The organism is Agrobacterium sp. ICMP 6402, from assembly GCF_009498615.1.
GTDB lineage: Bacteria > Pseudomonadota > Alphaproteobacteria > Rhizobiales > Rhizobiaceae > Agrobacterium > Agrobacterium burrii.
The window spans coordinates 1-113,915 of sequence record NZ_QSNV01000010.1 but is presented as its reverse complement, the minus strand read 5'-3'; the positions used below and the strand labels follow the sequence as shown (position 1 = coordinate 113,915).

General features: G+C 59.6%; 109 protein-coding genes and 1 tRNA gene (1 of these 110 running past the window's edge). 54 read left to right on the top strand and 56 right to left on the bottom strand.

What is annotated here, in order from left to right:
- From DXT96_RS21985 to DXT96_RS21970, 4 genes are all read left to right on the top strand, one after another.
- Positions 1-618, top strand: partial view of a YbaY family lipoprotein gene (locus DXT96_RS21985; RefSeq protein WP_153516470.1) — the 3' portion only. The gene continues 159 nt to the left of window position 1, outside the view; 618 of the gene's 777 nt are visible here — the last part of the coding sequence; its start codon lies beyond the left edge, outside the window; its stop codon occupies positions 616-618.
- Between the two features lie 205 nt (positions 619-823).
- Positions 824-1,708 (top strand): formyltetrahydrofolate deformylase, encoded by an 885-nt coding sequence (gene purU, locus DXT96_RS21980; protein WP_149899857.1) that lies wholly within the window; start codon positions 824-826, stop codon positions 1,706-1,708.
- A gap of 45 nt (positions 1,709-1,753) precedes the next feature.
- A complete protein-coding gene (locus DXT96_RS21975; protein WP_149899856.1) occupies positions 1,754-2,050 on the top strand; it encodes a type II toxin-antitoxin system RelE/ParE family toxin in 297 nt (98 codons plus the stop codon).
- A 4-nt stretch (positions 2,051-2,054) separates the two neighbouring features.
- Entirely contained in the window at positions 2,055-2,360 is a 306-nt protein-coding gene (locus DXT96_RS21970; protein ID WP_149899855.1) for an addiction module antidote protein, read from the top strand.
- Positions 2,361-2,372: 12 nt separating this feature from the next.
- On the opposite strand, the gene DXT96_RS21965 is transcribed toward DXT96_RS21970, so the two are convergent.
- Together DXT96_RS21965 and DXT96_RS21960 are read right to left on the bottom strand one after the other, a co-directional pair.
- Complete coding sequence (locus DXT96_RS21965) at positions 2,373-3,767, bottom strand: sensor histidine kinase (protein WP_153516469.1); 1,395 nt, start codon at positions 3,765-3,767, stop codon at positions 2,373-2,375.
- The gene (locus DXT96_RS21960) at positions 3,764-4,444 is read right to left on the bottom strand and encodes a response regulator transcription factor (RefSeq protein WP_010972345.1); all 681 of its coding nucleotides are present in this window, start codon (positions 4,442-4,444) and stop codon (positions 3,764-3,766) included. Before DXT96_RS21960 ends, DXT96_RS21965 begins: the two co-directional genes overlap by 4 nt.
- A gap of 81 nt (positions 4,445-4,525) precedes the next feature.
- Between DXT96_RS21960 and DXT96_RS21955 the strand changes: the two genes are divergently transcribed.
- From DXT96_RS21955 to dps, 10 genes are all read left to right on the top strand, one after another.
- Complete coding sequence (locus DXT96_RS21955) at positions 4,526-5,593, top strand: ABC transporter substrate-binding protein (RefSeq protein WP_246670627.1); 1,068 nt, start codon at positions 4,526-4,528, stop codon at positions 5,591-5,593.
- A gap of 250 nt (positions 5,594-5,843) precedes the next feature.
- Complete coding sequence (locus DXT96_RS21950) at positions 5,844-6,788, top strand: tripartite tricarboxylate transporter substrate binding protein (protein ID WP_149899852.1); 945 nt, start codon at positions 5,844-5,846, stop codon at positions 6,786-6,788.
- On the top strand, positions 6,785-7,279 hold the full coding sequence (locus DXT96_RS21945; RefSeq protein ID WP_153516468.1) for a tripartite tricarboxylate transporter TctB family protein: 495 nt from the start codon (positions 6,785-6,787) through the stop codon (positions 7,277-7,279). Before DXT96_RS21950 ends, DXT96_RS21945 begins: the two co-directional genes overlap by 4 nt.
- 106 nt (positions 7,280-7,385) lie before the next feature.
- Positions 7,386-8,903, top strand: coding sequence for a tripartite tricarboxylate transporter permease (locus DXT96_RS21940; RefSeq protein ID WP_149899850.1), 1,518 nt, complete (start codon positions 7,386-7,388; stop codon positions 8,901-8,903).
- A 130-nt stretch (positions 8,904-9,033) separates the two neighbouring features.
- On the top strand, positions 9,034-9,294 hold the full coding sequence (locus tag DXT96_RS21935) for a hypothetical protein (protein ID WP_153516467.1): 261 nt from the start codon (positions 9,034-9,036) through the stop codon (positions 9,292-9,294).
- A gap of 262 nt (positions 9,295-9,556) precedes the next feature.
- On the top strand, positions 9,557-10,492 hold the full coding sequence (locus DXT96_RS21930) for a siderophore ABC transporter substrate-binding protein (protein WP_371418966.1): 936 nt from the start codon (positions 9,557-9,559) through the stop codon (positions 10,490-10,492).
- A gap of 75 nt (positions 10,493-10,567) precedes the next feature.
- The gene (locus tag DXT96_RS21925; RefSeq protein ID WP_371418965.1) at positions 10,568-11,533 is read left to right on the top strand and encodes an ABC transporter permease; all 966 of its coding nucleotides are present in this window, start codon (positions 10,568-10,570) and stop codon (positions 11,531-11,533) included.
- Positions 11,526-12,494: an iron chelate uptake ABC transporter family permease subunit gene (locus tag DXT96_RS21920; RefSeq protein WP_153516465.1), complete on the top strand. Its 969-nt coding sequence runs from the start codon at positions 11,526-11,528 to the stop codon at positions 12,492-12,494. The genes DXT96_RS21925 and DXT96_RS21920 overlap by 8 nt, the downstream gene beginning before the upstream one ends.
- Positions 12,491-13,249 carry an ABC transporter ATP-binding protein gene (locus DXT96_RS21915; RefSeq protein ID WP_153516464.1) on the top strand — a complete coding sequence of 253 codons (759 nt, stop codon included), beginning with the start codon at positions 12,491-12,493 and terminating at the stop codon, positions 13,247-13,249. The genes DXT96_RS21920 and DXT96_RS21915 overlap by 4 nt, the downstream gene beginning before the upstream one ends.
- Before the next feature lie 122 nt (positions 13,250-13,371).
- Positions 13,372-13,860, top strand: a complete 489-nt coding sequence (dps, locus tag DXT96_RS21910; protein WP_006312098.1) for a DNA starvation/stationary phase protection protein Dps — start codon at positions 13,372-13,374, stop codon at positions 13,858-13,860.
- Positions 13,861-13,936: 76 nt separating this feature from the next.
- Here dps and DXT96_RS26980 read toward each other — a convergent pair whose 3' ends face one another.
- Positions 13,937-14,158: a hypothetical protein gene (locus DXT96_RS26980; protein ID WP_161991265.1), complete on the bottom strand. Its 222-nt coding sequence runs from the start codon at positions 14,156-14,158 to the stop codon at positions 13,937-13,939.
- Between the two features lie 374 nt (positions 14,159-14,532).
- On the opposite strand from DXT96_RS26980, the gene DXT96_RS21900 reads away from it, so the two are divergent.
- Positions 14,533-14,607 (top strand) — tRNA-Gly (locus DXT96_RS21900).
- A 151-nt stretch (positions 14,608-14,758) separates the two neighbouring features.
- Here DXT96_RS21900 and DXT96_RS21895 read toward each other — a convergent pair.
- Together DXT96_RS21895 and DXT96_RS21890 are read right to left on the bottom strand one after the other, a co-directional pair.
- On the bottom strand, positions 14,759-15,592 hold the full coding sequence (locus tag DXT96_RS21895; protein ID WP_153516462.1) for an aldo/keto reductase: 834 nt from the start codon (positions 15,590-15,592) through the stop codon (positions 14,759-14,761).
- A 65-nt stretch (positions 15,593-15,657) separates the two neighbouring features.
- Complete coding sequence (locus DXT96_RS21890; RefSeq protein WP_153516461.1) at positions 15,658-16,839, bottom strand: MFS transporter; 1,182 nt, start codon at positions 16,837-16,839, stop codon at positions 15,658-15,660.
- A 159-nt stretch (positions 16,840-16,998) separates the two neighbouring features.
- Between DXT96_RS21890 and DXT96_RS21885 the strand changes: the two genes are divergently transcribed.
- Positions 16,999-17,898 carry a LysR family transcriptional regulator gene (locus tag DXT96_RS21885; protein ID WP_153516460.1) on the top strand — a complete coding sequence of 300 codons (900 nt, stop codon included), beginning with the start codon at positions 16,999-17,001 and terminating at the stop codon, positions 17,896-17,898.
- 9 nt (positions 17,899-17,907) lie between these two features.
- Here DXT96_RS21885 and DXT96_RS21880 read toward each other — a convergent pair whose 3' ends face one another.
- Entirely contained in the window at positions 17,908-18,807 is a 900-nt protein-coding gene (locus DXT96_RS21880; protein WP_149899840.1) for a LysR family transcriptional regulator, read from the bottom strand.
- 134 nt (positions 18,808-18,941) lie between these two features.
- Here DXT96_RS21880 and DXT96_RS21875 point away from each other — a divergent pair, with 134 nt between their 5' ends.
- The 4 genes from DXT96_RS21875 to DXT96_RS21860 all read left to right on the top strand — a co-directional run bounded on the left by DXT96_RS21875 (position 18,942) and on the right by DXT96_RS21860 (position 24,786).
- Positions 18,942-19,739, top strand: a complete 798-nt coding sequence (locus DXT96_RS21875; RefSeq protein ID WP_153516459.1) for an alpha/beta hydrolase fold domain-containing protein — start codon at positions 18,942-18,944, stop codon at positions 19,737-19,739.
- A 53-nt stretch (positions 19,740-19,792) separates the two neighbouring features.
- Positions 19,793-20,983 (top strand): efflux RND transporter periplasmic adaptor subunit, encoded by a 1,191-nt coding sequence (locus tag DXT96_RS21870; RefSeq protein ID WP_153516458.1) that lies wholly within the window; start codon positions 19,793-19,795, stop codon positions 20,981-20,983.
- A gap of 114 nt (positions 20,984-21,097) precedes the next feature.
- The gene (locus DXT96_RS21865; protein ID WP_153516457.1) at positions 21,098-24,292 is read left to right on the top strand and encodes an efflux RND transporter permease subunit; all 3,195 of its coding nucleotides are present in this window, start codon (positions 21,098-21,100) and stop codon (positions 24,290-24,292) included.
- A gap of 290 nt (positions 24,293-24,582) precedes the next feature.
- Positions 24,583-24,786: a hypothetical protein gene (locus tag DXT96_RS21860; protein ID WP_188356049.1), complete on the top strand. Its 204-nt coding sequence runs from the start codon at positions 24,583-24,585 to the stop codon at positions 24,784-24,786.
- Positions 24,787-24,835: 49 nt separating this feature from the next.
- On the opposite strand, the gene DXT96_RS21855 is transcribed toward DXT96_RS21860, so the two are convergent.
- Positions 24,836-25,681 (bottom strand): endonuclease/exonuclease/phosphatase family protein, encoded by an 846-nt coding sequence (locus DXT96_RS21855; RefSeq protein ID WP_371418964.1) that lies wholly within the window; start codon positions 25,679-25,681, stop codon positions 24,836-24,838.
- 16 nt (positions 25,682-25,697) lie between these two features.
- The gene (locus DXT96_RS21850; RefSeq protein WP_153516456.1) at positions 25,698-27,158 is read right to left on the bottom strand and encodes a phosphatidylserine/phosphatidylglycerophosphate/cardiolipin synthase family protein; all 1,461 of its coding nucleotides are present in this window, start codon (positions 27,156-27,158) and stop codon (positions 25,698-25,700) included.
- A gap of 213 nt (positions 27,159-27,371) precedes the next feature.
- Between DXT96_RS21850 and pdxY the strand changes: the two genes are divergently transcribed.
- Both pdxY and DXT96_RS21840 read left to right on the top strand, forming a co-directional pair.
- Positions 27,372-28,247, top strand: coding sequence for a pyridoxal kinase PdxY (gene pdxY, locus DXT96_RS21845; RefSeq protein ID WP_153516455.1), 876 nt, complete (start codon positions 27,372-27,374; stop codon positions 28,245-28,247).
- Between the two features lie 174 nt (positions 28,248-28,421).
- Entirely contained in the window at positions 28,422-29,063 is a 642-nt protein-coding gene (locus DXT96_RS21840) for a carbonic anhydrase (protein ID WP_149899832.1), read from the top strand.
- A gap of 33 nt (positions 29,064-29,096) precedes the next feature.
- Here the strand turns inward: DXT96_RS21840 and DXT96_RS21835 are convergent, their stop codons facing one another.
- Complete coding sequence (locus tag DXT96_RS21835; RefSeq protein ID WP_149899831.1) at positions 29,097-29,912, bottom strand: lytic transglycosylase domain-containing protein; 816 nt, start codon at positions 29,910-29,912, stop codon at positions 29,097-29,099.
- Between the two features lie 214 nt (positions 29,913-30,126).
- A complete protein-coding gene (locus DXT96_RS21830) occupies positions 30,127-31,161 on the bottom strand; it encodes an aspartate-semialdehyde dehydrogenase (protein WP_149899830.1) in 1,035 nt (344 codons plus the stop codon).
- Between the two features lie 509 nt (positions 31,162-31,670).
- On the opposite strand from DXT96_RS21830, the gene DXT96_RS21820 reads away from it, so the two are divergent.
- From DXT96_RS21820 to DXT96_RS21810, 3 genes are all read left to right on the top strand, one after another.
- The gene (locus tag DXT96_RS21820; protein ID WP_149899829.1) at positions 31,671-33,554 is read left to right on the top strand and encodes an MFS transporter; all 1,884 of its coding nucleotides are present in this window, start codon (positions 31,671-31,673) and stop codon (positions 33,552-33,554) included.
- 197 nt (positions 33,555-33,751) lie between these two features.
- Positions 33,752-35,323, top strand: coding sequence for a Re/Si-specific NAD(P)(+) transhydrogenase subunit alpha (locus tag DXT96_RS21815; protein ID WP_149899828.1), 1,572 nt, complete (start codon positions 33,752-33,754; stop codon positions 35,321-35,323).
- Positions 35,324-35,343: 20 nt separating this feature from the next.
- Positions 35,344-36,777, top strand: coding sequence for an NAD(P)(+) transhydrogenase (Re/Si-specific) subunit beta (locus tag DXT96_RS21810; RefSeq protein ID WP_149899827.1), 1,434 nt, complete (start codon positions 35,344-35,346; stop codon positions 36,775-36,777).
- Positions 36,778-36,982: 205 nt separating this feature from the next.
- Here DXT96_RS21810 and rutF read toward each other — a convergent pair whose 3' ends face one another.
- From rutF to DXT96_RS21775, 7 genes are all read right to left on the bottom strand, one after another.
- Positions 36,983-37,507, bottom strand: coding sequence for an NADH-dependent FMN reductase RutF (rutF, locus tag DXT96_RS21805; RefSeq protein WP_149899826.1), 525 nt, complete (start codon positions 37,505-37,507; stop codon positions 36,983-36,985).
- 26 nt (positions 37,508-37,533) lie between these two features.
- On the bottom strand, positions 37,534-38,142 hold the full coding sequence (locus tag DXT96_RS21800; RefSeq protein WP_153516454.1) for a malonic semialdehyde reductase: 609 nt from the start codon (positions 38,140-38,142) through the stop codon (positions 37,534-37,536).
- A gap of 17 nt (positions 38,143-38,159) precedes the next feature.
- Positions 38,160-38,951 (bottom strand): pyrimidine utilization protein D, encoded by a 792-nt coding sequence (gene rutD / locus DXT96_RS21795; protein ID WP_194287704.1) that lies wholly within the window; start codon positions 38,949-38,951, stop codon positions 38,160-38,162.
- Positions 38,952-38,964: 13 nt separating this feature from the next.
- Positions 38,965-39,351: a pyrimidine utilization protein C gene (gene rutC, locus DXT96_RS21790; RefSeq protein ID WP_149899824.1), complete on the bottom strand. Its 387-nt coding sequence runs from the start codon at positions 39,349-39,351 to the stop codon at positions 38,965-38,967.
- A gap of 26 nt (positions 39,352-39,377) precedes the next feature.
- Positions 39,378-40,118: a pyrimidine utilization protein B gene (gene rutB, locus DXT96_RS21785; RefSeq protein WP_153516453.1), complete on the bottom strand. Its 741-nt coding sequence runs from the start codon at positions 40,116-40,118 to the stop codon at positions 39,378-39,380.
- On the bottom strand, positions 40,115-41,206 hold the full coding sequence (rutA, locus tag DXT96_RS21780; RefSeq protein ID WP_153516452.1) for a pyrimidine utilization protein A: 1,092 nt from the start codon (positions 41,204-41,206) through the stop codon (positions 40,115-40,117). Before rutA ends, rutB begins: the two co-directional genes overlap by 4 nt.
- A gap of 402 nt (positions 41,207-41,608) precedes the next feature.
- Positions 41,609-42,220: a biliverdin-producing heme oxygenase gene (locus DXT96_RS21775; protein WP_153516451.1), complete on the bottom strand. Its 612-nt coding sequence runs from the start codon at positions 42,218-42,220 to the stop codon at positions 41,609-41,611.
- A gap of 297 nt (positions 42,221-42,517) precedes the next feature.
- Here DXT96_RS21775 and DXT96_RS21770 point away from each other — a divergent pair, with 297 nt between their 5' ends.
- The 9 genes from DXT96_RS21770 to DXT96_RS21730 all read left to right on the top strand — a co-directional run bounded on the left by DXT96_RS21770 (position 42,518) and on the right by DXT96_RS21730 (position 51,447).
- Positions 42,518-43,402: a dihydrodipicolinate synthase family protein gene (locus DXT96_RS21770; protein WP_153516450.1), complete on the top strand. Its 885-nt coding sequence runs from the start codon at positions 42,518-42,520 to the stop codon at positions 43,400-43,402.
- A gap of 21 nt (positions 43,403-43,423) precedes the next feature.
- A complete protein-coding gene (locus DXT96_RS21765; RefSeq protein WP_153516449.1) occupies positions 43,424-44,080 on the top strand; it encodes a GntR family transcriptional regulator in 657 nt (218 codons plus the stop codon).
- A 103-nt stretch (positions 44,081-44,183) separates the two neighbouring features.
- Positions 44,184-45,515, top strand: coding sequence for an ABC transporter substrate-binding protein (locus tag DXT96_RS21760; protein ID WP_149899818.1), 1,332 nt, complete (start codon positions 44,184-44,186; stop codon positions 45,513-45,515).
- Positions 45,515-46,453, top strand: coding sequence for a carbohydrate ABC transporter permease (locus DXT96_RS21755; protein WP_153516448.1), 939 nt, complete (start codon positions 45,515-45,517; stop codon positions 46,451-46,453). Before DXT96_RS21760 ends, DXT96_RS21755 begins: the two co-directional genes overlap by 1 nt.
- Positions 46,453-47,289 carry a carbohydrate ABC transporter permease gene (locus DXT96_RS21750; protein ID WP_092770593.1) on the top strand — a complete coding sequence of 279 codons (837 nt, stop codon included), beginning with the start codon at positions 46,453-46,455 and terminating at the stop codon, positions 47,287-47,289. Before DXT96_RS21755 ends, DXT96_RS21750 begins: the two co-directional genes overlap by 1 nt.
- A 27-nt stretch (positions 47,290-47,316) precedes the next feature.
- Positions 47,317-48,375 carry an ABC transporter ATP-binding protein gene (locus DXT96_RS21745; RefSeq protein WP_153516447.1) on the top strand — a complete coding sequence of 353 codons (1,059 nt, stop codon included), beginning with the start codon at positions 47,317-47,319 and terminating at the stop codon, positions 48,373-48,375.
- Between the two features lie 21 nt (positions 48,376-48,396).
- Positions 48,397-49,359 carry a sugar kinase gene (locus tag DXT96_RS21740; protein ID WP_153516446.1) on the top strand — a complete coding sequence of 321 codons (963 nt, stop codon included), beginning with the start codon at positions 48,397-48,399 and terminating at the stop codon, positions 49,357-49,359.
- A 142-nt stretch (positions 49,360-49,501) separates the two neighbouring features.
- Positions 49,502-50,560, top strand: a complete 1,059-nt coding sequence (locus tag DXT96_RS21735) for a P1 family peptidase (RefSeq protein ID WP_153516445.1) — start codon at positions 49,502-49,504, stop codon at positions 50,558-50,560.
- A gap of 20 nt (positions 50,561-50,580) precedes the next feature.
- On the top strand, positions 50,581-51,447 hold the full coding sequence (locus tag DXT96_RS21730; RefSeq protein WP_153516444.1) for a D-amino-acid transaminase: 867 nt from the start codon (positions 50,581-50,583) through the stop codon (positions 51,445-51,447).
- A 7-nt stretch (positions 51,448-51,454) separates the two neighbouring features.
- Here DXT96_RS21730 and DXT96_RS21725 read toward each other — a convergent pair whose 3' ends face one another.
- The 7 genes from DXT96_RS21725 to DXT96_RS21695 all read right to left on the bottom strand — a co-directional run bounded on the left by DXT96_RS21725 (position 51,455) and on the right by DXT96_RS21695 (position 59,259).
- Positions 51,455-52,351 (bottom strand): LysR substrate-binding domain-containing protein, encoded by an 897-nt coding sequence (locus DXT96_RS21725; protein ID WP_153516443.1) that lies wholly within the window; start codon positions 52,349-52,351, stop codon positions 51,455-51,457.
- 87 nt (positions 52,352-52,438) lie between these two features.
- Positions 52,439-53,950 (bottom strand): serine hydrolase, encoded by a 1,512-nt coding sequence (locus DXT96_RS21720; RefSeq protein WP_153516442.1) that lies wholly within the window; start codon positions 53,948-53,950, stop codon positions 52,439-52,441.
- Positions 53,951-54,177: 227 nt separating this feature from the next.
- Positions 54,178-54,918, bottom strand: coding sequence for an ABC transporter ATP-binding protein (locus tag DXT96_RS21715; RefSeq protein WP_149899810.1), 741 nt, complete (start codon positions 54,916-54,918; stop codon positions 54,178-54,180).
- Complete coding sequence (locus DXT96_RS21710) at positions 54,915-55,745, bottom strand: ABC transporter ATP-binding protein (protein ID WP_006312136.1); 831 nt, start codon at positions 55,743-55,745, stop codon at positions 54,915-54,917. Before DXT96_RS21710 ends, DXT96_RS21715 begins: the two co-directional genes overlap by 4 nt.
- A gap of 3 nt (positions 55,746-55,748) precedes the next feature.
- A complete protein-coding gene (gene nikC, locus DXT96_RS21705; protein ID WP_080807181.1) occupies positions 55,749-56,651 on the bottom strand; it encodes a nickel transporter permease in 903 nt (300 codons plus the stop codon).
- Positions 56,648-57,661, bottom strand: coding sequence for an ABC transporter permease (locus tag DXT96_RS21700; protein WP_153516539.1), 1,014 nt, complete (start codon positions 57,659-57,661; stop codon positions 56,648-56,650). The genes nikC and DXT96_RS21700 overlap by 4 nt, the downstream gene beginning before the upstream one ends.
- Before the next feature lie 2 nt (positions 57,662-57,663).
- Positions 57,664-59,259, bottom strand: coding sequence for an ABC transporter substrate-binding protein (locus DXT96_RS21695; protein ID WP_153516441.1), 1,596 nt, complete (start codon positions 59,257-59,259; stop codon positions 57,664-57,666).
- Positions 59,260-59,495: 236 nt separating this feature from the next.
- On the opposite strand from DXT96_RS21695, the gene DXT96_RS21690 reads away from it, so the two are divergent.
- Positions 59,496-60,536: a dipeptidase gene (locus DXT96_RS21690; protein ID WP_153516440.1), complete on the top strand. Its 1,041-nt coding sequence runs from the start codon at positions 59,496-59,498 to the stop codon at positions 60,534-60,536.
- A gap of 59 nt (positions 60,537-60,595) precedes the next feature.
- Here the strand turns inward: DXT96_RS21690 and DXT96_RS21685 are convergent, their stop codons facing one another.
- Positions 60,596-60,889: a hypothetical protein gene (locus tag DXT96_RS21685; RefSeq protein WP_142840594.1), complete on the bottom strand. Its 294-nt coding sequence runs from the start codon at positions 60,887-60,889 to the stop codon at positions 60,596-60,598.
- Between the two features lie 277 nt (positions 60,890-61,166).
- Here DXT96_RS21685 and mprF point away from each other — a divergent pair, with 277 nt between their 5' ends.
- The 4 genes from mprF (at position 61,167) to DXT96_RS21665 (ending at position 69,387) form a co-directional block, all read left to right on the top strand.
- Positions 61,167-63,767, top strand: coding sequence for a bifunctional lysylphosphatidylglycerol flippase/synthetase MprF (mprF, locus tag DXT96_RS21680; protein WP_149899805.1), 2,601 nt, complete (start codon positions 61,167-61,169; stop codon positions 63,765-63,767).
- Positions 63,764-65,134: a virulence factor gene (locus DXT96_RS21675; RefSeq protein ID WP_153516439.1), complete on the top strand. Its 1,371-nt coding sequence runs from the start codon at positions 63,764-63,766 to the stop codon at positions 65,132-65,134. The genes mprF and DXT96_RS21675 overlap by 4 nt, the downstream gene beginning before the upstream one ends.
- Before the next feature lie 285 nt (positions 65,135-65,419).
- Entirely contained in the window at positions 65,420-66,751 is a 1,332-nt protein-coding gene (locus DXT96_RS21670; RefSeq protein ID WP_153516438.1) for a telomere resolvase, read from the top strand.
- 311 nt (positions 66,752-67,062) lie between these two features.
- A complete protein-coding gene (locus DXT96_RS21665; RefSeq protein WP_153516437.1) occupies positions 67,063-69,387 on the top strand; it encodes a DUF1217 domain-containing protein in 2,325 nt (774 codons plus the stop codon).
- A 105-nt stretch (positions 69,388-69,492) separates the two neighbouring features.
- On the opposite strand, the gene DXT96_RS21660 is transcribed toward DXT96_RS21665, so the two are convergent.
- The 7 genes from DXT96_RS21660 to graD form a co-directional block, all read right to left on the bottom strand.
- Positions 69,493-70,779: an aromatic acid/H+ symport family MFS transporter gene (locus DXT96_RS21660; protein WP_153516436.1), complete on the bottom strand. Its 1,287-nt coding sequence runs from the start codon at positions 70,777-70,779 to the stop codon at positions 69,493-69,495.
- Positions 70,780-70,999: 220 nt separating this feature from the next.
- Positions 71,000-71,338, bottom strand: coding sequence for a YciI family protein (locus tag DXT96_RS21655; protein ID WP_153516435.1), 339 nt, complete (start codon positions 71,336-71,338; stop codon positions 71,000-71,002).
- Positions 71,335-72,222: a hydroxyquinol 1,2-dioxygenase gene (graB, locus tag DXT96_RS21650; protein ID WP_153516538.1), complete on the bottom strand. Its 888-nt coding sequence runs from the start codon at positions 72,220-72,222 to the stop codon at positions 71,335-71,337. The genes DXT96_RS21655 and graB overlap by 4 nt, the downstream gene beginning before the upstream one ends.
- Positions 72,223-72,237: 15 nt before the next feature.
- A complete protein-coding gene (locus DXT96_RS21645) occupies positions 72,238-73,293 on the bottom strand; it encodes a maleylacetate reductase (RefSeq protein WP_153516434.1) in 1,056 nt (351 codons plus the stop codon).
- A 3-nt stretch (positions 73,294-73,296) separates the two neighbouring features.
- Positions 73,297-74,280, bottom strand: a complete 984-nt coding sequence (tsdA, locus tag DXT96_RS21640) for a gamma-resorcylate decarboxylase (RefSeq protein WP_153516433.1) — start codon at positions 74,278-74,280, stop codon at positions 73,297-73,299.
- Positions 74,281-74,325: 45 nt separating this feature from the next.
- Complete coding sequence (gene graA, locus DXT96_RS21635; protein ID WP_153516432.1) at positions 74,326-75,555, bottom strand: FADH(2)-dependent resorcinol hydroxylase oxygenase component; 1,230 nt, start codon at positions 75,553-75,555, stop codon at positions 74,326-74,328.
- A 51-nt stretch (positions 75,556-75,606) separates the two neighbouring features.
- A complete protein-coding gene (gene graD, locus DXT96_RS21630; RefSeq protein WP_153516431.1) occupies positions 75,607-76,146 on the bottom strand; it encodes an FADH(2)-dependent resorcinol hydroxylase reductase component in 540 nt (179 codons plus the stop codon).
- Positions 76,147-76,352: 206 nt separating this feature from the next.
- Here graD and DXT96_RS21625 point away from each other — a divergent pair, with 206 nt between their 5' ends.
- Positions 76,353-76,784: a MarR family winged helix-turn-helix transcriptional regulator gene (locus tag DXT96_RS21625; RefSeq protein WP_149899797.1), complete on the top strand. Its 432-nt coding sequence runs from the start codon at positions 76,353-76,355 to the stop codon at positions 76,782-76,784.
- Between the two features lie 94 nt (positions 76,785-76,878).
- Positions 76,879-77,268, top strand: coding sequence for a hypothetical protein (locus tag DXT96_RS21620; RefSeq protein ID WP_153516430.1), 390 nt, complete (start codon positions 76,879-76,881; stop codon positions 77,266-77,268).
- 131 nt (positions 77,269-77,399) lie between these two features.
- Here the strand turns inward: DXT96_RS21620 and DXT96_RS21615 are convergent, their stop codons facing one another.
- The 4 genes from DXT96_RS21615 to DXT96_RS21600 all read right to left on the bottom strand — a co-directional run bounded on the left by DXT96_RS21615 (position 77,400) and on the right by DXT96_RS21600 (position 81,143).
- Positions 77,400-78,026: an outer membrane protein gene (locus DXT96_RS21615; RefSeq protein WP_149899795.1), complete on the bottom strand. Its 627-nt coding sequence runs from the start codon at positions 78,024-78,026 to the stop codon at positions 77,400-77,402.
- A gap of 271 nt (positions 78,027-78,297) precedes the next feature.
- Entirely contained in the window at positions 78,298-79,695 is a 1,398-nt protein-coding gene (locus DXT96_RS21610; protein ID WP_194287703.1) for a HAMP domain-containing sensor histidine kinase, read from the bottom strand.
- A 35-nt stretch (positions 79,696-79,730) separates the two neighbouring features.
- The gene (locus DXT96_RS21605) at positions 79,731-80,405 is read right to left on the bottom strand and encodes a response regulator transcription factor (protein ID WP_149899793.1); all 675 of its coding nucleotides are present in this window, start codon (positions 80,403-80,405) and stop codon (positions 79,731-79,733) included.
- A 99-nt stretch (positions 80,406-80,504) separates the two neighbouring features.
- Complete coding sequence (locus DXT96_RS21600; protein WP_194287702.1) at positions 80,505-81,143, bottom strand: TetR/AcrR family transcriptional regulator; 639 nt, start codon at positions 81,141-81,143, stop codon at positions 80,505-80,507.
- Between the two features lie 143 nt (positions 81,144-81,286).
- On the opposite strand from DXT96_RS21600, the gene DXT96_RS21595 reads away from it, so the two are divergent.
- Positions 81,287-83,323: an NADH:flavin oxidoreductase gene (locus tag DXT96_RS21595; RefSeq protein ID WP_153516427.1), complete on the top strand. Its 2,037-nt coding sequence runs from the start codon at positions 81,287-81,289 to the stop codon at positions 83,321-83,323.
- A 27-nt stretch (positions 83,324-83,350) separates the two neighbouring features.
- Here DXT96_RS21595 and DXT96_RS21590 read toward each other — a convergent pair whose 3' ends face one another.
- On the bottom strand, positions 83,351-84,709 hold the full coding sequence (locus tag DXT96_RS21590; protein WP_153516426.1) for an ATP-binding protein: 1,359 nt from the start codon (positions 84,707-84,709) through the stop codon (positions 83,351-83,353).
- A complete protein-coding gene (locus DXT96_RS21585; protein ID WP_153516425.1) occupies positions 84,709-85,371 on the bottom strand; it encodes a response regulator transcription factor in 663 nt (220 codons plus the stop codon). The genes DXT96_RS21590 and DXT96_RS21585 overlap by 1 nt, the downstream gene beginning before the upstream one ends.
- 142 nt (positions 85,372-85,513) lie before the next feature.
- Here DXT96_RS21585 and dsbD point away from each other — a divergent pair, with 142 nt between their 5' ends.
- Entirely contained in the window at positions 85,514-87,376 is a 1,863-nt protein-coding gene (gene dsbD, locus DXT96_RS21580) for a protein-disulfide reductase DsbD (protein ID WP_153516424.1), read from the top strand.
- Entirely contained in the window at positions 87,373-87,981 is a 609-nt protein-coding gene (locus DXT96_RS21575) for a DsbA family protein (protein ID WP_210251600.1), read from the top strand. The genes dsbD and DXT96_RS21575 overlap by 4 nt, the downstream gene beginning before the upstream one ends.
- A gap of 98 nt (positions 87,982-88,079) precedes the next feature.
- Here the strand turns inward: DXT96_RS21575 and DXT96_RS21570 are convergent, their stop codons facing one another.
- The 3 genes from DXT96_RS21570 to DXT96_RS21560 form a co-directional block, all read right to left on the bottom strand.
- Entirely contained in the window at positions 88,080-88,742 is a 663-nt protein-coding gene (locus DXT96_RS21570) for a DsbA family protein (protein ID WP_153516423.1), read from the bottom strand.
- Positions 88,743-88,776: 34 nt separating this feature from the next.
- The gene (locus DXT96_RS21565) at positions 88,777-89,505 is read right to left on the bottom strand and encodes a L,D-transpeptidase (protein WP_153516422.1); all 729 of its coding nucleotides are present in this window, start codon (positions 89,503-89,505) and stop codon (positions 88,777-88,779) included.
- Positions 89,506-89,674: 169 nt separating this feature from the next.
- A complete protein-coding gene (locus DXT96_RS21560) occupies positions 89,675-90,613 on the bottom strand; it encodes a phytanoyl-CoA dioxygenase family protein (RefSeq protein WP_153516421.1) in 939 nt (312 codons plus the stop codon).
- Positions 90,614-90,744: 131 nt separating this feature from the next.
- On the opposite strand from DXT96_RS21560, the gene DXT96_RS21555 reads away from it, so the two are divergent.
- A complete protein-coding gene (locus DXT96_RS21555) occupies positions 90,745-91,617 on the top strand; it encodes an AraC family transcriptional regulator (RefSeq protein WP_153516420.1) in 873 nt (290 codons plus the stop codon).
- Between the two features lie 44 nt (positions 91,618-91,661).
- On the opposite strand, the gene DXT96_RS21550 is transcribed toward DXT96_RS21555, so the two are convergent.
- The 3 genes from DXT96_RS21550 to DXT96_RS21540 form a co-directional block, all read right to left on the bottom strand.
- Positions 91,662-92,048 (bottom strand): DoxX family protein, encoded by a 387-nt coding sequence (locus tag DXT96_RS21550; protein WP_371418962.1) that lies wholly within the window; start codon positions 92,046-92,048, stop codon positions 91,662-91,664.
- A gap of 249 nt (positions 92,049-92,297) precedes the next feature.
- On the bottom strand, positions 92,298-92,978 hold the full coding sequence (locus DXT96_RS21545; RefSeq protein WP_149899782.1) for a hydrolase: 681 nt from the start codon (positions 92,976-92,978) through the stop codon (positions 92,298-92,300).
- Between the two features lie 94 nt (positions 92,979-93,072).
- Positions 93,073-93,939 carry a pirin family protein gene (locus DXT96_RS21540; RefSeq protein WP_153516418.1) on the bottom strand — a complete coding sequence of 289 codons (867 nt, stop codon included), beginning with the start codon at positions 93,937-93,939 and terminating at the stop codon, positions 93,073-93,075.
- 141 nt (positions 93,940-94,080) lie between these two features.
- On the opposite strand from DXT96_RS21540, the gene DXT96_RS21535 reads away from it, so the two are divergent.
- Positions 94,081-95,016, top strand: coding sequence for a LysR family transcriptional regulator (locus DXT96_RS21535; protein ID WP_153516417.1), 936 nt, complete (start codon positions 94,081-94,083; stop codon positions 95,014-95,016).
- 69 nt (positions 95,017-95,085) lie between these two features.
- Here DXT96_RS21535 and DXT96_RS21530 read toward each other — a convergent pair whose 3' ends face one another.
- Positions 95,086-96,522: a PLP-dependent aminotransferase family protein gene (locus tag DXT96_RS21530; protein WP_153516416.1), complete on the bottom strand. Its 1,437-nt coding sequence runs from the start codon at positions 96,520-96,522 to the stop codon at positions 95,086-95,088.
- A gap of 115 nt (positions 96,523-96,637) precedes the next feature.
- Here DXT96_RS21530 and DXT96_RS21525 point away from each other — a divergent pair, with 115 nt between their 5' ends.
- Genes DXT96_RS21525 through DXT96_RS21515 form a run of 3 tightly spaced genes read left to right on the top strand, consistent with a single transcriptional unit; the run spans position 96,638 to position 98,392 of the window.
- Positions 96,638-96,874, top strand: a complete 237-nt coding sequence (locus DXT96_RS21525) for a thioredoxin family protein (protein ID WP_153516415.1) — start codon at positions 96,638-96,640, stop codon at positions 96,872-96,874.
- 16 nt (positions 96,875-96,890) lie between these two features.
- Complete coding sequence (locus tag DXT96_RS21520) at positions 96,891-97,640, top strand: glutamine amidotransferase (RefSeq protein WP_153516414.1); 750 nt, start codon at positions 96,891-96,893, stop codon at positions 97,638-97,640.
- A complete protein-coding gene (locus DXT96_RS21515) occupies positions 97,637-98,392 on the top strand; it encodes a YggS family pyridoxal phosphate-dependent enzyme (RefSeq protein WP_153516413.1) in 756 nt (251 codons plus the stop codon). Before DXT96_RS21520 ends, DXT96_RS21515 begins: the two co-directional genes overlap by 4 nt.
- 192 nt (positions 98,393-98,584) lie before the next feature.
- Here the strand turns inward: DXT96_RS21515 and DXT96_RS21510 are convergent, their stop codons facing one another.
- The 11 genes from DXT96_RS21510 to DXT96_RS21460 form a co-directional block, all read right to left on the bottom strand.
- On the bottom strand, positions 98,585-99,697 hold the full coding sequence (locus tag DXT96_RS21510) for an endonuclease/exonuclease/phosphatase family protein (protein WP_153516412.1): 1,113 nt from the start codon (positions 99,695-99,697) through the stop codon (positions 98,585-98,587).
- 120 nt (positions 99,698-99,817) lie between these two features.
- Positions 99,818-101,212: an FGGY family carbohydrate kinase gene (locus DXT96_RS21505; RefSeq protein WP_153516411.1), complete on the bottom strand. Its 1,395-nt coding sequence runs from the start codon at positions 101,210-101,212 to the stop codon at positions 99,818-99,820.
- Positions 101,212-102,474, bottom strand: coding sequence for an FAD-dependent oxidoreductase (locus DXT96_RS21500; protein ID WP_153516410.1), 1,263 nt, complete (start codon positions 102,472-102,474; stop codon positions 101,212-101,214). Before DXT96_RS21500 ends, DXT96_RS21505 begins: the two co-directional genes overlap by 1 nt.
- Positions 102,471-103,868: an NAD(P)/FAD-dependent oxidoreductase gene (locus DXT96_RS21495; RefSeq protein WP_153516409.1), complete on the bottom strand. Its 1,398-nt coding sequence runs from the start codon at positions 103,866-103,868 to the stop codon at positions 102,471-102,473. The genes DXT96_RS21500 and DXT96_RS21495 overlap by 4 nt, the downstream gene beginning before the upstream one ends.
- 175 nt (positions 103,869-104,043) lie before the next feature.
- Positions 104,044-104,838 (bottom strand): ABC transporter permease, encoded by a 795-nt coding sequence (locus DXT96_RS21490; RefSeq protein WP_153516535.1) that lies wholly within the window; start codon positions 104,836-104,838, stop codon positions 104,044-104,046.
- A 12-nt stretch (positions 104,839-104,850) separates the two neighbouring features.
- Positions 104,851-105,729, bottom strand: coding sequence for an ABC transporter permease (locus DXT96_RS21485; RefSeq protein WP_153516408.1), 879 nt, complete (start codon positions 105,727-105,729; stop codon positions 104,851-104,853).
- Positions 105,726-106,799, bottom strand: a complete 1,074-nt coding sequence (locus tag DXT96_RS21480; protein WP_153516407.1) for an ABC transporter ATP-binding protein — start codon at positions 106,797-106,799, stop codon at positions 105,726-105,728. The genes DXT96_RS21485 and DXT96_RS21480 overlap by 4 nt, the downstream gene beginning before the upstream one ends.
- A 276-nt stretch (positions 106,800-107,075) precedes the next feature.
- Positions 107,076-108,116 (bottom strand): ABC transporter substrate-binding protein, encoded by a 1,041-nt coding sequence (locus tag DXT96_RS21475; RefSeq protein ID WP_153516406.1) that lies wholly within the window; start codon positions 108,114-108,116, stop codon positions 107,076-107,078.
- A gap of 62 nt (positions 108,117-108,178) precedes the next feature.
- Positions 108,179-108,844: an RraA family protein gene (locus DXT96_RS21470; protein ID WP_153516405.1), complete on the bottom strand. Its 666-nt coding sequence runs from the start codon at positions 108,842-108,844 to the stop codon at positions 108,179-108,181.
- 14 nt (positions 108,845-108,858) lie between these two features.
- Positions 108,859-109,641: a carbon-nitrogen hydrolase family protein gene (locus DXT96_RS21465; RefSeq protein WP_153516534.1), complete on the bottom strand. Its 783-nt coding sequence runs from the start codon at positions 109,639-109,641 to the stop codon at positions 108,859-108,861.
- A gap of 147 nt (positions 109,642-109,788) precedes the next feature.
- On the bottom strand, positions 109,789-110,697 hold the full coding sequence (locus tag DXT96_RS21460; RefSeq protein WP_142840627.1) for a LysR family transcriptional regulator: 909 nt from the start codon (positions 110,695-110,697) through the stop codon (positions 109,789-109,791).
- A gap of 290 nt (positions 110,698-110,987) precedes the next feature.
- On the opposite strand from DXT96_RS21460, the gene DXT96_RS21455 reads away from it, so the two are divergent.
- From DXT96_RS21455 to DXT96_RS21435, 5 genes are all read left to right on the top strand, one after another.
- Positions 110,988-111,554: a YceI family protein gene (locus DXT96_RS21455; protein WP_174373146.1), complete on the top strand. Its 567-nt coding sequence runs from the start codon at positions 110,988-110,990 to the stop codon at positions 111,552-111,554.
- Positions 111,555-111,664: 110 nt separating this feature from the next.
- Positions 111,665-111,904: a hypothetical protein gene (locus DXT96_RS21450; protein ID WP_153516404.1), complete on the top strand. Its 240-nt coding sequence runs from the start codon at positions 111,665-111,667 to the stop codon at positions 111,902-111,904.
- Positions 111,905-111,909: 5 nt separating this feature from the next.
- A complete protein-coding gene (locus tag DXT96_RS21445; RefSeq protein WP_153516403.1) occupies positions 111,910-112,416 on the top strand; it encodes a sigma-70 family RNA polymerase sigma factor in 507 nt (168 codons plus the stop codon).
- Positions 112,413-113,192 (top strand): anti-sigma factor, encoded by a 780-nt coding sequence (locus tag DXT96_RS21440; protein WP_153516402.1) that lies wholly within the window; start codon positions 112,413-112,415, stop codon positions 113,190-113,192. The genes DXT96_RS21445 and DXT96_RS21440 overlap by 4 nt, the downstream gene beginning before the upstream one ends.
- Before the next feature lie 3 nt (positions 113,193-113,195).
- Complete coding sequence (locus DXT96_RS21435; protein ID WP_153516401.1) at positions 113,196-113,828, top strand: cytochrome b; 633 nt, start codon at positions 113,196-113,198, stop codon at positions 113,826-113,828.
- The last annotated feature ends 87 nt before the right edge of the window (positions 113,829-113,915 follow it).

Here is a 113,915-nt window from a genome sequence, read left to right as displayed (position 1 = left end):
ACCGTGCGCCTGATCGACGTTTCGCTGGCGGATGCGCCATCGCAGACGATTGCCGAAACCACCGTCCGCCCGCGCGGACAGGTGCCGGTGCTCTTCGTGCTGCGGTATGACGACCGCGATATCCGCGACCGCCGCTCCTATGCGCTGAGCGCCGAAATCCGTGACCGCGACCGGCTGCTTTTCACCACCACCCGCCGTTATTCCGTGCTGACCGGCGGCCGTGACAATACCGATCTCGTGCTGGAACGCGTTGGGGCAAATCCGGGCAGGCCGGAGCCGGAAGCCGGTATCGACGGGCGCTGGCTGGTGCAGGACATCCGTGGCGAGCGGGTTCGCGGCCGCCGTGAGGCGACACTGGAAATTTCCCGCGAGGGCCGCGTGTCAGCCAATGTCGGCTGCAACGGCATCGGCGGCGAAGTGAAAATCAGCCGCAACCGCGTCGATTTCGGCCGGATGATTTCCACCCAGATGGCCTGCGCCCCGGATATCATGCGTCAGGAACGGCAGTTCATCGAAGCGCTGGAGGGCGCGCGCACCTTCCGGCTGGAGCCGCGCCGCGGCACGCTGGAGCTGATGGACGGCCGCGGCCGCCCGGCCATGCGCCTGCGCCGCGCCTGAAGCCGGTAACCACCCTGTCGCAAGCGCCCGCCGCCGTGCTGGCCGTGGAACATTCCATGTCGCTTCCGGTACGGCGCGGGTGCCTTTCCCGTTTTATGACTTTGGCTGCGTTCGTCTTGGCGCTTTGCTCTGCCGCCAAGCTGCGCTATGGAACGCGCCAAACCGCGCCGGTTCATGCCGGCGCGACGTCTTTGAGGGAAAACGCATGACATCCTATGTTCTGACCGTAGCCTGCAAATCGACCCGCGGCATCGTCGCCGCGATTTCCGGTTATCTGGCGGAAAAAGGCTGCAACATCGTCGACAGTTCGCAGTTCGACGATCTGGAAACCGGCAAATTTTTCATGCGCGTCTCCTTCATTTCCGAAGAGGGCGCGTCTCTTGAGGCCATCACCGAAGGCTTTCAGCCGGTTGCGAAAAAATTCGGCATGGCGTCGGATATCTATCCCGATGGCCAGCGCATGAAAGCGATGCTGATGGTGTCGCGTTTCGGCCATTGCCTCAACGACCTTCTCTACCGCTGGAAGATCGGCGCGCTGCCCATCGACATTGTCGGCGTCGTCTCCAACCATTTCGATTATCAGAAAGTGGTGGTCAACCACGACATTCCCTTCCACCACATCAAGGTGACGAAGGAGAACAAACCGAAGGCCGAAGCCCAGCTTATGGACCTGGTCGAGACCAGCGGCACGGAACTCGTCGTGCTCGCCCGTTACATGCAGGTTCTCTCCGATGACCTGTGCCGCAAGATGTCGGGTAAAATCATCAACATCCACCACTCCTTCCTCCCCTCCTTCAAGGGCGCAAACCCTTACAAGCAGGCCTATGAGCGCGGCGTGAAGCTGATCGGCGCAACGGCCCATTACGTTACCGCCGATCTCGACGAAGGCCCGATCATCGAGCAGGACACCGTGCGCGTCACCCACGCGCAATCGGCCGAAGACTATGTCTCGCTCGGCCGCGATGTGGAAAGCCAGGTGCTCGCCCGCGCCATCCACGCCCATATCCACCACCGCACCTTCATCAACGGCAACCGCACCGTGGTCTTCCCGCCAAGCCCGGGAAGTTATGCTTCGGAGCGGATGGGTTGATGCGTCCGTCATTGACGGAATGACAACCATAGTTTACATTTGGCCATGCTCACGATCCGGGAAACAAGCGAGTTTGCCGATTGGCTGGCGGGTCTGCGCGATCTGCAGGCGCGTGCCCGCATTGCACGGCGCATTTACAGGCTGGCAGATGGCAATCCCGGAGACGTAAAGCCGGTCGGCGAAGGCGTCAGTGAGCTCAGGATCGATCTTGGACCCGGATATCGGGTCTATTTCATCCGGAACGGCGATGTCGTGATCATATTGCTGTGCGGTGGCGACAAGGCATCCCAGTCCCGCGACATTGCCAAAGCCAAGAAACTGGCCCGAGCGCTCAAGGAATGAGACCATGCCACTTGTGACACGCGACTACGATGCTGCCCGCTATCTTGATAGTGACGAAGCACTTGCCGCTTACATAGCAGACGCCACTGAGAGCGGCGACGCACAGGAGCTTGCCCACGCTCTCGGCGTCGTGGCGCGGGCCAAGGGCATGACTGATCTTTCGAGACAGACCGGCCTTCCCCGTCAGACTTTGTACAAGGCGCTCAGCGGTGAAGGAAATCCTGAACTGGCAACGATTGCCAAGGTGGCCGATGCCTTAGGCTACAGACTTTCCCTGGTAGCGAAATCATCCGCGGATACAGCCGCCTGACAAGCCCGCACCCTACGATGCCTTCTCCGTTCCACCAAACACCACTCGCGCCCTCAACCCGCGCCCGTCCGCACCATCCTCCAGCACCAACCGCCCGCCGAACAGCCCGGCGATCTCCTCTATGATCGCAAGGCCGAGACCGGCTCCGGGGGCGGCGTTGGCTTCGCCGCGGGCGAAGCGCTGGCGCACTATCGCGCGTTTTTCCGGTGGAATGCCGGGGCCATTATCTTCCACTTCCAGCCAGACGGCGCCCGCCTGCTCGCCGACACGGACGGTGACTTCCGCGCCGCGGCCGGCATAGTTGAGGGCATTGCCGACGAGATTGCCGATCAGCTCACCGATGAGGAGCGGCTCGGCGCGAATGAACGCCTCACCCTCGCCTTCGAAACCGAGATCGATACCGGCATCGGCCGCGCGCGGCACGAAATCGGCGGTTACGTTCTGCGCAACGGCCACGAGGTCTATCGCGGAAAAATCGTGTTTTTCGCTGGAGCCGGCGGCGTCGATATTGGCCATGCGCAGAAGCTGGGCAAGGATATGTTCGGCATGCGCCACTGACGCGCCGCCCTTCAGCGCCGCCGCCTGGGCTTCCTCAAGACTTCCCGCGCGGGCGGAAAGCGCCAGCTGGGTGCTGATGATGGCGAGCGGCGTGCGCAGCTGGTGGCTGGCATTGCCGGTGAAATGCCGGAGCGCATCCAGCGCCGATTGCAGCCGCACCATGAAGGAATTGACGGTTTCCACCAGATTTTCCACCTCCACCGGCACGGATTGGCGGATGGGATGCAGGTCGTTGGGGCTGCGCTCGGCAATGGCTTCGCTGAGCCGGTAAAGCGGCCTGAGAGAAATCGTCACCGCGATCCAGACGATGATCGCCGCCCCCACGATCATCAAAAGCAGGCGCAGCGCCGAACGCAGGATGATCGCTTGCGCCAGCTGGCTGCGGGCAATCGTGGTTTCGGCGACCGTGACGGAAAAGGGCACGGAATTGATGCCGGTGGAAGCAAACCGGCGGATGGCGGCGATGCGGATCGGCTCATCGCGGAACACGGCGTCCCTGTAAGCGGGCGTATCGCCGGCCGGGTTTTCCACCGTCGGCAGGTTCTGGTAACCGGTGAGGAATTGTCCGTTCGGCCCGTCGACGCGATAAAACACCCGGTCCTGCGCTGCCGATGTCAGCATTTCCAGCGCCACATAGGGAATGTCCACTTCCAGCGAACCATCCTCGGCCACCACCACCCGCTCCGCAATGGCGAGCGCCGAACCGGACAGCACCCGGTCGGAGACGACATTGGCGGTGTTGACCGCCTCGCGCCAGGTATCGGTGAGCGCAATGCAGCCGATGATGGCGGTGGAGATGAGAAGCCAGCCTAAAAGTCGCCGCCTGAGCGAATAGGCGGCCTGTCTCATTCAGCCATCTCCGGCAACTTTTCCAGATAATAACCGATGCCGCGCGCCGTCTTCACCGTCAGCCCGTGGGGAGCAAGCCGCTTGCGCAGGCGGCTGACATATTGCTCGATGGCATTGGCGGAAATATCGTCGTCGAAGCCGGTCAGCGACTGCACGATCGCCTCCTTGGCGACCACCTTGCCTGCCCGCATGAACAGCACTTCCAGCAGCGCCACCTCGCGTGCCGGAATATCGAGCGGACGCCCATCGGCCGAAAAGGTGCGCGATGTCAGATCGAACAGCACCTTGCCGAAACTCAGCGCGGAGGAGCGCAGGCCGGCATTGCGGCGCAGCAGCACCCGCACCCGCGCCTCGAATTCGGTAATATCGAACGGCTTGATCATGTAGTCGTCAGCACCCAGATCCAGCCCCTTGACCTTTTCTTCCGGCGTGCCGCGTGCTGTCAGGATCAGCACCGCCGCCTTGTCCTGGCGCGAACGCATGGAGCGCAGCACCTCGATGCCGTCCATTTCCGGCAGGTTGAGATCGAGAATGACCAGATCGAAACTTTCGGCCGCAATCGCCGCATCGGCGGAAGCGCCATCGGAAACCACGTCCACCGCATAGCCGCTGCCGCGCAGCAGTGCTGACAACCCTTCCGACAGCACCTGATTGTCCTCGACCAGCAAAATACGCAAATCTTCCTCCTGCAGCATTGCCGAGTTTAACCAAGCCCTTACCGCTTGTGAATGGCAAGCACCTGCGGCATGATCTTTTCCATGCGTATCTGTCTTCTTCTTTGCCTCTGTCTTTGCATGGCCTCGCCCGCGCTTGCGCAGGTTGCCGTATTTCCGGCCCCATCAGGCAAGGCGGATGCGCAAACGCTGGTGGTTTATTCCTCTCTGGATGAACCTTTGGCAACGCCGATGATCGAGGGTTTCCAGAAGGCCAATCCCGATATCGCCGTCCATTACGAGGATATGCTGACGGGCGAAATCTACGACCGCATCGTCAAGGAAACCGATGCGGGCAAAGAGACCGCCGATTTCGCCTTTTCCTCCGCCATGGATCTGCAGGTAAAACTGAGCAATGACGGTTATGCACAACGCTCGGATCTCGCCATGAGCGCCCGCTGGCCCGCCTGGGCCAACTGGCGCAACACCGCCTATGCGCTGACCTTCGAGCCAGCGGTCTTCGTCTATCACAAGCCGAGTTTCACCACCGAAAAACCACCCTCCACCCGCGCCGAATTCGTGAATTATCTCGAACGCCACGCAAAAGAGGTGCATGGCCGCATCGCCACCTATGATATTGAACGCTCCGGCGTCGGCTTCCTGTTCATGTCAAGGGATCAGGAGCAGTTCGGCGATATATGGAGCGTCATAAAGGCCATGGGGGCGGCGGGCGTGAAGGTCTATTCCACCTCCTCGGCCATTCTGGAGCGCGTTTCCGATGGGCGTTTCGTGCTGGGCTACAATATTCTCGGCTCCTACGCCGCCGACTGGGCCTCGCGCCACCCCGATGTCGGCATCGTTCTGCCCAAGGATTATACCGTCGTCATGTCGCGCATCGGGCTGGTGCCGGAGGCCGCCGCCAATCCCGAACTCGGCCGCCGTTATCTGGAATTCTTCATGTCCAAGGAAGGCCAGACGATCATGGCCCGGCAATTGCAGATTCCGGCCGTCAGCCCGGAAGTGGCTGGCGAAAACACCGCCAACACCATGCAGGCCATCCACGGCGCGCAATTGCGCCCCGTCCCCGTCAGTCCCGGCCTGATGGTCTACCTGGACCAGGTCAAGCGCAGCCGGCTGATCGAGCGCTGGAACGAGGCGCTGCGCTCGCAATAGTGGACGCCCGGCAGAAATTAATAGAGAGTAAATGCGCAAGGACTTGCGTAGCGTCAGTTAGATGACAGCTTTTTATGGTGCTCTGCAATTCTTCTTCATTCCGTGGAGGCGGAAGAAGATGCGGGAGGAAATCTTTAGGATTGCCATGGCCCACGCTGAGTTCTCAGCGCCGGCACGAATGCGCCTTGATTCCCCTTCCGCATAAACGAAAAACGACGCCCAAAAGGGCATCCTGAGGAGGGTTTTCTAAGTGAAACATTTTCTTATCGGCACATTTCTGGCGGGCGTGATCGCGCTTCCGGCGGTTGCAGCGGACTACACCATCATTGCCCCGGCTAACCCCGGCGGCGGCTGGGACCAGACCGCGCGTTCCCTGCAGACCGTGCTGCAGGAAGAAGGCATTTCCAAGAGCGTTCAGGTGCAGAACGTACCGGGCGCCGGCGGCACCATCGGTCTTGCGCAGTTCGCCAGCCAGCAGAAGGGCAACCCGAACGCCCTCATCGTCGGCGGTTACGTGATGGTCGGCGCGATCCTCACCAACAAGGCGCCCGTCACCCTCAATGAAGTGACGCCCATCGCCCGTCTGACCGGCGAATATGAAGCCATCGTCGTTCCGGCTTCTTCGCCGCTGAAGACCATCGGCGACCTCGTCGACCAGCTGAAGAAAGACCCGGGCAGCGTGTCCTGGGGCGGCGGCTCTGCCGGCGGCACCGACCATATCGCCGTTGGCCTGATCGCCAAGGCGGCCGGCGTCGATCCGACCAAGATCAACTACATCGCTTATTCCGGCGGCGGCGAAGCGCTTGCCTCGATCCTCGGCTCGCAGGTCACAGCCGGTATTTCGAGCTACGGCGAATTCGAAAGCCAGGTCAAGGCGGGCACGCTGCGTCTGCTCGCTGTTTCCAGCGAAGAGAAGCTGGAAGGCGTTGACGCACCGACGCTGAAGGAAAGCGGCCTTGATGTCGTCGTCCAGAACTGGCGCATGATCGCCGCTGCTCCCGGCCTGACGCCGGAACAGGAAAAGGCCGTCAGCGCCGATATCGAGAAGCTGGCGAAATCCGCCAAGTGGCAGGAAACCCTGAAGACCAAGAGCTGGATGGACACCTACCTTTCCGGCGACGAGTTCAAGGCACAGCTTGCCAAGGACACCGCCGCCACCGAAACGATCCTCAAAGACATCGGACTGGTAAAATGAGCCAGGGTTCCAACCCTTCACAACATCAAAAGCGCCGCCCTGATTGGGCGGCGCTGGCGATCGCCGTCTTCCTCGTCCTCATCGCCTGCGTGATCTTCTGGGACAGCGCCCGTCTTGCCAGCGTCACCGGTTATTCGCCGGTTGGTCCGGCAACCGTGCCTTACGCCATCGGCTTCTGTCTTGTCGGCCTGGCGCTCTGGACAGCCATCGAGGCCTGGCGCGGTGATTTTCCCGAACGGGACAGGCAGGAAATCGCTCCAGTCGTCTGGGTCATTGCCGGTCTCGCCGCGCAGATGCTGCTGCTTAATGTAGCCGGCTTCTCCATTGCCACGGGTCTGCTGTTTGCCTTCACGGCGCGCGCCTTCGGCAAACGCAAGCTCTGGTTCTCGATCCCGGTCGGTATCGTGCTGAGTTTTGCCATCTGGGTCGTTTTTGCACGGTTGTTGCAGCTTTCGCTGCCCGCCGGGCCTCTGGAACGGCTGTTCTTCTAACAGCCATTTCGGCCAAATTCGGGATCACAGGAAACCGCCGGCACGCGATGACGCGAAAGCCAGCCATTCCGCCCGCCCTTCTGCTCGACTTGGGGGACATCTGTCCATGAGTACCTTTGAATTCCTTCTGCACGGTCTTGAGGTTGCCGCCCAACCCATGAACCTGCTCTATGCGCTGATCGGCGTCACGCTCGGAACCGCCGTCGGCGTTCTGCCCGGCATCGGGCCGGCTTTGACGGTCGCGCTGCTTCTGCCCGTCACCTACCGGCTTGATCCCGCCGGTTCGCTCATCATGTTCGCCGGCATCTATTATGGCGGCATGTATGGCGGATCGACCACCTCGATCCTGCTCAACACGCCGGGCGAAAGCGCCTCGATCGTCACCGCGCTCGAAGGCAACAAGATGGCCCGTGCGGGCCGTGGCGGCCCGGCATTGGCCACCGCCGCCATCGGCTCCTTCGTTGCCGGCCTCATCGCCACCATCGCGCTTGCCTTCGTGGCACCCTACATCGTCAAACTGGCGCTGGTCTTCGGCCCGCGCGAATATTTCGCGCTGATGGTGCTCGCCTTCGTCACCGTTTCCTCCGCTTTCGGGGATTCGGCACTGCGCGGTCTCACATCGCTGTTCATCGGTTTTGCGCTTGCCATTGTCGGCATCGACCAGCTGACCGGCCAGACCCGCATGAGCTTCGGCATTCCAGACCTGCTCGACGGCGTGGAAGTGACGACGCTTGCGGTGGCCATGTTCGCCATCGGCGAAACGCTGTTCATCGTCGCACAGGGCAATAGCGGCGACGAAAAGGTCGAGGCCGTCAAGGGTTCGGTCTGGATGAGTGCACAGGACTGGGCGCGCTCGTGGAAACCCTGGCTGCGCGGCACGTTGATCGGCTTCCCCATCGGCGCGATGCCTGCAGGCGGCGCTGAAATTGGCACTTTCCTTTCCTATGCCACCGAAAAGAAGCTGACCAAATATCCGGAAGAATTCGGCAACGGCGCCATTGAAGGTGTTGCCGGCCCGGAAGCCGCCAACAATGCGTCCGCTGCCGGTACGCTCGTGCCGCTCCTGACACTCGGCCTGCCGACGACGGCAACCGCCGCCATCATGCTTGCCGGTTTCCAGCAGTTCGGCCTGCAGCCCGGCCCGCTGCTGTTCGCCACCAATCCGCAGCTCGTCTGGGGCCTGATCGCCAGCCTGTTCATCGCCAATCTGATGCTTCTGGTCCTCAACCTGCCGCTCGTCGGCCTGTGGGTGAAGCTGCTGACCATTCCGAAGCCCTGGCTTTATGCCGGCATCCTGCTGTTCGCCACGCTCGGCACCATCGGCGCCAACCCGTCGGTGTTCGAACTCGGCATGCTGCTCGCTTTCGGCATCCTCGGCTACGTCATGCGCATCTTCGGTTATCCGATTGCCCCTGCTGTCGTCGGCCTGATCCTCGGCCCGCTTGCCGAACAGCAGCTTCGCCGCGCACTCGCCATCGGCCAGGGCGACCCGACGGTGCTGCTCACCTCACCCATCGCCGTCGGCCTGTTCGCTGTCGCGGCAGCCGCCTTCATCATCCCGCTGATCATGCGCATCCGTGGCCGTGGCGAGGTGCTGTCGCAGCTTGCCGCCAACGAGGACTGAGAAACCAAGAGCCTCCCAAGGCAACTGGCCCCGTATCTTCGGATACGGGGCTTTTTTTATTCACGGCCACGGGGGTGTTTGACACAGTCGCGGCCGTGATATGATCGCTATCCAAACCTGGGAGAAAAACATGCGCACGATCGCGATCATGATGGTTCTGGCCCTTGCCGGCTGCTCCACCGCCGCCCCCGACGTAGAACCCATCCCCGGCAGCATCACCTATGGCGGACAGCCTCGCACCAAACTAACCAAATCCCCCATCGGCAGCACCCTCAGCAACGAATTCGTCATGGACGACGGACGGTTTGCGATTGAAACCTATCGCGTACAGCCCGACCGGTCGCTGAAGCTTGAGAGACGGGAAATCGTCGGAGACTGGCCGCAGGATTGAGGCGTACGGACACAGACCGGGTTAGCGACGCGTGCGAAAACGGTGCTTCCGTCATCCTCGGCCTTGTGCCGAGCATGACGTTCGGAGAGATTGCAAGCCATGCTCTCCCGCTCATACATTTCCCGCTCACCGCAATTCAGAACCGTTCTAAAACATATTTTTGATTTCCGCCCACCTTGCCAATAAAGCTGATAGCGAACATCAAGTTAAGCCGACGGAAAGCTTTCCGCCGGTCCGGAACCATATTGCAAGGGACATATTCGTGGCCATCAACTTCACCTTCCCCGTTCGGCTGCTGGCGGCAGCGGCCTTCAGCCTTGGCGCGATGACTGCGGGCGCGCAGGAAATGACGATCAAGCACGCACAGGGCGAGACCGTCCTGAAAGCCGCGCCGAAGAAGGTTCTGGTTCTGGATATTCCCTCGCTCGACAATCTCGATGCGCTGGGTGTCGAACCCGCCGGTGTCGTCGGCTCCAACCTGCCGGCCTATCTGCAGAAATATGCCGACGGCAAATATCTGAAGGTCGGCACGCTGTTTGAGCCCGATTACGAGGCAATCAATGCGGCTGAAGCCGATCTCGTCATCGTCGGCGGCCGTTCGCGGGCGAAATATCCCGATGTCGCGAAGATCACACCCGCCATCGACATGTCGATCGATTCCAAGGAATTCATCAACAGCGTCAAAGGCAATATCACCAAGCTCGGCGATATCTTCGGCAAGCAGGAAGAAGCGAAGAAGCTCGACGCCGCCCTCGACGAAAAAGTCGCCAGGCTGAAAGAAATCGCCCCGAATTCCGGCACGGCGATGATCCTCCTGACCAATGCCGGCAAGGTCGGCGTGTATGGCCCAAGCTCGCGCACTGGCTGGCTGCACACCGAAATCGGCTTCAAGCCGGTCGCCGCCGACATCGATGACCGCTTCGACCGCGGAGACGTCGTATCCTTCGAATATCTGGCCGAGGTCAATCCCGAATGGCTGTTCGTGATCGACCGTGATGCCGGCGTCGGCCGCGCCACGGACCCCGGCAAGGCCGCCGTACAGGTGCTGGATAACGAACTGATCCACCAGACCAACGCCTGGAAGAAAAAGCAGATCGTCTATCTCGATCCGCAGGCGGCCTATATCGTCAGCAGCGGTTATACGGCGCTCAATACCCTGCTCGATCAGGTCTACAAGGCCGTATCCGAGAAGAAGTAACCCCTGCCGAATATCATCAGGGCTCCCGATAGCTTAAGGCTGCGGGAGCTTTCGCCTTTTCCGGAAACTGCCAACGTGAAGTCCCTTTCACTGATATCAGCCCTTATTCTGGCCTTGACGCTCGCCATCGTCAGCCTGTTCGTCGGCGTGAGCGACGTTTCGCTCGCCACGCTCTTTGCGCCGGAAACGAGCACGGACTCATTGCGCGTGCTGCTCGTCAGCCGTATTCCGCGCACGCTGGCGCTCATATTGGCCGGAAGCTCGATGGCGATTGCCGGTCTCATCATGCAGATGCTGGTGCGCAACCGCTTCGTGGAACCTTCGACGGCCGGCACGACCGAATCCGCCGGCCTCGGCCTTCTGGTCGTCACCCTGCTTGCACCCGAAACGCCGATCTTCGGCAAGATGCTGGTGGCAGCCGTTTTCGCGCTCGCCGGCACTGCACTTTTCCTGCGTATCCTCAGACAGGTGCCGCTGCGCGACGTGCTGCTGGTGCCGCTGATCGGCATCATGCTCGGCGGCGTCATTTCCGCCATCACCACATTCTTCGCCTATCGTTTCGATCTCCTGCAATCGCTCGGCGCGTGGATGACGGGCGATTTTTCCGGTGTGCTGCGCGGCCGCTATGAATTGCTGTGGATCGGCTTCATCTTCGCCATCGCCGCCTATCTCGCCGCCGACCGTTTCACCGTGGCCGGCATGGGGCGCGGCTTTACTACCAATCTCGGCCTGAATTACCGCCGCGTGATGGCGCTCGGCCTCACCATCGTTTCGCTGGTCAGCGCCGTCGTCGTCGTCACCGTCGGCATGATCCCCTTTCTCGGACTGATCGTGCCGAATGTCGTCAGCTTGATGATCGGCGACAATATGCGCCGCTCGGTGCCGTGGGTGGCAACGCTTGGCGCGGTCTTCGTTCTCACCTGCGACATCATCGGCCGGACCGTGCGCGCGCCATACGAAGTACCGATCGGAACCGTGGTCGGCGTCATCGGCAGCGGGCTGTTCCTCTATCTCCTGCTCCGGAAACGCCACCATGCGTGAGAGACATCCCGACCGGCGCGCAAAAACCGTTCTGCTCGTGCTTGCGGCAGTCGCGCTCATCGCCATGGCCGCATTCATGACGCTCGGCGCCAAAGGAAGCTGGAGTTTCGTGCTGCCGTTCCGCGGCATCAAGTTGCTGTCCCTCTTGCTGGTCGCCTATGCCATTGCCGTCTCCACCGTGCTGTTCCAGACGGTCACCAACAATCGCATCCTCACCCCTTCGGTGATGGGTTTCGATTCGCTTTATGTGCTGATGCAGACCGGGCTGATCTTCGTCTTCGGCTCGGCAACCGTTGTCATGATCGATCCGCAGCTTAAGTTCATTGTTGAAACCGCGCTGCTCGTCACCTTTTCCGCCCTCCTCTACCGCTGGCTTTTCGTTGGCGCAGAACGCAGCCTGCATCTTCTCGTACTGGTCGGCATCGTCTTCGGCGTCTTTTTCCGCAGCCTCTCGGGCTTCATGCAGCGCGTGCTCGATCCGAACGAATATACGGTGCTGCAGGATGTGCTCTTCGCCAGCTTCAACTCCATCGACCCCACGCTTCTGACGATCTCGGCGATCATCATCGGCGTCGTGACCATCATCGGGCTGCGCCTCATGCACACGCTCGACGTCCTGTCGCTTGGCCGGGCAACGGCCATCAGCCTCGGCGTCGACTATAAGCACACGGTCACCATCATCCTCGTGCTGGTCTCCGTTCTCGTCGCCGTTTCAACCGCGCTGGTCGGCCCGGTCATGTTCTTCGGCCTGCTGGTCGCGGCCCTTGCCCATTATCTCACCGGCAATGGCAAACATGCCTATGTGCTGCCGGCGGCGATCCTCATTGCCATCATCTGCCTTGTCGGCGGCCAGGTAGTGCTGGAGCGGATATTCGCCTTCGATACGGCGCTTTCCATCATCATCGAATTTCTGGGCGGCATCGTCTTTATCGGTCTTATCTTGAAGCGGGGTGCGCGATGATCATCGCCAGTCAGATCAGCAAATCCTATGGCGAGACGCTCGTCATCGACGGTGTGTCCGTGGTCATTCCGGCAGGCGGGGTCACCTCCATCATCGGGCCGAACGGGGCGGGAAAATCGACGCTGCTTTCCATCGTCGCGCGGCTGATGTCCATGGACACCGGAACCGTGACGGTGGACGGTCTGGATGTGACCAAAACCCCGTCGGATACGCTGGCAAAACGCCTCTCGATCCTGCGGCAAGACAATCACATCTCCTCGCGCCTGACAGTGCACGATCTCGTCGGTTTCGGCCGTTACCCCTATTCCAAAGGCCGTCCAACCATGGAGGACAAGGTCCATATCGACCGGGCGCTGGAATATCTCAATCTCGAACCGCTGGCCGGCCGCTTTCTGGATGAGCTTTCCGGCGGTCAGCGCCAGCGCGCCTTCGTAGCCATGGTTCTGTGTCAGGACACGGATTACGTGCTGCTTGACGAGCCGCTCAACAATCTCGACATGAAACACGCCTCCAGCATGATGAAGATCATGCGCAAGGCAGCCGACGAATTGAAGAAGACCGTGGTTCTGGTGCTGCACGACATCAACTTCGCCTCCTGGTATTCCGACACCATCATCGCCATGCGCGAGGGCCGTATCTGCCATCAGGGACCGGCGGAAGAAATCATCCGGCCGGAGATTCTCAAGGACATCTACGACATGCCGATCCGCGTCGAGGATATAGACGGCCGGCGCATCTGCCTGTTTTACGAATGACATGATGATTGCGCAGGATTTTTGCCGCCGCAGTGCTTAACATGGAACAGGGCCACAGGCCCGGACGTTAATCGACAGACTTTTCCAAAGCGGCATTCCGTCCGCAACTTCAGGAGACATCGATGAAGACGCACAAGACGAAGAACGACCTGCCTTCCAACGCCAAGTCGACCGTGATCGGCATTCTGAACGAATCTCTGGCCTCGGTGATCGACCTTGCGCTTGTCACCAAGCAGGCGCACTGGAACCTGAAAGGCCCGCAATTCATCGCCGTCCACGAGCTTCTCGACACCTTCCGCACCCAGCTCGACAATCACGGTGACACGATTGCCGAACGCGTCGTGCAGCTGGGCGGCACCGCACTCGGCAGCCTGCAAGCCGTCTCCTCGACGACCAAACTCAAGGCCTATCCGACCGATATCTATAAAATCCACGATCATCTCGACGCTCTGATCGAGCGTTATGGCGAAGTCGCCAACATGATCCGCAAGGCGATCGACGATTCCGATGAAGCCGGCGATCCGACGACCGCCGACATCTTCACCGCCGCCTCGCGCGATCTCGACAAGTCACTGTGGTTCCTCGAAGCGCATGTGCAGGAAAAAAGCTGAGCCGCGACTGTTTCCAATAGGCTCAACACAGCAAAGCGCCCGAGAGGTTCGGGCGCTTTTTTGTGAAATGACGCCATCAATGACGGCGCAGAACCGCAAGCCCTATGTCGCGCAACATCTCATGATCCAGAATGCCGCGCTGGGCGCTGCGGATCAAAATTGCTGCACACTCATTGGCAACATGGCTGCTGCGATCCTGAAGGCACTCGAAACAAACACCATCGAAAATATTCTGCAGATCGGTGATTTGTTCTGGCGACAATTGTGCGCCGACTCTTTCAAAAGCTGCGTACGACAAGGCTCATCCTCCCGATGATGATATGCCAAGTATCGTTTCTTTTTTTCGTGGGCATCAATTTTGTACACCCGAACGAATCACTTGTCGAATCAGATTTTAACCAAATGTAAACAGGTTATTTTCTGCACTATCGGTCATCCGTGCGCCTTCTGCCGTGGCAATAAAGACCATCAGAAACAACGCTTTCGCCCGCCCCTGACTGCATATGGCGCCGCCTCCGACGCGCCCCTTCGAATAAAGCAGCAGCCGGAAGGATTTCCACCGAAACCGTGAAAGAAACTATTGCATTCCAAAATCGATTGAGCGATATAGCACGCGTCGCCGAACTTCGGCGGTCCGCAGTCCAGCGAACTACCCCGGACCAGCGGTTTTGAGCGGGTGTAGCTCAGGGGTAGAGCACAACCTTGCCAAGGTTGGGGTCGAGGGTTCAAATCCCTTCGCCCGCTCCAGTTTTCCCAGATGAGCAGAGAAGATTTGCGCAGATTGTCGTGTCCGGTGGTCATCTTGGCAAGTCCAAACATGTGACCATTTTCGGCATTCGTGGCGGTTTCCCGCACATGCATGAAACCGGGAGGAGTTACCCCTCCCGGCCGTCCTAACTCAGGCGGCTTCATCCCAGACGGGCGCCAGCCCATCTGGCGAGACGATACGGCCATCCGGCTTGGCGAGAGCGCGGATCGCCGCCATCTCATCAACCGACAGCGCAAAATCGAAGATCGCGAGGTTCTCATCGACGCGGGCTTCACTGACGGTTTTGGACAGGGCAACAACGCCCTTCTGCTGCACCAGCCAGCGCAACACCACCTGCGCCACCGATTTGCCCCGACTTGCGGCGATATCCTTCAGCAGCGGATCGGCAAAGACGTTGCCGTCAGCCATGCCGTAATAACCGGTGACCGACATGCCCGCTTCTCTGGCAGCCGCCATCACCACATCCTGATCGATATAGGGATGGTATTCGATCTGGTTGGTGACCATCGGCGCTTTTGAGAGCTTCACCGCTTCAGCCATCAGCGCCGTATTAAAGTTGGAAACGCCGATATTGCGGACCTTGCCGGCCTGCCGGACCTCGTTCAGCGCGCCGATCTGCTCGGAGAGCGTCACCGCCTCGTTCGGCCAGTGCAGAAGCAGCAGATCGACATAGTCGGTCTTCAGCTTTTTCAGGCTCTCATCGACCGAGGCGAGGAAGGCATCATGCCGGTAATTCTCGACCCAGACCTTGGTGGTGAGGAAGATATCGCCCCGCGCCACGCCGGAGGCGGCGATGGCCTCACCCACTTCGGCCTCGTTGCCGTAAATCTGGGCGGTATCGATATGGCGGAACCCGGCTTTCAGCGCATGCGGAACGATGCGCAGGACATCCGGGCCGGGAATGCGGAAGGTGCCGAAGCCGAGCGCCGGAATGGACGCGCCATTGGCGGTAACATCAAACATATATTTTCTCCTGTTGAATTGCCCGGCCAGTCCCAGGGAAATGGCCGGGAATTAATGTGAAAAGCTTAAGCCGTCTTCAGCGTCAGCGCGGCGCGGCGATCAAGAGCGCTGCTCCAGAGGGTGAGTAACAGGGCGACGGTGACGAGGATGGCGCCGACCCATGGGGTTGCGGCAAGACCCATCGGCGATTCCACCACCAGACCGCCGAGCCATGCGCCGATGGCGATGCCGAGGTTAAAGGCGGCGATGTTGAGCGCCGATGCAACGTCAACCGCACCGGGACGATGTTCCTTGGCCAGTTGCACCACATAAAGCTGCAGGCCGGGAACATTGGCGAAGGACAGGAAACCGAGCGCCACCAGCGTGATGAGCGTCAGCACCGGCGAGACGGCGGTGAAGGAAAAGACGAGCAGAACGATAGCCTGCGCCAGGAATAGGCCGATCAGCGCCTTGACCGGGTTGTGGTTGGCGATCTTGCCACCGCCGATATTGCCGGCCGCAATGGCAATGCCATAGAGCACGAGGATCAGGCTGACGCTTTTTTCCGAAAAGCCGGTAACATCCTGGAGGATCGGCGACAAAAAGGTGAAGGCGACGAAGGTGCCGCCATAACCGAGCGCGGTCATGGCGAAAACGATGAGCAGGCGGCCGGAACCAAGCACACGGACCTGATCAAGCAGGCTGGCAGGCGGGGCCTTCTTGAGATTGTTCGGCAGAAGGGCGGCAATCGCCAAGAAGGCGATGACGCCAAGCCCGGCAACAACCCAGAAGGTCGCACGCCAGCCGAAGACCTGGCCGATATAGGTGCCGAGCGGAACGCCGGTGACGATGGCAACCGTCAGACCCATGAACATCATGGCGATTGCCGAACCGCGACGGTTTTCCGGCACGAGATCGGCGGCAATCGTTGCGCCGACGGAGAAGAACACGCCATGGGCAAAGGCAGCGATGACGCGGGCAACTAGCAACGTCTCGTAGCTGGGAGAAAGCGCCGCGGCGCTGTTGCCGATGACGAACAGGGCCATCAGGCCGAGCAGCAGCGGTTTCCTTTCGATCTTTCCGGTCAAAGCCGTCAGGATCGGCGCGCCGAAGGTGACGCCCAGCGCGTAGACGCTGACGATGAGGCCGGCAAGCGGCAGGGTAATGTGAAGATCGTTTGCCACCGTCGGCAGAAGGCCGACGATGACAAACTCCGTAGTGCCGATCGCATAGGCTGCGATCGTCAGGGCAAATATGGCCAATGGCATGACGAATACCTCTTCGCCCAGCGGGGTCGCGGGCGTTCTGGACAGCGGTGCCGTCCGGTTGGATCAAATCTATGGACGCAATATGGGCGAAGGGGACTTGCATGATAATCGGCAAAAATGGATAAAGGCTTTTGAATTTATTTCACAGGTGGTGCGACAATGGACAATCGGGCCGGAGAAATGGAAGTCTTCGTGGCGGCGGCAGAGCTTGGCAGTTTTTCCGCCGCCGGACGTCGGCTAAAGCTGTCGCCCTCGGCGGTCAGCAAGCTCGTCACCCGCATCGAAGACCGCCTCGGCACCCGTCTTCTCGCCCGTTCCACCCGTGTGGTGACGCTAACGCCGGAGGGAGAAGTCTATCTTGTCCGGGCAAGGCGCATTCTGGCCGACATCGCCGAAACCGAGCAGATCGTGGCAAGCGGCGGCAAGGTGGTGCCGCGCGGCCTGCTGCGCGTCAACGCCACACTGGGCTTCGGCGAACGTTATCTCCTGCCGCTCGCGCCCGAGTTCCTTTCGCTTTATCCCGAAATCGAGTTGGATATTTCGTTGACGGACGGTGTCATCAGCCTGATCGAAGAGCGAACCGATATCGCCATCCGCTCGGGCGCGATGGGAGATTCGTCCCTGAAGGCGAGAAAGCTGAAAGAGGTGCGCCGGATCATCGTTGCCTCCCCCGCCTATATCGAAAAACACGGTATGCCGAAGAAACCGCAGGATTTGGCGCAGCACAATTGCTTCAGCTTCAATTTCAGCCGCAACCTCAATGAATGGCCGTTCCGCGACCCCGGCTCGGCGGAGGTCTATCGTCTTCCCGTCACCGGCAATGTCGCGGTCAACAGCGGCATGGCCATGCGAAGGCTCTGCCTGACGGGATTAGGGCTCGGAAGGGTCGGCGAGTTTCATATCGAACCGGATATCGAGGCCGGCCTGCTCGTGCCGGTGCTGGAGGACTACAATGCCGAGGAGATGGAAGTCATCCACGCGGTTTATGCCGGCCACGAACATCTGGCCGCCCGCGTGCGCGCCTTCATCGATTTCGTCGCGGCAAGGGTCGGGCGGTGATTGACCGCCTCAGACCATGCCGTGCACCAGCTTGGCCAGCCAGTCGACAAAGACGCGCACCTTGTTGGTGACGTGCCGCGTCTGCGGATAGACCACGTAGATCGGCATGGCTTCGCGCTGCCATTCCGAAAGAACCGGCACCAGTTCGCCGCGCGCCAGGTGATCTTTCACCATGAAGATCGGCAATTGCACGATGCCCATGCCCGCCAGGGCAGCATTGAGATAGGTGCGGCTGTCATTGACCGACACCACATAATTCGGGGTCAGTTCGACACTGCGCACGCCATTGTCGAAGGAGGCCGGCATGATCTGGCCGGTGGTGGCATTGAGATAACCCACCGAATAATGGCCCTTCTCCATATCTTCCGGTTCCTGCGGCATGCCGAAATTTTCGATGTAGGATGGCGAGGCGAATGTCTCGAACCGCAGTTCGCCCACTTTGCGGGCAATCAGCGACTGATCGCGCAGCACACCAACCCGGAGCGCACAGTCGACATTTTCGGCAATATAGTCGACCAGACGGTCGCCGACGCCGAGATCGAGACGGATTTGCGGATAACGCTGGTAAAATTCGCAAAGATGTGGGATAACCACGAGGTCCGCAAAGACACCGGCCATTTCCACCCGCAACCGGCCGGATGGCTGCACCTGCGCGCTGGACATACTACCATCCAGTTCTTCGATTTCCGACAAAATCTGTGAGGCCCGCTCGTAATAGAGAGCGCCGTCCGTCGTCAGCATCACTCGCCGCGTGGTGCGGTTGAGAAGCGTGGTCTGCAGATGCGCCTCCAGCGCCTGCACCATATTGGTGACGGTAGTTTTGGGCATATTCAGCGCGGTGGCGGCGCGGCTGAAATTACCGGTCTCGACGACGCGCGTGAAGACCCGCATGGCGGAAAGCTGATCCATTTAGCTATTATCCGTTTTTTTGGAATAGTGTTTTCATTTTGACGTACTTGATCGTTTTCTCTCGAACAATAATATGAATTTCAGATTTTGCAAATAAGGTGAGCTGTCGATGGCGGCGCACGGGACCGGATCAGATGAACGCGCACTGGGAAAATATCAAACGCTGTGGAGGCTCCGCATCTGAGCTTTCCGTGCGCCGATATGAGAGTGCCGGCCTCTGCAGCCACCCGCCCGTGATCCTTTATCTGCGCGGCGGCTCGTTTCTGGAAAAGGGCGGCAATTGCCCGGAACTTCCGGTGGCGCGGGCGCTGGCGGAAAGCGGCGCCATCGTTGTCGAGGCTGACTATAGCAAGCCGTCCGGCAACGAGTTTCCGATGGTGATCGATTGCGCTTTCGATGCGCTCGATCATCTGAGCCGGGACCGCAAACATTATGGCGGCGCGAAATCGCTGCTGTTCGTGGCCGGCGAAGAGGCAGGCGGCAATGTGGCGGCGGGACTTGCGCTTAAAGCCCGTGACCGCATGCCGGGTAAACTCGCCGGGCAAATTCTTCTGTCGCCCATGATCGACCCGATGATGACGACGGAATCCTTTCGCGACGCGGACAGGATCGGCATGCGTGAACGCTGGGCGGATGGCTGGAGCCATTACCTTGCCAAGGCCTGCGGGTTTTTCCACCCCTATGCCGCGCCTTGCCAGTGTACGCGGCTGAACCGGGTGGCGCCGGCGCTGATCTTTACCGCCGAGGACGACCCTCTGCGCGACGAAACGGTCAATTATGCCGACCGGCTCCTCGCCTCAGGCGTCAGCGTCCGGCAGCATGTATTCCCCGCCGGCGTCGGCTGGACGGGGCTTTATCAAGGAGAGGGCGGCGGATGGGTCTCATCCGTCTGTTCGGAATTCAAGACCTTCGTTGACCAGTTGAGACACTGATACCGCATATTTTAAGACACTGACGGCTCCTGAACCGAGCCAAGGAGAATCCCATGACGCTCAACACAAAGCGCCGGGCCCTGACGGGTGCCGGCATCGGACTTGCCATGTCCGTTGCAGCTGCAGCACTGTTTTTTGACCTGCCCACCAGCCGCGACGCGACGGCAGCCTCCACCCCGGCCGAAACGCCGGCAATCCCCGTCACCGTCGCCAAGGTGGAAAGCCGCGACGTCATGCGCTGGGAAGAATTTTCCGGCCGTCTCGAAGCCGTTGACCGGGTGCAGATCCGCTCCCGCGTCGCCGGCCAGATCAAGGCCGTGCATTTCCGCGAAGGCGCGCTGGTGAAGGAAGGCGATCCCCTCTTCACCATCGACCCGGCCCCTTATCAGGCCGCTGTTGCCGGCGCTGAAGGACAGGTCGCTTCGGCTGAAGCCAAGGTCAGCCTTGCGAAAACGGAACTCGACCGTGGCCGCAGGCTTTCCGATAACCGCACCATCTCCCAGAGCGATCTCGACCAGCGTCAAAGCTCGTTTGCGGATGCGCAAGCCCAGCTTCGCGCCGCCCGCGCCACGCTGACGACGGCTCAGCTCGATCTCGGCTACACCGAAATCCTCGCCCCGGTTTCCGGCAGGGTCGGTCGCATCGAAATCACCGCCGGCAACCTTGTCGCCGCCGGCTCGACATCGCCTGCCCTGACAACGCTGGTTTCGGTCAACCCGATCTATGCCAGCTTCAACGCCAGCGAAGGAACGGTGGCCAAAGCGCTTGCCGAACTGCCGCAGACGACCGACGCCCTGCCCGCACTCGAACAGATTCCGGTGGAAATCGGCACGCTTTCGGATGAAGGCACGCCGATCAAGGGCACACTGCACCTGATCGACAATCAGGTGGATTCGGCCAGCGGCACCATCGGTGTCCGCGCCGTCTTCGAAAATCCTGATGGCAGGCTGATCCCCGGCCAGTTCGTGCGGGTGCGTATGGGCGAACCGAAGCCGGAAAACCGCATCCTCATCAGTGATCGCGCCATCGGCACGGACCAGGACAAGCGCTTCGTCTTCGTGGTCGATGCCGAAAACAAGGTGAGCTACCGCCAGATCAAGCCCGGTGCACCGGCTGATGGCCAGCGCATCATCGAAAGCGGCCTTGCCGCCGGTGATACGATCGTCGTCAACGGCCTGCAGCGCATTCGCCCCGGTGCCACCATCGCACCGCAGGCGGAAGACAAGGTCGCCACTTCGCAATAATTCCGTCCCGCTTCCCAGCGAGACGCATTCCAGACAGAACCGGCCACAACCGGCGGCACAAAAGCCGCCGGAACGGCCTTTGCATTTCCAAATATACCCGGAGAGGGACTGGATATGAATATTTCCAGATTTTTTGTCGACCGGCCGGTATTCGCTGCCGTGCTTTCGGTCCTGATTGTGGTGGCAGGCCTTCTGGGCATGCGCGCCCTGCCGATTTCCGAATATCCGGAAGTCGTTCCACCATCCGTCGTCGTGCGCGCCACCTATCCCGGCGCAAACCCGGCCGTTATCGCCGAAACAGTCGCCACGCCGCTTGAAGAACAGATCAACGGCGTCGAGGACATGCTCTACATGGGCAGCCAGGCAACGTCCGACGGCGTGTTGACGCTGACCGTCACCTTCAAGCTCGGCACGGACCCGGACAAGGCGCAGCAGCTGGTGCAGAACCGCGTGTCGCAGGCCGAACCGCGCCTGCCGGCGGAAGTCCGCGCACTCGGCATCACCACCGTCAAAAGCTCGCCCGACTTCATCATGGTCGTCAATCTGGTGTCGAAGACCGATGCCTATGACATCACCTATCTACGCAACTATGCGACGCTGAACGTCAAGGATCGTCTCGCCCGCATCGAAGGCGTGGGTCAGGTGCAGGTCTTCGGCGCGGGTGACTATTCCATGCGCGTCTGGCTCGATCCGCAGAAAGTCGCCGAGCATGATCTCGCCGCCAGCGACGTCTCCGACGCCATCCGCCAGCAGAACGTCCAGGCCGCAGCCGGCGTCATCGGCGCTTCGCCAAGCCCGAACGGCGTCGATCTGCAGCTCAACGTCAATGCGCAGGGTCGTCTGACGACACCGGAGGAATTCGGCAACATCATCGTCAAGAGCGGCGCGAACGGTCAGATCACCCGCCTGCGCGACGTCGCCCGCATTGAACTGGGCGCGGCCGACTACACACTGCGTTCGCTGCTCGACGGCGAGCCTGCCGTGGCCGTTGCGGTACTTCAGGCTCCCGGCTCCAACGCCATCGAAATCGCCGACAATGTCCGCGCCACGATGGACAATCTGCAGCTGGCAATGCCGGATGGCGTGAAATACGAAATCGTCTACGACACGACGAAATTCGTGCGCTCCTCCATCGAGAAGGTCGTTGACACACTCCTCGAGGCCGTTGGCCTCGTGGTGCTTGTCGTCATCCTCTTCCTCCAGACATGGCGCGCCTCGATCATTCCGCTGATCGCCGTTCCGGTCTCGATCATCGGCACCTTCGCCGTCATGTATGCCTTTGGCTTCTCCATCAACGCGTTGACGCTATTCGGCCTCGTGCTGGCCATCGGCATCGTGGTGGATGACGCTATCGTGGTGGTGGAAAACGTCGAGCGAAACATCGAAAACGGGCTATCGCCGCGTGACGCTACCTACAAGGCCATGCGGGAAGTCTCCGGCCCGATCATCGCAATCGCGCTGGTGCTGGTCGCCGTCTTCGTGCCGCTCGCCTTCATCTCCGGCCTTTCCGGCCAGTTCTACCGGCAGTTCGCTCTGACGATCGCCATTTCCACCGTCATCTCGGCAATCAACTCGCTGACGCTCTCACCCGCTCTTGCAGCCCTGTTGCTGAAGGAACACGACGCTCCGAAAGACTGGCTGACCCGCTTCATGGACCGGATTTTCGGCTGGTTCTTCCGCGGCTTCAACCGCGCCTTCGGGGCCGCCTCCAACGGTTACGGCAAAACCGTCGGCGGGCTGGTGACGCGCAAGAGCCTTGTCATGATGGTCTACATGGCGCTGGTCGCAGCCACCTACAGCATGTTCAGCGCCGTTCCGAGCGGCTTCGTGCCGGCGCAGGACAAGCAGTATCTGATCGGTTTTGCCCAGCTTCCTGATGGAGCAACGCTTGACCGGACGGAAAGCGTCATCAAGCGCATGAGCGACATCGCCCTCGAACAGCCGGGCGTCAGCCACGCTATCGCCTTCCCCGGCCTGTCGATCAACGGCTTCACCATCGGCTCCAATTCCGGCATCGTTTTTGCGGTTCTCGACGACTTCGAAAACCGCAAGGCACCGGAACTATCAGGTGGCGCCATCGCCATGCAGCTGAACCAGAAGTTTGCAGGCATTCAGGATGCCTTCATCGCCATGTTCCCGCCGCCGCCGGTCAACGGCCTCGGCCAGACGGGCGGTTTCAAGCTGCAGATCGAGGACCGCGCCGGTTACGGCTACCAGGCGCTCGACGAAGCGACCAAGGCGGTCATCGCCAAGGCATACCAGACGCCGGAGCTGGCGGGCATCTTCTCCAGCTTCCAGATCAACGTGCCGCAGCTCTTCGCCGATCTTGACCGCGCCAAGGCCGAACAGCTGGGCGTCTCCGTCAGCGACGTCTTCCAGACGCTGCAAATCTATCTCGGCTCGCTCTACGTCAACGACTTCAACGCCTTCGGGCGGACATACAGCGTGCGTGTGCAGGCGGACGCGCAATTCCGCGCCCATGCGGAGGATATCGGCCGTCTGAAGGTTCGCTCATCCACCGGCCAGATGATCCCGCTTTCCACGCTGCTGAAAGTGGATGCGACGACCGGACCGGAGCGCACCAACCGTTATAACGGCTTCCTTGCAGCCGATATCAACGGCGGTCCGGCACCGGGCTTCTCCTCTGGACAGGCGCAGGCCGCCATGGAGAAAATCCTTGCCGAAAACCTGCCAGCCGGGATCGACTACGAATGGACAGACCTGACCTACCAGCAGATCCTCGCCGGCAACTCCAGCATCGTGGTCTTCCCGTTGGCGCTGCTGCTGGTCTATCTGGTTCTCGCCGCCCAATATGAAAGCCTGACCTTGCCGATCGCGATCATCCTGATCGTTCCGCTCGGCGTACTCGCAGCTCTCACGGGCGTCTGGCTGACGGGAGGGGACAACAACATCTTTACGCAGATCGGCCTTGTCGTCCTTGTCGGCCTCTCGGCGAAGAACGCGATCCTGATCGTGGAATTTGCCCGAGAGCTGGAATTCGAAGGACGAACGCCGCTTCAGGCGGCAGTGGAGGCAAGCCGCCTTCGCCTCCGCCCGATCCTGATGACCTCACTCGCCTTCATCATGGGCGTGGTGCCGCTGGTCATCTCGACAGGGGCTGGTGCGGAAATGCGTGCGGCCATGGGTGTCGCAGTGTTCTCCGGCATGATCGGCGTGACGTTCTTCGGCATCTTCATGACCCCGGTCTTCTACGTGCTGGTGCGCAAGCTCTCCGGCAACCGCCCGCTCATCCAGCACAAACAGGAAGAACCGGCCAATTCGGACTACAAGCTCGAAAAGGCCGGCTGACCCAATACTCCCATCCACCGCCACCTTCGAAGCAAGCCCGCCGCGCATCATCAGATGCGCGGCGTTTTTTATGGACAGAAATGTCTATGCGAATCTCCTGAAATTGAATCAGTTTCAAATGCTTAACTGGAATACGCACCTATATCGCACCGCAATAGAACTGCCAAAAAGCAATATAGCCTCACCAATTGACGGAAACCCAAAGAAACAATGCTATTTTATGCTTTGTATTTTGTGGTAATTTCCAAGAACTGGGTGATTCGGACTAAATGATTTAGTTCAGGGGCGACATGATGGAGCAGGACGACGAAAACTGGGCAACAACCGTTGCCTATTCGATAGTGATGCATGAGGGTCTTGATCTCGCGCTTTCCGCGCAAAATCTCGACAGGGGCAAGACCAGAAACAATCGTGAGCGGTTGATGGAAGCCATTCGCACATCGCTGCTGGAAGCGCGCTCGCGCAACCACCTGGCGGCGGCGCAGCGGCTTTAACCCGGCCCGGCTTGGGCCTCGGCTGGCGACGTGCCGTGTTGTGGCGGGATCAGGCCTGAAGCAGATCTGTCCGGACCGCGGCTTTCAACGGCAGGTGATCAGAAGCGACACGCGCCAGCGCGCTGTCATGCGCCTCCACCTGCTCGACCAGACCTTCACGGTTGGCGATGATCCTGTCGAGCGCCAGTACCGGCAGGTTGGATGGAAAACTCGGCACCGCCGGCGGCAGAGCACCGAAAGCGTCCCGGAACGTATTGAGCGACGAGCCATTGCCGAGACGCCATTCGTTCAGGTCTCCCATGAGGATGGTCGGGCATTCGTTGCGCGCTTCCAGAAGGCCGATCAGCGCCTTCGCCTGCTGAGCGCGGGAATGCCGCAAGAGACCGAAATGGGCGGCGATGATGCGCAATGTGCCACCCAGCTTCAAATCCAGCTCCACGACAAGCGCACCGCGGGGCTCCAGCCCCGGCAGTTTCAGCGTATGCACGTCCCGGACGGCACCTTCCCTGAACAGCACGACATTGCCATGCCACCCGTGCGCCTTTACCCCTGCCTGCACCGGCACGGGAATGAGGCCGCTTTCCCGCTCCAGCCGGGCAAGATCGAGCAGGCCGGTGCGCTCGCCAAAACGGCTGTCGGCTTCCTGAAGGGCAATGATATCAGCGCCGATTTCCTGAATGACGCGGCTGGTGCGATCCGGATCGAACTTGCGGTCGCGACCGACACATTTGTGCACATTGTAGGAAGCGATGATGGGGAAGGAATGATCTTTCGCCGCCTGCACCGCTTTCTGCCGCTGACGATGGTCGCGCAGCGACTGCATGACGAAGGCGGGCAAACTGCTATTTGTCGCCAGGGCCGTTTTTTCGCTGTTCAACAAACCGTTTTTCTTCACGCGTCAATGTCTCCGGTCAAAGATAGGGCGAAGCGAGCCACAGGACACGCTCCACAAAACGAACAACGAATGGCCGCGCATTCAGTTCGCTGAGCCGCACCGGCAAGGCGGTTGCCCGCGCATTGCGGATCCGGTCGCCGATCACCCCGGCAAATTCTTCATCCATAACTTCGAGATCGATCTCGAAGTTTAATCGCAGCGAACGCGGATCGAGATTGGAAGAACCGATATAGGTCCAGCGCCCGTCGATCACCAGAAGCTTGGAATGATTGAAAGCCCCCGTCGCCCGCCAGATGCGGCAGTAATTCTTCAACATCTGGTCGAACTGCGCTGTCATCGCCCTGTCCACAAGCACCAGATTGTTGCTTTTGGGCACGATGATATCGACCACCACGCCCCGCCTTGCTGCGGTTATGAGTGCCGAAATAAGCTCCCGATCGGGGAGAAAATAGGGCGACATGATGAGAATGGAGGAACGGGCGACGGAAAACGCACCCATCAGCATCTTGTGACTGGTCTCGATGCTTTTATCCGGTCCCGAGGAGGAAACCCGGGCGACGATCTGCGAACCCGGCACACCGTCAGGAATGGCGATATCCCACACCGGGGTGTCCAGAAGCTCCCCCGTCGTGAAACGCCAGTCTTCCGCCGCGATGGAGAAAAAATCCGATACCACCGGCCCGGTGATCTTGAAATGTGTGTCGTGCGACTGGCTTTCGCCACCGAATTCCAGGGTGAAACCCTCACGGATATTCATGCCGCCGCTAAACACGATGCGCCCGTCCACCACGAGTATTTTGCGGTGGGTGCGCAGATTGGCATAGGGCAACCGCAGTCCCATGATGACATTGCCGTTGAAGACGTCGGCGATGATGCCCTTGTCCCGGAGCGTCGGCAGGATGCTCGGCACGGAATAACGCGCGCCGACAGCATCGATAAGCACCCTCACTTCCACGCCGCGCAGTTTTGCCTGCTCAAGCGCTGCGACGAAGCGGGCGCCGATCCTGTCATTGTCGAAAATATATGTTTCGAGAATGATCGACCGCTTCGCCTCGCCTATCGCCTCCAGCATGGCGGCATAGGCGACATCACCCGTCACAAGTGGCTCGATGGCGTTGCCCGTCGTCAGCGCGTGGCGTGTCACCCGGTCGCCGAGCGTCTTCATCGCTTCAAAACGGCGGCCGAACCGCGTGGCAATCAACTCACCGCTCGCATCCAGCCGCGCCACGCGATCCATGATCTCGTCCTGCATGAAGGATCGCTGCTGCGTGATGTTGGACCGACGAATGCGGTTGATGCCGGCAATGGCATAGATGACCGCGCCGACAATGGGCGACAGCACGATGACACCCACCCAGCCGAGTGCGGAACGGACCTCCTCCTTCGTCATCGTGGCATGTACGGCCGCCACGGTTCCCATCAAAATGGAAAGGACGGCAAGGATATGGGGCCAATAGGCGATGACGAGATCGAGCATATTACAACTATAGGGCATTGGACCGAAAAGTGTAACGCGCTTTTCGGAAACCCGGAAAGCCACTAAAAAGCACCCCGCCCATCCTTTTGCGGGACAGACCCTTGCGGGATTAACGGTGGAAACCGGCCTTGCGATATGTCATGAGAGCGCATCTTGATCTCCAGGCAGGGGCACTTGCAGGCTTCTGCGACATTTGAAAGCAAGAAGGCCGTGATGCAGGAAAATACACAGGGCGCCGTCATCGTCATTTCCAGCCACGTCATGCGTGGATCGGTCGGCAATCGCGCCGCGGTCTTCGCGCTGGAGACCCTCGGCCATCCGGTATGGGCAGTGCCCACCATCGTTTTGCCCTGGCACCCCGGCCATGGTCCATCCACGCGGATGCGCTTTCAGGACGACGACTTCGACAAGGCCATGACCGACCTTGAAAACGCCAAATGGATTGGCGAAGTCAAAGCAGTCCTGACCGGTTATTTCGGAAGCGCAGCACAAGTGCGTTCGGTCGCGCGGCTGATCCGCAATCTCAAGGAGAAAAACCCGGCGCTGGTTTACGCCTGCGATCCCGTGATGGGTGATCTGGGCGGGCTTTATATTCCGGTTGAAACCGCCGAAGCCATCCGCGACGAACTCATCCCGCTTGCCACTGTCGCAACACCGAACCGTTACGAACTGGCGTGGATGAGCGGCGCAGAGCTTGAAACCAACAATGCCATCATGGATGCAGCACTTGCCCTCGGCCCTTCGAAAATGCTGGTCACCTCTGCCGTGCCAATGATGGCTGGCGGCACCGGCAACCTCTATCTCAGCGGCCGGCACGCCCTGCTGGCCGAGCACCGCGCCATAGAGAATGCCCCGAATGGCCTCGGCGACCTGATGGCGGCGCTTTTCCTCGCCCGCCTGCTGGAAGGCATGGACGACGAAAAAGCGCTGCAGCTGGCCACCGCCAGCGTGTTCGAAATTCTGGCCCGCACCAAAAAACGCGAGATGAACGAATTGACGCTGGAGACAGACGCTTCAAGTCTTTCCACACCCATGGCCATGGTGCAGATGCGTCATCTCTTGCATCCTTCACGCAGCAAGCGCAAATAGCGACTAAAGCATTTCCAGGAAAAGTGGCCCTCGGTTTTCCGCCCGGAAATGCGGCAACAGGAAGTTGGAGCGGTTTCGCGGTTCGAAGAAAAGCGAAAATGCTCTAAAGGATTGGTCTTCAACGCGCCAGGTTCGCCCCGTGATCTTGGTCCAAGCATAACGGTACTGCGATAGATGAAAGATTTTCCGGAAACTCTTCTGAACGGCTACAAGAACTTCATGAGCGGCCGCTATGTCGACGAGCGCGAGAGATACCGCGTTCTGGCTGATACCGGGCAGAAGCCGCAGACCCTGTTCATTGCCTGTTGTGACTCCCGTTCTGCACCGGAAACCATTTTCGACTGCGGGCCGGGAGAATTGTTCGTCATGCGAAACGTCGCCAACATGGTGCCGCCTTTCGAGCCTGATGGCCAGTATCACGCCACCTCTGCGGCCATCGAATATGCCGTGCAGGTTCTGAAGGTGAAGGATATCGTCGTCATGGGCCACGGCCGTTGCGGCGGCATTCAGGCGGCACTCGACCCTAATCTCGAGCCCCTGTCGCCGGGCGACTTCATCGGCAAGTGGATGAACATGGTCAAATCGGCGGCCGAGCAGATCCAGAGCAACGATGTCATGACCGCCTCCGAGCGCCAGACCGCGCTGGAACGGGTGTCCATCCGCAACTCCCTCGCCAACCTGCGCAGCTTCCCCTTCGTCAAGGCGCAGGAAACCGCCGGCAAGGTCAAGCTGCACGGCGCATGGTTCGATATATCGACCGGCGAATTGTGGGTGATGGACGGCAAAACGGGCGACTTTCGCCGCCCGGATCTGTGAAAACAGGTTTCTGATTGAAAAAGCGAGACGGCCTTATTGGCCGTCGATCGCCTTGCCGATGAAGGCAATGGCCTGCTGGTAAACGCTTGCGGCGTTCCAGCCCTGGATGGCGGCATAATTCGCCTGTCCCTGCTGGTAACCGGCACCACGCTGCCAGCCATGGCCGACGAGGAAGTTGGCGGTGGAAGCCAGTGCATCGGCACGCGAACCGACGAGATCTACCCGTCCGTCGCGGTCGAAATCCACGCCATAGCGCACGACATTGAGCGGCAGGAACTGCGTCTGGCCGATTTCACCATGCGCCGCACCCTTGGCGTTGACGTTCAGCGAACCGCTGCCGACGAGCTTAAGCGCCGCATAAAGCTGCTCGGTGAAATAATCCGAGCGGCGGCAGTCGAAGGAAAGCGTCGCCACGGCGGAAAGCGTGTGCTGGTTGCCCATGAAGCCGCCAAAGCCGGTTTCCATGCCCCAGATGGCCAGGAGCGGGCCGGCCGGCACGCCATAAGCTTTTTCGATCGAGGCGAAGAGAGAGGCGTTGTTCTTCTTCATGGTCTTGCCGCGCGAAATGATCGTCTGACCGCCGCGCTTCTGCATGAATTGTTCGAAGGACAACTTGAAGCTGTGCTGGCCGCGATCGGCGCGGATGGTCGCCTGATTATACGAGACGCCGGAGAAGGCACGATCGAGCACCGAAGCGCTGACGCCGCGGCCCGCCGCTTCCTGCTTGAAGGCGCCGACCCAGGCATCGAAGCCCGCCGAAGTGTTGCTGCATTGCGCAGCCATAACCGGCGTCGCTGCCAAAACCGAGACCATGGCTACACCAGCCAGAATTGCCTTCATTGCCCGCATCAAAATCTGCCTTCGATATCCTTTGGGGAATTTATCCCGAGAACCAACACGTCTCCGCCGCAGGGGTTCGGGTGCCAAATTGTCTTTTGGTGGCCTAAATTGCCTTTCGGCAGCAAGGCCTGCAAATAAACTGGCCGTGATCGTCGCCATTGAAAAACCCGTCTGCCCCACACAGAACAGACGGGTTATACTTAACGAACCTTAAAAAATCGTATCACGCAGCCGCCTTGCGGGGCTTGATGAGACCACGATTGACCAGGAGTTCGGCGATCTGGATGGCATTGAGGGCAGCGCCCTTGCGCAGATTGTCCGAAACAACCCAGATGTTGAGGCCGTTTTCAACCGTTGCATCTTCACGGATACGCGAAATATAGGTCGCATCTTCACCGGCGGATTCGACCGGGGTGATGTAACCGCCATCTTCATGCTTGTCGATGACGAGGCAACCCGGTGCTTCACGCAGAATATCACGCGCCTGATCGGCGGTGATCTCGTTTTCAAACTCGATATTGACCGATTCCGAATGGCCGATGAAAACCGGAACGCGCACGGCCGTGCAGGTTACCTTGATCTTCGGATCGAGCATCTTCTTGGTCTCGGCCAGAACCTTCCACTCTTCCTTCGTATAACCGTCTTCCATGAAGACATCGATATGCGGAATGACGTTGAAGGCGATGCGCTTGGTGAACTTCTTGGTTTCAACCGGGTCGGCCACGAACACCGCGCGGGTCTGCTGGAACAGCTCGTCCATGCCTTCCTTGCCGGCGCCGGAAACCGACTGGTAGGTGGAGACGACAACGCGCTTGATCTTGGCGAAGTCGTGCAGCGGCTTCAGCGCGACGACGAGCTGGGCCGTGGAGCAATTCGGGTTGGCGATGATGTTCTTGCGGGTAAAGCCCGTGATCGCATCGGCATTGACTTCCGGAACGATCAACGGAACGTCCTGATCGTAGCGCCAGGCGGACGAGTTATCGATGACGACGCAGCCCTGCTGGCCGATCTTCGGCGACCACTTCTTGGAAACATCGCCGCCGGCCGACATCAGGCAAATATCGGTGTCGGAGAAATCGTAATTCTCGAGGTTGGAAACCTTCAGCGTACGATCGCCGTAGGAGACTTCCGTGCCCTGCGAACGGGAGGAAGCAAGCGGCACGATCTCATCGGCCGGAAAACCACGTTCTGCGAGGATATTGAGCATTTCGCGACCGACGTTGCCGGTGGCGCCTGCAATTGCAACTTTGAAACCCATGATCAAGCTCTCTTTCTGTCTCTCCTCTTTTGGGTGAGGTGGGGAACCCGCATCGCATTGCGGCTTCCTCGATCCCCAGCCAAACCGGGGAGAGAGCGGTGGCCAGAGACGTCAGACGGTTTTAATCGTCGTTTTGGCCGTAATTCGGATGGAATAAGAAAGGCGCGGATCATCGCCGGCGGATTGTGCCGGTCCTTCCATAACACTCATGTCTGCAACATGCATGCGCAAGGTGATGCTCCTTCTTCGCGAGAAGCTATTAGAAGGTTTCTTGTTTGTGTCAAGAAAAAAGGCGCGCTTCAGGCCACCCGGCGCAATCACGCAAAAACCGGCCCGCGACATTTTTGCACGTTATACATTAGACTAAAGTCATAATCCGAAAGCATCGCTCTTATTGGGGTTAATTTTCTGTCACTCTGATGTCATGCGCATTGCACCCGAAAGGGGAGTCCGGAGGAGAGAGACGGGCTCCGCACTGCGCCGATTGGGACATCTGTGGAGGACAGACAATGGCAAATGTTGCAGCCGCAAGCGGCGCCGCCCGTCCAATGACGGGCGAAGAGAAGAAGGTGATTTTCGCCTCTTCTCTCGGAACAGTCTTCGAATGGTACGATTTTTATCTATACGGCTCGCTTGCGATCTATATCGGCGCGAACTTCTTCAGCCAATATCCGGAAACGACGCGCAACATCTTCGCGCTTCTGGCCTTTGCCGCCGGCTTCCTCGTGCGCCCCTTCGGCGCGCTGGTGTTTGGACGTCTGGGTGACATCGTCGGTCGTAAATATACCTTCCTGATCACCATTCTCATCATGGGTGTTTCCACCTTCCTCGTCGGCGTCCTGCCCGGCGCATCCCAGATTGGCATTGCCGCTCCGATCATCCTGGTCATCCTGCGCATGCTTCAGGGTCTGGCGCTCGGCGGTGAATATGGCGGTGCCGCGACCTATGTGGCCGAACACGCCCCCAATGGCCGCAGAGGCTATTACACTTCGTGGATCCAGACGACGGCGACGCTCGGCCTGTTCCTGTCGCTGGTGGTCATTCTCGGCGTGCAGTTCGCACTCGGCAAGGAAGCCTTCGCCGCCTGGGGCTGGCGCATTCCCTTCCTCGTTTCGGTTCTGCTGCTCGGCGTATCGGTCTGGATTCGTCTGAAAATGAACGAATCCCCCGCCTTCAAGAAAATGAAGGAAGAGGGCAAGACCTCCAAGGCACCGCTCAGCGAAGCCTTCGGCCAGTGGAAAAACGCCAAGATCGCCCTGATCGCCCTCGTCGGCGCCGTCATCGGCCAGGCAGTCGTGTGGTACACCGGCCAGTTCTATGCGCTGTTCTTCCTGCAGAGTATTCTGAAGGTGGACGGCCAGTCGGCCAACATCATGGTCGCAGCGGCCCTCATCCTCGGCACGGGCTTCTTCGTGCTCTTCGGCTGGCTTTCCGACAAGATCGGCCGCAAGCCGATCATCATGGCCGGTCTCATCCTCGCGATGCTGACCTACTTCCCGCTGTTCAAGGCGCTCACGTGGGCGGGCAACCCGGCGCTGGCACAGGCACAGGCCAGCGTTCGCGCCACCGTCACCGCCGCTCCGGGCGACTGCAGGTTCCAGTTCAACCCGACAGGCACGGCGAAATTCACCACATCCTGCGATATCGCCACTTCGTTCCTGACACGCAACTCCGTTCCCTATGACGTGGTTGCCGGAACGGCCGGCCAGCCGGCGAGCGTCAAGATCGGCGACGTCAACATTGTCAGCTACGATGCAGTCGCAGCTGGCGCGGATGCGGCAGCCAAGGACAAGGCCTTCCAGAAGCAGGTCAACATCGCGCTGCATGATGGCGGTTACCCGCTGGTGCGCAGCGCGGCACAGGTTCCAGACGCGAAACTGGACGCCTTCATCGCTGCAAACCCGGAACTCAGCCTCAATGCTGAGGCGGTTCGCGCCACCGACAAGAAGATGGTGGCGACCGACAAGCTGGTGGCGGACAAGCTGTTAACACCGGCCGAAACCGGTGGAGCCGCCGAGATGGCCGTCTACACCATTGCCGGCGGCGGCGCCTTCGCCATGGTGGCCGATCCGGCTGCCGTGAACTGGGTCGTCATCATCGCGGTCCTGACCGTCCTCGTCATCTACGTCACGATGGTCTATGGCCCGATCGCTGCCCTCTTGGTCGAACTGTTCCCGACCCGTATCCGCTACTCCGGCATGTCGCTGCCCTACCATATCGGCAACGGCTGGTTTGGTGGCCTTCTGCCCGCCACCGCCTTTGCGATGAGCGCGGCGAAGGGCGACATCTATTACGGTCTCTGGTATCCGATCGTTTTCGCAGGCATCACGCTGGTCATCGGCCTGCTGTTCCTGCCGGAAACCAAGGATCGCGATATCCACGCCATGGATTGATCCACATCCCGATCGACATTTTCGGAACCCGGCGTGCAGGCGCCGGGTTTTTTTATTGCGCATTGAGCCAGAATATCGAAAGAGCCTGTCGCAGCGGGCTGTCATTCCGTCGCAGGCAAGACAAAATCAATATGAAGACAAAGCCCCCCTGAATAGGTTATGACCCCCCTATATTATCAGGCACAGGGAGAGCCATTTTGAAGATCGGGACGCCCAAGGAATTATATGAAGGCGAGGCGCGCGTCGGCATGACGCCAGACAGCGCCCAGGCATTGCAGAAACTCGGATATGATTGCATCGTGGAGGCCGGTGCGGGCAAGGCGGCGGGATTTTCCGACGACGCCTATCGCGCGGCCGGCGTCACCGTTGTCGATAGCGCGGATGCGCTTTACGCCGGTTCCGACATCATCGCCAAGGTTCGTCCGCCGGAAACGTCGGAGATTGATCGCCTGTCTTCGGACAAGACGCTGATCTCGTTCTTCTATCCCGCCCAGAACAAGGACCTTCTGGAACAGGCAAAGGAAAAGGGCGCAAACGTCATCGCCATGGACATGGTGCCGCGTATTTCCCGCGCCCAGAAAATGGACGCGCTGTCCTCCATGGCCAATATCGCCGGTTATCGCGCCGTGATCGAGGCCGGCAATAATTTCGGCCGCTTCTTCACCGGTCAGGTCACCGCCGCCGGCAAGGTGCCGCCCGCCAGGGTGCTGGTCATCGGCGCTGGCGTTGCCGGTCTTGCCGCCATCGGCACGGCCACCTCGCTCGGCGCGATCACCTATGCCTTCGACGTTCGCCCGGAAGTGGCCGAACAGATCGAAAGCATGGGCGCACAATTCGTCTATCTCGATTTCGCCGAGCAGCAGGATGGCGCAGCGACCGGCGGTTATGCCGCTCCCTCCTCGCCGGAATTCCGCGAGAAGCAGCTCGAGAAGTTCCGTGAACTGGCTCCGCAGATCGATATCGTCATCACGACAGCGCTGATCCCCGGCCGTGACGCCCCCAAACTCTGGCTCGCCGACATGGTGGCGATGATGAAGCCCGGTTCGGTCATCATCGACCTTGCGGCCGAGCGCGGCGGCAATTGTGATCTGACGGTGCCCGACCAGCGCGTCGTATCCGACAATGGCGTTATCGTCATCGGCTACACGGATTTCCCGAGCCGCATGGCGGCGCAGGCCTCGACGCTCTATTCCACCAACATTCGTCACATGATGACCGATCTGACGCCCGCCAAGGACGGCAAGCCGGTTCATAACATGGAAGACGACGTCATTCGTGGTGCGACTGTCACCTATCAGGGCGAGATAACATTCCCGCCGCCGCCGCCGAAAATTCAGGCCATCGCCGCGCAGAAGCCGAAGGAACGAGCCAAAGAGCTTACGCCCGAGGAAAAGCACGCCAAAGAACGGGCTGAGTTCAAGGCCCAGACCAAAAGCCAGGTCGGGCTGCTGGTTATCGGCACGGCGCTGCTGCTTCTCGTCGGCCTGTTTGCACCAGCAAGCTTCATGAGCCACTTCATCGTCTTCGTGCTCGCCTGCTTCATCGGTTTCCAGGTCATCTGGAATGTCAGCCATTCGCTGCACACGCCGCTGATGGCGGTGACGAACGCGATTTCCGGCATCGTCATTCTGGGCGCGCTGCTGCAGATCGGTTCCAGCAACTGGCTGGTGGTGATCCTTGCCTCGCTTTCCGTCCTGATCGCGACGATCAACATCGTCGGCGGTTTCCTCGTGACACGGCGCATGCTCGCCATGTTCCAGAAGTCGTAAGCCAAGCGAGGATCTTATAAATGACCATTGGTATCGTTTCCGCGGCCTATGTTGCCGCAGCCGTTCTCTTCATCCTTTCGCTTGGCGGTCTTTCCGGGCAGGAAAGCGCCAAACGCGCTGTCTGGTACGGCATCACAGGCATGGGCCTTGCCGTCGCCGCGACCGTCTTCGGACCTGATGTCGGCAATTGGTTCATCGTGCTTCTGATGCTGGCGGGTGGCGCCGTTCTCGGCTATTTTGTCGCCAGCCGCGTACAGATGACCGAAATGCCGCAGCTTGTGGCCGCCCTTCACTCTTTCGTCGGCCTTGCCGCCGTCTTCATCGGCTTCAATGCCCATATCGAAGAAGCGCATATCGCCTCGCTCGATGAGACGGCGCGTTCGCTGCTGACGGGTTTTTCCGCCATCCTCGCCCATAAAACGCCTGTCGAACTGGCGATCATGAAGGTCGAGGTCTTCCTCGGTGTCTTCATCGGCGCGGTCACCTTCACCGGCTCCGTCGTCGCCTTCGGCAAGCTGGCCGGCAAGGTGGACGGCAAGGCGAAGAAGCTGCCGGGCGGCCATGTCCTCAATGCCGGCGCCGCGATCCTGTCGCTCGTGTTGCTCATCATGTATTGCAACGGTGCGGGCGCATGGACGCTGGTGCTGATGACGCTTGCCGCCTTCTTCATCGGTTATCACCTGATCATGGGCATCGGCGGCGCAGACATGCCTGTCGTCGTATCGATGCTGAACAGCTATTCCGGCTGGGCGGCAGCAGCCATCGGTTTCACGCTCGGCAACGATCTCTTGATCGTCACGGGCGCGCTGGTCGGCTCCTCGGGTGCGATCCTGTCCTACATCATGTGCAAGGCGATGAACCGCTCCTTCGTCTCGGTCATCCTCGGCGGCTTCGGCGGCACGACGGGTCCGGCGATGGAAATCGAGGGTGAACAGGTGGCGATCGACGCCGAAGGCGTGGCGTCCGCACTCAACGACGCCGATAGCGTCATCATCGTGCCCGGTTACGGCATGGCGGTAGCGCAGGCGCAATCGGCCGTGTCGGAACTGACCCGCAAGCTGCGCGCCGACGGCAAGACCGTGCGCTTCGCCATCCACCCGGTGGCAGGCCGCCTTCCCGGCCACATGAACGTGCTGCTCGCCGAAGCCAAGGTGCCTTACGACATCGTGCTGGAAATGGACGAGATCAACGACGATTTCCCCAATACCGACGTCGTCATCGTCATCGGCTCCAACGACATCGTCAACCCGGCAGCCCAGGACGATCCGAATTCACCGATCGCAGGCATGCCGGTTCTGGAAGTGTGGAAGTCGAAACTCGTCATCGTCTCCAAGCGCGGCCAGGGCACGGGCTACTCCGGCATCGAGAACCCGCTGTTCTACAAGGACAATACGCGGATGTTCTACGGGGACGCTAAGAAGTCGATCAACGATCTTCTGCCGCTGATCAAGTAAGTGAAGAGGGCGTTTCCGGAAGACCGGAAACGCCCTTTTTTATCGAGGTGACAAAGAAACCTCTCCGTCATCCTCGGGACTGTCCGGAGGATCTATCCACGTCGAATAAAATCAATCGGTTGCAGATCCTCGGGACGAGCCCGATGATGACGGCGTGGGAATAGGTACTGTCACGCTTTGAAAGCGTGGCTTCCGGAGACCGCGCTCAAAGCATCCGGTAACGCCGGTTGAAATACATCAGCGCTTCTTCGCCCTCATTAATCTTCATATCAACGACATCACAGATCAGAATATCATGCGTGCCGCCGTCATGGGCCTCGCGGATGCGGCAATCGAAGGACACCAGCGCGTCTTCCAGAACCGGCGCGCCGGTTTCAAGCACACCCCAGTTGCCGGCAGCAAAACGTTCGTCGGCGGGTGTCTTGCCACCAAAAAGCGTGCTCAGCACCTCGTGATGCGCGGCGAGCGTGTTGACGCAGATGACGCCGTTTGCCTTCACCACCTTATAGGCTGAGGCATTGCGGTTGAGGCAGACGAGAAGCGTGGGCGGATTGTCGGAAACGCTGCAAACGGCCGTTGCTGCAAAGCCCGCACGGCCAGCTGCACCGTTGGTAGTGACGATATTGACCGCCGCACCGAGCCGCGCCATGGCGTTTCTATAATCGAGGCTGCGCTGCTCTGCAGTCTTCGTCTCCATTGCCGCTTCCTTTTCAAGAGACATCATCTGCATCTAACCCATCCTTCCTTAACAGGCCATCAAGCCAGCACGCAGGCGTCTTCAAAGCCAAGCCGCGGCAGGCGGCCGAAGAGCTTCGATGGATCGCCATGACCGAGATTGATCAGGAAATTGGACTTCCACGTCGTGCCGGCAAAAAACGCCGCATCCACCTTTCCCTTGTCGAAACCGGACATGGCCCCGGTATCCAGCCCCAAAGCCCGGGCCGCGAGAATGAGATAACCCGCCTGCAACGTGCCATTGCGGAAGGCGGTCTCCTCGGCCATGGCCGCGCTCGAGGTGAACCAAGAACGGGCATCGGCATGCGGAAACAGCACCGGAAGCTTCTCGTAAAATTCGCTGTCGATGGCGGCGATGATGGTCACGGGTGCCGCCATGGTCTTTTCGAGATTGCCGGAAGACAGCGCGGGCCGGAGCTTTTCCTTGGCTTCCGGGCTGCGCACGAACACGAAACGGCCGGGCGAGCAATTGGCCGAGGTCGGCCCCATCTTCGTCAGATCGTAAAGCGCCTTCAGCGTCTCGTCACTGACCGGCTTTTCCGTCCAGCCATTGTGGGTGCGCGCCTCGGTAAAAAGGGTTGCCAATGCCTTGCTGTCCAGGGGGGCCGTGTCATCAAGTGGTTTCGTCATGTTACTCTAAAATCCTGTCAGAATGTCTGGATGCCCGGCAGCAGAAACTGCAGAAGCCTTGTGTTGAAAAGCTCGGGCTCGGTGATATTGACGGCATGCGCGCCGAAATCGAGAAGACAAAGCTCGCTTTGCGGCAAGCCATCGGCGAGCCGATGCGACCGGGTATAGGGCACCAGAAGATCGTCCTTCGTTGCCACCACCAGCACCGGATTGTCGACCTCGCCAAGCCGGCTATCGACATCGAAAGCCCGAAGCGCCGCAATACGCCGCAGCACATTTGCCTTACCCTGAAAATGCGCAACGCCATGGGCATCGTCCCGCGCCAGCCGCACCTGATGGTCCGACATCCAGGCGGCCGGATAAAGAAACAGCGGCTGAGCCTTCACGAAAGCCTCGATACCGGATTTCTCCAGAAGCTCGATCCGCACATCGAAGCAGCGCCCTGAATGCGGATCGGCCTTGCTCCAGGCGTTGATGAGAACAAGCCTGTCGATAAGGCCGGGCCGGCTGAGCGCGATATCCAGGCCGATCAGGCCGCCGAGCGCATGGCCCATGAAGTGGAATTTTTCGAGGTTGAGGGCCGAGACAATCTCCAGCACGTCATCCGCCATCGCCGATATGCCGCCCTCCGCCGGCGCTTCGCCGCCCGTCCTTCCTGTTCCGCGATGGTCATAGGTGACGATGCGGAAATGGTCGGAAAGGGCTTCGATCTGCGGCGTCCAGTAAGTACCAGATCCGCCCAGCCCCGAAGACAGCAGGATAGTGGCCGCCTCAGGATCAGTCCGGCCATGAACCTCGAAATGCATCATCTGCCGTTTCGCCCTATTTGCCGATATGGGCGACGGTGGCGATTTCCACCAGTGCGTCGGGCTTAACGAGCCCGCACTGGATGCAATACCGCGCCGGCTTGTCGCCGGGGAAATATTCGGCATAGACCACATTGACGGCCTGATAGTTCGCCCAGTCGGTGATGAAGATGTGGTTCATCGTCACGTCCTCCATCGTGCCGCCGGCGGTTTCAATGACCGACTTGATGGTCTCAAGAACATGGCGGGTCTGGGCGCTGGCATCGCCCACATGCACGACATTATTGTCCTTGTCGAACGGCAGCGTGCCGGACACGTAAACCACGCCATCGGCAAGGGTTCCCGGCGAGAAGGGAGCGATAGGCTTGCTGGTGCCAACAGGTACGATGATCTTTTTCGGCATTTCGTTCTCCTCTTTGTGGTTCTTGCTTACTCGGTGACGGGTGCGGCCTGCGAGATGACGCCGCAGAAATCATTGACGGTAGCGACCCAGCCGAAAAACTTCTCGACATTGTAGACCGTCGCCTGCTGGATAAAGTCTGGCCCCAGATGATGCGTGGCGTCCTCCAGCATCACCCCGAAATATTCGAGATGGAAGGCGTCGCGCAGCGAGCTTTCGACGCAGACATTGGTGGCAATGCCGACGAAAACCAGATTGCGGATGCCGCGGGCGCGCAGCACGCTGTCCATATTGGTGTTGAAGAAACCGCTATAACGCGTCTTCGGCACCAGAATATCGCCGGGCTGCGGCTGCAGCTCGTCGACAATGGCATAATCCCACGTACCCTTTGCCAGCAGCTGGCCCTGCAATTCCGGCCTTTTGCGCATGGTCTTCAAGGCATTGGATTTGTGCCAGTTGGGCGAACCCGGTCCGCCCGCCTCGACATAATCCTTGTCCCAGCCATTCTGGAAATAGATGACCTGAACGCCCGCCGCCCGCGCCGCATCCAGCGTTTTCTTGATGTTGGCGATGGTGCCCTTGGCACCGGTTATGTCGAAACCGGCAAGATCGACATAACCGCCCTCGGTCGAATAGGCGTTCTGCATATCGACCACGACAACGGCGGTCTCGCTGGGCTTGAGGGTGATCGGCTCCGGCCGGGCGGGAAGCGTCACGCTTTCCGAACGGCTTTCCGGCCCCTTGTAACCCGCAATGACGGCTTCACTCATTCGGCAGCCTCCAGTTCGGCCTGAACATGCGCCCGGCTCTTCATCAGCGGCTGCACATATTTCCCGAATTTTTCAACGCCTTCGAGGAAGTCGTCGAAGGTCAGCATCACGCCGCCCGTTCCCGGCACTTCACTCATCTCATCCAGCATGGCCGCCACTTCCTCATAGGAACCGATTAACGTTCCCATATTGATGTTGACCGCGGAAACGGGGTTGGACATGTGACGAACATTGGTGTCGGAGCCGGATTTGGTGTCGACGGCGCTTTGCAGGCCGAGCCACTTGATGGCATCCAAATCCGCACCTGCCTTGTAGTGCTCCCATTTCGCCCAGGCATCCTCGGATTTCTCCTCGGCAAGCACCATCGTCAGTACGACGGATTTCACCTCGCGGCCGAACTTTTCCGTCGCCGCCAGCAGCCGCTCATTGGTGGGCGCAAAGGCCTTGGGCGTATTAACGCCGACACCGAAGCAGAAGCTGTAATCGGCGAACTTGGCCGAAAACGCCATGCCGGAATTGGAGGAGCCGGCGCAGATGAGCTTCACATCACCCTGCGGCACCGGCTTCATCCGGCAATCCTCCATTTTGAAGAACTTGCCGTTGAAATCCGATTGCCCGTCTGTCAGCAGCTCTTTCAAAACAGTGGTGTATTCGCCAAGATATTCGTAGCGATCACCGAAATAATCATCGCCCGGCCAAAGCCCCATCTGGCTGTATTCTGGACGCTGCCAGCCGGTAATCAGGTTGATGCCGAAACGGCCGCCGGAAATGGAATCGATCGTCGTCGCCATGCGCGCAACAATGGCCGGCGGCATGACCAGCGTGGCGGCCGTGCCAAACAGCTTGATCTTGGAGGTGACGGCGGCAAGGCCTGCCATCAGCGTGAAGGACTCCAGATTATAATCCCAGAACTCGGTCTTGCCGCCAAAGCCGCGCAGCTTGATCATCGACAGCGCGAAGTCGAAACCATATTGCTCCGCCTTCAGCGTGATCGCCTTGTTCAGGTCGAAGCTCGGCTTGTATTGCGGCGCGTTTTCGGAAAGAAGCCACCCATTGTTCCCGATCGGGATAAAAACACCAACTTCCATTTTGCTGTTCCCTTTTTACGTCAGGTGTCTCCTGACTTGACAAAAGAGTAGCAGGTTCCGTGCCAGACCAAATAAAATAATTTTATCAAATGGATAAAATTTTGGGGCGGGAGAAGCTTTGACCAAAAGATAAAAAATTTATCATTTGGTCAAAATATTTGCCTGTTTATTCGGCAGAAATGAATGCGAGAGTCGTATGATTGGAAGTTGTAGAAATAGTCCTGAAAGTGCGGTGAGGCGCGCTTCACACTCCTCGTCATCCCCGGGCTTGTCCCGAGGATCTATCCACGTTCAGTAAAATCAATCGGTTGCAGATCTTCGGGACAAGCCCGAGGATAACGGCGCTGGGTTTTCGAAATTGCGATCAATCGCGATTAGCTCGTCAAGAGCTATGCCAAAACCTCAAACGAGGCGCTGCTGCGCATAGGCATGGACCGCTCGGAAGGCAGCCTCGGCACCCGCGACAACCCGCTCCTCCTCGTCAACCGTGAGCGCAATTTCATCAAGCGCGGCAGTGAACGTGCGCCAATGCAGGCCGCGTCCTTCCGGTGCGCCGGCCAGATGGCGCGCGCCGAATTCTTCGGTGAGGCCAAGTTTCGCCGCATCTTTCAGCAGGAAAGCCGCACCGAGATTGGAGCCTTCGACCACATAGAGCCAGCCCATCGCCTGCGGCAGATCGAACGGCGTTTCCCCGGTAAAGCGCGGTGCTTCGGCTTCGGGAATATCGAGACCGAGATCGGCGAGATCCTGCTCGATCATCGCCAGCCGACGGCGACCTTTGAGATCGGGCAGCAGGCCGTCAAGCGCTTCATTGGAGAAGAAGGCATCGAGATCGCGATGGAAAAGATACTGCGTTTCCACGAATTTGCCGAAATTCTCCCGGCTCTCGAACGGCTTGGCTGCCATGATGAAGGTATCGAGACCGCCATGCGCGCCGCGCGTTGCCGCCTTCAGGCGCTTGACGCGGCTTTGCTCGGTCTGTTCCACAGGCGCTAGAGGCTCTGCAATGGTCATGATGTTTCCCTTTATCCCATATTCAAAGTGCCTGATAAAAATCTTTCCTCAAACAGTCAAATTTTATTTTCGCATATCTCCTCACCTTGCGCAAAGGCGACGGGAGGGGCAAGCGCGGCAACAAACGACAGTGGTGTAAACCACTCGAAATCGTTGCAAACCGGCCGGGCGCAAAACCGCTCTCCGCCAGCCTTCACAGTACCCTCGACAGCCAAACAATCATATTACAACTACCCTCTTTACAACTAACATGTCAGTGTGCCATCAATTCGCGGTCATCTTGGAGGAGCATCTTAATTGACCCAGAAATTCGGCCTTTCGGCAGCCCTGACGACCCCTTTCAAAGCGGATGGAAACGTCGATGTCGACGCCATGATCGCTCACGCCCGCCGTTGCCTGTCGAATGGTTGCGACAGCGTGACACTGTTCGGCACCACGGGTGAAGGATGCTCGGTCGGCAGCCGTGAACGACAGGTCATTCTGTCCCGCTTCATCGAGGCCGGCATTGCGCCCTCCCGTCTGGTCACCGGCGTTCTCGTGGATTCCATCGAGGATGCGGCCGAACAGTCGGCCGAGGCCCTGAAAGCAGGCGCCCGCAATATTCTTCTCGCCCCGCCTTCCTATTTCAAGAATGTCAGCGATGACGGATTGTTTGCCTGGTTTTCGGCGGTTTTCGCAAAGATCGGCAAGGGCGCGCGCGACATTCTCGTCTACAACATCCCTTCCGTGACCATGGTGACATTGTCCGTAGAGCTGGTGGGACGGCTGAGGGAAGCGTTTCCGGGCATCGTCACCGGCGTCAAGGATTCCTCCGGCAACTGGAGCCATACCGAACGCCTGCTGAAGGAACACGGCGATCTCGCTATCCTGATCGGCGATGAACGCGATCTCGCCAGAGGCGTTCGCCTCGGCGGCCAGGGCGCGATCTCCGGCGTCGCCAATTTCCTGACGCAGGAAGTCCGTGCCATGGCCGTTGATGGCAAGGACGACAGTCGCATCGTCGATCTTGTTGTGGAACTTCTGAAATTTCCGGTTACGCCCGCCGTCAAGGTGCTGGTATCACACACGACAGGGGAAAATATCTGGACGGATGTGCGCGCGCCGCTCGTCGCCATTTCACCTGAGGATCGGCAGCAGATCGAAGGCGCATTCGACGCGCTGTTTCGCAAACAGGCCGCTTGAACGGACCTTGAAAGGTTGAGCATGGACGATACCGGCGAACAGACATTGCGGGAACGGGCGTATGAAAGCTTTACGCATCACCTTCTCTCGCGTGATGTTCGTCCGGGGCAATTCATCTCGCAACGCCGTCTCGTGGAAATGACCGGCCTGCCGCTGGGGGCGATCCGGGAGGCAATTCCGCGGCTGGAGGCGGAAGGGCTGATCAAGACCGTGCCGCAGCGGGGGTTGCAGGTCGCCCATATCGACATCAACCTTATCCGTGAAGCATTCCAGTTCCGCATCTTCCTTGAAAAGGAGGCCGTGGCGCTGTTTACCCGCTCGGCTTCCGATGAGGCCATCGCCAAGCTTTTGAAACAGCATCGCGATATTGCCGAAGCGGCTGAAAATAGCGGAGAATCGCCGGAGCTCGATCAGCATGCCCAGCAGGTGGACTGGGGCATGCACGATGCCTTCATCGACGCGCTCGGCAATTCGATCATCTCGAACGCCTACCGGGTCAATTCCATCAAGATGCGCCTCATCAATCAGGAGCGCTTTCGCATCGCCGGTCACGTCAAATCGGTGATGAAAGAGCATCTCACCATTCTCGAAGCTATCGAGAAGAGGTCCGTTGAAGACGCCGTAGAGCGGCTGACCGCCCATATCCGCAATGCGAGGGACAGGGCGCTGGCGGTATAGGGCAATTCCGGTAAAGCCGTGGGACGGCTTCAATTCGGAATTGCATGAAAATAAGCAACAAGCCGGGGTGAGGAGATTTCCGGCTAACTGGAGGAGAACTGACATGAAGCATTCATTGCTCAACCCCACGCGCCGCGCCTTTCTGGCTGGCACGGCGGCGATTGGCGGCAGCGCGGTGCTCGGCATTCGCCCGGCATCGGCGGCGGTGAACTGGAAAAAACACGCCGGCACGACGCTTGAGGTCAACCTCGTCAAAAGCCCGCGCAGCGAAACGCTGATCAAATATCTCAGCGAATTCGAAGAGCTGACCGGCATCAAGGTCAATGCCGAGGCGACACCGGAACAGCAGCAGCGCCAGAAGGTGGTTATCGAGCTTTCGTCCGGCAAGCCGAGCTTCGACGTGGTGCATCTGAGCTACCACGTGCAGAAGCGTCAGTTCGAAAAGGGCAAATGGCTGGCCGATATCAGCGGCTTCCTGAAGGACCCGTCGCTCACCGATCCGTCGCTGGTCGAAAAGGACTTCGCCGAGGCCGGCATGTTGTTTGCCAAGGATAGCGACGGCGTGCTGCGCTCGCTGCCCTTCTCGGTGGATTACTGGATCGTCTACTGGAACAAGGACCTGTTCGAAGCCAAGGGCCTGAAATATCCTGAGACCTTCGAAGAGCTGGTAACGGCGGCGGAAAAGATCACCGACCCGTCCACCAACACCTATGGTTTCGTCGCACGCGGCCTGAAGAACGCCAACACCCCGGTCTGGACCTCGCTGATGCTGGGTTACGGCGCAAAGCCGATCAGCGCGGACGGAAAGATCGATACCGAATCCAAGGAGGCCGTGGAGGCAGCCAAGCTCTATCAACGCTTGATGACCAAGGCCGCCCCTCCCGGCGTCTCCGGCTTCAACTGGGCGGAAGCGCAATCGGCCTTCCTGCAGGGCAAGATCGGCATGTGGTTCGATGGCGTCGGTTTCGCCCCGCCGATCGAGAACCCGGAGAAATCCCGCGTGGTCGGCAAGGTCGGCTATGGCGTCATGCCGAAAGGCCCAGCAGTTCAGGCCGCCGGCACTTTCGGCGATGGTCTCGGCGTCGTCGAAGCCAGCAGCAAGAAGGAAGCTGCCTATCTCTTCTGCCAATGGGCGATCTCGCATGAGATGGGCGCGCGTCTGCTGCAGGCGGGTGCCGGCGTTCCGTTCCGCCAGTCCATCCTCGAAGACCAGAAGGTTCGCGAAGGCGTGAAGATGCCGGCCGCCTGGCTGGATGCCGTCGTCGGTTCCGGCAAGGTCTCGCAGCTTGCGCTTCCCGTCATCATTCCGGTGACGGAATTCCGCGACATCTACGGCGTCGGCCTCACCAACATGATCGGCGGCGCAGATCCGGCAGCGGAGCTGAAAAAGGCAACGGAACAGTTCGCACCCGTTCTGGCGCGTAGCGAGGGATAATGGCCTCCGTGAGCATCGAAAACACCAAAACAGGCGTCAGCCGCGCAGAAGGGAGCAAGCCGCCAAGGCTTGCTCCCAAGTACTGGCCCTTCGTCATACCGGCACTGGTCGTCATTTCGGCTGTCATCGTTTTTCCGTGGGTGTTTACCCTATGGATGAGCGTGCACCGCTGGACGCTCGGGCAGGAGCAGAGCTTTATCGGTTTTGATAACTACATCAGGCTCGCCAGCGATCTCAGGTTCTGGGAATCGCTGTGGCACACGCTCATCTATACCGTGCTGTCGGTTGTCGCTCCCCTGTTCCTCGGAACATTGGCGGCGCTGGTTTTCGATGCGCAATTTCCGCTGCGCGGCTTTCTGCGCGGCGTTTTCGTCATGCCAATGATGGCGACCCCGGTCGCCATCGCGCTCGTCTGGACCATGATGTTCCACCCGCAGCTGGGTGTTCTCAACTATCTGCTGTCGCTCATCGGCATCGGGCCGCTGGAGTGGATCTATAACCAGTCCACCGTCATCCCCTCGCTGGTGCTGGTGGAAACATGGCAATGGACGCCGCTCGTCATGCTGATCGTGCTCGGCGGGCTGGCTGCAGTCCCCCGCGAACCCTATGAAAGCGCCGAAATCGACGGCGCCAACGCCTGGCAGAAGTTTCGTTACCTCACCATGCCGATGATTGCGCCGTTCCTGATGATCGCCGTCATCATCCGCTCCATCGACGCCGTCAAAAGCTTCGACATCATCTATGCGATGACGCAGGGCGGACCCGGCACGGCCTCGGAAACCATCAACATCTACCTCTACAACACGGCGTTTTCCTATTACGACATCGGTTACGGCTCTGCCATGGCCGTGGTCTTCTTCATCATCATCGTGGCGCTGTCCTTCGTACTTTTGATGGTGCGCCAGCGCGCGCAATGGAACGAGATGGAGGATCGCTGATGACACGCAAATTGCTCAAACGGAAAAACCTCGACCGCATCGGCCTGTTCTTCGTGGCGCTGGTGATGATCTCGCCCGTCATCCTGTTCTTCATCTGGATGATCTCGCTGTCGCTGAAATATGAAATCGACAACGGCGCTTATCCGCCGATCCTCATCCCCGAGCGTTTTGCCTGGTCGAACTATGTGAAGGTGTTCGAGGAGAATAATTTCTTTCTCTATTTCTGGAACTCGGTGCTCGTCACGGGTGCGGCCACCATTCTGGCGCTCGTCATCGGCGTGCCCGCCGGTTACGGCATCGCCCGGCTGAAGGCGGAAAAGTCGGCCGTCGTCATCATGATCGCCCGCATGACGCCCGGCCTTTCCTTCCTCATTCCACTGTTCCTGCTGTTCCAATGGCTGAACCTCTTGGGTACGCTCTGGCCGCAGATCATCATCCATCTTGTCGTGACCGTGCCGATCGTCGTCTGGATCATGATCGGTTATTTCGAGACCACCCCGAAGGAGCTGGAAGAGGCGGCAAGCATCGACGGCGCATCCTCCTGGCAGGTGTTCCGGCTGGTGGCGTTGCCGATCGCCAAGCCCGGCATCGTCGTCTCCTTCATCCTTGCGGTCATCTTCTCGTGGAACAACTTTGTCTTCGGCATCGTGCTGGCCAGCCGTGAAACGCGCACCCTGCCGGTCGCGGTCTACAACATGCTGTCCTTTGAACAGGTCAGCTGGGGGCCGCTTGCCGCAGCCGCGTTGATCGTCACGCTGCCGGTGCTGTTGCTCACCATGTTCGCACAGAAACAGATCGTGGCGGGTCTCACCGCGGGCGCCGTCAAGGGCGGCTGAATTCAAATTATAACGGGAACCAAAAACATGGCACCGGTCAATATTCAAAATGTCCAGAAGCGCTTCGGCTCGGTCAATGTCATCCACGGCATCGATATCGAGATCAAGGATGGCGAATTTGTCGTGCTCGTCGGCCCTTCGGGCTGCGGCAAATCCACCCTGCTGCGCATGATCGCCGGGCTGGAGGAGCTGAGCGATGGCGAAATCCACATCGGCGCGCGTGAGGTCAGCCATCTGCCCGCCCGCGACCGTGACATCGCCATGGTCTTCCAGAACTACGCGCTTTATCCGCATATGACTGTGAAGGATAATATGGGCTTCGCGCTGAAGCTGAAGAAGGTCAGCGCCGAGGAAACCAGAGCCAAGGTGGACAAGGCCGCCGCCATTCTGGGGCTGGACAAGCTGCTTGACCGCTATCCGCGCCAGCTTTCCGGCGGCCAGCGCCAGCGCGTCGCCATGGGCCGGGCGCTGGTGCGCGATCCGCAGGTCTTCCTGTTCGACGAGCCGCTCTCCAACCTCGACGCCAAGCTGCGCGTGCAGATGCGCGGCGAGATAAAGGCCATGCACCAGCGCATAGGCACCACCACCATCTATGTCACCCACGACCAGGTGGAAGCCATGACCATGGCCGACAAGATCGTCGTGCTGCATGATGGCGTGATCGAGCAGATCGGCGCGCCGCTGGAACTGTACGACCATCCGGCCAACCTTTTCGTCGCCGGCTTCATCGGTTCGCCTGCGATGAATTTCATCCGTGGCCGCGTCGAAGAAGGCGTGTTCCGCACCGCAAAGGGCCTCAGCCTGCCGCTGCCCGCCAATGCCGATATCGGCAAACTGGGCGGCCGCGATCTCGTCTACGGCGTACGGCCGGAACACATTCGCGCCGCCGAGACCGGCATCGAAGGCCGGGTCGAACTGGTCGAAGGCACCGGCTCGGAAATCTATGCCAAGCTGAGCTGCAAGGGCGACGACATCGCCTGCCTGTTCCGCGAGCGGCTGGATGTGCGGTTCGGCGATACGATCCATATCGCCATCGATCCTGCTATGGTGCATCTGTTCGACAAGGACAGCGGCAAGCGCATCTAAATGGATGAGAGAGTGACGGGCATGGACAGCGAACACAGAAGCCACAAACATGTGCTGTGCGTGGGCGCTGCCGTGCTGGACACCCTGTTCCGTGTGCACGACATGCCAAAGGGCGAAGGCAAGGTCCTGCCCTATGAAATGCTGCAGATTGCCGAAGGCATGGCGTCCAGCGCTGCCTATGCGGTGCACCGCATGGGCGGCCGCGCCAGCCTCTGGGGTGCGGTGGGCGACGATGAAACCGGTACCCGTATCCTTCGCGATCTCAGTGAAAGCGGCATAGACACGAACGGCATGACGGTTGCGCCCGGCGCACGCTCGGCCCTGTCGACGATCATCATCGATGACCGGGGAGAACGGCTGATCGTGCCTTTTTACGATCATCGCCTGCATGAGAAAAAACGCTCCTGCACGCCGGAAGATATTGCCCCCTTTGATGCCGTTCTGGTGGATGTGCGCTGGCCGGAATTGGCGCTTGATGTGCTGACTGTTGCGCGTGCGCTTGGCAAACCCGCCATTCTGGATGGTGATGTTGCGCCGGTGGAAACGCTGGAGAAGCTTGCGCCCGCCGCAACCCATATCGTCTTTTCCGAACCCGCCGCCGCCCGGCTGACCGGGCTTGAAACGGTGAAAGACATCCTGCCGGTGCTGCATTCCCGTTATCCGCAGACCTTCATCGCCGTTACCGCCGGACCAGCGGGCTGCTGGTGGACGGAAGCCGACGATCCGACGGTGCATTTCCAATCAACGATGCAGGTCGAGGCGGTGGACACGCTGGCGGCGGGCGATATCTTTCACGGCACATTTGCGCTCGCGGTGGCGCAAGGCATGCAAAGCCGCGCCGCCATCCGCCTGTCCTCCGTTGCCGCCGCGCTCAAATGCACGGTGTTCGGCGGCCGCATCGGTGCACCCACGCGCGAAGAGACCGAGGAAGCCATGCGGCAATGGCTGGAGCATGAAGGCGAACCCGCGCTGCGCGCCTCCTGAGCGCATCCATTGCCCGCATAAAACTATTCCATTTTTGCGATGCCGTTTCGCGGCAAACTAGGCTAACGTTCGGACAAGCAAAGCTTTTCACAAGCCGCACTCGCTCCAATTTCAGCCTGCATTCCGCAAAAGTGATCGCCCGATGCACCAGACGACCCGCCCGAGACTGCGCGATATCGGTTTCCGGCCCGGCCATTTCGAAACCGGTCCGCTCAACGCCATCACCGATGTCGAAGGTGTGACCATCGGCCATTTGACCGTCATCGAGGGCGAGACGATCCGCACCGGCGCAACCGCGATCCTTCCGCATGGCGGCAATCTCTTTCAGGACAAAGTGCCCGCAGCCTTCACCGTCTATAACGGCTTCGGCAAATTCGCCGGCTCCACACAGATCGAGGAACTGGGCGAACTCGAAACACCTGTTATTCTCACCAACACGCTGGCGACAGGCCGAGCCATTGAGGCGATCAACCGCCATACGCTGGCGCAGCCGGGCAATGAGAAAGTCGTCTCGATCAATGCCGTCGTCGGCGAAACCAATGATTCCCGCTTGAACGACATCCGTGCCGGCCGCCCGACCATCGAGGAAATCTCGACCGCGTTGAAAAACGCGACCACAGGCACCGTCGCCGAGGGCGGACTTGGCGCAGGGGCCGGCACCGTGGCCTTCGGCATGAAGGGCGGCATCGGCACCTCATCCCGCATCGTCACCATCGCCGGGGAAACCTATACGCTAGGCGTTCTCGTCCAATCCAATTACGGCGGCCACCTGCTGGTCTGCGGCAAGCCCTATGTCAGCCCGGAGCACAAGGACAAGGACGGCTCGATCGTCATCATTGTCGCAACCGACGCACCGCTCTGCTCCCGCAATCTGAAACGCCTGGCGGCCAGAAGCTTTGGTGGACTGGCACGCACGGGTGCCGCACTCAGCAATGGCTCCGGTGACTATGCGCTGGCATTTTCCACCGATGAGCGGCTGCGTCGCACGCCTGCGCGCCGCAAGGCGGTGGCGGAATACCCTGAGCTTTCCAACGATGCGATTTCGCCACTCTTCGAAGCCGCGATAGAGGCGACGGAGGAGGCGATCCTCAATTCGCTCTGCACGGCCAATACGACAACTGGCTTCAATGCCGGCACCGGCAAGGTCTCCACGGTCGAGGCCATTTCCATCGACACCCTTAAAACCCTTCTTTCAGCCTGACTTTTCCAGACGGAGTTCTCATGACTAGCCAATCCGGTCGCATCGTTTACGTCAACGGCGAATTCCTGCCCGAGACGGACGCCCGCCTTTCCATCTTCGACCGCGGTTTCCTGTTCGGCGACGGCATTTATGAAGTCACCTCGGTTCTCGAAGGCAAGCTGATCGACAGCGACCTGCACATGGCCCGGCTGGAACGCAGCGCCCGCGAAATCGATGTGCCGCTGCCGGTCACGACCAAGGAAATCGTCGAGGCCGAGCGCCGCCTGATTGCCGACAACAACCTCGTCGAAGGCATGATCTACCTGCAGCTGACGCGTGGTGCGGAAGACCGCAACTTTCTGTTCTCCGCCGATCTGAAGCCGACACTGGTCATGTTCACCCAGGCCAGGAAGCTGATCGGCACGCCCGTCGAAGAAGCCGGTATCGCCGTCAAATCCGTTCCCGACCAGCGCTGGGAACGTCGCGATATAAAGACCGTCTGCCTGCTGCCGCAGGTCATGGCCAAACGCATCGCCAAGGCCGAAGGCTGCGACGAGGCGTGGATGATCGAGGACGGTTTCGTCACCGAAGGTGCATCTTCCACCGCCTACATCGTCACCGCCGATAAAAAGATCATCACCCGCGGCAACAGCAACAAGACCCTGCCCGGCTGCACCCGCCTTGCCGCCCTGCAACTGGCCAAGGAAGCCGGTTTCACGCTGGAAGAACGGCCTTTCACGCTGGAAGAGGCGTTGAATGCCGACGAGGCCTGCCTCACCAGTGCCTCCAACTTCGTGGTTTCGGTCACGAAGATCGACGGCAAGCCGGTGGGTGACGGCAAGCCCGGCCCGATGGTAAGCCGCCTGCGCGCGCTCTACCTCGAAAACGCCCGCCGCACGGCCATCTGAACCAGCTCTAACCTTCGAGAACCGCCCATATGCGCTCAACAACGGGCCGGCGGTTCTCCTTGGAACGATAAAGCCTGATATCGACGGCAATATCGAAACTTGAATCAGCGGCGCGCACCAGAGCGCCGCTATCAAGCTCCTGCCGCATCAGGCTCTCCGGCACCCAGGCGACACCCCAGCCGGCCATCGCCATGGCTTTCAGCCCCACCGACATGCTGCCTTCATGCACCCGCTCGAATTGCGGCAACCGCGCGCTCAGGAGATCGCGCAGCAACGGCCCGAAGAACGAAGCCTTTTCATAATCCAGATAGGCAAAGGGTTTTTTCGCATTTTCCGCCAGCGCATGCAGTGGTGAGCCATCCGCAGCGGGCGCGGAAACGGGCGTGATGTTTTCCGCACCCAGCACACGAAACTCGAAGGTCTGCGCATCGAGCAGCATCGGCACTTCGGGATGGGCATAGGTCAGCAGAAAATCACTCTGCCCGTCCACCAGCGAATTGAGGTTTTCCTCCATGCTGCCGGAATCGGGCCGCAAAACCGAAAAAAGCGGCCCGGCCTTCTCGTTCACCCGTTTCAGCCAGTCGGGAAAGAAGGTGAAGGACAGGGTATGCAGCGCCGTCAGCCGCACGGTTTTGGCATCGGCCCCTTCTTCCTGCAGCAGGGTGCGCCGCGCATGGTAGAGCTGTTTCAGCGTCTCCTGCGCCACCGGCACGAACTTCACGCCCGCCTCGGTGAGCCGCGACGGATAGGAAGCACGGTCGACCAGCGTCGCCCCCACCCAGGCTTCCAGCTGCTTGATGCGCCGGCTGAAGGCGGATTGCGTCACATGCCGCTCATCCGCCGCCTTCGAGAAATTGAGCGTTCCGGCCAGCGCCAGGAAATCCTCGAGCCATTTGACTTCCAAGGGCCTGTTCTCCCACAAAGATGTTGTCCCGGCCTGCCGGGAACACGGGTCTTTATTAGGAGCATTCAGGCGTCTTTGAAATCCCCTTTACCGCGCGCGGGAATATTCGATCATCCGCGCCCGGCTTGACACCAGCTCGATCCGGTCGTCACCCAGCCGGTTGAGGCAGACGCGCTTCGTCCACGGCCCATCGGTGAGCGTGAAGAGGAAGCGACCGTTGCCCAACGCCTTCAACGGCATGCTGCGGCGTGTGGGGCCGATGCCCATCGTCAGCGACGAGCCGCTGATCGAAAATTCCGCCCCCTCATCCGAACGCCACAAGCCCGAAAGGTCATTCGGCACGGCATGCTCACCGACGAGCAGGAAGCGGCGGGCGGCGTGGCCGGCATCGCCGACAATGGCCTCACCGTCTAGCCTGAGGCGCATCGGCGAGGATGCGGAGCGGGAAGAGACCCAGCCATCGACATCTTCATAAAGCGTGTCGTCGCCATCGATGAAGGTCGATGTGCTGCCCTTGATCTCCAGCCACCATGGACCGCTTTCGGTGACATAGAGGCCTTCCGGCAGGCTGGCAGCGGGTTTGGGCAAAGGCAGGCCGGTCAAAGCCGCCATGCTTTCCAGCGCGATCTTGAAGCCGTTGGTATCCTCGCGGTTCGACACCACGACGAAACCCGTGTCGTTTTGTGGATCAAGCAGGAAATAAGTCTTGTAGCCGGGATGCGAACCGCCATGGCCGACGAAGCGCCTGTCGCCGAGATGCGACCAGCGCAAGCCCAAGCCATATTCGCTCATCCGTCCATCCGCGAGAGGTCGTTCGGTAGAAAGCGCGTCCAGAACGCCGGCAAAGCTGCCCTCGCCCCGCATCAGGCCCTGCAGCCAGCGGGTCAGCGCTTCGGCACTGCCGGCAAGGCTGCCGGAAGCGGAAATATGCAGGCCGGCCGCCGAAAGCTGCCAGTTGTCTTCGGACTTCCAATAACCGGGCGCCAGACCGTCGACAGGATCGTTCCAGACATCCGGCGCCTTCAGAAACACACCAAAGGGACCGGCAATCTGCGTCTGCACGAAATCATCGAAGCGGAAACCGCAGCGCTCCAGCGCCGCTTCCACCAGACGGTAACCGGTATTGGAATAGGACACCTCGCTGCCGGCCGAAAAATTCAGCCGGGTCAGTCGCGACAGGTAATCGAGAAGCGGGCCGGCCTTCGTTTCGGTATAGACGGAAAGGCCAAGCAGCGACAAGCATTCGCGCGTATCCGGCAACCCGCCGCTCATGTCCAGCGCCTGCCCGACCGTGACATCACGCAGCGGCGATTGCAGCTCCGGCAGATGTTTGCCGAGTGGGTCGTCAAGGCCGATCAGGTCGGAATGGGCGAGCACCATGGCGCAGAAAGCATGTTTGGTGACGGAGGCATACCGCACCACGCTCTGCGGCGTGAAGGGCGCGAAGGTCGAAAGACTTTCGACACCGCCCGCATGGGCGAACCGGATGCCATCGAGATCAAAACCGATGACCGCCCCGCCCGGCTCGTTGTCCGCCCATTGCGAGACGAAGCTCTCTGAAAGGGTTGAAGCGGCGTTCCAGTCGAATTGCTGTGGCATTGTTCGGTCTCGTGTCTTGTGGTCTTTGCAGAAAGCCTCGGCATCGCCGCTTGTTTCTTCTCCCCGCCGGGGAGAAGGTGGCCCGAAGGGTCGGATGAGGGGGCAACGTTACCGGATTTCGGAGAGTTTGCCCCCTCATCCCGCTGCCGCGGACTTCTCCCCGGCGGGGAGAAGAAGCGAGCGGCACCCGCTCGATCCATGGGCAACCTCAGTTAGGCGGCCAGCCCTCAGGCCGGTTCTTCCAGCCGGATGCTCAAACTACGCAGCTCTTCCGTATGCGGATGTGTCGTGCGGCCCTCGCGCAGATCGCCGGCACTCAGCTGCTCCACCATGTCGCCGTTCAGCATCACGCCAACCTGCGGGCAAAGATGCGCAATGACCGCGAGATTGTGGCTGACGAGAATATAGGTGAGGTTGCGCGCCGCGCGCAGGTCCTGCAACAGGTTCAAGATTTCCGCCTGCACCGAGACATCGAGCGCCGAAGTCGGCTCATCGAGCAGCAGCACCTGCGGATCGGCGATCAGCGCACGGGCAATCGCCACGCGCTGGCGCTGGCCGCCCGAAAGCTGGTGCGGAAAACGGAAGCGCACCGCCTGCGGCAGGGCCACGTCGGACAAAGCTTGCTGGATGCGTTTTTCGATATTGTCCATGCCATGCACCAGCGGCAATTCGCTGAGAATGCGGTCGATGGTCTGGCGCGGATGCAGCGACCCATAGGGGTCCTGAAACACCATTTGCACCTGCCGGAAGAAATCAGGCGTGCGCTTCAGCGGTGCATCCTTTCCGGCAAAGGCGATGCGGCCTTCCCAGCTTTCGTTCAGACCGGCCATGGCGCGCAGGATGGTGGATTTGCCCGAACCGCTTTCCCCGACGATGCCGAAGCTGCCGCCCTTCTCTACCGAAAAGGAAACTCCCTTCACCACTTCGCGGTCGCCGAACTTGATACGGAGGTTTTCGACGTCGATCATTGGCTGGACCACGCTGCATCACGGTTGAGAACGGGAAGACGCTCGCGCGGATGCGTCAGCGAGGGAATGCAGTTCAGAAGTCCCTTCGTATAGGGATGTTCGGCTTTCAGGAGTTCGGAAGCCTTCAGCTCCTCCATCACCCGGCCGGAATACATGACGGCCACGCGATCGCAGAAATGCGAAACGAGCGGCAGATCGTGGCTGATGAGGATGAGGCCCATGCCGCGTTCCGACACCAGCTCCTCGATCAGCCGTAGGATTTCCGCCTGCACCGTGGCGTCGAGCGCGCTGGTCGGTTCGTCAGCGATCAAAAGCTCCGGATCAGGCGCGAGCATCATGGCGATCATCACGCGCTGACCCATGCCGCCGGAAACCTCATGGGCGTAGGACGAAGCGACCTGGCGCGGGTTGCGGATTTTCACCTGATCAAGCAGGGCGATTGCCGCTTCCATGGCCGCACGCTTGCTGCCGCCCTTATGGGCGCGCCAGGCTTCCGCGATCTGCGCACCCATGGTCTTCACCGGGTTCAGCGAATATTTCGGGTCCTGCAGAATGAAACCGGCCCGCTTGCCACGGATCTGGCGCATCTGCTTTTCACTGGCGGACAGCACGTCGATACCGTCGAAGGCGAGCTTGTCGGCGCGGATATCCGCATTGGAAGGCAGAAGCTTCATCAGCGCCCGCGCCGTCAGGCTCTTGCCCGAACCGGATTCGCCGACAATGCCGAGCTTTTCGGTGCCGAGCTTCATGGAGACACCACGCACCGCCTCGAAACGGCTGGTGCGGGTCTGGAAAGCGATCTTCAGATTTTCGATTTCGACCAGCATGGCTCAATGTCCCTTCGGGTCGAGAACGTCACGCAGGCCATCGCCAAGGAAGTTGAAGGCGAGCGAAACGAGGAAGATGGCGATGCCGGGAATGGTGGCGACCCACCATTGCTCGAAGATGAAGCGCTTGGCGGTGGCAATCATCGCGCCCCATTCCGGCGAAGGCGGCTGTGCACCCATGCCGAGGAAGCCGAGGCTGGCGGCGGTGATGATGATTGAGCTCATGTCGAGCGTGATGCGAACGATGAGGCTCGGCACGCAGAGCGGCGCGATATGCCGGGCGATGATGCGCCAGGCGGAAGCGCCGGTCAGCCTATAGGCCGCGACGAAGTCGCTGCCGCGCACCGTCATGGTCTCGGCGCGCGCCAGACGCGCATAGGGCGGCCATGCGGTAAGCGCGATGGCGAGAATGGCGCTTTCAACGCCGGGCTTCAGCGCCGCGACGAAGGCGAGCGCCAGAATGAGGCGCGGGAAGGCCAGAAACACATCCGTCACCCGCATCAACACCGTATCGACGATACCGCCAAAATAACCGGCGATGCAGCCGATGGCGAGACCGATGGGTGCGACAAGAACGACGACGGCAATGACCATGCCGAGCGTGACGCGGCCGCCATAGAGAATACGCGAGAGAATGTCGCGGCCCAGCTCATCCGTGCCGAACCAGTGTTCGGCATTTGGAAACGCTAAGCGATTGCCGAGATTCTGCGTTGCCGGATCATAGGGCGCGAGCAGCGGCGCCAGCAGCGACAGCGCGATGAAAAGGACGATGATGGTCAGGCCGATCACCGCCAGCGGATTGGACTTGAGGTTGAGCCAGATGCGATACCGGTTCCCCCAGGCAGCCTGTGTGCGGGAATGCGGCGTCTCGTCAAGCGCCCAGTTTCTGAAATTAGCTAACATCATCGAACGCGAGGATCCATAACTCTGTAAAGCACGTCTGCGAGCAGGTTGAGGGCGACATAGATGAAGCCGATCAACAGGGTTGCTCCGACGACCGGGTTCATGTCCGCGTTCATGAGCGAGACGGTGAGGTATTGGCCGAGGCCCGGCCAGCTGAAGACGGTTTCCGTCACCACGGCACCTTCGAGAAGGCCGGCATAGGTGAGCGCGATAACCGTGACGAGCTGCACGGCAACCGTTGGGAAGGCGTGTCCCCAGATGACGGTCATCGCCGACAGCCCCTTGGCGCGGGCGGTAATGACATATTCACCCTTCAGCGCATCGATCATGAAGGCGCGTGTCATGCGGGTGATATAGGCCATGCTGAAATAGGCAAGAATGCAGACCGGCTGCACCATATGGGCAACGGCGTCGTAAAACGCGCCCCAGTCGCCGGCAAGCAGGGTGTCGACCGTCATCAGGCCGGTAATCTGGGTGATCATGCCGTCATAGATGATGTCCTGCCGGCCCGGTCCGGGTGCGACGCCGAGCGTTGCGTAGAAGACCAGCAGCGAAATCAGCGCCAGCATGAAGACAGGGACAGAATGGCCGGCAAGGCAGACGACGCGGATGATCTGGTCCGTTACCTTGCCCTGCTTCACGGCGGCCCAGACGCCGAGCGGAATGCCGATAAGCGCTGCGAGAATAAGCGCTGCCGTGGCGAGTTCGAAGGTAGCAGGGAAAACACGCTTGATATCAATCCAGACCGGATTGCGGGTCAGGATGGAATTGCCGAAATCGCCGTGCAGGACCTGCGAGACATAGTGGAAGAACTGCACGACCAGCGGCTGGTCGAGGCCCATTTCGGCCCGCACGCGCACGATGACGTCTTCAGGCGCATTGTCGCCGACCGCCGCAATGACGGGATCGACGGGCATGACGCGCCCGATCATGAAGGTGATGACCATCAAACCGAACAGCGTCAGAATGACGCTGCCCAGTATCGACGATATGCTTTTGACGCGCTTGTTCAATGTCACGCTTTCTTCGCATCGTGGTAGGAATTGCCCTCGGACAGAACACCGAGTTCAAAGCCGGAAACGCCCTTACGGAAAGCGGCCGTCTTCGTGGTCTGGAACATGAACACGAACGGGCTGTTTTCCATGGATTCGCGCTGCAGGGCTTCATAAAGCTCCACGCGCTTTGCCGGGTCCTGCTCGTCGCGGGCAGCTTCCGCCTTGGCGGCAAAGTCGTCATTCTTGAAACGCGAACGCCACAGGAAGGGCTTCGACTTGGCGTCGTCGCCATTATCCTTGTTGATATTGAAGACATCAGCGTTGGAATGCGGATCGAAATAATCCGTACCCCATGCGGAGAGCGCCATCTGGTGTTCGCGCGCACGCATCTTGGTCAGAACCTGACGGTTTTCAGCCGATTGCAGACGCACCTTGATGCCGATATCGGCAAGATTGGCCTGAATGGCCTGCGCCAGATCCGGGTAAGGCTGGGCGGAATAGTGGTCCATGCTGATCTCGAAACCGTCGGCAAGACCGGCCTCGGCCATCAGCGCCTTGGCCTTTTCGACATCGCGCTGGTAGGGCGTATCGTTGACCGCACCGGGGAAACCTTCCGGCTCGAAGCTCTGGTGAACCTTGTGGGTCAGCGGCACGAGGTTTTCCTGCATGCCCTTATAGTCCAGCGCCCACTTGATCGCCTGCCAGACCTGCGGCTTGGCAAGGTTCTCATTGCCCTGATTAAGAGAGATCAGAACCAGCGAGGCGATGGATTTGCGCTCCAACTCGATATTGGCGTCGTCCTTGACGGTGCGCAGCTGTTCCGAGGTCAAGTCGCGGGCAATGTCGATATCGCCCTTCTGCAACATCAGAAGCTGGGAAGACGGATCGGTGACGTGGCGCAGCACGATGCGCTTGATATTGCCCTTGTAGGGACCGTTCGGATTGACGGTGAGCGCGACGCTTTCGCTCGGCTTCCAGGCCTGCAGCATGAAATCGCCGGAACCGGCGCTGTTCTTCTGCAGCCAGCCATTGCCGAGGTCTTCGCCCGATGCATTGGCGAGAACCGCCTTCTTTTCGACGATCGCACCGATATTGGCGGAGAGGCAATAAAGCAGGAAGGAGATGGCGGTCGGCTTTGCCGTCGTCAGCTTCACCGTCTTGTCGTCGGCGGCAACGATGGTCGTTTCGGCATTCTCAGGCGTGAAGCCGAACTGGCTGATGATGAAGGCCGGGCTCTTGTTCATCTTGATAGCGCGCTGCAGCGAGAAGGCGACGTCTTCCGCGGTCACTTTAGCACCGCTCGCGAAGGTCGCTTCGTCACCGATCACGAAGGTGAAAATCTTGCTGTCCGCATCGGCTTCCCAGGACTTTGCGATGACGGGATCAACCTTGGTGGAATCCTCACGATTGGCGCGCACCAGCTTCTGGTACATGTTGGAGATGATTTCACCGCCGACAGCCTCGAAACCTTCATGTGGGTCAAGGCTCGTCATATTGTCCAGCTGCTGGGCAACGACCAGAATATCCTTCGGTGTCGCGGCAAATGCCGGAATGCGCGCATAGGACAGGAACGGCACGGCAGCGCCAGCGATCAGCAGGTTGCGTCTTGAAATCATCGAAAATCCCCTTTCGGACCTTATTTTTCGGAAACGGTGTGGGCTTGCCCCAATCCAGTCATTTTTTTTATGTTTTCCCGCGATTAACACGAGCAAACGAGGCCCGACCAATTCCAAATTTGGCAGAGCCTATGCACGGATTGCATTTGCTCCGGCCTTGACCTTTCCTCTACCAATTTCCAAAAGTCTGAATAGGCGCGCATCCGCGCCCTCCCCCTATCCGAAGGTGAATGACCATGACCGATGAAAAAACCGTACCCGTCTTCGACGGCCACAACGATGTGCTTCTGCGGTTATGGCGATCGGGCAATGCCTCTCCCGAAACCCTCCTCATCGAGGGTGACACGGTTGGCCACATCGACCTGCCACGCGCCAGGAAGGGTGGGCTGGCCGGTGGCCTCTGCGCCATCTACGTGCCGTCGCCAAGCATGGAGAAGGACGCCAACGGCGATTTTTCGACACCGGCAGAAGCGGACGCGCTGAAGGCGACGCTCGCCATGGCCGGCCTGCTGTTCCGCGCCGAAAAACAATCCGCAGGCGCACTGAAGGTTTGCCGCACCGCCGCCGATATCCGCAGCGCCATGGCAGAGGGCGCTTTTGCTTCGGTTTTCCATATCGAGGGTGCGGAAGCGATCGGCGCTGATCTTGATGCACTGCACGTGCTCTACGAGGCGGGCCTTCGCACGCTCGGACCGGTCTGGAGCCGCCCGAACATTTTCGCTTATGGCGTTCCCTTCCGTTTCCCCTCGACGCCGGATATCGGCCCCGGCCTCACCGATGCCGGCAAGCGGCTGGTGAAGACCTGCAACGAACTGAAGATCATGGTCGACCTTTCGCACATGAATGAGCAGGGTTTCTGGGACATCGCCAGGATTTCAGACGCGCCGCTCGTCGCCTCTCATTCCAACGCCTATGCGCTGTGTAACCACAGCCGCAACCTGACGGATCGCCAGCTGGATGCCATCCGCGACACGGGTGGTCTTGCCGGCATCAATTTCGGCGTTTTGTTCCTGCGCCAGGACGGCGTAAAGAACCCGGATACCGATCTTGGCGAACTCGTCCGCCATGTGGACTATATCGTCAACCGCATCGGCATCGATCACGTGGCCCTCGGTTCGGATTTCGACGGCACCACCATTCCCGCCGCCATGAAGGATGCAGGCGATCTGCAATTGCTGGTCGAAGCCCTGCGCAAGGGCGGTTACGACAACGAGGCGCTTGCCAAGATCTGCCACGGCAACTGGGTCCGTGTGCTGGAAAAAACCTGGGGCGCGTAAGGCTCAGCGTAAAATCCATCTCCGGCGCAGAACGCCGGAGATATGAAGCGGCAGGCTCCTTAAGCCTTTGCCGCTTTTTTCTTGCCGCTCGCCCGGAAGGCCAGAAGCCCGGCAACCACACCGATCATCGCCCATTTCATCGGCAATACATCCGCCGTTTCACTGCGGATCGGCAACACGGTCACTGTGCCCGGACGGGATTCATAACCCATCTGCCCTTTTGCCTTGGCCTCCGCAATCTGCTGCGGCGAAACGACCCATTCGGCACCGCGCATCTTGTCCACGGCCATGTATCCGCCACCCGCCACGAGGGCGACGACGAGCGAAAGCGCTATTCTTGTAGGCGTGTTCATCTGCATCTCCTTCAATCAAAAGGAGCGTGTAATGGCATCAAACGCCACCACCAAGCAACCGCAGCGGTCAATTTGGTATGTTTCGCAACAATCCGGCAAATCATGCATTTCATAGTTGCATTTTTGCCCTCAGAATTGGCGAAATTCACCAACCAGCGGGCCAAACTCTACATCGACACTTCATGCTTTTCTGCTAATCACATTTCCTCAACCGAAACGAATTAGCGACACATTCCTGTGGTTCGCCAAGCTTGGGAACGGGCGCTGGATAAAGCAAATGGCAGACAAAAGCGAAATCACACAAACCGATGTCGCGGAATCCGCGGTTGAAAGCTTTATTGCCCGAAACCGCCCCTATCTGACTGCGATCGCCATCACGCTCGTCTTCGTGATGATGACCTTCGCCATCTATCACCTGACCTCCGAAGTGCGTTATGACGACGTCATCGACGCGCTGACGCAGACCTCGGCTTCGGCGGTTCTGCTTGCCATTTTCTTCACGGCGCTCAGTTTTCTGGCGCTGATACTCTACGATGCCAATGCAATCGAATATATCGGCCGCAAATTGCCGTTTCCGCCCATGGCAGCGACGGCTTTTGCCGCTTATGCCATCGGCAATACCGCCGGTTTCGGACCTTTGAGCGGTGGTGCAATCCGCTTTCGCGCCTATTCGCGGCTCGGGCTGTCGCCTGGTGAAATCGCCCGCGTCATCGCTTTCGTCACGCTGTCCTTCGGGCTTGGCCTGCTTTCGGTCAGCGCCGTCTCCACCTTCATCGTCGCACCGCGCATCGCTGCCATCATCGGGGTTGACGCGCTGTTCCTCCGCGGAGCGGCGCTCGCCGTGATCGCCGTCCTCGTTGTTGCCGCCTATATCGGGCGCAACGGTCACACGATCCGTCTTGGCGCATGGCGTCTTCGCCTTCCCGACAGCCGCACATCGTCGCGCCAGTTCCTCGTCTCGGCTTTCGATATCGCCGCCTCCGCCTCCGTGCTTTACGTGCTGCTGCCCGATACGCATCTCGGCTGGCCGACATTTTTCGCCATCTACGCCACGGCCGTCGGCCTTGGCGTCCTCAGCCATGTGCCGGCCGGTCTTGGCGTCTTTGAAACCGTGATGGTCGCAGGGCTTGGCAACGCCATCAGCGTCGACCAGCTGCTCGGCAGCCTCGTTCTATACCGCGTGATCTATCACGTCCTGCCGCTGGTGGTCGCCATTCTGGTGATGCTGGTCTCGGAGATGAAGCAGTTCGCCGCAAAGCCTGTTGTTTCCGATATCAGCCAGCTTGCCGTGCGGCTCGCGCCGCCGCTGCTATCCACCTTCGCGATGATCCTCGGCACCATGCTGATCTTCTCGAGCGTGACGCCGACGCCCGACAGCAATCTGGATTTCCTGTCCAATTTCGTGCCGCTGCCGATCATCGAGGCCGCGCATTTTCTCACCAGCATTCTCGGCCTTGTGCTCGTTGTCGCCTCACGTGGCCTCGGGCAGCGGCTTGATGGAGCCTGGTGGATTGCGCTGGTCGCCGCCTCGCTGGCGCTTGTTCTCTCCATCCTCAAGGCCATCGCCGTCTTTGAAGCCGCGATCCTCGGCGTCTTCATCATCGCACTCGCCGCCAATATGCGCAGCTTCAACCGCCATGCATCGCTGGTCAAACAGGCGCTCGGACCGAGCTGGCTCGCCGCCATGGCCGTTATCGTCGCCGGCGCGGCAACCATCCTGCTCTTTGTCTATCGCGATACGGATTACAGTCAGACCTTATGGTGGCAGTTCGAATTCTCCGAAGAAGCGCCGCGCGGTTTGCGCGCCCTTCTCGGTCTCGTGCTCGCCTCATCCACCATCGCCATCTTCAGCCTCATGCGGCCGGTGGCCTACAGGCCGGATGCGATCGAGCCCGAAGACGTGGTAAACGCAACCGGCATCGTCATGAAACAGGACGCCGCCGACGCCAACCTCGTGCGCATGGGCGACAAACACGTGATGTTCTCCGAGAGCGGCAACGCCTTCATCATGTACGGCATTCAAGGCCGTTCCTGGATCGCCTTTGCCGATCCGGTTGGTGACGAGGAGGATTTCCCCGATCTCGTCTGGCAATTTGTGGAAGCCGCCCGTTCGGCGGGAGCACGCGCCGCCTTTTATCAGATTTCGCCGTTCCTGCTTTCCCATTGCGCCGATGCCGGACTGCGCGCCTTCAAGCTCGGCGAACTGGCGCTGGTTGATCTCACCGCATTCGAACTGAAGGGCGGCAAGCTCGCCACCCTTCGCCAGTCCTTGAGCCGCGGCGCACGCGACGGGCTGACCTTCGAGGTTGTCGAACAATCGCAGGTGCCGGATATTCTCGATGAATTGAAACAGGTCTCCGATGGCTGGCTTGCGCATCACAATACGCGGGAAAAGCGCTTCTCGCTCGGTGCTTTCGAACCGGACTATATCCTGTCACAACCCGTTGCCATCCTGCGCAAGGATGGAAAGATTACCGCCTTCGCCAATCTGATGGTGACGGAAACGAAAAAGGAAGCCACCGTCGATCTCATGCGCTTTTCGGCGGATGCGCCGCGCGGCGCGATGGATTTCCTCTTCGTCAGTATCATGCAATATCTGCGTGAGGCGGGTTATGAGAGCTTCAATCTTGGCATGGCGCCCATGTCCGGCATGTCGAAGCGCGATGCAGCACCCGTCTGGGATCGCATCGGCAGCACGCTGTTCGAACACGGCGAACGCTTCTACAACTTCAAGGGCCTTCGTGCGTTCAAGACGAAGTTCCACCCGAAATGGGAACCGCGTTACCTTGCCGTTCAGAACGGCGCAGACGCCGCGCTGGCGCTGATGGATGCAACGGTTCTGATCAGCGGCGGCGTCAGAGGAGTGATCGGAAAATGAGAAAATCCACCACGATGAAGGCGGTCATCGCCGCTTCCGCCCTGTTCGCCTCTACCTCCGTTTTTGCGCAGGACAAGCCAGCCTATGAGACAGGCATGATCCCGGCCGAACACATCATGGTACCGGACGGCGATATTCTCGCCAGCGTCTTCCTGATTTCCGACGCGGACGGCTGGACCAGTGCCGACGAAGAGCGCGCCAAGGCGCTGGTTGCAAAGGGTGCCGCCGTGGTCGGCATCGACTTCAAGGAATATCTGAAGGCGCTCGAAGCCGATGACGACGACTGCATCTACATGATCTCGGACATCGAATCGCTGTCGCAGCAGATCCAGCGCACCGCCGGCACCAGCAGCTATCGCCAGCCCATTCTCACCGGCATCGGCAAGGGCGGAACGCTGGCGCTGGCGATGATCGCACAAAGCCCTGTCTCCACCGTCCGCGACGCTCTCGCCGTCGACCCCAAGGCTGGCCTGCCGCTTGAGAAAATCCTCTGCACCCCCGCCACCAAGGACAAGGTGGATGGCGAAACGGTCTATGGCCTGACCGATGGTCCACTGCCCGCGCCCGTCAACGTGCTGTTTACGCCCGCGGCGGACCAGAAGGGCCGCGACCACGTCAACGCACTCGTCAAGCTGCATCCCGATATTGACGTGACGGATGTGACCGACAAGGCGGACGACATCCTGACACAGACCCTGTCCGACCAGATCGACGCCGCCGGCGACACCGACAGCCCGCTCGGCCTACCGATCAAGGTTCTGGAAACCAGCCCTGTCATGGACACCATGGCGGTGATCTATTCCGGCGACGGCGGCTGGCGTGATCTTGACGAGGAAGTGGGCGGCGCGCTGCAGAAACAGGGTATTCCCGTGATCGGCGTCGATGCCCTGCGTTATTTCTGGAAAGAAAAGCAGCCCCAGGAAGTGGCAAGCGACCTTGGCCGCATCATAGACACCTATCGCAAGCAGTGGAAGGTTCGCAACGTTGTGCTGATCGGCTATTCCTTCGGTGCCGACATCATTCCTGCAACCTACAATCTTCTGCCGGAACGCGCAAAATCCCACGTCGTGCAGCTCTCCCTGCTGGGTCTGTCGACGGAAGTGGATTTCGAAATTTCCGTTCAGGGCTGGCTCGGCGTGGCTGGCGAAGGCAAGGGCGGCAAGACGGTGGATGACATCGCCAAGATCGATCCGAAGCTGGTTCAGTGCGTATATGGCACGGAGGAGGAGGAGGAAGACCCCTGCCCCGGCCTGAAGGCGAAGGGTGTGGAAACGATCGCCATTGAAGGCGGCCACCATTTCGACGAAGACTATGAGGCGCTTGCAAAGCGGATTGTGACATCGCTGAAGACCCGCCTGCCTAAATAGAGTATTTTGACCTGAGGGGCTTCGGGAAAATTTCCGAAGCTCCGAACATGAATTTGCAGGCTCCCTCCCCGGAAACATCATCTCCCGCAGCCTTCAGCCCCGGTTGAATGACCGGCGGCAGTTCGAAACCCGTCTTCGATCGCCACCCACGCTTGCGGAATCGATTAAATTATTATTCAAAAGAACCCGGCCGGCGGCGAATGTTCATGGCGTTTCCTCAACCATGCTTCTGTTGATTGCCAACCATTGATTTTATATTTTCGGACCGGTTCAGGGAGCCGCCGTATGCCCGCCTTAAAGCGCAAGACAAAAACACCCGTCCTCGTGGAACGCATCGACCAGTTCGTCGCTGGCGTCAGAGAGGCGATGAAAAGCAGCGACGCTGTGCGGAACAAAAAAATCCGCGATCTGTGGGACGCGGAGGTCCGCTACCATTTCGACAATGGCCGCACCGAAAAGACGCTCGAACTCTACATCATGAAATATAGGTATGCCCTGAAGGCCGAATTCGGCCCAAAGAGCACACCGCTTGCCATCTGCAACATGAAAAAACTGCGCGAACGGCTGAATACCTATATCGAACGGGCCGACTATCCGAAAACCGGCGTGGCGACATCCATCGTCGAAAAAATCGAACGGGCGGAATTCAACACCGCGGGACGAAAGCCCACGGTTCTTCTACGTATCGCGGATTTCATTGCAGCGATGAATGGTGTGGCCAAGAAAGATGAAATGCAGGCCCTGTGGAACGCTGAGCTTGGCACCATGAAGGACAGGGCGCAGACGACGATCATCTCCTACATTACCAAATACCGTAACGCCATTCGCGAGGCCTTCGGTGATGAGCATCCGATGCTGAAGATCGCAACCGGCGATGCGGCGATGTATGACGACGCCCGCCGGGTGAAGATGGAGAAGATCGCCACCAAGCATGGTGCGCTGATCACCTTCGACAACTACCGGCAGGTTCTGAAGATTTGCACCGACGCTCTCCAGTCCAATGACCCGCTGATGATCGGCATCGGCCTGATCGGCATGACGGGACGGCGTCCCTACGAAGTCTTCACCCAGGCCGAGTTTTCCCCCGCCCCCTATGGCAAGGGTGTTTCCAAATGGAGCATCCTGTTCAACGGCCAGGCCAAGACGAAACAGGGAGAAGGAACGAAATTCGGTATTACCTACGAAATCCCGGTCCTTGCCCGTTCCGCCACCATTCTCTCCGCCTATGAACGGCTGCGCGCTAGCGGGCAGGGAAAACTGTGGCACGGCATGTCGATCGACGATTTTTCATCGGAAACCCGTCTATTGCTTCGGGATACGGTTTTTAACCTGTTTGAGGATTTCTGGCCGAAGGAAGAACTTCCCAAGCCCTATGGCCTGCGGCACCTCTATGCCGAAGTCGCCTATCACAATTTCGCCCCGCCCCACGTCACCAAGAATAGCTATTTCGCTGCCATTCTGGGGCACAATAACAACGACCTCGAAACCTCGTTGTCCTACATGACCTACACGCTGCCCGAAGATCGCGACGATGCGCTGGCGCGCGCCAAGCGCACGAATGAGCGGACACTGCAGCAAATGGCGAGCATCACGCCTGTCTCCGGCAAAAAGCCCTAAGGCAGCCGCAGCCGCTCCCGTCCAAAAACTGGCACATCTTGAAACTGCCCAGAAACTGCGGCGGCGCATTTCCGCATACCGCTTTGGGCTGCCTGTTGGCCATGTGCAGCTTTTATCTGCGCGAAAACCCTAAGAGACAACATCAAGAAAAATTCGTCTTATCAGAATATAAATTTCTAATTTAAAAAATATAAAATACTTAACATAAATACAATTTCAACAAATACAGTCTCGCACAAGACAATACTGCGATAATTCAATTATAGTATTTGTTCACACATAGATTTCGGCAACAATTTTCCCGGAGGCACATGGTGCTGCCCGCATACACGACTTATGCCCTCTATAATCGTGACCTCGGCCTGTCGCTGAAACGTGTCGCGAATGACCCCGTCATATCGCGGGACGCCAGATATTATGCGGACAATATCGGCAAGGTTAAAAACCTCGACGAGTTTCTGAAGGACTACAAACTCTATTCCTACGCCATGAAAGCGTTTGGGCTGGAAGACATGACTTACGCCACCGCCTTCATGAAGAAGGTGCTGGAAAGTGACCTCAACGACCCGAACAGTTTCGCCAACAAGATGAAGGACACCCGCTACCGCGATTTCGCGGCAGCGTTCGATTTCGGCAATATCAAAGCGGAAAAAGCGGTTCAGACCGAATCCCAGCAGGACCGGCTGGTTGCCGCGTATAGCAGCACGATCGAGCAACGAAACGAGGAACTGAAGGAGGAAACGCGATATTACAACATCCTCATCGACAAGGTCGGTCATTTGGATGACATATTCAAAAACACGCGGCTTCGGGACTATGTTTTCAAATCTTTCGGCATCGATGCCCAGAGCTTCAGCTACAAGCATCTCAAAGATGTTCTGACCAGCGATATCAGCAGTGCCGATAGCTACGTCAACAAGACCTACGAACCGCTGGTCAATGAGTGGCAGTTAAAAACGGCAGGTCTGCGAATTGAGCGGGACAATATTCCCACCACCGACAAGCCGGCGCGCGACAAGGTCCAATATCTGATCGACCAGTACAATAAACGCATCGCAGATGCCTATAAATTGTTCGAAATGGCGGCGGCGTTCAACTTCCGCGACGATGGCGCCGTCGATACCGGCACGCCAGCGCAGACGACGGCCCAGAAACGGCTGATCAACGAAACCTACGTTCTTTCTAGCCCGCGCCTGACGCAGGCCGGCGCGATTCTTAATCGTGATTTCTTCGTGGACAAGATCAAGAGCGTCACCGATGCAGGGCAGATGACCAGCAATGGCCGCCTGAGAGAAATGTTGATCGTCGCCTTTAATCTGCTCGACAACGTCGACATCGACAAGAAAATCCAGTGGGCCCTTCGCCAAAATCCTGAGGACGCGCAAAGCCCGCTTTATCAGGAGAAGGACAAAGGCCTCATCGACTTGGCAAAAGCTTTCAATTTCGGTGACGACGGCAAAGTCGCGCCTGGAAAGGCAGTGCAGACCGATGTGCAGCTTAGCACGATGATGAACTTTTACTTTAGCCGCTACGATGACGACGACGTGGCCGACGACGAAAGGCTAATCAAGGACTACAAACGCTATATCGGCCTGACGAAAAACCTGGAGGACTTTCTGTCGAATGCGCCGGCCGCAGTCACGGTTCGCAATTTCGCGCTGAAGGCGTTCAATATCAGCACGGAGGAAGCCTCGACCTTCAAATTGAAAAAAGCCCTCACAAGCGATCTGTCAGACCCGAAAAGCTATGTTCGCAGCTTGAACGATGACAGGTTCGTGCGGCTGGCAAAGGCATATAATTTCGATTCAGAAGGCAAAATCGGCTCACCGCGCCTTGCCCAGGCGGAAAACGAGATCACCCGCATTTCACGCCGTTATCTCACCGAAGTCACCCGTTGGGACAAGGACAAGAAAGTCAGGGAGAAGGGAGAGAAGGAAGTCTCCTACTATCGCGAGAAAATGGAGACGCTGGAAACAGTCGATCAATTGCTTGCCGACCGCCGCCTGCTCGATTTCATGTTGGTTGCCCAACGCATCGACCCCAAATCGGTGACCACCGATTATCTGAAGAAGATTTTCAAGTCCGACCTTAAAGACCCCAAAAGCTTTGCCAACACCGAAAAAGATACCCGCTTTCGCGCGCTTGCCGGTTCTTTCAACTTTGATACCAAGGGAAATATCCGCGCGACAACCGGCCAGACGATCCAGAATACCCGCAGCCTGATGGAAACGCGCGACAACTATGTGCGCCAGACGCTGGAGGAGCGGGCGGGAGAGGAAAACTCCGGTGTCCGACTGGCGCTCTATTTCAAGCGAATGGCCGGCGGCATTTCCAATCCTTACGACATCCTCGCCGACAATGCGCTGGCGGAATTCACCCGCACCGCCCTTGGAATGCCTGCCGAAACGGCAAATTCCAAAGTGGATGTGCAGGCAAAGATGATCGAGAAGAGGCTGAAGATGAAAGACCTGCAGGACCCTGCAAAGGTCGAAAAGCTGGTCAGCCGCTTTCTGGTGATGTTCGAAGCGAACAGCGCCGAATCCGATCCGCGTATGGCTTTGTTCAGCAATAACGGCGGGATCAGCGGCAATACGCTTGCGACCCTCGCACAACTCCGCAGCGGTCGCAGAAGCTAGATCATTCGTTGCAGTGAGAATTCAGAACCGTGTCGTCGCTGAATGCATGAGGCATCAGCCATTCTGCTGGCCGCAGGTTTCACCCGGCGGCCAGCACCTCGTTCATCAAACCCGCTCGTCACCCGAGGTGCGGTAAAGCAGCGTCATCACGGTCAGCATCAGGCCAACCAACGCGACCGAACCGAAAATGTAGAAATTCCACTCGGGAGCCAGCCCCCGTTGCAGCACGAGGCCGCCGATCATCGGGCCGGCGATGCCACCGAGACGACCAACCGCCAGCGAAAAGCCGAGACCCGTGCCGCGAATATGGACGGGGTAAAGCCTTCCGACCAAAACATTGGCAAGGATCTGGGTTCCAATCGTTCCGGCACCGGCAAGGGCGACGAAGACATACAGCAGCGGCCCTTTGTTTGCCGTCAGAGCCCAGATAGAGGCCGCACCGATGGCAAACAGCACCGCCACCACCACCTTGACGTTGCCCTTATCGGCAAACCGCCCGCCAATGAGAATGCCGATAGCGGCGCCGACATTGAGCATGATCGAGAAGCTGAGCGCCGAACTGATATCATAACCCATCTTGTTCATGATGGTCGGCAACCAGTTGACCATGCCGAAGGTCAGAAGCAGCGAGCAGAAGTGAATGCCCCAGGCATTCAGCGTCGAAAGCAGCCGGCCTTCCGAAAACAGCGCGCCGACACCACCCTTTTGAATTTTGGCGTGCGGCACGATGCGTTGCAGGCCATAAGTGTCGCAAATACCGTCCGCTTCCGCTTGCCGGCCCTTGCTTGCCAGCCATTCCGGCGATTCCGGCAGGAAGCGCATGAATAGCGGCAAAAGAATAAGCGGCAGACCGCCGATCAGCATCAAGGGCCGCCAGCCATAGGTTTCCAGCAGAAGGATGCCCATCAGGCCGGAGATGATGCCGCCGATAAGATAGCCGAGGAAAGACAGGGAATTCGCCTGCGCCTTGCGTTTGGGCGGCGAAAATTCCAGCACCAGCGCGGTCACTGTCGGCAAAAGCGCGCCAAGCCCGAGACCAGCGAGGAAGCGCGTGATTTCAAAAGCCAGAAAGTTCGGCGTCATGGCCGAGGCGATCATCATAGCCGAAAATACGGCAAGGCTGATGAGCACGACCTTGCGGCGGCCGATACGGTCGGCCATGGTGCCGGCAAACAGAGCGCCCAGCAGCATTCCCACCAGCGTCAGCGCCGCAGCGCGACCGACCATGGCAGGATTGAGCGCCCATGCGCCCTCTTTCAGCAGCGCCGGCGCAACCGCGCCATAAACGACCAGATCGTAACCGTCGAACATGATCATCAGACCACATGTCGCGATGACGCCAGCCGGGTTTTTCGTCCGCACTGAGGCGGCGCTCATATAATTCGTGGACATCTTCCTCCCTTTCACGCCTGAACGCGCTATCCGGAATGGATTGCGTCTCCCGTTCCTGGCGATAGCTCCGCGAGTGCCCGGCCTGCTCCACCCTGATATGTGTCCCGCTCCTGTCAAGACACATATCGCCGATATCACCCGTCTTCGATTAAGCATTGCATTTGCAAAAATTGCAAATGCAATATTGATCATTGTCAGGCCCCAGGACCCGACAGAAATGTCAGTCAGGCTTCAGCCCGGGAACCCTCGACAGTGTCGGCGTCCAGCGCAGGATACGAACGCGCTTGTAGACGCCGTGAATGACAAATGGATCGGCATCGCTGAAGGCAATCATATCTTCAATGCAATGGGCTTCGGCGATGACGAGTGCAGCTGATGACCCGCTGCTTTCCGCCTGCATGGGGCCGGACGCCAGAATTCTGAACCCCAGGGGCGCGGTCTCCTCACTGCGCAAATAGGCCTTGTGAGCATCCATCTGCACCTTCCGCTGCTCCGCGGCAGCGGGGTCGCTTTCGGCAAAACGCACATAGAGGCCGGGACGGTCGCTGCCGCCACTCATCGGGCCAGCACGAAATCATGGTTCACCGACCAGAACCAGTCGCCGATGAAACCCAGTTGCCGGGCCTTTTCCGCATCCTCCACCCGCTGGAAATCGGCCAGCAGGCTCTCCTTCACACCGAACACCGCATCCGAACGGATATAGGGATCATCCGGATCGAAAATATGCGTGACGAGCGTGCCAAAACCTTCTGCCGAAACGATATAATGCAGATGCGCCGGCCGATAAGGATGACGCCCCGTGGCCCGCAGCAATCGCCCGACCGGGCCGTCATCCGGTATCGGATAATATTTGGGTTTCGTCGCCCGGAACCAGTAGCGCCCGTCCTCGCCGGTGACGAAAACACCGCGCAGATTGAAATCGGGCTGAATGCCCTTCTGCTGCACGTCGTAGAAGCCCTCGTCATTGGCCTGCCAGACATCGATGCGCGCACCGGCAACCGGTGCGCCTTCGGTATCGAGAATACGGCCGGTCACCAGCATATCCTCGCCCTTGCCATCTAGGCAGATATTGGCGCCCATCGGCATTTCCGGCGCATCGGCCACATGGAAAGGCCCAAGAACGGTGGATTCCGACGCGCCGCTCGGTTTGCGGTGATTGATGGCGTCGACCAGCATGGAAACGCCGAGAATATCGGAGAACAGAATCCACTCCTGCCGCCATTCATTGCAGATCTGGCCAACCTCGGTGAGAAAATGGATCGCCTTCATCCACTCTTCCTCGGTCGGCTCGATTTCCTTCACCGCCTCGTGCAGCTTGCGCGTAACGACGGCCATGATCTCCTTCAGGCGCGGATCGTTACAGTCGCGCATGCGGGCAATCACGGTTTCAGCCGAACGCTCCTCAACGAAATAGCCATCATCGCTGGTCATCTTCGTATCCATCATGTCTTCCTCCCATCACTCCGGCCTCGCGCCCTCAAAGGCGCGCTGCAACAGGTCGCGGATCGCAGTTTTTTCGATTGGCCGCGGGCACCAATAGGGATTGGCTGTCGCCAGCTCGGCCATGGGATCGAGATCGCTCCGCTGCACACCAAGCGCTGCGAGGCTTGATGGCGCACCAAGTCGGGCAGCAAAATCGAAAAGCCCTGCCCCGGCCTTCCCACCGACAAGTGCGGCAAGCGGCGCGAGCAGATCGGGCACCGCTTGCTCCACATAAGCGATGGTATGCGGCAAAAGCACCGCATGGGTTTCCGCATGCGGCAGATCAAGACTGCCGCCAAGGGTGTGGCAAAGCTTGTGATGCAACGACATGCCGACAGCGCCGAGCACCGTGCCGCACAGCCATGCGCCATAAAGTGCCGTCTCGCGCGCCGCGATATCCTGCGGCTCGGCCTTCACACGGGCAAGCGCTTCGACCATTGCCCGCAATCCCTCCACCGCCATCAGGCTGGCGATGGGGTTTCGATCCTGGGCATAAAGCGCCTCGGCTGCATGGGCCATGGCGTTCAGCCCGCTCGTCATGCTGATGGCCACGGGCAGCCCGAGCGTCAGTTCCGCATCGTAGATCACTACCTCAGGCAGGATTTCCGGGCCGCGCATGGTGGTCTTCACCCCATTTTCCGTCTGGCCGAGAATGGGCGTCACCTCCGAGCCGGCATAGGTCGTCGGAATGACGATCTGCGCCGCATTGGTGCGCAGCGCAATGGCCTTGCCGAGACCGGTGGTCGAACCGCCGCCCAGCGCCACGACACAATCCGCATTGGCGGCGCGATAATCTTCAACCGCCCTTTTCGTCACCTCAACCGGCGTGTGCATGGCAGCCTCGGAGAAGACGCCAACCGCGAGACTACCGAGCCGGGCAGCCAGCGCTTCCGCATCCGCCTTCTGCTGTGGCGTCGAGAGCACCAGCGCCCGCGACAGGCCAAGGCGGCGGATTTCCTCCGCCATCCCCACTGAGCTTCCCGCGCCGAAAACGATGCGGGCCGGCGCTGCCATGTAGACGAAGGGCTGCATGGCTCAAGCCCCGTCGAGATTGAACAGGCGGCGCGCATTGGTGCGGCCGATCTTCACCCGGTCGGCCTCGGCGATGCTCGTGGCGTTGAACCAGTCGGAGGCATGGTCGATATTCTCGAAGGGCCAGTCGGTGGAAAACAGGATACGGTCCGCCCCAACTTCCAGAATGGCGTCGATCAGCGTCTGGGTTCGGAAATTACCCGAGGTGGTGATGTGGAAATTCTCGTTGAAATAATCCATGAAACGGCGCTTGGCCGGATAACGCGGCGGCAGTTTCACCCAGGCATTGCGGTGATCGATGCGCCACATCATGTAGGGCAGCCCCTCGCCCATATGGCCGAGAATGATGTTGAGGCGCGGATGCTCGTCGAACAGGCCGGACGCCATGAGACGCAGCGCGTGTACCGCCGTTTCCTGCGCAAAGGCCCAGGTGGGGCCAAGCAGCCAGGGGTGGCCCTCATAGATGCGCGAATCCTGCGGCAGCGGATTGCGCGGATGCAGGTAAAACGGCACGCCGAGCTTTTCGACCTCACCCCAGAAGGGGCGATATTGCGGCAGGTCGTAATAAAGCGGCGTCTGGCCGTCGCCCTCCTGGCTGAAACCGTTGACGAGCGCACCGACGAAACCGAGATCGTTGATGCAGCGCTGAAGTTCCTCGGTCGCCGCATCCGGATCCTGCAAAGGTAAAGCGGCAAAGCCAAGGAAACGATCCGGTCGCTTGGCGCATTCTTCGGCAAGCACGTCATTGGCCCGCCGGGCAATCTCGATCGCCTTCTTCTTATCCGGAATAGCCTGCACCGCCGGCGCATTCAGCGACAGGATCATGGTCTCGATACCATGCGCATCCATCAGCTTCAGGCGCGTATCCTGAATATCGAGCAGTCGATGCTGCAGTTCCGTCCAGTAGTCACCGGGCACAAACCCGGCCGAATCCTGAAGTGTCTCCGGGATTGCGAAATGCTCCTCGAGAGCGACCTTGCCTTGCATGTTGTTTCCTCCGAAATTGCTGTTCACGTGCCGCTCGATGCGCGGTCAATATTGGCCCTTGGGTTCCAGCCCGAGCATGCTCTGGCCGATCATGGTGCCCACGGCATCCCAGTTCATGCTGATGTGGCGGCCAACCGCATTGGCATCGCGCCAGGCCCGCTGTACGGGATTGGCAAGATCAAGCCCGACGCCGCCGGTAGAGTCGTTGAGTGCCTGCACGGCGCGCAGCGCCAGAGACACCGCAAAGGCCTGGCCGCGACGGCTCAAGAGGCGGTCATCCACGGTGAATTCCGCCCGGCCTTCGACCCGGGCCTGCGCCAGCACCTGTGCACGTGCCACATCGCGCAGCAGGATTTCACAAGCCGCATCGACACTCGCCGCCGCTTCGGCAACCCGCAGCTGAATGGTCGGGAATTCGGCCATGCGGTTATTGCCGCCCGCCACAGCACCGCGCGTCACCCGGCCGCCGACATGATCGACGTAACCCGCAAGCGCCCCCTTGGCCGCTCCGACGCCAGCCGCCGCAAGACAGGAAGGAATGCCGGTCAGAAGCGGCATGTTGAACAGGCCTTCCTCCGCATAATATTGCCCCCCGGGCGTCTTGCCGCTGGTGGCGTCCGGAAAGGTCAGAACCCGATGTTTGGGAACGAAGACATCGTCGAGAACCAGCGTCTTGGAGCCCGTGCCGGCCAGCCCCACCACATGCCATGTGTCTTCAATGACATATTGGCTGGCGGGAACGAGAAGGAAGGCGGGAACCGGCCTGCCCTCACCCTGCGGCGGCAGAATGGCGGCGCAGAGAGACCATTGCGCGTTTTCGCAACCCGAGGCGAAGGCCCATTTGCCGCTGAGGCGATAACCGCCCTCAGCCACGTCAGCCATTTTCACCGGCGCATAGGAACCGCACAGCAGCGCGTCAGGGTTTTCACCCCAGACATCGGCCTGCGCCTCTTCCGGAAACATCGCCAGCAGCCATTGATGAGCGGAAAGCAGTCCGGCAACCCAGCCGGTTGACGCACAGGCGGCCGAAAGCTCGATATTGGCCGCAACCAGTTCAGCAAACTCACCGCCCTTTCCGCCGAAAGCGCGGGGTTTGACGATATCGAAATAACCGATACCGCGTAGCGCCTCGATATGGCTGGCGGGAACGCGCCGCGCCTCTTCCGTCTGGCGGGCGCTCGACCGGAAAAGATCGGCTATGCCGGCAACGCGGCTGGTGAGGTGGACACGCGGGGTCATTTGCGCCGGCTGCGGCGCATGGCTCATATCGTTCATGATTGTCTCCCTCCGGAAGTGACTTGGCCGGGAATTATCTGGCCGGAAATATCAGGCCGGCACACCTGCCGGGCTTGCGGCGCAATATTGGGCGTTTTCGTAGAGCAATGGCCTTGTTGTCTCGCTGACATCGGCCGAAACCACCTGCCCGATGAACACGGTATGCGTTCCATAGGGCATCGCCGCCACCCGGCGGCAGGCGATGGCCGCATGCGCCGTGGGCAGATAGAGAACACCGTTTTCGTGACGCTGCCAGTCACCATTGCCGAAGCGCTCCTCCGGCGACACCTTGCCGCTGAAAGCATCCGAGAGCCCGATCTGATCCTGCGTCAGCACGTTGACGATGAAATCCGGTCGGCAGAGCAGCAGCTCGTGCAGCAGTGTGCGGTTGTTCAGGCAAACCAGAAGAGAGGGCGGCTCCATCGAGACCGAAGTGACGGCGGTCACGGTCATGCCGTGATCACGCTGATCGCCGGAAGCACAGGCAGTGATAACCGTCACGGTTGCCGGAAAACGGCGCATCGTCGTGCGGAAAGTCTGGCCGACGCCTTCCGGTGCAAGGTTGTTCAAGCCGAACAGTGCTGATGTCATGAGATCCTCCCAAATCCTGCATTCTTATTTATTTGCATTTGCAATGTTTGTCAATGCAAATGTTTTTTGTCATTTGTTGCGAGCAGCCTATCTCCCATTCCGCAGCCTTCTGGAGCGAAGCTATTGAAACGGATGGATTGTGCCGGTACAGCCGATAGGCGCACATCAGCATCTGCGCAGATGGCTCTCAAACGGGGATTTACTTCGTGTCTTATCAGTTCACCGACTCGGTACCCTACCTGCTCAACTGGGTGGGCGTTCGGCTTGGCGAGCGTTTTTCCCTGAGACTGGCTTCCTATGACATCACCCTGCCGATGTATCGCGTGCTGGCGACGCTGAGACAGCAGGAGAGCAAGACGCTGACCGAGCTTGCCGACCTCGTGTCGGTGGAGATCTCCACTCTTTCCCGGCTCGTCGGCCTGCTCGTCAGGCGTAACCTTGTCAGCCGTGAGCGACCGGCCGACAATGCCCGCATCGTGCGCATCACGCTCACGACAAAAGGCGAGGAGCTTGCGGAAGAACTGATGCCCATCGCGGCCATGTTCGAAAAAACCGCAATCGAAGGTCTCGATCCCGCGGAAGTAAAACTTTTCAAAAGCATCCTGCGCCATATCGGCCGCAATATCGCCGGCCTCTGACGCGGGAAGCCCCGCTCGCCTCACGACGTGCAATGTACTTGCAATGACCTGTTCCTATCCCTGCGGAAATCCACCGCAGCTGAAAGGAATTTTCATGTCCGACAGATCGTCATTTGCAGCCCCGGCAGCGATCATCCTCATCGCTGTCGCATCGGCCGTGCTCACCGCCTGCGCCTCGACAGTCATGAAAAGCTATATCGGCGCGCCCATCACCAGCGTGATGCTGGATTACGGGCCGCCTGACAATATTTATAGCATGGGTCCCGGCCAGCAGGCTTATCAATGGCGGAAGAACAAGACACAGGTCGTTGCCGGATCATCGAGCGGTGAAGTGCGGACAACACGGCGTGGCGAGCGTTACGAAGTCTCGGAGACACCGGGTTATGTCGAACGCATCGATTGTTTCTATACTTTCTACACCCGCAATTCCGGGAGCGAATGGTATGTGACGAGCTTCCGGCAACCTTCGCTTGAATGCGAATGATGGTTTGGGGATTTCAAATCTCCACCCGGCCCCGCCCGTTTCGGGCCATGCGCTGTTTTACCGCCGCTTCCAAGCTGAAAGCGGCGGTATTCTTTTGAATTCTCCCTGGAATCTGTCATCGGATCGGTCGCTCAGAAACGATAGTTCAGGCCGGCCTTGATGACATGATCGGTCACATCGGTTTTTGACCGCCCGCTGGAGGTCGTCGTGGTGACATTTCCGGTGCTCACATAATTATATTCAAGCTTGGCCGACAGACCACCGCCGAAGCTCTGTTCCAGACCCGCTCCCAGCAGATAGCCCTGTTTCCAGCCATCGGGACCGGTGACGCCATTCGTATCCTTGAATTTCGTCGTGGTCAGGCCAGCGGTGCCGTAAACGAGCGTGCGGTCAAGCGCAACACCGGCCTTCAGCTTTGCCGCACCCCGGAAGCGCTCTCTCAACCGGCCGTTCGGCACGCGTGCTTCGTTGCCAAGATAGGAGCCTTCCAGTTCCGCACCGACAACACCGGAGCCGAACTGGAAATTATAGCCGGCCTGTACGCCACCCGTCAGACCCCGGCCGCTGGCCAGCGGATTAAATCTTGGGGAGGCGATGCCGCCATGGGCACCGACATAGGCCCCGCCCCAGGAGAAGGCCGGCGGGTTGGCATAGTCGAACTGCTGCGCATTATAGTTGGTAAGATCAGCCGAATAGGCACTGGTTGCGACCATGACGGCAGCCGTTACGGTGACAAGCGATTTTGCGATGAACGACATGAATGACTCCAGACGAAACCGATGCGCCATGCTCTGACAGCTGCAGGGTTTCCGTTCGCGTTGAAGAACCGGAAACCGGCTCCCGTTGATCTCCTGTGCGGATAAGCTCAGCAGATACGGACATTTTCCCCACGAGAATTACGTCTGGATTGCACGAAACGAATTTATTGAAAAATAATTCAGTAATTTAATATAGTTAAATGAAATTCCTTAACTAAATTGTAAGAAATTCCCCATCGGGACACCGGCTCGCCGCCTGTAATCTCCACAGCTACACAACATCAACCACAGCGCTTCGTGAAGCAATGGATCGAATTTCCAGCCGAACGCCAAAGCCGGGATTGAGGTCGAGGAACAGGACCCGTCCACGATGAAGCTCCGCCGCCTTCTGGACCAGATTAAGACCCAGACCGGCGCCAGACGAATTGGTATTGATGCGATGAAACGGCTCGAATACCTGCTCACGTTCCGAAACGGCTATGCCAGGCCCCTCATCGCAAACGTCTATCGTTCCCGTCGCACCGACCCGGATCGTGATAGCGCCCTTGCCACCACCATGATCGATGGCATTGCGAATGAGGTTAACGACCGCCATCTCGATGATCGAGGTCTGGATCGTGAATAGCGCCTTTCCTTCGCTCGGTTCGAAATCAAATTCATAACCGGCATCCATCGCAATCGGCGCAAGATCGGTCGCGATGCGTTCAACAAGAACATTCAGATCCTGCTCTTCGGCAGGCAGTTCCACCGCACCCACCGCTTGCATCTCGAGAAGCTGGTGCGCAACGCGCGTGAGGCGATCAATGTCCGCTCGCAATTGTCGGCTCAGCTCGTCATCGGGCAAAAGATCGGCGCGGATGCGCGCAATCGCAATCGGCGTCCTCAGCTCATGAGCGGCATCGGCCAGGAAGCGGTTACGGCGATTATAGCCCTCGTCCAGTTTCGAGAGCGCGACATTGAAGGCATCAACGAGCGGAATGATTTCACTCGGCACCTTCGAACGATCGATCCGGGCGGACCGGTTCTCGAAATTGATCGATTGCGCCTGGGCGACCGTTTCCATGAGGCCACTCAGCGAACGGCCAACCGCACGGGGCGTCACCAGCAATGTCGCAATACCCGTCAGGAGCAGCATAGGCACGACGGCGATGAGGATGATGAAGCCGACACCGGGCAGCACGGTGAGCCAGCGAATGGCGCCATCGGCATCCTTTTCCAGATCCAGCTGTACATTGATCCAGAGACTGATGCCGTCATTCGGGAGACCTTTTTCCGTCCCGGCAATGAACTGCAGCCGGCCGGCCGGCGTATCGCGGTTTTCCATGGTGGCCCGGACTGTTTCCCCGGCCTCCAGACGCGCCCTTTCGATGCCTCGGGGAAACACCGCTTCCAGAGCAGGCGCCGGGATATCCCCATATTGCAGGACGATTTCGTCAGCGTCCCGCACGACAAACCAGAGATCGGGATAGCGCTGTTTCAGCGCTTTCAGATCGGGCGTAGCCGATACCTGTGCCCTGCCCTGCCCATCCTTTGTCACGCTTTCGGCGATGATCCGGGCAGTCTCCTCATTGGCGCCCTCCAGCCGCGGATCGATGATCCAGATCCAGCCGACGAGAAGAATGACGAAAAGAACGAGAAAAAATGCCTGCAAGGCGAAAAGGCGCTTCATCAGCCCCCATCGCAGGGATCGGTTGCGCTCCTGCCTCATGTCTTTGCCCGGATGAGATAACCGATATTGCGCACGGCTCTTATCTCCACCGTCGCTTCGGCCTGCGCCAGCTTCTTCCTAATGCGCGAGATATGCGCATCGAGCGCATTGGACTCGATCTCATCGTCGAGCGTATAAACCGCCTCGATCAGGCTGGACCGCGTCACGATGCGGTTCGGACGACGCATCAGGGCTTCAAGCGCCAGATATTCCCGACGCCGAAACTCGATGATGGAGCCGGCAACGCTGATTTCATTGCTTCTCGGATCAATGCTCAGATTTCCGAAACTTGTATATTTATCGGAGATCGAAGGGCCGCGTCTGTGAAGAGCCCTGAGGCGGGCGAGCAATTCCTCGATTGCGAAAGGCTTGGCAAGATAATCATCCGCCCCCGCATCCAGCCCGTCGACCCGGTGATCGACGCTTCCAAGCGCCGTCAGGACAAGGATCGGTACGGTATGTTTGCTCCGGCGAAGCGAAGACACGAGGTTCAGCCCCTCGCCATCGGGAAGGCGGCGATCCAGAACCAGCACATCGTAAGAGCCATCACGCGCAAGGGCGTCGGCATCGCTGATGGTGCTGACGTGGTCCGCGAGCACATCGCGCCGGCGCAGGGCCTCAAGCAGCGCGCGCGCCATTTCGGGTTCGTCCTCAAGAAGCAAGATTCGCAATGACTTTCCCCAAAGGTGAACCCTTGCCAGCCTCACCACTCGTCGGTGAATGTTGCAACTACATTGCAGGCGGGCGGGCATCGCTCATGTGTTCGGGCGTTATGTGTCCGGCCCCGGCTTGTACCCGTGTCTTGCATAAAAGCGGTCAAGCTCGCGCTGCTGCGGCACTTCGCCGGTATAGATGGCGATATAATCTGCAATCCTTTTCATCCGCACTGCCACATCTTCCTCGACCTGCATTGAAATGTACCCGATCTGCACGAGATAAGTGGTGCGGGCACGCACGTCTGCCTTATTTTCAGGGTGGCCGAAACGCATGAACATACGCGAAAGCGCCTCCATTCTCATCTGGTCGGCTTTGCGAAGCTCGGCAAGAATATCATCGGACTGCAACGCCCAGCTGCGCACCGCAAATTCAAATTTGCTGTCGAAAAGCGAGGAATCCAGCCAGCAATCGAACACATTCAGCATCGCCTCGGCCAGGGTTTCCGCATAGGCCTCCGATTGCCTGAGGATGCTTCCCGTGTTCTTCTCGCGCCAGCGGGATAATAGCGCGGCCAGCAATTTCTCCCGGTCCTTGAAGAACCAGTAGAAGCTGGTGCGCGAGAGATTGAGCTTTTTCGCCAAAGGCAGGATCTTGACGGAATCCACCCCGGATTCCAGCAGCGCCTCGTAGGCCGCCTCAAGCCAACCCTCCTGCGATCCACGCCAACCGGTTTCGTTCAATGTCGCTTCCATGACAATTGCGTAGCAAATCAGTCCCTGCGCGACAAGGCAAAGCGTACACTCTTGTTTATCTCGTAAACACCAGTGTTTTCTTAATTGACACATATGTACATTTTCTCTTAGCCTTGTCGCACAACCGTTCTGGGAGCAGGCACATGTCGAACGATCCCCTTCTTCAGCCCTATCAGCTCAAGCATCTGACGCTGCGCAACCGCATCATCGTCACCTCCCACGAACCCGCCTACCCCGAAGACGGTATGCCGAAAGGGCGCTACCGCGCCTATACCGTCGAGCGGGCGAAGGGCGGCGTGGCGCTGACGATGACGGCGGGTTCGGCCGCCGTGTCGAAAGACAGCCCGCCCGTCTTCAACAATCTCTTGGCCTACAAGGATGAAATCGTTCCGTGGATCCGGGAAATGACCGACGCCGTGCATGAGGCGGGTTCGGCGATCATGATCCAGCTGACGCATCTTGGCCGCCGCACCCGCTGGGACAAGGGCGACTGGCTGCCGGTCCTCGCGCCATCTCACCAGCGGGAAGCGGCGCACCGCGCCTTTCCGAAGAAGATCGAGGACTGGGACATCGAGCGCATCATCAGGGATTTCGCCGATGCTGCCGAACGGATGAAGGCGGGCGGCATGGACGGGGTGGAACTGGAAGCCTATGGCCACCTTATCGACCAGTTCGTCTCACCCCTGACCAACGAGCTTGACGGCCCCTATGGCGGCTCGCTTGAAAACCGCATGCGTTTCTGTCTCGACGTCTTCAGGGCGATACGCCAACGCGTCGGCGACGATTTCATCCTCGGGGTTCGTTACACCGCCGATGAATGTCTCGAGAACGGCACCGGCAAGGCGGAAGGCATCGAAATCTCCAGACGGCTGAAGGAGAGCGGCCTGATCGACTATCTTAACGTCATCAGGGGGCATATCGACACCGATCCCGGCCTGACCGACGTCATCCCCATTCAGGGCATGGCCAGCGCGCCGCATCTTGATTTCGCAGGAGAAATCCGCGCAGCGACCAGCTTCCCCATCTTCCATGCCGCCAAAATTCAGGATGTCGCCACCGCCCGTCACGCGATCGCCGCCGGCAAGGTCGACATGGTCGGCATGACCCGCGCCCACATGACCGATCCGCATATCGTCCGCAAGATCATGGAAAAGCGGGAGGAGGACATCCGCCCCTGCGTCGGCGCCAATTACTGTCTTGATCGTATTTATCAAGGCGGCCTCGCCTTCTGCATTCACAATGCAGCCACCGGCCGCGAGGAAACCATGCCGCATGAAATTACGAAGGCTGAGAAAAGCCTGAAGGTAGTGATCGTCGGCGCTGGCCCGGCAGGTCTTGAAGCCGCAAGGGTCTGCGCCGAGCGTGGCCATGCGGTCGTGGTCTTCGAAGCCGCCAGCGACCCCGGCGGCCAGATCCGCCTGACCGCACAAAGCGAACGACGCCGCGAAATGATCGGCATCATCGACTGGCGCATGAGCCAGTGCGAGAAGCTCGGCGTCATCTTCCATTTCAACAGCTGGGCGGAGGCGGATACGGTTGTCGCCGAAAAACCCGACGTGGTGATTATCGCTACTGGTGGACTGCCCCATACCGAGGTGCTTTCGAAGGGCAACGAGCTGGTCGTCTCCGCATGGGATATCATTTCCGGCGACGTCAAGCCGGGCGCCAATGTTCTCGTCTATGATGATGCGGGCGACCACACCGGGCTTCAGGCCGCCGAATTCATCGCCAAGGCAGGCGGCAAGGTCGAGATCATGACACCGGATCGCTCTTTCGCCCCGGAAGTCATGGCCATGAATCTCGTGCCCTATATGCGTTCGCTGCAGAAACGCGACACGACATTCACCGTCACCTACCGGCTGGAGGCGGCGGAAAGAAGCGGCAATCAGATCATCGCCCATGTTGGCAGCGATTATGGCGGCGTTTCGAAACAGCGCGTCGTCGACCAGATCGTCGTCAATCACGGCACAATCCCGCTGGACGAGCTTTATTTCGAGCTCAAGCCCGGCTCGAAGAACCTTGGCGAAATATCCTATGACGCGCTGATTGCGGGCGCGGCCCAGACCGTCGAGCGTAATCCGACCGGCACCTACCGGCTGTTCCGGATCGGCGATGCGGTCGCAGCGCGCAACACCCATGCGGCAATCTACGATGCGCTGCGCCTCGCAAAGGACCTCTGAGAGAGAGCCGCCCGGTGGCGGCCTCCCTCATAACTCAAGCGATACCGCGAACCGCTGACCGAATTGCGAAAATTGCAATCGCCCGCCCAACCGGTCGATTGCCATCTTGACGATCGCAAGCCCAAGGCCGCTTCCACCCGGTTCCGATCGCGGCGAACGGTAGAAGCGCTGCAGCACCCGTTCCTGCTCCTCCACCGCGATCCCCGCCCCTTCGTCGATAACCACGACGTTGATCTTGCCGTTTGCCAGTTCCGCCCGGCATTCCACCGTCGATCCCTTCGGCGAGTGCTGCACGGCATTTTCCATCACGTTACGGATCGCAAGACGAAGCAGGGACCGATCCGCCTCGATGAGGATCGTATCCGCCTCTTCCGAAAGCCGGCAGGTAATTTCGACCTCGCGTGCACGCCTGAGCGGCTCCAGCTCCTGTATGACATCAAGGATGAGATGGGGAATGTCGACGCCGGCTTTCACCGCCTGCGCTTCGGTGGCGTCAACGGCAGCCAGGTCGATAAGCTGTTTTGCCATCCGGCTTGTCCGGTCGACGCTCTGTTCAATGCGCCGCAGCGCCTGTTGCTGCACCTCGGGATCGGTGGAGCGCATGGCCACCTGCGCCTGCGTCTTCAGGCCGGCAAGCGGCGTCTTCAATTCATGTGCGGCATAGGTCGTGAATTCGCGTTCCCTTTCCCGCGTCGCCTGAACGCGCGCCAGAAGGCTGTTCAGCGCATGGATCATCGGCCGAAGCTCCGAGGGCGTTCCCTTGTCGGCAAAGCCGTGGAGTTCAGTCGCGTCGCGCGCTTTCATGCCGTTTGCGAGCTTTTGCAGAGGCGCAAGCCCCCTGGAAACACACAGCCAGATAAGGCCAGCCATCAGCGGCATGATGAAAAGCGCCGGATAAAGAAGCCCCTTGATGACATCATCAACCAGCCGGTCGCGAACCTCGACACTGTCACCCACCAGAACCCGGACACCGAGATCGGGCTTCACGACCGCATAAACACGCCATTCGATACCGTTGATGACCGTATTCTGGAAGCCCGAGGCATGATCCGAAAGGGAAGCATCCGGGGCACTGTCAGACTTGCTGAGCAGACGGCCGCTGACGGACCAGATCTGGCAGGCAAGCTGGCGTTCGTAGGAGGGTATCGCCGCCGCATCAGCGTCTCCGTCCTCATCATGCGTCGGTGAATGGCCGTCTATCAGGCGGATATCGACCGGGCGATCGCCGACGAGGGATCCAACCATTCTTGCCGATTCCACCAGCCGCGCATCGAGAACATGCTCCAGCCGCGCCTTGGTGCTGGTATAAATCCACACGCAGGCCGAAAGCCAGACGAGACCCGTCATCAGCAGGAGGACGGTAAACAATCTTGCCCGGATCGACATCACGCAACCCTCCCGACACGGTAACCGACGCCGCGCACCGTCTCGATGAAACCGGCACCCAGTTTGGAGCGGAGCTTGTGGATGTGGACCTCGATGGTATTGCTTTCCACATCCTCCTGCCAGCCATAGAGCTTTTCCTCCAGAACCGGCTTTGAAAAAATCATGCCGGGATTCTGCATGAGGGCGTGGATGATCGCAAATTCACGGCGCGACAGCGCAATGACACTATCATCCTTCTTCGCCACCATCTTCGCGGGATCGAGCGTCACGCCCAGCGCCGACAGCGTGCCCTCGGAACGCCCCTCGCCACGGCGGATGATCGCCCGCAACCGGGCGGCAACCTCATCAAGATCGAAAGGTTTGCCCAGATAATCATCCGCGCCGGCATCGAGGCCGCAAATCTTGTCCGTGGTCGCATCCTTGGCGGTGAGCAGAAGGATTGGCACCCGGTTGCGCTCAGTGCGGGTGTGGCGCAGAAGATCGAGGCCTGACCCATCAGGCAACATCACATCGAGAACAACGGCGTCGAAACGGCAATTCTCGAGGGCGATTTTTGCGTCGGCAAGGGTCATGACAGCATCGACGGTGAAGCCGGCAAGCTGCAGCCCGACCCGCAGACCATCAAGCAGGACATCGTCGTCCTCGACCACCAACAAACGCATTGAGCACTCCATCATTCCGGCACACGGGTATTTTGATGCGCGGGAACCTGAAAAACGAACCTTAAGGCTGGCTTAAGCTTCCAGCCGGAAGCCTGCGCCATCCATGGCTTATCCCACAAGGCCTACCCCATAAGGAAAGAGAATGCGTTTCAATTTTTCGTTCGTGCTCCTCGTTCTGCTGTCCATTTGCGGACCGGCGCTCGCGCTCAGTCCGCCGATGGACATGGCGGATGCGTTCAAGCTTTCGATAGACCGCACGGGAACGGCGGCCACCTTCCGCTGGCAAATCGCCGAGGGATATTATCTTTATCGGGAGAGCCTGCAGGCCACCACTGAGGACGGAACGAAGCTCGATCTCAGGACGCAGGCCGGCGAGATGAAGGATGATCCCGGCTTCGGCAACACCGAAGTCTATTTCGGGCAAGCCGCCGCCACGCTCGCCGACGCGCCGCAGACCATGAAACTGACATTTCAGGGATGCCAGGATGGCGGTATCTGCTATCCGTTCCGAACGGTCGCCGTTGACGGGTTGCGGATCGAAGCGGAGGCGCCGTTCGGCATAAGGCCGCAGGAGCCGCCCGCATTTCAGTCCTTCGCCCTGATAGCACCGTCCGAAGAGCTGGAAAAGGCGGAGCAGTCAGTACCTGTACCAGCACCCCCGACCGAGCCGGGTATGGTGGAAGGTTTTCTCGCCCGGGGCGGCACGGCGCTGCTTCTCGCCTCCTTCATGGGTCTTGGCGTGCTCCTCGCATTCACGCCCTGCGTGTTTCCCATGTACCCGATCCTCGCGGCCACGCTCGGCCGGCAGGGCGCTTCATTGTCGCCCGGTCGCAGCTTTCTCCTCTCATCAACCTATGTCGCCGCGCTTGCCGCCGCCTTCAGCCTGTTCGGCATACTGGCCGCATGGCTTGGCCAGAGCTTCCAGATCGCCCTACAGTCGCCACCGGCCATTCTCATCACCGCCGCCGTCTTTATCATTCTGGCGATCGCCAGTTTCGGCATCGTCGAGGTCCAGCTTCCGGCGGGCCTTCGCGACCGGTTGGCGCGATCGCAGCGTTCGCTCGGCGGATCGTTCGGCTCGACCGCCATTCTCGGTTTCAGCTCGGCGCTGCTGATCGGCCCCTGCGTGACAGCGCCGCTTGCAGGCGCACTTCTCTATATCGCCAAGACCGGAAACCTGCTGCTCGGCGCAGCGGCGCTCTTTGCGCTCGGCATCGGCAAGGGCATTCCGCTTATCCTCATCGGCACCTCCGGCGCGGCATTGCTGCCGCGGGCCGGCGCATGGATGGCGCAGATACGCTGGCTGTTCGGCTTCATCTTCCTCGCCACCGCGATCTGGTATCTCGACCGGCTCATTCCTCCGCCTGTAACGCTCGCGCTTTCCGCAGCGCTGCTCGTTACCATCGGTGTTTTCTTCGGTGCTTTCGACACACTGCCGCAACAGGCCGGCATTGGCCGCCGTCTGATGAAATCGGCCAGCCTTCTTTCCATGCTCTATGGCGCGTTTCTCGCTTTCGGCGCGGCGAGCGGCAGCACCAGCATGCTCCAGCCGCTGCAATTCTCCGGCGGCCCGATCGCCAGCCGCTCCATGCCCGGCCTGACAAAGGCGAGTTTTGCAACGGTGAATTCCAATGGGGAACTGAAAGCCGCGGTCGCTCAGGCAGGAAAGCCCAGCCTCGTCTACTTCACTGCGGACTGGTGCGTTTCCTGCCGCGTCATCGAACGCTCCGTTCTGAATGATCCACAGGTCGCGGAAAGCCTTAAGGATACAAACCTCGTCTCCGTCGACCTTTCGGACATGACGTCAGACAAACAGCAATTGATGAAAGACAGCAATGTCATCGGCCCGCCGACCATGCTGTTCTTCGACAGAAAAGGAGCCGAACTCCCCTCCATCCGCATGGTGGGCGAGATTTCGGCCCGTTCACTCATCGATGCGGCGGCGCAAACGCAGCAGGCGCTTGCAAAACCGGCAATCGACAATACCGCAGGAGCCCGCCAATGACCCTTACACGTCGACAGCTTGTCGCAATGGCCGGCCTTGCCGCCATTGCTCCCCCCTCACTTGTTTTTGCCGAGACAGACCCGACAAGCCGGGAGATGGTGCTGCACGATCCGGACGCCCCGGTCCTCGGCAATCAGAAAGGCGACGTGACGGTGGTGGAGTATTTCGACTACCAGTGCCCCTATTGCAAATCATCCTACGGCATGGTGCGCGACGTGGTCGAACAGGATGGCAAGGTCAGGCTTGTGCTGAAGGACTGGCCGGTCTTCGGCGGCGCATCGGTCATCGCCGCGCAGGCGGTGCTCGCCAGCGCCAGGCTCGGCAAATATGAAAAGACGCTCGACGCCATGTTTCACACGCCGAACAAGCTGCAGCAGGCCGATGTCGAAAAGGCCCTTAAGAAAGCGGGCCTGACCTTCGACGGTGTTGGCAAGGCCGTTGTCGAGTATCAGGCGTGGATTTCCGGTCTGCTGGACCGGAACTGGGTACAGGCCGCCGCCTTCAAATTCGTCGGCACGCCATCATTTGTGGTGGGAACGACAAGCTTTGCCGGCGTCCTCGACCGCAAGGGCCTGAAGGAAGCAATCGCCAAGGCACGGGGATAGGACGAGACGGCAAAGGGCATCGGCACTGCCACGCCCAGCCAGAATGTTGAAGCGATGGTTTCAGTCCAAGCGGACGTGAAACCATCATTGTCCGAACGCTACGCCTGTTCACGCGCTCTTTTGAAAAGATCCGTAAAGGCTTCCGCGCTCTGCACCGCACCGGGAACGAGGAACTTGCCGATGATGAAAGCAGGCGTTCCCGTCAATTGCAGCGACATCGCCTGTTCATGATTGCGCGCAAGCAGATCATCGATCTCCGCCGCTTTCGATTTCATGTCGCGCTGGAGGCGGGCAAAGTCGATACTCGTCGCACGCACGGTATCGCGCATCTCGTCGGCCTTCACCTTCGGCGTCTTGATCGCCATCAGCGCATCATGGACGATGTGATACCCGTCCTGATATTTCGCCGCCAGCGCCAGTCGCGCTCCCTCGACGGAGTCAGGTGTTATGATCGGCCAGTCCTTGTAGACCATCCTGACATCCCCGTCTGCCGAGACCGCATTGCTCATGGGAACGGCCGTCTTTTTGCACCAGGGGCAATTATAATCGAGAAAGGCGACCATGGTGAGCTTGCCGGCGGGATTGCCGGAGACGGGTGCCGCCGGATCGCGCAGGATCATCTCAAGCTTCAGACCGTTGGGCGAGGCTGCTGCCGGCGATGCGGCGGCCGAGACCACCGAGATAGAGCCGAGGAGAAAGGCACGGCGCCCCAGCCCGGCAAGGGCTGAATCATCCGCGCGGTTTCGAACATTATATGCCATGGTGATGGGTCTTCCTTCGTTTCCGTGTCGATCGTCAGGCGGCGAGTTGCTGGCGCTTCGAGGGGTCGGGAATAACCACGATGGTGCTGCCGTCCCTCACATTGTTGAAGAGGTCGATGACATCCTGGTTCAGCAGCCGGATGCAGCCGGAGGAAACCGCCTTGCCGATAGAAAAGGCCTCAGGCGTTCCATGCAGGCGGTAAAGCGTGTCCCTGCCGCCCTGATGAATGTAGAGCGCCCGCGCGCCAAGCGGGTTTTTGAGGCCGGGCGGCATTCCGCCATTGGCGATACTATAGGGCTGAAGACTGGGCTGTCGCGCCACCATATCGTCCGGCGGCGTCCATTTCGGCCATGCCCGCTTATAAGCGACCGTCGCCCGGCCGGCCCAGGAGAAGCCATCCCGGCCGACGCCAATCCCGTAACGGGTCGCCTTGCCGCCCGGCAGAATGTGATAGAGAAACTTGTTCGGCGTATCGACGATCAGCGTGCCGGGCTTTTCATCGGTCGGATAATCGACAACCTGCCGCCAGTAGCGGGGGTCCACCTGCTTGATATTCACTGCCGGGATCGGAAATGTCTCATCGGGAAGCGCCGCATACATGGCCGGCGTGGCCGGCGCAGGCGTCTTGGGCAACGGTTCGTCGTTCCTCGACAACGTCGCCGGCTTTGGCGGCTGACCGGACGTGGCGCAACCCGCCAGCAGGCCCGCAAGCCCAAGGGCAAGAAGGTTTCTGCGGGTGGTGAAAATCGGGATGTCGTGCATTCTGGGCTGTGTCTCCTATTCGGCGACACATAGCCGGCCCCCACCTTAAGCCAGTCTTAAGGCCATCACCCGCATGGCAATTCGTCTGGATCGGCGTTACTGCGGATCACCGAAAAGATAAATGACCGCCCCCTGGAGCGGTCATTTTCTCTGTGTGTTCGATGCAAATTCACCAGCGGGTCAGGCCCAGCAGCTTTTCGCCGAGCGGGTTGAGCCTGGCGGTTTCGGCATGGCGTTTCTCCCATTCACGCGGATCACCGGGGAAGGCGTCGCGCTGCGGATGATCGAGCTCCTTCCAGAGTCGGATCCGCTCCTGCCGTTCCACCTCATTGTCGAATTCCGCCGGGTGCATGGAGATATATTGCGCCATGCGCACACGGCCATCGGAATGATTGGGGCGCACGCCATGGGCAAGCAGCGAGTTGAAGATCATCAGGTCGCCCGGTTCCATATCGATATTGACGACGGACAGGCCAGCCATATCCGGATGCATCGGGTCGCGATCTTCCGGCTGCGTCTTCACCCATTCATCGAAATGTTCAAAAAGATAGGGCACGCACTGAAACCCGCCGACATCGCCGTCCTGTTTCTGCAGGCTCAGCACGCCCTGTACGCCGATCGGCAGCGGGCGGATGGACGTGTCCACATCCCAGTGGATGAAACCGTTGGGATTGCCTTTCACCTTTTTCGGCGGATTGAGATTGGCGCGGTCGATGGTGACCCACAGATCCTCTCGGTCCCATATGTCAACGAAGACGTCATAGACCCGCTGCTCCGCACGATTGTCCCAGAGATACTGGTGATTATAAATTTCCAGCATGCCGGTATTGTTCAATTCCTTCATCTTGTGTTCGCGTCTTTGCGGCGCATACCAGGTTGAAGCGTCGGCCGGATCCTTTTCATCGAATTTCCAGAGCAGATCGACAAGGCGTTCCACATTCGCCGCAGGCACCGCCTGACGGACAATGATATATCCCCTCGTCGTCCAGTGCTGCCAGTCCGCTTCCGACAGGACGCGCAGCGGCAAGGTCTTTTTGATATCCTTGAGCTGGGTCGTGGCGGCCGTCGTCGGATGGCTGTCGCGTTTGATTGCTGCGGTGGATTGCATGTCTTTCTCCCATCATCATCTCCCTGACCATCAGGCGATGAAAGGAAAGCTACGACTTTCCCGGGGGACGTGTTGTCCGCAGATGGACAATAATGATACTATTCCAGCGTATAAATCCCAAAAGGCGCGGAATGAGACCACATCTCGAACATCTACCGACATCGCCGGATTCGTCCTGGAGCAGGCTCAACCGGCAGCTTGACGACGCCATTCCGTTCGAATGGCACCACCATCCCGAGTTCGAGCTGACATTGACGCTGAATTCCCGCGGGCAGCGGTTCGTGGGTAATCATGTTGCCGATTACGATCATGGCGACCTCGTGCTCATCGGCCCGAACCTGCCGCACACCTGGGCGTCGCGCGACAAACTCGATCCGGCTGAACCACATGTCGCCCTCGTCTTCTGGTTCAGGAAAGAATGGATCGAAGGACTGGCCGGCGGATCGGTGGAACTGGCGCCCGTCAGACGCCTCATCCAAAACGCCGCGACCGGGCTGGCGTTCGATCCCGCACTCGGCCGGGCTCTGGCGGATGATTTTGAAGCGATATTTTCCTGTCCGCCGGTCAGGCAACTGACTGGACTTCTGGATATTCTGGCCCGGCTGGCGGCGGAGGATGGTGGCGCGCCTCTTTCAACCGTCGTGCCGCAGCAGGTGGAAGGGGACCGCTCGCGGATTGACCGTGTCCTGATCCACTTGCACCGTCACTACCACGAGCCGCTCCGCATGGAGCAGATTGCCGCAATAGCCGCTCTCAGCGAATCCGGCCTGCACCGCATGTTCAGGAAACATACGCAGGTCAGCATTTCAGACTATCTCATTGGCCTCAGGGTCGGCGAAGCCTGCGCCCGGCTCTCGGGCACCACCCAGCCAATCCGGCATATCGCTGCCGATGTCGGTTATGCCTCGCTGGCCAATTTCAATCGCCAGTTCCTGCGTCTGCGCGGCATGACACCGCGCGACTATCGAGCCTCGTTTCAGGGCGGCGGCAGAAAAACCCGGTAACGCAGCAACGCCTCCGGATTGCCCTTATGCCGCAGCGGCCTGCGCTACTTCGCACCCTGCCCCAGGCGGTATCTGCCGGATCCAGTAACAAAATACAAAAGCAGGCCTCCGACGATGGCCAGATTCTTGAAGAACTGCCCCTGCTGGGCAGAACGCGCCTCTTCCGGAAACGACCAGAACGCATGGCTGAGCAAGGTCGCGACGCAGGTGAAAGCCAGCAATATCACACTCGTTTCTCTGGCCCTCACCCCAAATACCAAGGCAGCAGCGCCGAGAATTTCCACCAAAATCACGAGGTATACGACAAGGCCGGCAAAAGGCACGCCCTTTGCGGCCAAAGACGCCGCGAAACCTGAAATTTCAAAGAGTTTGCCGATGCCGGCCTGAAGGAAGAGGGCGCTGATGGAAAGGCGCGCCAGAAGGATGATCACGTCATTTATCTTTGCAGTCATGGGAGGTTCCTGGTGAAAATTATTCGATGTTTGCGACGAGTTTTAACACCGCGCCGCACCTCTGAAATTGACGATTAAGAGAGCGGCTGTAACAACGTGAACAACTTGTTGTGCGCATGCCTTCAAAATGAGCCGCGCGAACCGCCGAAGCCTGACTGGCATTGAACGGCTTCCGTCATGATCGAACAAGGGCGGCGCAAAACTGCGCCGCCCTTTTGCCTTTTGCGATCAGCCGCGCTGTGAATCGAGCTGTTCGCTGTTCTTCTCGACCGACTGTGCCTTCATGTAGCTTTCGATCAGAAGCTGGTAGGGAGGGAATATCTTCGTATAGACAGCCGCCCATTCCTGGGCGTCGTCACGATGCCAGGTCTTCTGCAGTTCCGAGGCAACCGCAGCCGTGTCCATCGGCACCACGCCGGCCTGAACCACCCGTGCAAGGGTGATTTCCTGCGCCATCTTGGAATAGGTGCCGGAAGCATCCACCACCGCAAATACCCGGTAGCCATCCTGAACCGCTGCAATCGCCGGGAAGGCCATGCACACGCTGGTGATGGTGCCGGCAATGATCAGCGTCTTGCGGCCGGTCGCCTTGACGGCGGCCACGAATTCCGGATTGTCCCAGGCATTGATCTCGCCGCGGCGCGCCACATATTGCGCATGCGGTGCGTTTTCATGGATTTCCGGGATCAGCGGACCATTGGGCCCCTGCGGTACCGATGCCGTGGTGATAACAGGCATCTTCGTCAGCGTCGCCATTCTGGCAAGCGCTGTTGCGTGGTTGCGCAGAACAGGCATCGGCATGTCCGCCACCGTCTGGAACAGACCGCTCTGATGGTCGATCAAAAGCATCACCGCATCATCGGGATCGATGACAGGCCGCTGGCCGTTAAAATTGGCAGGTGTACTCATTGTAGGTCTCCTTGGTTGGTAGGCATGGACTTGTGGGCTGAAATCACTTCCGCCCGGTGAGGCCCGTGGCCCCTTGCAAAGCCACGGGAATGGCTCAGGCAGGAATGCCGCCGAATTTTCCGGCCCGGAAATCCATGAAGGCTTCCTGCAATTCTTCAGGCGTGTTCATGACGAACGGCCCCTGCATGGCAACCGGCTCGCCAAGCGGCGCACCGCTCAGCAGAAGCACCGTTGCGTCGCTGTCGGCGGTGATCTCGAAACTGCCGCCCTCGCGATCAAGCATGACAAACTGAACGTCCCGTGCCGATCGCGTCCCGTTGAGCGTGATGGCTCCGCGAAGAACGGCAAGACCGGCGCTATGCCCTTCCGGCAGGTCGAATATCGTGCGCCCTCCCTGCGTCAGACGCAAATCCCACAGATTGATCGGCGTGAAGGTGCGCGCCGGCCCCTTGTGTCCCGCATAGTCGCCGGCGATGACACGCACGGTTCCCGCATTGTCCGGCAGCGCCACGGCGGGGATATCCCCGCCGAGCACCGTCTGATAGGCGGGCGGTGCGGATTTGTCCCTGGCCGGCAGGTTAACCCAGAGCTGCACCATTTCCAGCGTACCGCCCTGTTTCGTAAAGGCCTGCGAATGGCGCTCCTCATGCAGGATGCCCGCAGCCGCGGTCATCCATTGAACATCGCCCGGGCCGATCAGCCCGCCGCTGCCGGTCGAGTCGCGATGCTCCACTTCGCCCTGATAGACGATGGTCACCGTTTCGAACCCGCGATGCGGATGAGCGCCGACGCCACGCGGCGTCCTGCCCGGCGCAAACCGTTCCGGCCCGGCATAATCAAGATGCAGGAAGGGACTGATATGTTCGCCCTGGGTCATGTGTGAAAGCATGGAGCGAACTGGAAATCCATCCCCCACCCAATGCGGCGATGTGCTGCTGTAAACGCCAAGAACCTGTCTCATCATAGTCTCCTGGATGCCCTTCTTTCTTGCGAAGGGTCGCTGGTGATCGTGTGAGAGCAAAATAGTTCTGGAACAAACTGGCCGGTAGATCAAAGATCAGGATATACCGTCCTGAAAACAGGACAATGAAAGGCCATCATCATGCCCGATCTGAACGATCTGCGCCTCTTCGTCGACGTTGTGGAACAAGGCGGGTTCTCGGCCGCCGCCAGGAAACTGGACGTACCCCGCTCACGGCTGAGCCGCCGCATCGGCCTGCTGGAGGAGGATCTTGGCGTGAGGCTGGTGCAGCGCACCACCCGGCAGTTTGCCATTACCGAGATCGGCCAGGAATTTTACCGCCATTGTCTGGCGATGGTGGTGGAGGCGGATGCGGCGCTGGAGGTGATCGATCGCATGCGGGCGGAACCGCAGGGCACGGTGCGGGTCAGTTGCCCCGCATCGGTGATCTATTTTCAGGTCGGAGAAATGATCGCCCGCTTCATGGCCAGATACCCCAAGGTGAAAGTCCATCTGGAAAGCACCAACCGCCGGGTGGATGTCATCCGCGAGGGTTTCGACCTTGCCATCCGGGTGCGGTTTCCCCCGCTCGAGGACAGCGATCTAGTCATCCGCAAGCTGGCGGAAAGTGAACAGCGGCTGGTCGCAAGTCCGAAAATCGTCAAATCAGGCGTCACCGTTCCGGCCGATCTCGTCAACATGCCCGGCCTCGCCTGGGGTTCATCCCACAGCAGTTTCGAATGGAACCTGCTTGGCCCCAACGGTGCCTCGGCGGCAATTCCCTATCAGCCGCTGCTGATTACCGATGACATGGTGGCCCTGCGGCTTGCAACGCTCAAAGGCATCGGGGTCTGCCAGTTTCCCACCATGGTCATCAGAGAGGATGTGGCGGCGGGACGGCTGATCGACCTCCTGCCGGACTGGGCGCCGCGAAGCGGCATCATCCATGCCGCCTTCCCCTCGCGCCGCGGTCTCCTGCCTTCCGTGCGCGCACTTCTGGACTTTCTGGCGGATGAATATGCGATCATTTCAGCCGAGGAGAAGACGGCAACCGTCAAAGCAAACCTGAACGAATAATTGCTGCGGCACGCGGCGATTGGTGCTCCCGGTCCAGTCAATTCAATCCCGCCGGATCGACACCTGCCATCACGGCTTTGCCTGTTTTAATATTCTGACCGCCCGCTCAAGCTCCGCTTCCCTGAGGCTGGCAAATCCAAACCTGAAGGCTTCCGGCGGATGAGCGGGATCAAGCGCGAAGCGAAGCCCGGGAAGAATGCCAAGGCCAAGCCGGCTGGCGTTCAGCGCCCAGCTCTCGGCACTCACCCCCGGACGCATGCGCAACCAGATGGCCAGCCCACCCGCAGGCAGCGTAAAATCCGCAACCTCTGAAAAATGCTCGGCCAGCAAGGCGGCGGCATGATCCCGGCGCGCGTGATAGATCCGCCGTGCCTTGCGTGCATGACGCCTGAGCGTGCCGTCGAGAATTAGCTCGCCCAAGGCGTGTTCCAGTGGCAGGTCACCCTGCCGGTCAACCGCTTCGCGCAGATCAGCCATCCGGCGCAGCAGGGTCGGCGGTGCAACGGCGTAACCGATGCGGATCCCGGGTGCGATAAGCTTGGAAAGCGATCCGATATAAATAACAGGCGTTTCCGCCTCGGCTCTGGCGGCAAGTGGCAGGACGGGACGCCCATCGAAGCGATATTCATGGTCATAATCATCTTCGATGATCGTCAGACGGTGACGGCGCGCCAGATCAAGCAAACGCAATCGCCGGGAGACGCTGAGGGTGGCAGTGGTAGGATATTGATTGTGCGGCGTGACATAAATGGCTCTGAGCGCTGCTTCCCGTACCGCAAGCTTTTCCAGCGCATCAATATCGATCCCGCCGGCATCCACCGGCACCCCCACAGTCCGGACACCGGCCGCCCGGAATGCGGCCCAGGCGAGCGGATAACCCGGATTTTCAACCGCGATGACTGATCCCGGCTCGACACAGGTTGCGGCGGCGAGGAAAAGCGCCATCTGGCTGCCGCGTGTCACCATGATATCGCCGGCATCTGCCGCTAGCCCTCGCTCGTCCTTGAGATAATCAGACAGGGTCCCTCGCAGATGGGCGCTGCCACGCGGATCGCCATAACCATGATCGGCGCTGAACACGGGCGAATTCAACGCGCGCCGAAATGCCTGCGCCAGCGGTAAGGTCGGCGCCAAGCGGGAATCAGGCGCCCCGTCGGAAAGGTTCAGCGCCGGCTGCTTGCCAGATGCAGCACTGGTCTTTTCCGCACCGCCGGGCTCTTGCAGGGGCCGGTGTTGTGCAAAGTCCGGCAGGTCTCTTGCAACGAAGGTGCCTCGCGATGCCTCGGCCACCAGCCATCCCTGCATCAGCAGCTCATGATAGGCTGCATCCACCGTATTCCTGTTCACACCGAGGTTTTTCGAAAGTGCGCGGGTACCCGGCAGGGGATCACCGGGTTTCAGCCGCCCGCGTTCGATCTCCGTAATGATCGCCTGTGCTATCGCAAGAAAGACAGGTTCCCCCTCCTTCTGCCGCCATTCGATCACAAGTGTCGCACCCTTGCCCATCCGGCATATCCATTTTCTCAAATCCGGCTCATTACACTAGGCCGGATAAGATTTATTGCATGGCAGATACCGGCGCGACAACCCGCCGCTCCGATGAAGCCGAAAGGAAAATACGATGGTCGAGAAAGCAATATTCTATCATGCCGGATGCCCGGTCTGCGTTGATGCGGAACAGCCCTTTGCAGCCTCCATCGATAAAAGCCAATTCGATGTCGAGATCGTTCATCTGGGAGAGAATAAACTCCGCCTCGCCGAAGCCGAAAAAGCGGGAGTCAAGTCCGTCCCGGCTTTCGTCATTGACGGCGCCGTCTATCACATAAACCACGGCGCCGATCTTGCAGCCCTGCGCTAATGCCGGGAGCAGGATTATGTCGAGGACTGCAACAGCCATTCGCCACGTTCATTTCGAGGATCTGGGTAGTTTCGAAAGTGTGCTTTCCGAAGCCGGCTACGACCTGCGCTATTGCGATCTGGGTGAGGTGAATCTTGCAACCTTCAAGCCGGCGGAGCCGGATCTGCTCATCATACTGGGCGGTCCGGTCGGTGTTTACGAGACAGACGCCTATCCCTTTCTTGTTGAAGAACGGGCCTTGATCCGACATCGTCTCTACACCGGCCGGCCGATCCTCGGCATCTGCCTCGGCGCGCAACAGATCGCTGCTACACTCGGCGTCAATGTCGAACCGATGGGCTACAAGGAAATTGGCTTTTCGGAACTGACATTAACCGATGCGGGGCGGCTGGGGCCGATGCGGCATCTTGAGGGCATAGCCACACTGCATTGGCACGGCGATGCCTTTGAAACCCCGAGAGAAGCCGTCAATCTGGCAACAACGCCTCTTTGCGCGACACAGGGTTTCGCAATTGACCGCAATGTGCTGGCGCTTCAGTTTCACCCCGAGGTTGATGCCGGTTCCGGCCTTGAAAAATGGCTCGTCGGCCATGCCGCGGAATTGGCCGGCGCGGGTATCGACCCCGGCAACATACGCAGGGACGCCTCGCGCCATGGACCCGCACTCCGCGAAGCTGCCCGCAAAATGTTTACCGAATGGTTGAGGGAACTCGACTTTGAATGCGAGACCGAACATTCAAACACGCGCGGACTGGCTGAGGCATGAGCAACACCTCCGAACCCACGGGCACGCTTGCCGCAAATCTCTCCAGCGTCACGGTCCGGATCGCCAGCGCCGCCGCGCGCGCCGGCCGACCGACCGACGCAGTCCGCTTCGTGCTGGTCACGAAAACAATCGAGGCCGAACGCGTCCGTGAAGTCATCCGCCTCGGAGCGGGAGATCTGGGTGAAAACAAGGTGCAGGAAGGGCGCAGCAAGGCTGAAGCCCTTTCCGGCGAACCGGCGCAATGGTCGATGATCGGCCATCTTCAGTCCAACAAGGTCAAGGACGTCCTGCGTTTCGCCTCCGAAGTGCAATCGCTCGATCGCCTCTCACTGGCGACAGCGCTTGAAAAGCGGCTGCAGTTTCTGGGACGTGGTCTGGATGTGCTGGTGCAGGTCAACACATCAGGCGAAGCCAGCAAATTTGGTCTCGCGCCCGATGCCGTGGCACCCTTTCTCAAGGAATTGACGGCATTCGACGCAATACGCCTGCGGGGTTTCATGACCCTTGCAACCTTCACACCTGAGGAAACGGAGGTCCGCCGCTGCTTCCGCCTCCTGCGCAACATCCGCGACCGTGCGCGTTCCGATGCACCGCAGGGGGCAGCATTAAGCGACCTCTCAATGGGCATGTCGGGCGATTTTGAATGGGCGATCGAAGAGGGGGCGACCATTGTCCGTGTCGGCCAGGCAGTCTTCGGCGCGCGCGCCCTGCCGGCGTCGTATTACTGGCCGGGTGCGGCGGGAGCCACTTAAGAGGCCTTCATCGCGCTGCGCCATATGTCCAGTCGTTTGAACACCAGAATGGCTCCGGGTTTTGAGTGACATGGCGCATCCGCCAATTTGTTTTTCAAAGGCTCCGCGATCCAGACGAGTTTTCTCTGTCGCCGACCGTGAGCGACAGATCAGCCCACCGCCCCAGATCAGTCGGTGTCGCCCCGGCAGCATTCAAATGTCGAGATCGACCCAGAGCGCGGCATGATCGGACGCGGCGTCCTCCTGACGCTTCACCTCGTCATAGCTTTCCCACTTCTTCGGCCGAACACCCGGCCACATGCCCTTGCGGAACACGCCGCCGTCCTTGACCTTTGCAAAAAGGGCTGGAGACAGCAGGATATAGTCGATCTTGTTGGAGGCCGTGCACCCGCCATAGGTGCCGGGGTAACCGCTATCATCAAAAGCCTCATGCTTGAAGATGTCTTTTAACGAGGTGCCGCCAAGAAGTGGCTCCAGCGGATCACTGCCGGGGGTATCGTTAAAGTCACCGATAACAGCGACATATTCGACGCCACGGTCGATCAGTTCCTCGTAGATTTCGGCGATACGCTTTGCCTGGGCCTTCCGCTTGGCATCCGACTTGGCCTTTCCGCCATAACCCTTGCTCTTGAGGTGATTGACCATGACGACAAGCTTAGCGCCGGCGGGCGTGGTGATTTCATATTCCGGGCAATCGCGCGAAAAGATCGCCTCACCGTTCGGTGTGCAATCATCGACATGGCTGTGCATGGCGCCGATGGGATAACCCTTGCGGGTCATCATGCCGACATCGATCCCCCGCTCGTCATTGCCGTCGATCACCATTACATGCCGAAACGGTGTGCCGCCGATCGCCGGCAGGATCTCGCGGTTGAAGGCGGAAAGCACCGGGCGGCTCTCGACTTCGACGATGCCAAGCACGTCGGCCTCGAGATCGACCATCACCCGCGCGGTGTTGCGCATGGCGTGCTCGTTGACTGGCTCGTCGCGCAGTTCCAGCGACCCGACCCAGTCAGCCCGGCCATCGGCAACGACCACGACACCGCCCGCAGTCGGCCGCTTGAGCAAACCGCCACGGTTTCGGCGAAGGATGACGAAAGGCCCCGTGTCGGACTGCTCCATCCCTAACGCGACGACGAGCCGAGCGATCTCGACCTTATCTTCGTCACTATATTCGATCTGGCCAAGTAACTGGTTCAGCGCCGCGAAATGCTCCAGAACGGGCTTTCCCTCTTCCCAGCTCCCAAGGTTCATCGCTTTGGCGCGATCAAAGAGATTTTCAACGTTGTAGACAGCAAGACGCATCTGATCCTCCCCAGGTTGCAGGGATGATGCCCGTTTTACATTTCAAAGACACGACAGTTCGGTCTGGCAGAGGAAATTTACGACGGGCACGCCGATGGACAAGATCGTCCTCACGAAAGCTTACGCGTTTCGCCAAGCCCGCGCATTGTCCACGGCACGTGCGAAGCGATGATGATCTGCGGCATCAACCGATCCATCGGGCATGAATATCTCTGTATCGTTTCGCGTGGCGGTGACATCGATACCGCACAGCTCCGCCAGACCGAGCGCCGTCAACTCCCGCATGGCCGGCACGCAGATGGTTCGGCCGCTGGCGGCCGCCAGAAAATGGGCGAAATAGCGACTATTCGACAGGCCACCGTCGATCGAGATCGTGTCACCGATGGGGCTTGCAGCCGGCATCGCATCGATCAATCGAACCGTCAGCATCGCAATACCTTCCAATAGCGCGCGCACCATGTCATGCCGCTCAGTGGCATGCTCCATACCGATGAACAACGGCACGGCCTGTCTGTCCCAATAGGGTGCCGCAAGGCCCGAAAATGCGGGCACGCACACAAGGCCGCGCCGAACGGCCGATGGTCCCTCGAAACCGTCGAGTTCGGCATTATCCGCATATAGGCCGACCTTTCGCGCCCATTCGAGCGCGGCACCGGCATCGTATACCCCTCCCTCAATGGCGAAAACGGCTGGCGCGCCTTGCCTGTGCCAGCCAATAGTCGGCAAAAGCTCCCCCGTCAGCGGCCGCTCGTTGCCAGCAACAGCCAGCAGGAAGGCTCCCGTACCAAAGGTTATCTTGCAATCACCGGGTTTGCGGCAACCATGCCCGTAAAGCGCCGCCTGCTGGTCAACGATGGAAACGCGGACGGGCGTTGCCTCGATTGCACCGAAACCGCCATCGACAGGGCCGATAACGGGTAGGCAATCCAGCGGCACACCGTGAAGCATGCAGAGTTCCGGGCTCCAGCCTCCGGTTGCCAGATCAAGCAGCCCGGTGCGCGAAGCCGTTGCAAGATCGGTGCGGAAACAGCCGGCCAGCCGATCCAGAAAAAACGCATCGGTGGTGCCCAGCCGCAACCGCCCGGCCGCCCTTGCCTGCGCCACGGCTGGATTATGCTCGACCAGCCAGGACAGTTTGCTTGCCGAGAAATAGGGATCAAGCGGCAAGCCGCAAATCTCTTTCGAACGATCCGCTGCCGATGGCGGCAGAGCGGCAAGAGCATCGGCGGTGCGGGCATCCTGCCAGACGATGACCGGCGACAGCGCCTCACCGCTTTCGGCGTCCCACGCCAGGCAACTCTCGCCCTGATTGGCTATGGCAATGGCATCCACCGGCCCGGCAGCGGCAAGCACCGCGCGGATATTGCGCAACAGTTCTTCGGGGTCATGCTCCACATGGCCGGGCGCCGGATAGAACTGCGCATGACGCAGGCTGGAGACGACCTGCGCCATGCCGTCGCCGACCACAAGGCATCGGGTCGATGTCGTTCCCTGATCGATCGCCGCAATGCGCATCAATTTGTTTCCCGAAAGTGAAAGACAATCTGGCTTGCTTCAAACGCAGCGCGGGGAATGGGCATGAGCACACGGCGCTCCGGCAGCCACGGGCCGCTCTTGCTCCACACTTCCGTTCCATCAAGATGAAGAGAAAGCCGGCCTCGAACACGTTTGGTAAAACGCAGCTGAAAGTCGCGAAAAGCGGGACGGTCAAGCCCTCCCCTGCGCACCATGGTGGGTACCACGAGTTTGAGCGGGTCAGCGAAAGTGACGGGTATCGCCCGGTCGTTGCAGGGTTCGCGGGCAAGATCGGCGGCAACGGCAGCACCCACGCGGCGGCCTTCACGAAACGACCAGCCGCCCGTTTCCACGGCCCGCAACAGGTTTCCGCTGGCAAAAAAGACAGGGTTAGCCATCCGGCCGTCCTGATCGATCATCGGACCGGCGCTGCCTGCCGCCACATCGACCGTGGATGCGTTCAAAAGCGCCGCCTCCGGCGTGAACCGGCCGGTCAAAAGAATACCATCGCATTTGACAGTCAGGAGACGGCCATCCGCCAGCCGGATGTCAGCCTCCTCGACACGGCCGCGCCCGCGAATGTCCATAAGCACGGCACCACAATGAAACGGCACCCCGACCAGTCGCGGAAACCATTGAAAAGGCAACCGTGCCAGCGGTTCCGGCTCAGGCTCGATCATCGCCACAGGCCGCGCGCGATGCGTCAGACAGGTGAGAAGCGCAGAGAATGAAACCAGTTCAGAGCCAATGACAAGCGGCCGACGAAAGGGCATGATGCCATGAAAGGCAACATAGGATTGCAGCGCGCCGGTGGTGATCACACCCACCGGCCGGTCGCCGGGCAGAAGCAGCACCGAGCGTGGTTTTTCCCGTGCGCCGGTGGCCAGCACGATGCGCCGGGCCTTCAAGCTCTCGACACCGCGCGCCGACGTTACTAGCAGCACGCCATCCTGTCCGAGTTCGACCACGGAATGACCGGTGCGGATATCGACACCGGCATCCTGCGCCTCCCTCTCTAGGCGTTGCGCGTAGGCCGGGCCGAAATAGACGCGCCCGAATTCGCGCATACCGAAAGGCGAGTGCGAGCAATGCCGGGGCGCACCGCCAAGGGCCGGCTCGCGCTCGAGGAGCATCACATGCGCGATGCCACGTGCTTTCAGCTCCAGAGCTGCCGCCACGCCCGCCGGGCCGCCGCCCACCACAATGACATCGGCATAGGAAGCGTCTTCGCGCTCCTGCTGAAAAAGCTTCACGGTACTCATCGCTCGTCTCCCGCGCTGACCGCAAGCGGTACGGCCAGACGTTCGCCCGTCATCGCGGCGAGCCGGGCATTGCAATAAAACCCCTGACAGCGCCCCATGCCGGCGCGGGTGCGCCGGCGCAGCCCGCCAAAATCGCCCGGTGGCACCGGACTGGAAAATGTCGCATCGATCTCACGCCGGGTGACGAGTTCGCAATGGCAGACGATTTCACCGTGATCGGCACGCTGCCAGTCCCGCTCGCAGGTTTCGGTCAGGTTGGGCATCGTCACCTCGGGCACGGAGAGAGGCAGTTCAAAGCGGGTGCCGAAACCTGCGTGAAGCGTCAACGCATGCTGCGCCAGCCCGAGCGCAGCGCTGAGGCCGGTGGAACGCACGCCGCCGAGCGTGATCGCCCGCCGGTCCGGCCGCGCGGAAATCCGGTAATGTTTCTTGTCAGATGCCGGGCGCAAGCCGGCATAGACGGCGGTCACGGAAATGGGAGCGAGTGCCGGAACGATCTCCGCGCCGCGCTTCAGCAGCGCTTCCAGCGTCGCCGTCTCCACGGTCGCACGCTCACGGTCATCCTGCTCTTCCGCCGTCGGGCCGATGAGAACATTGCCGAAGGCGGTGGGACAGACCACGATACCCTTGGTGATTTCGGTGGGAACGGGCAGGACGATGCGCGGCACATGCCGGCGAGCGGCCTTATCGAGAACGACGAATTGTCCCTTGCGCGGCATGATGGTGAATTCGGGGACAAAACCCAGCCGCACATCAACAATATCACCAAACAACCCTGCGGCGTTGACAACGCTTGCGGCAAGGATTGGACCCGCCGTCGTCTCGATCCGCCACGCGCCATCGAACGAACCGGACAGGACTTCGGCATTGCGCACCAGCTGCGCCCCCAACCCCACTGCCTGCGTGAGATAGCCCAGCGGCGCGGACCACGGATCGATGATGTGTTCGCCCGAAACTTCGAGCGCGGCGATGAGATGGCTGGACAGGCCGGGCATGGTTTCGCGGGCCTGCCGGGCCGTGAGCAGGTCGAGTTCGGCAATGCCGTTGCGCCGCCCCTGCTCGGCAATCGCCACCAGTCTCTCCGCCTCATCCGGACTCCAGGCGCAGACAAGTGCACCGGTCTCGACGAGGCTGAGACCCATCTGCCCGTGGATGGACAGATATTCCGCCCGACCCGCCTTTACCAGTTCCAGTTCCAGACTGCCTTCCGGCGCATCGAAGCCGGTATGAAGAATGGCGCTGTTGGCCTTCGAAGCCCCGGAGAGAATATCAGCGCCCTTCTCGATGACGACCACTTTCGCACCGGCCAGAGCGAAACGACGGGCGACCGCGCAGCCGACAACCCCGGCACCGATGACGGCAACGTCGAATTCCGTAGAGAGGCTCTGGACCATTGGTTTCCCCTTCGTAGTTCAAAACGAAATCAACAGACGTGACGGATCGCGCCGATGCAGGAGGCGTTCATCAACGGGAATGAAATTAGTGCTGGTTCCGGCCAGACAAAGCCGGTGCCGACCCTTTGAATTTAATCGGCCTCACGAGGAATATTTCTCGATAGGCCTGCCGCCCTTATTTGACAAAAGTCTTCGTCAGGCCCGCCGTTCGGTCGACGATCAGGACGACGGCAAGCGTCAGCACGATCAGAAGAACGGAAATGGCCGCAACAAGCGGATCAGCCTGGGTTTCGACATGCTGATACATGGCGACAGGGAGCGTTGTGATACGCGGACCGGTGAGGAACAGCGAAATCACGGCCTCATCGAACGAGACGAGAAAGGAAAGCGCCGCCGTCGCGACAACGCCCGGCGCGATCATCGGCATGGTGATACGGCTAAAGACGGTGAACGGCGAAGCCCCGAGCGTCGAGGCGGCCTCTTCGAATATCAGCGGCAGGCCGGCGAGCGACGTGGTGAGCACACGCAGGGCGTAGGGCAGCACGATGATGAGATGCGCGATCGCCAGGCCGGTGAACGTGCCGAGCAGACCTGCACCGGCAAACACGATCAGGATCGCGAGGCCGAGAACGATGGTCGGCAGAAGCAGGGGCGCTGTGAAGAAGGCAAGCAATGCATCTGCGCCGATCACCCGCATGCGGACGATGGCGTAGGAGGCCGGCAGCGCAATCAGCATCGACAGCACCGTGACGATGACGGCGAGGAGCGTACTGGTGCCCAGCGCGCCAATCATCTTGGAATTGTGCATGAGCTCGATATACCAGCGCAGGCTCCAGCCGGAAGGCGGAAAGGTCATGTAGCTGTCGGCCGAAAAAGAGATCGGCACGACGAGCACCACGGGCGCAAGCAGAAAGAGGAACATGACGAAGGCGAGAATTTTCAGCGCCAGCGGAACGGGACGTTCTTCCATCATCGATCTCCTTTACAGAACAGCCCGCAGAAGCCGGGAATAGAGCACCAGGGCAGCCCCGAAAATCACGAGGATGATCATCGAAAGCGTTGCGGCGAGGGGCCAGTTGAGCGTCACAATGGCCTGATCGTAGATTTCCGTCGCCAGAAGGAAGACGCGGCCGCCGCCGAGCAGCTTGGGGGTGATGAACGAGCTGACGGCCAGAACGAAGGAGAGCAGACAACCGAGCGCAACGCCGGGCATGGTGAGCGGCACGATAATTCGCCAGAACACCCTCCAGGGCGATGCGCCGAGCGTTTCGGCAGCCTCCTCGACCCGCGGATCAAGCCTGCCGAAACCGGCAAGCAATGCGAGAATCATATAGGGCATCAGGATTTCGGTGAGGCCGATGACCACGCCGATCTTGTTGAACAACAGACGCACGCCGCTTTCAGCGCCCAGTGCGAAGAGGATGTTGTTGATGAGGCCGTCATCCGCAAGGATCGCGATCCAGCCATAGGTGCGCACCACCGCCGAGGTGAGCAGCGGCGAAATGACGAGTACGAGCAGCAGCGTCTTCCAGCGGCCCTGCGCCCGGTGAAGATAAAGAGCGATTGGGTAGGAGGCAACCAGCGTCAGAACCGTGATCATAAGGCTGGTCAGGATGCTCTGTCCGATCAGTTCGATATAAAAACCGTCGGTCAGGGTGGACGACCAGTTTTCAAGCGTGTGGGCTTCCCCGAGACCGCCGCCGCCGAGGCTTTCGCGGAAGGAAAGCAAAAGCAGGTTGAAGACGGGCATCACGAAAGCCAGACCATTGACCGCGATGATCGGTCCGAGCAGGAGCGTTGCCAGAAATACGATGGAGGAGGTGCGGCTGCCGGGAGCCGTGATCATGACCGACGCCGTCATTGGTTTGCTCCGAAAACCAGCGTGTCCTCCACGCGCCAGACGAGACTGACTGCGCTACCCGCCACTACCGGTGTTTCGCCACCGGACGTCGCGCGCTCCACGGACATAATCTGCCCGCCGGCGGCGATCTCGTAGTGGAGAATGTCGCCCGCATAATAGACATCGCGCACTTCGCCGGCGATGCGGTTGACCGGCGCTCCACCGAAATCAGGCACAGCGTCGCCGGCAATCGTCATGGCCATGCGATGCGGCCGTACCATCAGGTCGATCTTGCCGGCGTGTGAGCCGGGCGCACGCAAAACAGCATCGCCGACCGTGATGCGATCGCCGACCGCGTTGCCGACCAGCCTGTTGGTGCGGCCAACGAACGAAGCGACGAAAGCCGTCGCCGGACGCTCATAGAGATCGTGCGGTGTGCCGAGCTGTTCCAGGCGCCCGCCGTTGAGGACGGCGACCTTGTCGCACATGCTGAGCGCCTCGACCTGATCATGCGTGACGAAGATGGAGGTGATGCCGAGCTGTTTCTGGATACGGCGGATTTCGGCGCGCATCTCGTCGCGCAACTTGGCGTCGAGATTGGAGAGCGGCTCATCGAACAAGAGGATGGAAGGCTGGATGACGAGGGCGCGCGCCAGTGCGACCCGCTGCTGCTGGCCGCCGGAAAGCTGGGCGGGACGGCGGTCCTCGCGCCCTTCCAGATGCACCATGGCAATGGCTTCACGGGCACGGCGTTCGGCCTCGGCCGCCGGCACCTTGCGCATTTCAAGACCGAACATGACGTTCTTCAGAACCGTCATGTGAGGGAAAAGCGCATAGCTCTGGAAAACGAGGCCGATGTCGCGCTTGTAAGGCGCAAGCTGCGTCACGTCCTTGCCGCCAATCAAGATCGAACCTGACGAGACGGGAGAGAGGCCCGCAATCATGCGCAGCGATGTCGACTTGCCGCAACCCGAAGGACCGAGGAAGGCAACCAGTTCGCCCTTGGGAATCTCGAGGTTGAGATCATCTACGGCGACCATGGTCTCGTAGCGCTTGGTCAGTGAACGAATGGAGAGGAATCCGGGCTGCATGGTGTCTGAAGTTCCCATTCTGGCTTTTTGCCTTTCTCCAGGACATGTCCGGCCGGTTAGGCGCGGAAGTGGCCTGTCCCTTGATCTATACAGTCGCAGCAGAACTTCGCTGCGCTGTTTCACGGCGTTTCCCGTATCGCAGACATGCCAGGCCAAAGGGAATGCATGTCCGTCTTACCCCCTCCGCCGACCCCAGTGTCGACAGAGGGAATGTGTTGTTTTCTTACTTCCGCAGCCGCATGAGTGATGCGGAAGATCTGCCATTCTGCACGAGCCTTAGCGGCTGAGCGGGATGACCTTGCGACGCCAGTCCTGCGTGATCTGATCGCGGACCTTTGAAAGGCCGATCCAGTCAACCGGAATAACCTTGTCCATCGCCTTGATGACCGTGCGCTCGCTGACATCGTCGGCGACGGTGGCCTTGGTGTTGGTCGGCGCATAATACATGGCGGCAGTAAAGGCGGCCTGTGCTTCAGGGCTCAACGCATAATCGACGAATTTACGTCCCGCCTCGGACGATGGGCCGCCCTTGACGAGATTGAGCGTATTGATCTGGAGGATCGTGCCTTCCTTGGGAAGCGCAACCTTCATCTTGCCCTTGGAGCCATCGGCATTCACCTGGCTGCGGGCATTCCAGCCCACGCCCAGTGAAACCTGGCCGTTGACGACATTTGGATAGACTTCCGGCTTCGGCTCCCAGGTCTGAATGTTTGGCGCAACTTCAGCCATCGCATTGATGCCGGCGTCGATATTCTTGATGAAGTCAGTGCCGCCATTCATGTGGTCCATGATGATCGTCGTGCCGATGCCGACAATATCCGGAGCGCTCAACATGGCGACTTTCCCCTTGAGGGCACTGTCCTTCAGAGCGTTCCAGCTGTCCGGCGCGGCCTTGATCGCATCGGTATTATAGATGAGCACAAGATTGTCGAACGTCACACCAACGCCGGCCACGCCTTCGAAACGGGCGTTGGGATAGAGGTCGGCGACGTTTTTGGTTACACTTTCATCGATCTTGTCGAACAGACCTTCATCCGTACCGGTTTTGGCAACGGAGACGTCCATCAGCGCGACATCGGCCTGCGGCGCAGCCTTCTGGGCGCGCAGCGAACCAAGCATGGCGGCGGAACCCTGCTGCGGGAAATATTCAACCTTGATATCCGGGTTGGCGGCCATGAAAGGCTCGATGACGGCCTTGGTGTAACGCTCCTGGAAAAGGCCGCTATAGCCGAGGAACGTCACGGTCTGCTGGGCGTGCGCCGGCAGAGCCGCCGCGCCAAGCATGAGAATCCCGCTCAGAAGTATAGATTTCTTCATTGTCCTGTTCTCCTCTATTATTATTGGGAGTGGCGGACTGGTCCGCCACCCGTAAGGCGGTGTCAGGCGCTCAGCTTGGCCTGAACGAGCTTGTTGGCACCGGAAATATCCGGCAACTTCTCGCCGTTGCGCAAACGCTCCAGAAGCACGAGTTCGGCTTCCTGCATGCCGATGGCGCGCTCGGCCATGGCGCGGGCCTGGCTCGGATGAAGGGCGACAACGCCGCTTTCATCGCACAGGATCGCATCGCCCGGATTGATCATCTGGCCACCGACGCTGATCGGAACATTGATCGCGCCTTCAAGGCCAAGGATCTTGGTGGTGATCGGCGATGGGCCGCGGCACCACATGGGCATATCGACCTTGACGAACTCCGAAAAGTCGGTCGCTGGTCCATCGACCACGCCAGCCTTGACGCCGGCCATTTTCATCGTGTTGGTGATGACGCCGCCCCAGCAGGCGTGGCGGGTATCACCGCAGCGATCAATGAGCACGATATCGCCCGGACGCACAATCTGCGTCAGGTAGTGAAGCATGGTCGAATCGGCGTTCGGGATGCGCAGCGTGACGGCGGTACCGGCCACCCGCTTGCCCGGAAGAACCGCGCGGATTTCCGGATCGACGAAGCCGGAATGAAGCACATGGCCGATCGTTGCGACTTCGACCTTTTCAAGAAGATCGACGATATCGGCGTCGATCTGCTCCGGCATGGGATTGACGATAAACATAAGTCTTTCTCCGATCAGAGCACGTGGTGGTTTGCCACCGGCACGTTGGCACGCACCTTGGCCGAATAGTCGAAGTCGAGGGCAGCACCTGCGGTCCCGACGGTGTCGGAGCACTGGGCGATGATGTGGCCCCAGGGATCGATGACCATGGAATGCCCCCAGCACGCCTTTTTGCCGCCCGCATGGGTGCCGATCTGGCCTACAGCCAGAAAATAGGTCTGGGTTTCGACGGCGCGGGCGCGGGCCAGCACTTCCCAATGGTCCTTGCCTGTCATCAGGGTGAAGGCGGCTGGCAGAACGATCACGTCCGCCCCCCTGTCCCGCAGGGCGCGGAACAGTTCCGGGAAGCGGATATCGTAGCAGATGCCGCAACCAACCGTCTTGTCGCCGACCTTATAGGTCACCACGTCTTCGCCGCGGGCGACGGAGTCGGACTCACGGTAGCTGATGCCGTTCGGCGTATCGACGTCGAACAGGTGCATCTTGCGATAGCGGGCGATCTGCTTGCCATCAGGACCAAAAACGAGCGTCGAATTGTAAAAACGGTTGCCTTCCTTCTCGACGATGGAACCGGCATGCAGCGTAATCGCGTGCTTTTTGGCGAGCCCCGAAAGCAGCGTATAAATCTCGCCATCGGGAAATTCCTCCCCGCTTTCATGCATCTCCTGAGGATTATCTCCAAGAAATGCAAAGTATTCTGGAAGAACAACAAGGTCTGGATTATCCGCCTTGACTGCTTTTTCGATAAGATCGGCAGCAACCTTAAGATTTTCTGCCTTGTCGTTCTGGGTATTCATTTGAACAAGTGAGACTTTCACGTTGCTCTCCTCTCATGTTGCGAGGAGAATTAAGAACGGGAACGGTTTTCATGACAAACGGAAAAACTCTATCGGAACCCATAAGGTAAGCTTATAGATTAATCATTTCGTGTTGCAGCGCAAAATTTAGGCGGCAACAGTCATCCATTGCGTGGTGGTTTCACTGACGATTTCCGTCGCCATATCGGCAATGGCCCGGGCGAGCGCGTTGTCGCCACGTTCCTGATAAACAGTGTGGAATGTCAGGGGCGGTACAGACGGCGCAATATCGAGGATACGCGCTTCCCCGGACTTGATGATGCCGTCCACCAGCACGCGCGGCAAAGCGCCCACACCGACGGCCGCTGCCACGAGGCGGGTCATGATTGACAGGGAATTGGAATTATAAATGCGGCTGTCAGACAGTCCGTGGGCATCGAGCAGCGCACGCAATGCCTGATGCGGCTGGGAGCCGGTCGAGAAGGTAAGTAGCGGAAAATGTGCGATATCTTCAAGCGTGACACCTGTTTCCGGCAATGGCAAATCAACCGCACCAACCCAACAGGACTCGAACGTACACAGCGGCGAATTATAGATGTTCGCAGCCATGACCGGTCCCATGATGAAACCGACATCCACTTCGCCGTTTTGAATGCGCTGGGATAATTTCAGACTGGTATCGATGGTCAGATCCAGGCTGACACCGGGATATTGTTCGTTCATTCGACGAATGAGAAGCGGCAACCAGGCGTAGACAATGGTATCCGCAGCGCCGATACGCACGGTACCTCTCAGCGCCTCGCGGCTGCTCACGATCTGCCGGAATTCCCCGGTCAGGTTGACGATCTTTTCGGCATGCTGCAGCGCCAGACGACCGGCCGGCGTCAGGTTGACGCAGCGCACATCGCGGGTGAACAACACGACACCAAGCTCTCTTTCCAGAGCGGCAATCCGGTTGGACACCGACGCCTGGGTCGTGTGCAAACGTTCCGCCGCCGCCGAAAAGCTGTTCAACCGTGCAGCCCAGAGGAAGGTTTCGAGAAATCGCGTATTCATGAGGTAAAATCTTCTCGCATGGCTCCGCGATCCAGCTTTGCATTGCCGGTTCGTCTTGCCCTTGGCCCTTGTGGTTCAAGTGCCAGTATGTCCGATGCACAGGCCCATAAGCAAGGGATCAGCGCTGAGTCACTTGGCACGGTGCGCGGCACGCTCATCGAATTGCCCCGAGCAGCTTCATGGCTGAAGCTTTAACAGGCACGACAATTCCACCGGAACAGACGTGGATTAAATAGCTTCCTGCAGTGTTCTCTTGGGTACGACTACACGCGTACAAAGGAGCTTGCGCCGTGAAATCCCCCTATTCCGCCATCTTCGTGATTGTGGCACTGGCTTGCACGCCCGTGTCTGCCAATCCGTTCTCATCCGCCGCCGGACATTATCGAATCGATTCTACGTCTCACATCGGCTTTTCAATCGACCAGATTGCCGGCCCGGGGATCAAAGGCACAATTCCCGATATATCCGGCCGCTTCGACATCGACCCGGACCAGCCGTCCAAATCCTTCGTGGAAATCAAACTGAACCCTTCCAGCGTCCAGACGGGACAGGAACGCGTGGAAAATTTCCTGCGATCCAGTGCGGTTTTTAATATCGCCGCTTACCCGCAAATCATGTTTCGCTCCAGCCGCGTTACTCAGGACGGGCCGCGCAGCGCAGTGGTCGAAGGTGTCCTGACGGCCAGAGGCGTATCCAGGCCCGAAACGTTTCACGCAACATTCGTTGAGCAGCAAAAGGGTTCAGTCACCTTCCACGTCACCGGAAATGTCCCCCGCATGCCCTATGGCATGGGTGTCGGCGTACCGCTCTATTCGAATACAGTTGCGTTCGACATAGACTTGAAGGGCGTCAGATAAAAACAAAAAAGGCCAAAAAAGCCAGTGGCGTGGGATTAAGTGCAGCTGGCTGGTGTTCTGTATAATGTTGGACATGTTGTCCGATCCGTTACCTCCCAAGGGACTAACTTATGCGTGTGCATCTCGTCGATGGATCGTCGTTCGGCTATGATGGTTGTGCAGGGAAATGGCCGTTGCTCGCCTCCAAAACTGATACGGCGGATGGTGACGACAAACCGGTCACCCGCAAGAATGGAATGATGCACTCGTCACATGACGAAAAGCCGCCGTCTCGCTTGCGGATGGACAAGACCCCCGTCGACGCCACAGACGATGGCGGCGGCGATATCTGGCACCTTGCCAAGGAATAGAACCCATGCCGGATTTTCTGGACGAGATTACAGGTTGCATACCAGCGCTTCGACGTTACGCGAATGCGCTCACGCACGACCGTGACACAGCTGACGATCTCGTTCAGGACTGCCTGGAAAGGGCCATCCGTAAAAAGGCATTGTGGCGACCGCAGGGTCCGTTGCGTCCCTGGTTGTACCGGGTGCTGCTCAACGTCTACCGCAACAATCTGCGCGGTCGAAATCGGCGGCCGTCGCAAATCCCGATTGACGATGTTGCGGAACAGCTGTTCGTGCCGGCGGCGCAGACAGGCCGGATAGCGCTTGCTGAAATGGCCCGCGCTATTGAAAAACTCTCCGGCGAACAGCGGGAGGCGCTCCTCCTCGTCGTCGTCGAAGGTCTAAGTTATGCGGAAGCGGCAAAGGTTCTTGAAATTCCGTTGGGCACTCTGATGTCCCGTCTGGGGCGAGCCCGAACAGCCCTGGCCCGGATGACCCAGGAAGATCAGCCAAACCTCAAGGTGATAAAATGACTGGCAGCCAGCCGCAGATAACCGAAGCCGATCTGATCTCTTATGTCGACGGGCAGCTCAACGACCAGCGGCGTGACGCCGTTCGTACCCATCTCGCCGCCAATCCCGCTGACGCACGCAGGGTTGAGCTATGGCAGCAGCAAAATGCCACGTTGGCGGCTCTCTATCCTCCTCTTGATGTAGACGTTTTACCTGAGCGCCTCGATGTTTATCGTATGGAACGGCGATTGCGATCGGAGCGCGCCGATTGGCGCAACATGGCGGCGGCATCCATCCTTGTTCTGGCTGTTGGACTGACAGGCGGCTGGTTCGGGCGTGGGCTTCTCTCGCAGGTCGCGGAACCTGCCCATTCCATCGTGGCGGATGCGACGCAGGCACATAAATTGTTCGCTGGCGATGTTCTCCATCCGGTGGAGGTTCGCGCCGACGCAGAGGACGCTGCCAATCTGCTAAAATGGCTGTCGAAACGGCTGGATCGCAAACTGAATATCCCGGACCTCACCCGCCATGGTCTGTCCCTTGTCGGTGGACGGGTACTTCCCAGCCCACAGGGCGCCGCAGCCCAGCTTATGTACGAAGACAAAAGTGGACAACGCGTCACTCTTTATATCGTGGCTGCGGCTGAAGCGAGCGACACCGCCATGCGTCGCTCCAATGTCGGCTCGCTGGAAACCGTATCCTGGGACGACGAAACGATCCGCTGCGTCCTGGTTGGCAACCTGCCATCCGACCGCATGGACGCCATTGCCAAAGACACCTATCAACAGCTGAGTTAGCCAATGACCCATTTCGAGGATCATCGTGATAGCGCATCGACGGATAAACGACTATGGCGCAATTCGCCTAGATCCTTCGGGCTGGTGGCGATCACCTTCCATTGGACGATCGCGGTCCTATTCCTCGCCCAGCTTGCGCTGGGATATCTGATGAGCCGCGACAACATCGACCCGGTGCTTCAGTTCGACCTTTTTCAGTATCACAAGTCGATTGGATTTCTGGTGCTCGCCCTGGCCGTACCGCGTTTCATTTGGTCAGTTTTCAGCAGAAAGCCATGGCCACTTGATGGCGAAGGTCCGGTTTCCCGGTTGGGCGCCCGGGCAGCTCACACTGCATTGATGTTCCTCACCTTGGCCGTTCCCATTGCCGGCTGGGCAGTAGCGTCGACGTCTCCCCTGCAAATCCCCAGCTATGTATTCGATCTCATCGTTGTGCCGGGGTTGCCCTTGGCAATCTCCGACCAATCCGAGGCCTTCTGGACTGACGTTCACGCGACTCTGGCGTATCTCGCAGCAGGGGTTGTGCTTCTTCATGTGGCAGCGGCGCTGTGGCACCATTTCATCCGAAAAGATCCGACCCTTCGGCGTATGATCCCCTATCCTGCAGGCTCGGATACAGAGAACAGAGCCGCATGATTTCTACACCAACGCAAAAAGCCCCACGAAGGGGTTTCTTTCATAGGACTTGGAAGATTTGGTTGCGGGGGCAGGATTTGAACCTGC

Bases quoted from the DNA above. Each gene is read 5' to 3' on its own strand.
- purU (WP_149899857.1), top strand. From the start codon at position 824: ATGACATCCTATGTTCTGACCGTAGCCTGCAAATCGACCCGCGGCATC.
- DXT96_RS21975 (WP_149899856.1), top strand. From the start codon at position 1,754: ATGCTCACGATCCGGGAAACAAGCGAGTTTGCCGATTGGCTGGCGGGT.
- DXT96_RS21970 (WP_149899855.1), top strand. From the start codon at position 2,055: ATGCCACTTGTGACACGCGACTACGATGCTGCCCGCTATCTTGATAGT.
- DXT96_RS21965 (WP_153516469.1), bottom strand. From the start codon at position 3,767: ATGAGACAGGCCGCCTATTCGCTCAGGCGGCGACTTTTAGGCTGGCTT.
- DXT96_RS21955 (WP_246670627.1), top strand. From the start codon at position 4,526: ATGCGTATCTGTCTTCTTCTTTGCCTCTGTCTTTGCATGGCCTCGCCC.
- DXT96_RS21945 (WP_153516468.1), top strand. From the start codon at position 6,785: ATGAGCCAGGGTTCCAACCCTTCACAACATCAAAAGCGCCGCCCTGAT.
- DXT96_RS21940 (WP_149899850.1), top strand. From the start codon at position 7,386: ATGAGTACCTTTGAATTCCTTCTGCACGGTCTTGAGGTTGCCGCCCAA.
- DXT96_RS21935 (WP_153516467.1), top strand. From the start codon at position 9,034: ATGCGCACGATCGCGATCATGATGGTTCTGGCCCTTGCCGGCTGCTCC.
- DXT96_RS21920 (WP_153516465.1), top strand. From the start codon at position 11,526: ATGCGTGAGAGACATCCCGACCGGCGCGCAAAAACCGTTCTGCTCGTG.
- DXT96_RS21915 (WP_153516464.1), top strand. From the start codon at position 12,491: ATGATCATCGCCAGTCAGATCAGCAAATCCTATGGCGAGACGCTCGTC.
- dps (WP_006312098.1), top strand. From the start codon at position 13,372: ATGAAGACGCACAAGACGAAGAACGACCTGCCTTCCAACGCCAAGTCG.
- DXT96_RS21895 (WP_153516462.1), bottom strand. From the start codon at position 15,592: ATGTTTGATGTTACCGCCAATGGCGCGTCCATTCCGGCGCTCGGCTTC.
- DXT96_RS21890 (WP_153516461.1), bottom strand. From the start codon at position 16,839: ATGCCATTGGCCATATTTGCCCTGACGATCGCAGCCTATGCGATCGGC.
- DXT96_RS21885 (WP_153516460.1), top strand. From the start codon at position 16,999: ATGGACAATCGGGCCGGAGAAATGGAAGTCTTCGTGGCGGCGGCAGAG.
- DXT96_RS21880 (WP_149899840.1), bottom strand. From the start codon at position 18,807: ATGGATCAGCTTTCCGCCATGCGGGTCTTCACGCGCGTCGTCGAGACC.
- DXT96_RS21875 (WP_153516459.1), top strand. From the start codon at position 18,942: ATGAACGCGCACTGGGAAAATATCAAACGCTGTGGAGGCTCCGCATCT.
- DXT96_RS21870 (WP_153516458.1), top strand. From the start codon at position 19,793: ATGACGCTCAACACAAAGCGCCGGGCCCTGACGGGTGCCGGCATCGGA.
- DXT96_RS21865 (WP_153516457.1), top strand. From the start codon at position 21,098: ATGAATATTTCCAGATTTTTTGTCGACCGGCCGGTATTCGCTGCCGTG.
- DXT96_RS21860 (WP_188356049.1), top strand. From the start codon at position 24,583: ATGATGGAGCAGGACGACGAAAACTGGGCAACAACCGTTGCCTATTCG.
- DXT96_RS21850 (WP_153516456.1), bottom strand. From the start codon at position 27,158: ATGCTCGATCTCGTCATCGCCTATTGGCCCCATATCCTTGCCGTCCTT.
- pdxY (WP_153516455.1), top strand. From the start codon at position 27,372: ATGCAGGAAAATACACAGGGCGCCGTCATCGTCATTTCCAGCCACGTC.
- DXT96_RS21840 (WP_149899832.1), top strand. From the start codon at position 28,422: ATGAAAGATTTTCCGGAAACTCTTCTGAACGGCTACAAGAACTTCATG.
- DXT96_RS21835 (WP_149899831.1), bottom strand. From the start codon at position 29,912: ATGCGGGCAATGAAGGCAATTCTGGCTGGTGTAGCCATGGTCTCGGTT.
- DXT96_RS21830 (WP_149899830.1), bottom strand. From the start codon at position 31,161: ATGGGTTTCAAAGTTGCAATTGCAGGCGCCACCGGCAACGTCGGTCGC.
- DXT96_RS21820 (WP_149899829.1), top strand. From the start codon at position 31,671: ATGGCAAATGTTGCAGCCGCAAGCGGCGCCGCCCGTCCAATGACGGGC.
- DXT96_RS21810 (WP_149899827.1), top strand. From the start codon at position 35,344: ATGACCATTGGTATCGTTTCCGCGGCCTATGTTGCCGCAGCCGTTCTC.
- rutF (WP_149899826.1), bottom strand. From the start codon at position 37,507: ATGCAGATGATGTCTCTTGAAAAGGAAGCGGCAATGGAGACGAAGACT.
- DXT96_RS21800 (WP_153516454.1), bottom strand. From the start codon at position 38,142: ATGACGAAACCACTTGATGACACGGCCCCCCTGGACAGCAAGGCATTG.
- rutD (WP_194287704.1), bottom strand. From the start codon at position 38,951: ATGATGCATTTCGAGGTTCATGGCCGGACTGATCCTGAGGCGGCCACT.
- rutC (WP_149899824.1), bottom strand. From the start codon at position 39,351: ATGCCGAAAAAGATCATCGTACCTGTTGGCACCAGCAAGCCTATCGCT.
- rutB (WP_153516453.1), bottom strand. From the start codon at position 40,118: ATGAGTGAAGCCGTCATTGCGGGTTACAAGGGGCCGGAAAGCCGTTCG.
- rutA (WP_153516452.1), bottom strand. From the start codon at position 41,206: ATGGAAGTTGGTGTTTTTATCCCGATCGGGAACAATGGGTGGCTTCTT.
- DXT96_RS21775 (WP_153516451.1), bottom strand. From the start codon at position 42,220: ATGACCATTGCAGAGCCTCTAGCGCCTGTGGAACAGACCGAGCAAAGC.
- DXT96_RS21765 (WP_153516449.1), top strand. From the start codon at position 43,424: ATGGACGATACCGGCGAACAGACATTGCGGGAACGGGCGTATGAAAGC.
- DXT96_RS21760 (WP_149899818.1), top strand. From the start codon at position 44,184: ATGAAGCATTCATTGCTCAACCCCACGCGCCGCGCCTTTCTGGCTGGC.
- DXT96_RS21755 (WP_153516448.1), top strand. From the start codon at position 45,515: ATGGCCTCCGTGAGCATCGAAAACACCAAAACAGGCGTCAGCCGCGCA.
- DXT96_RS21750 (WP_092770593.1), top strand. From the start codon at position 46,453: ATGACACGCAAATTGCTCAAACGGAAAAACCTCGACCGCATCGGCCTG.
- DXT96_RS21745 (WP_153516447.1), top strand. From the start codon at position 47,317: ATGGCACCGGTCAATATTCAAAATGTCCAGAAGCGCTTCGGCTCGGTC.
- DXT96_RS21740 (WP_153516446.1), top strand. From the start codon at position 48,397: ATGGACAGCGAACACAGAAGCCACAAACATGTGCTGTGCGTGGGCGCT.
- DXT96_RS21735 (WP_153516445.1), top strand. From the start codon at position 49,502: ATGCACCAGACGACCCGCCCGAGACTGCGCGATATCGGTTTCCGGCCC.
- DXT96_RS21730 (WP_153516444.1), top strand. From the start codon at position 50,581: ATGACTAGCCAATCCGGTCGCATCGTTTACGTCAACGGCGAATTCCTG.
- DXT96_RS21720 (WP_153516442.1), bottom strand. From the start codon at position 53,950: ATGCCACAGCAATTCGACTGGAACGCCGCTTCAACCCTTTCAGAGAGC.
- DXT96_RS21715 (WP_149899810.1), bottom strand. From the start codon at position 54,918: ATGATCGACGTCGAAAACCTCCGTATCAAGTTCGGCGACCGCGAAGTG.
- DXT96_RS21710 (WP_006312136.1), bottom strand. From the start codon at position 55,745: ATGCTGGTCGAAATCGAAAATCTGAAGATCGCTTTCCAGACCCGCACC.
- nikC (WP_080807181.1), bottom strand. From the start codon at position 56,651: ATGATGTTAGCTAATTTCAGAAACTGGGCGCTTGACGAGACGCCGCAT.
- DXT96_RS21695 (WP_153516441.1), bottom strand. From the start codon at position 59,259: ATGATTTCAAGACGCAACCTGCTGATCGCTGGCGCTGCCGTGCCGTTC.
- DXT96_RS21690 (WP_153516440.1), top strand. From the start codon at position 59,496: ATGACCGATGAAAAAACCGTACCCGTCTTCGACGGCCACAACGATGTG.
- DXT96_RS21685 (WP_142840594.1), bottom strand. From the start codon at position 60,889: ATGAACACGCCTACAAGAATAGCGCTTTCGCTCGTCGTCGCCCTCGTG.
- mprF (WP_149899805.1), top strand. From the start codon at position 61,167: ATGGCAGACAAAAGCGAAATCACACAAACCGATGTCGCGGAATCCGCG.
- DXT96_RS21675 (WP_153516439.1), top strand. From the start codon at position 63,764: ATGAGAAAATCCACCACGATGAAGGCGGTCATCGCCGCTTCCGCCCTG.
- DXT96_RS21670 (WP_153516438.1), top strand. From the start codon at position 65,420: ATGCCCGCCTTAAAGCGCAAGACAAAAACACCCGTCCTCGTGGAACGC.
- DXT96_RS21665 (WP_153516437.1), top strand. From the start codon at position 67,063: ATGGTGCTGCCCGCATACACGACTTATGCCCTCTATAATCGTGACCTC.
- DXT96_RS21660 (WP_153516436.1), bottom strand. From the start codon at position 70,779: ATGTCCACGAATTATATGAGCGCCGCCTCAGTGCGGACGAAAAACCCG.
- DXT96_RS21655 (WP_153516435.1), bottom strand. From the start codon at position 71,338: ATGAGTGGCGGCAGCGACCGTCCCGGCCTCTATGTGCGTTTTGCCGAA.
- graB (WP_153516538.1), bottom strand. From the start codon at position 72,222: ATGGATACGAAGATGACCAGCGATGATGGCTATTTCGTTGAGGAGCGT.
- DXT96_RS21645 (WP_153516434.1), bottom strand. From the start codon at position 73,293: ATGCAGCCCTTCGTCTACATGGCAGCGCCGGCCCGCATCGTTTTCGGC.
- tsdA (WP_153516433.1), bottom strand. From the start codon at position 74,280: ATGCAAGGCAAGGTCGCTCTCGAGGAGCATTTCGCAATCCCGGAGACA.
- graA (WP_153516432.1), bottom strand. From the start codon at position 75,555: ATGAACGATATGAGCCATGCGCCGCAGCCGGCGCAAATGACCCCGCGT.
- graD (WP_153516431.1), bottom strand. From the start codon at position 76,146: ATGACATCAGCACTGTTCGGCTTGAACAACCTTGCACCGGAAGGCGTC.
- DXT96_RS21620 (WP_153516430.1), top strand. From the start codon at position 76,879: ATGTCCGACAGATCGTCATTTGCAGCCCCGGCAGCGATCATCCTCATC.
- DXT96_RS21615 (WP_149899795.1), bottom strand. From the start codon at position 78,026: ATGTCGTTCATCGCAAAATCGCTTGTCACCGTAACGGCTGCCGTCATG.
- DXT96_RS21610 (WP_194287703.1), bottom strand. From the start codon at position 79,695: ATGAAGCGCCTTTTCGCCTTGCAGGCATTTTTTCTCGTTCTTTTCGTC.
- DXT96_RS21600 (WP_194287702.1), bottom strand. From the start codon at position 81,143: ATGGAAGCGACATTGAACGAAACCGGTTGGCGTGGATCGCAGGAGGGT.
- DXT96_RS21595 (WP_153516427.1), top strand. From the start codon at position 81,287: ATGTCGAACGATCCCCTTCTTCAGCCCTATCAGCTCAAGCATCTGACG.
- DXT96_RS21590 (WP_153516426.1), bottom strand. From the start codon at position 84,709: ATGTCGATCCGGGCAAGATTGTTTACCGTCCTCCTGCTGATGACGGGT.
- DXT96_RS21585 (WP_153516425.1), bottom strand. From the start codon at position 85,371: ATGCGTTTGTTGGTGGTCGAGGACGACGATGTCCTGCTTGATGGTCTG.
- dsbD (WP_153516424.1), top strand. From the start codon at position 85,514: ATGCGTTTCAATTTTTCGTTCGTGCTCCTCGTTCTGCTGTCCATTTGC.
- DXT96_RS21575 (WP_210251600.1), top strand. From the start codon at position 87,373: ATGACCCTTACACGTCGACAGCTTGTCGCAATGGCCGGCCTTGCCGCC.
- DXT96_RS21570 (WP_153516423.1), bottom strand. From the start codon at position 88,742: ATGGCATATAATGTTCGAAACCGCGCGGATGATTCAGCCCTTGCCGGG.
- DXT96_RS21565 (WP_153516422.1), bottom strand. From the start codon at position 89,505: ATGCACGACATCCCGATTTTCACCACCCGCAGAAACCTTCTTGCCCTT.
- DXT96_RS21560 (WP_153516421.1), bottom strand. From the start codon at position 90,613: ATGCAATCCACCGCAGCAATCAAACGCGACAGCCATCCGACGACGGCC.
- DXT96_RS21555 (WP_153516420.1), top strand. From the start codon at position 90,745: ATGAGACCACATCTCGAACATCTACCGACATCGCCGGATTCGTCCTGG.
- DXT96_RS21545 (WP_149899782.1), bottom strand. From the start codon at position 92,978: ATGAGTACACCTGCCAATTTTAACGGCCAGCGGCCTGTCATCGATCCC.
- DXT96_RS21540 (WP_153516418.1), bottom strand. From the start codon at position 93,939: ATGAGACAGGTTCTTGGCGTTTACAGCAGCACATCGCCGCATTGGGTG.
- DXT96_RS21535 (WP_153516417.1), top strand. From the start codon at position 94,081: ATGCCCGATCTGAACGATCTGCGCCTCTTCGTCGACGTTGTGGAACAA.
- DXT96_RS21530 (WP_153516416.1), bottom strand. From the start codon at position 96,522: ATGGGCAAGGGTGCGACACTTGTGATCGAATGGCGGCAGAAGGAGGGG.
- DXT96_RS21525 (WP_153516415.1), top strand. From the start codon at position 96,638: ATGGTCGAGAAAGCAATATTCTATCATGCCGGATGCCCGGTCTGCGTT.
- DXT96_RS21520 (WP_153516414.1), top strand. From the start codon at position 96,891: ATGTCGAGGACTGCAACAGCCATTCGCCACGTTCATTTCGAGGATCTG.
- DXT96_RS21515 (WP_153516413.1), top strand. From the start codon at position 97,637: ATGAGCAACACCTCCGAACCCACGGGCACGCTTGCCGCAAATCTCTCC.
- DXT96_RS21510 (WP_153516412.1), bottom strand. From the start codon at position 99,697: ATGCGTCTTGCTGTCTACAACGTTGAAAATCTCTTTGATCGCGCCAAA.
- DXT96_RS21505 (WP_153516411.1), bottom strand. From the start codon at position 101,212: ATGCGCATTGCGGCGATCGATCAGGGAACGACATCGACCCGATGCCTT.
- DXT96_RS21500 (WP_153516410.1), bottom strand. From the start codon at position 102,474: ATGAGTACCGTGAAGCTTTTTCAGCAGGAGCGCGAAGACGCTTCCTAT.
- DXT96_RS21495 (WP_153516409.1), bottom strand. From the start codon at position 103,868: ATGGTCCAGAGCCTCTCTACGGAATTCGACGTTGCCGTCATCGGTGCC.
- DXT96_RS21490 (WP_153516535.1), bottom strand. From the start codon at position 104,838: ATGGAAGAACGTCCCGTTCCGCTGGCGCTGAAAATTCTCGCCTTCGTC.
- DXT96_RS21485 (WP_153516408.1), bottom strand. From the start codon at position 105,729: ATGACGGCGTCGGTCATGATCACGGCTCCCGGCAGCCGCACCTCCTCC.
- DXT96_RS21480 (WP_153516407.1), bottom strand. From the start codon at position 106,799: ATGCAGCCCGGATTCCTCTCCATTCGTTCACTGACCAAGCGCTACGAG.
- DXT96_RS21475 (WP_153516406.1), bottom strand. From the start codon at position 108,116: ATGAAGAAATCTATACTTCTGAGCGGGATTCTCATGCTTGGCGCGGCG.
- DXT96_RS21470 (WP_153516405.1), bottom strand. From the start codon at position 108,844: ATGTTTATCGTCAATCCCATGCCGGAGCAGATCGACGCCGATATCGTC.
- DXT96_RS21465 (WP_153516534.1), bottom strand. From the start codon at position 109,641: ATGAATACCCAGAACGACAAGGCAGAAAATCTTAAGGTTGCTGCCGAT.
- DXT96_RS21460 (WP_142840627.1), bottom strand. From the start codon at position 110,697: ATGAATACGCGATTTCTCGAAACCTTCCTCTGGGCTGCACGGTTGAAC.
- DXT96_RS21450 (WP_153516404.1), top strand. From the start codon at position 111,665: ATGCGTGTGCATCTCGTCGATGGATCGTCGTTCGGCTATGATGGTTGT.
- DXT96_RS21445 (WP_153516403.1), top strand. From the start codon at position 111,910: ATGCCGGATTTTCTGGACGAGATTACAGGTTGCATACCAGCGCTTCGA.
- DXT96_RS21440 (WP_153516402.1), top strand. From the start codon at position 112,413: ATGACTGGCAGCCAGCCGCAGATAACCGAAGCCGATCTGATCTCTTAT.
- DXT96_RS21435 (WP_153516401.1), top strand. From the start codon at position 113,196: ATGACCCATTTCGAGGATCATCGTGATAGCGCATCGACGGATAAACGA.